Origin of the sequence: Aliiglaciecola litoralis (assembly GCF_039523355.1) — a bacterium.
Taxonomy (GTDB): domain Bacteria; phylum Pseudomonadota; class Gammaproteobacteria; order Enterobacterales; family Alteromonadaceae; genus Aliiglaciecola; species Aliiglaciecola litoralis.
Map to the genome: position 1 here is coordinate 1 of NZ_BAAAFD010000001.1, position 115,343 is coordinate 115,343.

The following is a 115,343-nucleotide window of genomic DNA, read 5'->3' on the forward strand; positions in this document are numbered from 1 at the left end:
ATTAAGCCATTAAGGTTCGGGGTAGCTCCCCACAATGAAACCGAATATACGTGAACTTGTTAATTGCACCAATGAATTAATTTAACACATGATTGCTTTACAAGGGGAGTCCATATACGTTCCTCGCTAATTTTAGCCAGCTATTTTATTGCCGCTTAGCAAAGCGTTATGTGCAAATAATATGAGCAATTACAATCAATCATATATTCTCGGGGCTGTAGAAATTCAAGGGCCAACTGCATCTGAAAAACGTTGTTCCATATTTATGGATTTGGCTGAGTTATTAAATACAGAATACACATCGGATGCCGTAGAAAGACTAGAGTCAGAGTGGAATGAACTAGGTAAGAAAGGGAAGCTGGATATTGATGCGGAATCAGATTATGTATCTATCCTTGCATCTAAAAGCGCAATAGTCGATTTATCATTATTAATTAATGAGATTGCAATAAAAAAGCATGATCTAGATAAAAACGATATTAGTGAAGCTAGAAAAACAATTAAAGGCTGGAAACAGCCAGAGCCTTTTGCTTGGGAGATAGGTGATATTTTTTCCGTACAACTTAAAGATGGAAGCTTTACGTATGGGCAAGTTTTAGGTAAAACGAACTATAATGCACCTACATGTCTTCTTTTTTCTTATAAATCAGAGGAAGTGATTCAGGACATTAAAACGGCTATAGAATCAAAGCCTATTTCAATACTCCATGTACATGACGATAATCTAAATGATGGTTCATGGAAAGTAATTGGAAATATTAAAGCTATATTACCATCTGGATCTGGCCCTTGTGGCGTTAGAGGTGCTGTTGGAAGTATCGATTGGGATGGCTTAGAAACATTAGCAAATGCATGGCATGGTCTTAAACCTTGGAACAAATATTATAAAGAAGATTATTTAGATAAATTTTTGTTAACGGGGGTAACTAGGCCTGCAAATGTTTTATTGCTAAATAGGGAAGAACTTGAATCATTAGGTGTTAAGCGGCCAGAGTGGAACTAAAGCACATAACAAATCGTTCAAAAAAGGACGCGAAAAAGCGTCGCGCCTTTTAACTCAAACATTAGGTATTTTCACGGAGGATAAAAATTTGAGTATTAAAATCGCTCAAAAAGTCAGATTGTTATGGGATGAAAAAGGTACTAAGCAGCTCAAGATGAGCAAGCGGCCTCCTTCAGATTTTGAAAATGGTGAGCTCGCAAGTGCCGAAACATTGGCTGCGAATATTAGACAGCGAATGAAACACTTGGCTCAAGTCCTAGAGCTATTACATAAAATTTATTACGAAAATACAGATTTGTACGGAGATAAATTTTTAGCCTTTGTAGGTAACGAGGTGGTGAGAGAGTGGCCTTGGAAAGATTTTCCTTTCTTGTCCAAGAATGCTTTGAATATTTTGGAAGAAATTGAATCTTACAGTGATATTTCTGGAAAAATGCCTTTCGAAGTTAAGGATAAAAGCATTAAAGATGCATTTAAGAAGCTTAGATATGAACATTGGACTCCAATCTCTTTTTTCAGGGATATCTTCCACTCCCACCCGCCAATTTCGGAAGAAGTTTATTATTTCCTATTAATCAAATATTACCGCATTGTGTGGATTGCCAGAGAAGAAGACGATGCACTTAATATAAAGCACAGAAGCTGGCGACCTGAGTCTACCTATTCAGACTTAGGCATCGAAATCATAGAGCACGAAATGTGGGGTCATCTTGACAAAGAAAATACCTAACAAGTTAAGTAAGTCGGACACAAACTCGCTGTCACCTTTCTTGCAAAATCGCACAACAAAGGCGCCATCAATTTTGTGCAGCGTCTTAAAGCGTTATTTGTCCTACTTTAACGTTTCGTTATAAACAAAAGAGGAGCATAAAATTAAACTAATTTTGTTACCCGGTATGGATGGAACTGGTAAGTTATTTGGACCAATTATCAGCTTACTTCCTGAAACTATTGTTTCTGAAGTTATCCCTCTTTCAAGCCTTAAAGAAGATGACGCAATATCACAGGCAAATGAAATTGCACAGAGAATTGGTAATGAGCAAATTGTAATTTTTGCAGAGTCATATTCTGGCATTATTGCTTATCAACTTTGCCAAATGAGCAGCTTAAATATCAAACATGTATTCTTTGCTGCAAGCTTCTTATATCGACCATCTCATATTAGTAAGTTTGCTTACTTGGCACCAATATCAATTATCCGCCTTAATCTGATTCCAAAGTTTTTTCTCAGTTGGATTTTATTTGGTAGTTGGTATCGTAAAGACCTAGTTGGTTTATTCTTACAATCATTAGAGCAAGTAAGTAATGCTACTTTAAAAAAACGATTAAAAATCATTTCCAGCTTGATTGAGCCAAATAATTTAATCCAAACGCCTTGTACATATTTACAAGCAAAAAAAGATAAATTAGTAAGTAAATATGCAGTTATTCAATTTCAAAAAATATGTGTAAACTTAAACATCAAAAAACTTGATGGTGGGCATTTTATAGCCCAGAGTAATCCACAAAAATGCGTGGAGGTTATTTGTGCAGAATACAGCTTATAACCAGACGCTCAAATCGGACTAACGTAATGTTGGCACCCTTAGCGCAACGTTATGTGTTTTGGAGAGTTATGGAAGAAACCGCTTTTAACCTAAGCTTTTTAATCACAGTTAGTTTATGTTTATTTACTGCTGTATTTCTCAAGAATAAATGTACTTCAGGTCGTATCTCTTGCGCTAAAGCCAAGTCTGTTTTTAGCTTCGTAGCTCTTATATTTGGGTTGCTGGGTGGAACAGTTATATTCCATAGTTTGACTTGGTTGTTTAAAAAACTTGGGTACACTATAAGCTACGGGCACGGTGAGATATTAATCGCCTCGGTAGTTTTTAACATCCTCTTAAGTATTGTTTTTATTTGGGTTGGTCGAGTAATTATTGGATGGCAAAAGCAAATCTGGTAAAACACTTAACAAATCATTCAAGAAGGTCTCGTAACGGCTTGCTCGAGCTCCTTCGTTACTAATTTTAGCAAGCCATTTCTCGCTTCTTATTGTAGCGTTATATGCCATGAAAATATTTGCGTTAATTTTAATTATTATATCGTTGCCTAGCTTTGCCGAGATTGATCTAGTAAAAGTTGATAAATCGGAAAATAAAATGTATTTGCTCGAAAACTCAAAAGTAATTAAAGAATATCACGTTGCTTTTGGTGGTTCTCCCAAAGGTCATAAAGAACAAGAAGGCGATCAAAAAACACCTGAAGGTTTGTATACTCTAGACTATAAGAAAGAAAACTCTTCTTTCTATCGTGCAATGCACGTAAGTTACCCGAATCAGACGGACTTAGATAATGCCAAGAGCAAAGGCGTTTCAGCCGGAGGTTTTATCATGGTTCATGGACAAAAAAATAGATTAGGTTGGCTTTCCGGTATAACTCAGCGATTTAATTGGACAAATGGCTGTATTGCTTTAACGAACTCTGAAATGGATGAGTTTATGGCTTTGGTGAAAGTAGGCACTAAAATTCAAATTGAGTGGTAAATGGCATATAACAAGCACATTATGTTCATTCGCTGCGCCCCATATGTGAAGCGCTATATGGCATGAAATAAATTCATCATGAAAATCAAAAAGCCAACAAATACAAAAGATTTTTTTCTTCTTACTTTATCTGGTCTTGCATTCAGGTACGTTTATTTTTGCGTTGAACGCGGCTCGATTAGGCTTAAAGGGGCTCATTTCAGTAAACTTGAAGATCCTGGACTCTTCTGGTTTTCAATCATATTCACGGTAGGACTTGGAACCTGTCTTTTATATCATGTACTTTTTAGCTCGGAGGAGTAAAAGCCACATTATAAACAAGTCAACCGTACCCAAACTCGCGGTGATTGCTCGGGCCTCAAAAAGTGTAGGCCATGAGTTTGTGCAGTCTATTAGGGGCGTTAAAGATCGTCCGCTATCCAAGTAGTGATCATTCATTGGGCATAACGTGATGAACTGCAAATGGCACAAACTTCTAGTTCAACTTCAAACGTTCGACCGCCTCTTAACTCGTTAAATAGATTGTAGTGTGGATAGGGGGAGCTGGGCATGAAAATACAAAACAGGCTAGATAGAACAATTAATTATCGAAATAAGAGTTAAGTGTTTTTAGGGTAGTTTGTTTAGTGTTTTATTTTGCCATGTTGGCGCAATTGACTGCATTCGTAGCTTTAACTACATGCCTATTTGTAAGAAGTTATTCGGCAATTAAAGCGATTCGAATTAATTTGGTTGGACTTTTAGAACGCGAATAAATGATAACACTAAGCAATAACTGATCTGATTGCTTAGTGTTTTTCTTCATTTATGGCTTTTTATGATGTATCGATGTCGATTCAAAGTCGTCAGCATCGAATTCTTCTTCGGCTTCACCGGCTTGCATATCATTGTAAACCGCTTCGTCTAGTTCGTTTTCAGATTTGCCGACGACACAAGCGACCATGCAATCTCCAGTGATGTTGACCGCGGTGCGTGTCATATCAAGCAATCTATCTACCCCTAGGATCAAAGCGATACCTTCTACAGGTAAGCCAACTTGAACTAACACCATCGACAACATTAATGTCCCCACACCGGGTACGCCCGCTGTGCCAACCGATGCCAGTGTTGCCGTTAATACCACGGTCAGTAAATCGCCAGTCGATAAGTCAAAACCGTATACCTGTGCGATAAACACGGTAGCAACGCCTTGCATAATAGCGGTGCCGTCCATGTTAATGGTGGAGCCAAGCGGCACGGTAAAGGACGCCACTGATTTGCTAACCCCCAGTTTTTTGATTGCCGTTTCCATTGTTACCGGAAGTGTGGCACTGCTGCTAGAGGTACTAAAAGCAAATACGGCGGCTTCGCGCATTTTTAAAAATAACACCTTAGGATTCAGTCCTGTTGTAACTTTCAAAATGATCGAGTAATTCACCAGTAAGTGAAAGAATAAAACAGCCAGTACCAGGAAGAAATACCAAGCTAAGGAGGCAATGCGGCCCGAGTCGATATAGAAGAATAGCTTGGCAAGAAGTGCAAATACGCCGTAAGGCGCGATATTCATCAAAATAGTGACTAGTTTTAGAATAACGGTATTAAGATCGTCAAAAAACGCGGCAACGCGCTTACCCGGTTCACCACACATCGCCATAGCAATACCAAATAACACTGCAAAGGTTATGACTTGCAGCATTTTAGCTTCGGTGAATGCTTGAAACGGGTTAGAGGGGAAAATATCGATGATGACTTGCGCTAATGATGGTGCTTGTTTTGCAGCAAAGGCAGCATCAGTCGGAATTGGAATACCGGCACCTGGCTGCACTATTAACGCGGCAATGATAGCCACTGTTATGGCCAAAGCCGTGGTGCCGATATACAGGATAATTGATTTACCCCCTAAGCGACCTAACTTGCTCGGCTCGGATAAATTTGCCACACCACACACCAATGAAACAAATACCAAGGGCACAATGAGCATTTTTAAACTGTTGATAAAGATCTGACCAACGACGTGAAATATACCATCGACTAAAACTGTATACGGAGAAACCGAGCTTTCGAATACACTAAAACTCAAATCTCCGCTATTATCAAACAACCATTTTAGTAATACGCCAGTTAAAATCCCGGCGATCATGCCGATAAAGATTTTAGTGGTGAGACCTAGCTTTTTTGGGGACTGCTGCATAATTGTCCTAAAATTAAAACTGATTTTAGATAGCGTAGCAAGTTTACAGCGCAAGCTAAACCAGAAAAGTAAACACAACGGGTACTTGATTTGAAAAATTCTATTTCTAGGAATATCGCCATGACTTCACGCTTGAAGATGTTTATCACTAGTTTAATGATGTTGACACTGTCTGCATGTGGTGGGGGAGGCTCGGTAGAACGAGAGGGAACCACCGGTGGCGGCGGTACTGGTGGCGGAACTACGCCTGTATACAGTGTGTCATTGAGTATTGCGGGACAAAACGGTGAAGCAGGTAATTCTCTTTCTGCAACGACACCTTTAGTCGTAACCGCGACTGTGACTAGCACGAACGGGGGCAGTGTTAATGATCAGTTAGTAACCTTTAGTTTTAGTCAAACTGGCCTGGCGGAGTTTTCAAATGACTCGGGTACCGCGCTAACAGATTCAAATGGTGTGGCCACCATTGGACTCTTAGTCGGTGAAGACTCGGGTGATGCTTTAGTAATAGGGGCATTGGATTCAGGCGTACAAGGGCAAGTCGGCTTTAGTTCCGCAGGCTCATCTCAAACTGGAGATAATCCCGCATCGCTGGAGTTATTTGCTAGCTCGACGCAACTAGCCTCTAGTGGTTCAGACCAAATCGAGCTGATCGCCGTAGTAAAAAACGCACAAAATATTTTATTATCGGGCGTTGACGTATCATTTGCCGCTGATAACAATGCTGAATTGCAAATTGTGCAAGGCACAACGGCCGCCGATGGTACTGCCAGAGCAATCCTTACCAGTCGTAACAATCAGGAAAATCGCATTGTCACTGCTTCGGCATCGTCGGGATTGTTTAATCCTGAAATTCAAATCACAGTGGTAGGGACAGAGGTTAATGTCGATGCGCCTAGCTCTGTGGTATTAGGTGATACTATCGACGTTACGATCAAAGTCGCCGACTCTGATGGTAATGGTTTAGCTAATCGAACCGTAAGCTTGTCAGCCTCGCAAGGCAGCATAGCGGAAAACGCTACGACCGACGCTGAAGGCCAAGTGACAGTGAACTATCAAGCTAATAATTCTGGTGAAGTCACTATTACCGCGTCAGCGTTGAACGCCCAAGGTACAAAGACTTTCACGGTTCAAGAAGATAGCTTTAGTTTTACTACTGTGCCTTCTCAAGACGTACCCTTAGGGCAAAATGCGACTTTGAGCATTACTTGGTTAAAAGACAACACCCCCTTTGTCGGCGGTCAAGTCACACTGAGTGCTTCTCGCGGTACTATAGGTACGCCGACGGTGAGCACTGATGCAAATGGTGTTGCTAGCTTTAGTATTCAATCTAATAATGCCGGGGTGACCTCGATCACCGCAGAGGGACTTGATGGTGACGGACAAACCGTCAGTGCCAGAACACAATTTGAATTTATCGCCACCAACCCTGCAACTATTCTGGTCGATGCCTCGCCTGATCTAATTGGACCCGAAGGTCAAACCTCGACCATTTCAGCGATTGTACGTGACGCCACTGGTAACTTAGTAAAGGGGCAGGTGGTTAATTTTAGAGTGGATGATGTCAGTGGTGGCTTTGTGTCGCCTAATTCCTCTACTACAGATAGCAACGGCATCGCATCCGTGGTTTACACTTCCAATGCTGTCAGCAGTGAAGATGCGGTCATTGTTCATGCTGAAGTTGCGAGCAATACTGCGGTTACGGATTTCACTACATTAACGGTAGGTGATCGTGCCTTTGACATCTCATTAGGAACGGGGCCTATTATTCAAATTCCTGATGATTCTAGCTATCTAAAAGAATTCTCAGTATTTGTCAGTGATGCGGTGGGTCGTCCCGTGTCTAATGTGCAATTAACGGTATCGTCCACACCGGTGAAATTTAGTGCCGGAGGCGTGTATCGCAAAGGCTTTTGGTTCTTTGATACCAGTCTAGATGTGTGGGTCCCAATCACCACGGCAACTTGTGCAAATGAAGACATTAATGCCAATGGTTCGTTAGATGCTGGTGAAGATACCAATGGCGATGGGCGATTAACCCCAGGTATTGTGGGTACCATTAGCTTTGCCGATGGTAATTCTACCAATCAAAACGGCCAGTCTACTTTACAGGTACGCTATCCTAAAGCCTTTGGTGCATGGACAGATGTCGAGGTCAGCGTGTTTGGTCAATCAGCAGGTAGTGAAGCGGTGGAAAGTCAGAACTTTACTTTCGCCGTAGCGGCGGCTGATCTGGATGATCAAGCGGCTCCGCCAGCGCCTAATCCGTTTGGACGGTCTAACTCGTGTACTGATAATCTTTAAGGTTATTGGACAATAAAAAAGCGCTCATTGAGCGCTTTTTTTATGGATGTGTATTCACTAAATACGATTTTGATTAGCGCTGAAATGGATAAACAGAGCCAAGATGCAGTATCTGGGTTAATTCATCTAACGCGGTGCGTGACTCATTTAACAAGGCAGCATCACGCAAGTCATCGACATTGAGCTGATCGCGATAATGTTTATCTACCCATTGATTCAATCTCGTAAATACAGCGTCAGACATCAAGGTATGCTGATTGACGGCTTCGAGCTCTTGACCTGTCATTGCCACTCTAAGTCTTAAACACGCTGGGCCACCGCCGTTACGCATACTTTGTTTAACATCGAAGTAGTGTACTTTCTTGATGGGGGTATCTAGGGTGACTAACTCGTCTAAGTAAGCTGATACTGCTGGGCTCTCCTGACACTCTGTCGGCGCAATTATCGCCATGTGACCGTCGGGAAGCGTGATGATTTGGGTATTAAATAAATAGGTTTTAATCGCCTCTTGAACGCTCACTGCATCAGTATCGACGCGAATGAAGTGGAGCTTTTGCTCACCAAACTTACGTTGAATTTCATCCAATGCATTTTGCGTATCATGAAACGCTTGCTGATGATAAAACAACACATTTTGGTTACCCACCGAAATCACATCATTGTGGAATACACCTTGGTCAATCACATCTGGGTTCTGTTGCACATATACGGTGGTTTCGTCATTCAAGCCATGTAACCTTGCAACGGCCTGACAGGCCTCTAAGGTTTGTCTGGCAGGAAACTTTTTCGGTGCTGGTTTGCTGGCATCAAATGCGTGACGGCCATAAACAAACATCTCAACACCGGCATGACCATAATCACTGCAAAGGCGGGTGTGGTTAGCGGCCCCTTCATCACCAAAATGCTCATTGTCTGGTAGGTGAGTATGATGTTGAAAATATTTTTCGTTGGCGAAAGTCGCTTGCAAGATGCGACCAGTCACCGCTGGCTCTAATGAGCGATGAAACTTGTTGGTTAAGTTTGCGGGCGTAAAGTGAACTTTGCCGTCGCTCGTATCAGCGCTAGGAGACACAGTGGCGGCATTCGCTGTCCACATGCTAGAAGCGGAGCAGCAAGCTCTGAAAACCTCAGGAGCGCGCTTTGAGGCCTGTTCTAGTACGTTTGTATCAGACCCTGTGAAACCCAAACGCCTTAGCATGTCGATATCGGGTCTAGCTTGTGGCGCTAGGACCCCTTGCGTCATCCCCATGTCATGCAGGGCTTTCATTTTTTGCAGACCTTGTTTGGCAGCTTGTTTTGGACTGCTGAAGGCTTTTGCATTACTTAACGAGGCAACATTACCAAAGGATAAACCGGCGTAATTGTGCGTAGGACCAACCAGTCCATCGAAATTGACTTCAACTTGCTTCATTGCTTACCTCTTGACTGAATGTGAAAAAAAGTGTGTTTGAGGTGATTCAAAACCGACTTTGCTTGGCCTTAAATTCTCAAAATTACACACATCCGTGTTGCAGATGGCTGCGATTATACGTCTTTTAATCGACTTGCCAATCACGGCGGTCAAAAAGTGACCGGATTTGGTGCGAAGCACAGGGTTAAAATTAGATAACTATTAATAAGAACTTGTTTTCTATTCACTTTGCCGATATATGTTAAAAAAGCAATATGGGACGAGAAGTTGACCTTAACTTCCTTTAAAACACGTATTCCCCATATAAATCAAAGGTTAATGAATAATTTATGGCAAAATCATTAGTTATTGTCGAGTCTCCAGCGAAGGCTAAAACAATAAATAAATATCTCGGCAAAGATTTTATTGTGAAATCGAGTGTCGGGCATGTGCGTGACCTTCCCACCAAAGCATTAGGCAAAGCTCCGGCTAAAAAACCGGCGAAAGAACTTAAAGAGTGGTCGGATAAAAAGCGCGAAACTTACCTGCGTGAATTTGAATATGAAAAGCTGGTCGATCGGATGGGGATTGACCCTAAAAACGATTGGCATGCACATTACGATATTCTTAATGGTAAAGAAAAGGTCGTTAACGAATTAAAGAAATTAGCCAAAGACGCTGACACCATTTATCTCGCAACGGATTTGGATAGAGAAGGGGAAGCCATCGCTTGGCATTTGCAGGAAATTCTGGGCACTAAAGGTAAAACATATCAACGTGTAGTGTTTAACGAAATCACCAAAAATGCCATTCAAGAGGCGTTTTCTCATCCTGGTGAAGTTAATATCGCGCGAGTCAATGCACAGCAAGCTAGACGTTTCCTTGACCGGGTAGTGGGCTTTATGGTGTCGCCTTTATTGTGGAAAAAAGTCGCTCGCGGCTTATCCGCTGGGCGAGTGCAATCGGTTGCTGTGCGTTTGGTGGTTGAACGAGAGCGCGAAATTAAAGCTTTTGTACCAGAGGAATTTTGGGATATCCATGTGGATCTCGATGCCGCAAAATCACCGTTAAGAATGTTGGTAACCAAGCAACAAAACTCAGCCTTTAAACCGATCAATAAACAGCAGGCAGATCAAGCGGTTAGTTTACTCAAAGAAGCAACTTATGAAGTTGCTAGTCGAGAGTCTAAACCGACCCAGAGTCGCCCATCGGCACCATTCATTACCTCGACGTTGCAGCAAGCTGCGAGCACCCGCCTTGGGTTCGGGGTGAAGAAAACCATGATGATGGCCCAACGCTTGTATGAAGCCGGTCACATCACGTATATGCGTACCGACTCTACTAACCTAAGTAAAGATGCCGTAGACGCGTGTCGGGGCTACATTGATAAAGAATTTGGTAGTCAGTATTTACCGGCCAATGCAAATCTGTATGGCAGTAAAGAAGGGGCACAAGAGGCGCACGAAGCCATACGTCCGTCGAACGTCAAAGTAAAATCCGAATCGTTGACAGAAATGGAGCGCGATGCACAACGTTTATATGAACTGATTTGGCGACAATTTGTGGCCTGTCAGATGGTCCCTGCCAAATATGATGCTAGTACCATTAAAGTCAAAGCCGCTGACTTTGAGTTAGTTGCCAAAGGCAGAGTGTTGAAATTCGATGGTTGGACTCGTGTCCAAACTCAAGTTAAGAAAAAAGGCGAAGACGAACTTACCTTGCCAGACGTTAAAGTAGGGCAAACGTTGAGCCTCAAAGCGCTTGACCCGAAACAACATTTTACTAAACCCGTGGCGCGATTTAACGAAGCGTCCTTAGTAAAAGAGCTCGAAAAACGAGGCATTGGACGACCTTCGACCTACGCCAGTATTATTTCTACCATTCAGGATCGCGGTTACTGCAAACTCGAAAACAAACGTTTCTACGCAGAAAAAATGGGTGAAATTGTTAACGACCGTTTAGTCGATAATTTTACCGATTTAATCAGTTTTGATTTTACCGCCAACATGGAACAGCAGCTGGATGATGTGGCCAACGGCAAGCGTCATTGGAAAGAAGTGCTGAATGAATTTTACGATGATTTTTATCAGCGTTTATTGAAAGCTGAACTGCCACCAGAAGAGGGTGGCATGCGCTTGAATCAAGCGATTGAGACGGAAATAAGCTGTCATTTATGTGACCGTCCCATGAATGTGCGGACCGCGTCTACCGGCGTTTTCTTAGGCTGTTCGGGCTACAATTTACCGCCTAAGGAGCGTTGCACAGGGACTAAAAACCTGACGCCAGGTGACGAAGTCATCAAGGTCGAGGATGAAGATGAATTAGAAACTGAAGTCCTAAGAGCAAAACGTCGTTGTGACGTCTGTGGTACTGCCATGGACAGTTATTTGGTTGATGAAACCCGCAAGCTTCATGTGTGTGGTAACACGCCGACGTGCCCAGGCACCTTTGTTGAAAAAGGGACATTTAAAATAAAAGGTTACGATGGGCCTCTCATCGAATGTGACAAATGCCAATCAGACATGGAATTAAAAAATGGCCGTTTCGGTAAATATTTTGGCTGTACCAATGAGGATTGTAAAAACACGCGCAAACTGCTGAAAAACGGTGAGCCTGCGCCACCCAAAGAAGATCCCGTCGATCTGCCAGAATTAGAGTGTGAAAAATCCGATGCTCACTTTATGTTAAGAGATGGCGCGTCAGGTATATTTCTGGCGGCGCATAACTTCCCGAAATCAAGGGAAACTCGAGCACCCATGGTGCATGAGCTGGCACGTTTCAGAGATCGCATTTCGCCTAAGTTTTATTACTTAGCCGATGCGCCAGCAAAGGATCCAGATGGTAACCCGACTATGGTTCGCTTTAGTCGCAAAACCAAGCAGCAATATGTCACCTCAGAAACCCCTGAAGGTAAAGCCAGTGGCTGGGCGGCATGGTATGAAAATGGAAAATGGGTGATTGACGACAAACGTAAGAAGGCAAAATAACCGCCTTATTGGTTACTTTCGCTCATTTCGTTCTTTAAACGGCAGTGTTACACTGCCGTTGTTATTTTTACCGTGCAATTTGCCCATTTCCGGACCAGGAGTTTCTGATGGCGCTCTCTTTACAAGAACAACTTCTTAAAGCTGGCTTAACTGACAACAAAAAGGTTAAGCAAGCAAAAAAAGAAAAACACAAACAAGTTAAACTGCAGCAAAAACAAAAAATCGTGAGTAAAAACGAAGCCAGTGTGGCAGCGGAACAAGCACGTAAAGAAAAACAGCAAAAAGATCGGGAGCTGAATAAACAAGCCAAACTCGTTGCCGAACAAAAGGCCGTTTTAGCGCAAATTAAACAGCTTATCGATATCAATAAGCAGCCCAAAGACAACGGCGATATTCCGTGTAATTTTACGCATAATAATGTCATCAAGCGCTTGTATGTAAATCAGACTACCCGCAATCGTATCAGCCAAGGAAAATTGGCGATCGTCAGTGCCGCTACCGGTTATGAAATCGTGCCCACGCCGGTAGCCGACAAAATTGCTTTGCGAGACCCATCCGTGGTGGTTTACCGTGCGGATATGGCAGAACAAAATCAAGCGAAAGCCACCAGTACTCCAGAAGAGGACGAGTGGTATGCAGACTACCAAATCCCAGATGATTTGGTTTGGTAATTACCCCATGGCTTTATTCTTGGTCATTTTTAGACTTTGCAGGACGAAGCGATGAAAATTTGGGTTGATGCAGACGCTTGTCCCATTGTCATTAAAGAAATACTGTTTAAAGCCGCGCAGCGTACTGGTGTGGAAATGACGCTCATTGCCAATCAACACATCCGCGTGCCTGCCGCGAAGAATATCACTTCAGTACAGGTTTCTGCCGGATTTGACGTAGCTGATGATGAGATAGTAAAACGCTGCCAAGCCAATGATTTGGTGATCACCAGTGATATACCGCTTGCGGCTGAGGCAATTGAAAAGGGTGCTTTTGCATTGAGTCCTCGAGGGGAAATGCTCGATAAAGAAAACGTCCGTGGCCGACTCAATATTCGAGATTTTATGGACACCATGCGAGCCAGTGGCGTGAACTCTGGTGGGCCGCCGCCGCTCAATCATAGCGATCGACAAAATTTTGCCAATCACTTAGATCGTTTTTTGACGCAACATCATCGTTAGTGCTCGCCAATCACTGTTTTATGTTGTTCAACAGCAATTGGCGAATGTGATTAGCCGCAACGTTTGAGTATCGCCAAGACGCGCCAGAGGCTATCTTGATGAATTGTGCGAACTCTGTGGCTTCTTAGGTTTCTTAGGGCGCCTAGGTTTGGCAGGGCGGGTGTCCAGCTTAGACTCAGGTACCGTTTCTGTTACTTCAAAGCCCGCTATGGTTTTACGCGGAATAACACTCTGAGTTAACTTTTCAATGTCTTTAAGCAGTTTAAACTCTTCGGAGCACACTAAAGAAACGGCATTTCCTTCTGCACCAGCTCTTGCTGTGCGTCCGATGCGATGCACATAGTCTTCTGCGACATGTGGCAAGTCATAATTGATCACATGAGGTAGCAAGTGGATGTCGAGACCTCGTGCGGCAATATCGGTAGCAACTAAAACTTGAATGCGGTTGGCCTTAAAATCACCCAGCGCTTTGGTTCTTGCGCCTTGGCTTTTGTTACCATGGATGGCTGCCGAATTAATGCCACGGGCCGTAAGTTGCTTAGCTAATCGATTCGCGCCGTGCTTGGTGCGGCTAAACACCAATACCTGATGCATATTCTGATCTTTGATAATATGGGTCAGCAGCGCAGACTTTTTACTTTTATCGACTGGATAAACCCACTGCTCAACTTTGTCTGCCGTGGTGTTGGCTGCAGCGACAGAGACTTCTACGGGATCATTGACTAAGCCTTTAGCTAATTGGCGTATTTGGTCGGAAAAGGTCGCTGAAAACAGTAAATTCTGACGCTGTGCAGGTAAAATTTTAAGAATACGTTTGATATCGTGAATGAAGCCCATATCGAGCATGCGATCGGCTTCATCCAAAACAAGAATTTCTAAATGGTCAAATTTCACGGCGTTTTGACTATACAAGTCTAATAAACGCCCTGGTGTCGCTACCAAAATGTCCACGCCTTTGCGAAGAGCCATCATCTGCGGATTGATACCCACACCACCAAAGACAACAGCATGTTTTAAATTAAGATGTTTACTGTACGCTTCGACGTTATCGGCAATTTGCGCTGCTAATTCGCGGGTAGGGGTGAGCACTAGCGCTTTGGCTTGGTTCGGCTTGGGTCGTTGACCGTGGCTTAGTTTCTCTAGGATGGGCAAAACAAACCCTGCTGTTTTGCCTGTGCCTGTTTGCGCCGCCGCCATGACGTCGCGTCCTTCTACAATGGCTGGAATTGCCTTTGCTTGGATTGGAGTTGGCTCTGTATAGCCTTTCTCGATTAGTGCGTTTACTATTTTTTGGCCTAGACCAAGGTGACTAAAGGGCATTTATGTGTCTCATTAATAATTAGAACGGTGATCAGTATTGATCTGTTGTAAGGCTCAATCCATTTCCTATAATGCAATTTTATCTGCATTGCTGAATGATATTGGCATTAAGAAAGCGCTGCTAAGTCTGCAGCGCCAAAGAATATGGTGTAATCCAGTAGCGTTTAAAGTACTGCGCTATAAAAGTGCCGCGTAAGTATACACGACACCTGCTTGATAGTCCGATTTTAAAGCACATCCACCAATGCAGTGGCTAACGCATCAACATTACTAAGACTAATACCAGCCACATTGACACGACTGGACTCAACAAAATAGACACTATGCTTATCTCTTACTAAGCGAACTTGCTCTGGCGTTATGCACAAATAAGAGAACATTCCTTTTTGTTCAGTGACAAAACTAAAGTCTTTGTTTGCGCCTTTCTCCGCCAATTTATCGACCAGTAGGTGTCTTAGCGAAAGCATACGTACACGCATGGCTTCAACTTCATCCATCCATTCTGTGCGAAGTGCATCATCGTTTAAAATGATGTCTACCAACGCACCACCGTAGGAAGGCGGCATTGAATAGATACCACGTGCAATCGATTGTATTTGGGATTGAATGCTCTTGCGTACAGCTGAGTTCTGAGTGACCATCACAGCCAATCCCACGCGCTCACGGTAAAGACCAAAGTTTTTCGAACAGGACGCTGCAATAATGACTTCCGGTAAATTGCTAGTTAACAATCTTAAACCGTAAGCATCTTTATCCAAACCATCGCCAAAGCCTTGGTAGGCAACATCGACAAATGGCAGGAATCCGCGCTCTTGGGCTAGTTCTAACACCACATGCCATTGTTCATTGGTCAAATCGGCCCCAGTTGGATTGTGACAACAGCCGTGCAGTAACACCACGTCACCTTTTTTGACCTGTTTTAGACAATCAGTCATAGCATCAAATTTTATCGACGCGGTGGCTTTATCAAAATAGGGGTAGGTTTCAATTTTTAATCCGGCGTTACCGATCAACGGAACGTGGTTGGCCCAGGTTGGGTCGCTCACCCACACTGTTAATTCACCATCACAGCGTTTTAATAATTCAGACAAAATACGCAGGGCACCGCATCCACCGGGTGCTTGAACAGCCGCTACACGGTCTTCTATCAGAGCAGGGTGGTTTTTACCTAACAATAACCCCAGCATGCCGTCTATATATCCTTGTACGCCTTGAGGCGCAATATAGGTCTTAGAGGTTTCCTGCTCAAGCAACACACGTTGTGCTTTGGCCACTGAGGTTAGAATGGGCGTGTTACCTTGTTCGTCTTTGTATACGCCGACACCCAGATCAATCTTATGTGGGTTTTGATCTTCACGAAAAGCTGCAGACAAGCCTAAAATAGGGTCCGCGGGGAGTAGGGGTAACACTTCTAACACAATAAATCCTCAATGTGGGCAAGCTAAACAAGGCGCTATTATGCCAGCAATCTGACAGAATTCGAGCAATAATTAGGGAATAACCGTGACCAATCAGGTGATTGTGAAGCTGTAGTCGCGCTGCTGGCAATTTACGCCATTAGAATCGAAGGTATGTTCGTGCCAATGGGCTACTTTATTGTTATCAATCAAAAGCAATGTTGAAGAACGGGTACCGTATTCTTGCGATTGAATAAAAATCGAGGAGAGCTTGCGTTCCCATTCGATCGACACGCCAGTTTGAGGCAATAGTTCATCATTTGATTGGGTTTGATCAAGCAAAATGGCAAATAGTTTGTCGGTATCTAGCGGACCACGTTGCTGACAATGGTTTTTAAGCTGGGCAACGCCTTGATTTACTTTAGGCCAAGGACTGTTTAAATCGGCATTGGATAAACCGAAAACGCCTTCAGTTAAGTGTTGGGTTTTATCTGTGTGGTTGTTATACACCCATAAATCATCCCAATCACCAAACAATAAATTATAGCCGTTGTAGCTTTTCTTGGTTTGTTGCAAAGTGCGTAAGTAGTCTTGTGCCGATATTTGTTTGGCTAAAAATTCACTGACCAGTTCGCCGCGAGAAATTGGATTATCAAGCAGCTTCTGTGGATCTCGGACATTGGTCAATGCCGACAATCGCCCATTTTTGTTTATGCCCATCCAAGTGCCCTTTGCTCGCAAATCTCTGCCGGCCAGGATGTCATTGTTATCATCCCAAAATTGCGACAAGGCCGTTGGCCGTTGATGAAACTCATCACGATTTGCCGCAATTATCAGCGGATAATCAGGGTGTTGTTTAACCGCAATAAACAAAATGCACATGGACTTAGGGGTCACTCTTTAGTCGCGCTTTACTTAGTTTTTCCACCATTTTATCCGTGCTATCTTGCACAAAAGTATGCGCCTCAACCGTGGGCACAACTCTAAAGGCTGGCGCCATCATAGTGCTGGTATATTTGGGATTAGGGCTGAAATCATTTGCTCCAAAGAGGATCGGAAACAAAACGTAGAGACTGACAAGCACAGTGCCTGTCGCCGCAATGCTATTGCGAGCTCGCCGAGACTGATGGAAGGCTAAGAACAAAGTAAACCAAAACAGCGCAAAAAACAGTAAGCTCTTATTGAGCAGCATAACGCCATTTACTGCGGAAATTGCATCTAAGTTGAACAGTAAAAATGCTTGGACATAATCCAACAATTCTATGCTGATCAGAAACAGCCAAAGTAGACTAAATTGGCTAATTATATGGCTGTCTTTTTTAGCTAACTTAGATAACAGGGCGAAAGCGAATGGCCAAATGCTGACGACGACAGCGTAACGCATAAAGGCTTCTACCAATACTGAGGCTTCGAATTGGCCAGGATTGTTGTTGAGATATTTAATACCAACTAAGCCAAAAAATACACTCAACAAGATAAAGCACACCCGACGATAACCAAGCCAGCTTAGGTTTTCTTCTAACTCGCTTAGTACTATGGTTGGTGGAACTTGCTGGCAGGGTTTGAAAATCCGCAGTCGTGTTCTACCTAAGGTGATCACGTCGTCATAGGACAAGGCACAATCAGCACTTTTCTTACCATTGATTTTGACGCCATTAAGTGATTCTAAATCACAAATGGCAATGTCATTATTGTCTTCGGTGATAGAAAAATTCGCGTGATGAGGACTCACATAGGGATCGTCAATTCGAATATCATTATCGTAGGCTCTACCGATAGAAACCTGTTCTTTGGGTATAAAATAATGTTGCAATACTTTGCCATCTTTTGACAGCATTTCGACGACTATTGCCATGATACTGTATCCATAAAGTGTTGAGTAAATCGTGCCATAGAAGCTTCGCTAACGCCTGATAGTGTGAAATGGCTGATCAAGCTTCCGTCGTTATAATCGTTAGTTGCGGCAATAAAGAGCACATCGTACAAATCATTGAAATCTTTGTAGGCCCTCGCGCAAAGCACACTTTTCATAGTCACATTGTGGTTATTGGACACCAAATCTTGTTGGCATTGATAATTGGTCACATCGTTTTTACCAGCTTGATTTCCTGGTCGTGTAAAGCCGATGCGATTAGACAGCAAATTATGAAATTGAAAACGATTTAATGACTCTGTGGTTAACCATTCAAACTCGACTTCGACTTCACCGGTTTGTAATTTGCCATTTAGGAAAATAACTTCACCGATGCGACAGCGATTGGACACCGACAAGTACTTTACATTTTTTTCACTGGCATTTGAGCCACCCCAGCAAGAGATGAAGTCAGAAATATTTTCCGGGACTTGGGCTTTTCCTAACCCTGTATATTGCCACTGAGTTGCCAGTAACTGATCCATCATCAGTTTTTGATTGCGATGTAACTGTTTTTCGATTTGCAGTTTGTATTGATCGCTGGTCAGCGTATCAACGGAGTTTACGAGCGCTTTTATCTTCGGCAATGGAATAAGAAAACCAATTTGGTTACCCGCCGTTGCTACATTCACCCCCACAACTTGCCCGCTTGCATTTACTGCAGGGCCGCCACTCATACCTGGATTGATTGAGCCGGTAAAATGTATCCGTTGATAAAAACTATTTTTCTTTAAACCATTATAGGTACCCGGTACCACTATCATCCCTAAATCATGCGGATTACCTAATGAAAATATATTAGAGCCTTGGTCTGGCAGCGTTTCTGCCAAATTGAAAAATAATCCATTGGGTTGTGCAGACTCCATTTTGAGTAACGATAAATCGTTAATTACATCAAAGTTAGTCAGCGATAAATTACCGACATTACCTTTGGCATCTAAATATTGGATCCGATATTTATCAGGGAAATAAACGTAATCGGAAATGACATGGTAATTAGAGATGATGTCACCCGTCGCACTGACTAAAAAACCAGACCCGATAGAGGATTTATTGCCAGACTCTTTGTCTATCATTTGGATTTGATACAACGCATGGCGGTAATGATTGAAAAGATCTTGCGCTGTTTGTTGTGAGTAAGCAGACGAACTAACAAATAGGCTGATTGAAAGTAAAATTCTAAACACAGGTATCCTAAATTTAAGACTCAATAAAACCAAAGGATGTTCAGTTGGCTCGACAAAGTCGCTATGATAAGAGAATATCGATCCAATTTACATTCTATTAGCTTACTTTGCATGTCTAAACCGATGAATACACCAAAAATATCCACCAACATACCACGACTGGGTAACGGATTTAGCCAGTGGCTTGGCGCGACTGTCATTAAATCACTCGGATGGCAATTTGATGGTGAATTCCCTGAACACCCCAAAATGGTCGTTGCGGTTGCCCCTCACACTTCTAATTGGGATTTTGTGATTGGTTTAGCGGTGGTTTTTGCGCTCAAATTAAAGATCTCATTTTTTGGCAAACACAGTATTTTTATTCCGCCTTTTCGTCAGCTACTCATTCGCTGGGGAGGGATCCCAATCGAACGTTCTCAGTCCCATGGTGTGGTGGCGCAGATGATTGGCGAGCTGAAACAAGCCAAACAAATGATCTTGTGCGTTGCACCCGAAGGTACACGCAGTCTTATTTATCCATGGAAAACTGGTTTCTTACACATCGCCCAGCAATCAAAAGTGCCGGTTTTCTTAATTGGGCTGGATTACAAACATAAAAAAATCAAACTGGGACCGGTGTTCCTTCCCACTGAGGATATCCACTTGGAAATGCAAAAAGTCTATGATTTTTATGCTAAAGTGGATGCAAAATATCCTTCCCAGGTAGCCTTTCCCGCGGAGAATTCGATTGAAGAATAAAGGTTTTACGACTCGTTTAGTGCATGCCGATAGAGTGTTGAATCATCCTCAAGATGGTGCAATACATTCCCCCACCAGTAATTCGGTGTTGTTTGAGTATCAAGACGTTAATGAGCTTGTGGACGTCTTCCAAGGTAAAAAACTAGGACATGTCTACTCCCGCTCCTCATCCTCGTCTAACACAGCATTACAGAACATGCTGGCTGACATGGAAGGGGGAATTGGAGCAGTGACGTTTTCAACCGGCATGGCGGCGATTTCGTCGACTTTATTTGCGCTGTTGAAACAAGGCGACCACATAGTGGTAAGCCAATATTTGTTTGGCAATACCCGCAGTTTTATAACGACCCTAGAAGATTTTGGTATTCAAGTTAGCTTTGTCGACGTTACCAACGTCAATGCAGTTGCCAATGAAATCACTTCTAAAACGCGGATCGTGTTTACCGAGACCATCGCGAATCCGGCGACTCAAGTCGCTGATTTGGCAGCCATTGGTAAATTATGTGCTGAGAAAAACGTGCTATTTATGGTGGACAACACCATGACCCCTAGCTACTTGTTTGACGCCAAAAAAGTCTATGCTTCTATGACGGTTAGTTCGTTAACCAAATACGTCGCTGGTCATGGCAGCGTGTTAGGGGGAGTACTGATTGATATGGGATTATATGATTGGAGTAAATATCCAAACATTTTCGAATTATATCAATCCGGCGATCCTGCCCAATGGGGATTAACCCAAGTACGTAAAAAAGGCCTGCGTGATATGGGCGCAACTTTGCCACCTGAGTCAGCACATCAGATATCACTGGGTTTGGAAACCTTGGCATTGAGAATGGATAGGTGCTGTGACAATGCACTTCGCCTCGCTACCTATTTGCATGGTCACGACAAAGTAGCCAAGGTGTATTATCCCGGATTATCTGAACATCCTCAGCATTACATTGCCCGTGAGTTATTCAAAGGCAATTACGGTGGGATCTTTAGTTTAGATTTAACTGACGATGTCGATGTTCATCAGTTTTTAAATCAGCTTAACACGGTGATCACGGCGACTCATTTAGGAGATACTCGTACTTTAGCATTACCTGTTGCATCGACCATATTCTACGAATGTGGCGCACAAGAGCGCGAACGCATGGAGATCGGGGATACGATGTTGCGTTTTTCAGTGGGTATTGAGGATATCGATGATTTAGTCTCTGATTTTGAACAAGCATTCAAATCCGTTTCTAGCTAAAACGCCGGTTTGTGGCATTGGTATAAAGTAGAAAAGTCCAACTTAAGTTGGACTTTTTTATTTAAATAAGGCATTTTTTCTGTTTTGAAGAAACGTCTTAGTTGTTTGATTTTTCTGGATTATAAGTGCGAGTTTGGACAATTGAACGACGGATTTATCATCGTATTAATTAAAAACTAAAATTTAACTTAAAGATTGAGGAACTTACACCGTGATTTAGTTGACTAACAAATAGTTGTTAAAATGCGAAGGCGTTTAGCCTAAGTATTCATTGTGTGTTCCAAGTGTAGTGTGTTTAGCCCCGCTTTTGCGGGGCTTTTTTATTGCTGTAGATTTGACGATTAAGGGCTTAGATCGCAAGTGCTTTTTCAATATCTTTGACAAAGTCTTTGTCGGTAGGCTTGGTTCTAGAGGAATAGGCATCTACCACGTTGCCATTTTTGTCGACTAAATATTTATAAAAATTCCACTTTGGGGTAGTCCCCGACTTTTTAGCCAGCATGCGATAAAGTGGGTCCGCATCGTCACCACGGACCGCAATCGCTTCAAACATGGGGAATTTTACGCCATAGGTTAATTCACAAAGCTCAGCAGTCTTGCCCTCATCTTTATCCTCTTGATTGAAATCGTGAGAGGGGAAGCCTAACACCACAAATCCTTGGTCTTTGTACTGGCTGTAAAGCGATTCAAGTCCTTCAAATTGCGGCGTAAAACCACAATAGCTGGCGGTATTAACAATCAACAAGGTTTTGCCCTTGTACTCGCTACACATATTAACCGTGTCTTGAGAGTTCAGTTTGCGTTTCATGAATTTCAACACATCAGGACATTCATTAGCCGAAGCAAATAAAGGCGTTAATAATAACGCGGTTAGCAATAACAGCTTTTTCATTTTATCTCCATAAAGGGGTAAGGGTGGAATCTAATCGTTACTAAGGATTTTAAGGCAATTAAGATCACTTGTTTACCTTCAAGTTTACATAAGTTTTAATATCGTCTGTCTCAAGCCTATAACATTCACATAAAAAACGTTTGGAATAATTATGCATAAAAGCGCTAAATTGCTTGTTGTTACCCTTTTGAGTGCCGGACTTACAGCCTGTTCAGGTACGCAAACCACAGTTAATGATCCCTTAGAGAACAGTCCGTCATCATCTTCACAATCTGGATTAGCCAATCAAACCATTAAACCCGCTAATTCATCTGCAGTCGGCACACAAAGTGAGTTGACACTTGAGCAAATCATGGCTGATCCGGATTGGATAGGCAGAGAGCCCGAATCTGCTTTTTGGGGCCTAGATGCAAATACCCTATATTATTCACAAAAGCGCGCCGGTACGATCGTTAAAGATTTGTTCTCGCTAAATTTAACGACGAACGAAGTTAATCAAGTACCCCTAGCGCAATTACATCAAGCGTCAATCAAGGATCGTGTTTTTGATCATCAAAAAAAATGGACCGCTTGGATATTTGAAAACAATGTGTTTGTACAAAACCTTAACACCCAGAAAACCAAACAATTAACCCGTGATCAAGATCGCGTTAGCAAATTACAGTTTTTACAGGATGGTCGTATAAGCTATCAAAAAAGTGATGCTATTTACGCAGTCGATATTGAATCGGGAATGACCGCCCAATTAGTGAGTTGGAAGTTTGCTGAGGCACCAACCGCTGTTGAAGCGCCCAAAGACTACATCGCTGAACAACAACTTGATTTGATCAAAGTGCTAAGGCAAAGACGCCAGCGTCAAACGGATCAGTTTGAGCAACAGCAACAGTTACAAGCTAGCAATGGCACGTTGGCAAATGAGTCGTTTTACTTACCGACTAAACATCGCACCGTAGAAGCCAGTTTATCTCCTAATGGGCGTTACGCTATTGTCGCAATAGAAGAAGAAAAACCGAGTCGCGATGAGGGGGACATTATGCCCAATTATGTGGTCGATAATGGCCGCATTAAAGCCGAATCGGTAAGAAGACGAGTTGCAGATGCCAAACCTGAAAGTCAATATTTGTGGTTACTTGATCTTGTAAATGGTAGCCAGAAACAGCTTTCATACACCAACTTACCACGATACAACGACGATGTACTAGCATCGGTCAAAAAAGAAAATGCACAAGCCAAAGGTGAAACCTATCAGCCTAATCGACTGCCACGTGATATCGGATTGTTAGTGGATTGGGGCTGGAGTCAAAGTGCCATTGCGTGGCATAACGATGGTGAGCAAGTGGCGATAATGCTTGAAGCTTGGGACAACAAAGATCGTTGGCTAACAACGGTTGACCTCAATAAAAAGACGTTAGTGACACAACACCGTTTACACGATGATGCGTGGGTTAACTATAACTTCAATAGTTTTGGGTGGCTTAACAATGAAACAACCTTATATTTTCTGTCTGAGCACTCTGGGTATTCTCATCTTTATTTAAAACCATTAAATGGGAGTGTGCGTGCGCTGACACAAGGTCGTTATGAAGTTGATAATCTCACCTTGACGGCGGATGATGCTTATATTTATTACCAAGCAAATCAAAAGCACCCTGGGATTTACGAGATTTATCGGGTGAACGTCAGTGATGGCAAGATTGATATGCTCACTGATCTCAATGGTAAAACCGACTATGTATTGAGTGATGATGCAACCCAGTTACTATTAACCCATTCAAAACTAACTCAACCACCTGAATTATATGTCAAAGCCGTTGGGTCTACTGAGTTAGCAAAACAAGTCACCTTTACCACCAGTGAGGCATTCAAAGCGATAAATTGGACAGCGCCTGAAATCGTGCCGATCAAGTCATCCCATGTGGATCAACCTATTTACTCACGGGTTTACTTACCTAAAAATCATGATCAAGGCGAGAAGCGCAGGGCAGTGGTGTTTAATCACGGAGCAGGGTATTTGCAAAACTCGCATCTAGGCTGGTCAGGCTATTTTCGTGAGTTTATGTTCCACAATATGTTGGTCCAGCAAGGTTACGTCGTGCTCGACATGGACTACCGTGCTTCTGCTGGTTATGGCCGAGATTGGCGTACCGCAATTTATCGTCATATGGGCAAGCCAGAAACTCAAGATCTCGTTGATGGCGTTGATTGGTTAGTTGAAAACGTCAATGTGGACAGACAGCGCATAGGTACCTATGGTGGCTCTTATGGTGGCTTTATGACATTTATGGCGCTGTTTACCGAGCCAGACCTATTCCAAGCCGGTGCGGCTTTGCGTCCTGTCTCAGACTGGGCTCATTACAATCACGGCTATACCTCAAATATTTTAAATATCCCTGATGTGGATCCCATTGCGTATGAAAGAAGCTCACCGATCTACTTCGCAGAAGGTCTGACGAAGCCATTACTGATTAATGCGCCTATGGTCGACAATAATGTGTTCTTCGTCGACGTGGTGAGATTAGTCCAGCGTTTGATTGAGTTGGAAAAAGAGAATTTCGAAACCGCCATATATCCCGTTGAAGCCCACGGTTTCATCGAGCCTAGCTCGTGGTTAGACGAATATAGACGTATCTATAAATTATTTGAGCAAAACCTATAATGTGATCGCCCCGGCTTTAGCTGGGGCGTTTTTTTAGCGTCAGTAAATATTCGCCGAACACCCAAAAAAAACCGCCGATGGCGCCATATAAATGCGCATCAACCGCGACATTAGCGGCAATTAATTCGGCAACCACCTCACTTTGTCCAGAAAATTGCTCATAGCCTATTTTTAGCCATATCCCTGCGAGTAACAGCCAAGAGGAACGTATGCCATTTTGGATGTCTTTATAGCAACCGAGCATAAATAATCCGTGCAGAATACCGGAAAACCCGCCATACCAAGCAAGGGATTCATCGGTGATGTAAAGGCCGATAGTGACAACAAATCCAATAAACAAGCAAGCCAAGAGATATTGCAAGGTTGAGAAGTATTGACCATGTACCGCCCACAACAATATGACGCCAGCCATATTTAAACACAGATGGATAAAGTTAGTGTGCACCAAGTTAGCGGTTATAAATTGCCAATAGTATCCATTGGCAATAGCGCTGCGCTGCATAGCCAGATAATCAGCTGAAAAGGGCTCCAACCACCAAACAAAAAGGCACAAGGCCACAATGATACTGGGGCCCATAAGATGTTTTACTGAGATCGGAAAGCGGTAAAAGATGATGCTTACTTGGTAAATATACGAATGAACAATACAGTACCTAATCCGATTTTTCGTTACAAGCAAATCCCTCAATCCTTTTATTTATAATTAAACGTCAAATAGGCTTGCAACAACCATCACTGCTGGTTATCGTGTTTTCCTTTTTATTTAACCATTGGGAGTTGCTGTGCATCCGCGAGTCATCCTGTTTTTCGCCATCATGTTGTTGATTTCATTCCACTGCGCTAGCAATACCACTCAATTAGAAGACAGAGAGCCAGAAGCAGCCACAGGTTACGACCAAAAAAAGGCACATATCGCTGAACAGTTTATGGTTGTTGCCGCTAATCCTTATGCATCTTGGGCGGGTAAAAATATACTGAAAAATGGCGGTTCAGCAATTGATGCTGCGGTCGCTATACAAGCTATGTTGACCCTAGTTGAACCGCAATCCTCTGGATTAGGTGGTGGCGGATTTATATTGTATTGGGACAATAAAGCAAAAAAACTACACTCTTACGACGGCAGAGAAACCGCTCCCGCTGCGGTTGATGGCGACTTGTTTATGAAAGACGGTAAGCCGATTAAATGGCGTGATGCGGTGGTTGGAGGACGCTCTGTTGGTGTGCCTGGTGCGTTAAAAGCGTTAGAAATGGTGCATAAAGACTTTGGCAAACTGCCTTGGAACTCACTGTTTAACGACAGTATAGAGACCGCCACTAAAGGCTTTACGGTATCGGCTCGATTAGAGCGATTATTATCGTTGCGATATAACAAAGGCTTATTAGATTTCTTGACTCCCAGAACATATTTTTATCCCAATGGCATCGAGCTAAAAGAAAATACGATTAGAACAAATAGAAAGTTAGCATTGGCGTTAACGGCGATTGCGCAGCAAGGTGCAGATTATTTTTATAAAGGTGAGTTGGCTGAGCGGATTGCCAAAACAGTGCAACTTTCAACTTTGAATCCAGGTGTGTTAACCAAGCAAGATCTTCTTAACTATCAAGCAAAAGAGCGTGCTCCGGTTTGCGGACCATATCGTGGTTTTAAAATATGCGGAATGGCCCCGCCAAGTTCTGGTGGAATCAACGTTCTGCAAATTTTAAAAATGCTTGAACGCTTTGATTTAGGGCAGTACGGCCCCAATTCTGTCGAAGCGATGCATCTTTTTACCCAAGCTTCTAAGCTGGCATATGCAGATCGAAGCCGGTATATCGCCGACAGTGATTTTAGCCAATTACCCTTTGCGGCACTTATCAATAAATCCTATTTAACTGCGCGTTCTGCTTTGATTAAATTAGATAAAGACATGCCTAAAGCCTTGCCAGGTAATCCGTATTTAACCGACGAATTAGGGGTTGATACGGCATTTGAATTACCTAATACCAGTCATTTTTCGATCGTTGATAAAGAGGGTAATGCATTGGCGATGACCACCAGTATCGAATTTATGTTTGGTTCTGGATTGATGACCGATGGATTTTTATTGAATAATCAACTCACTGACTTTTCATTAAATCCTAGCCCTAACAATAAATTAGCACTAAATCGGGTTGAGCCAAACAAGCGTCCACGCAGTGCCATGAGCCCAACCATGGTGTTTGATAAGAATAATAATTTGGTGCTGATAATAGGTTCACCAGGCGGCAGTCGCATTGTCAGTTACGTTGCTCAGACAATCATCGCAGTCATTGACTGGAAACTCGATATACAGCAAGCGATAAACCTACCTAAAGTGACCAATCGTAACGACTATACGGCACTTGAGAAAGGCACTATTGCGCAAAATTGGGTTCAACGTCTTACGGATATGGGGCACACGGTTAAAGTAATCGATTTAAATAGTGGCTTGCATGGTATCCAACTTGAAGACGGTAAGCTCATTGGTGGGGCTGATCCTCGCCGAGAAGGCGTGGCTGTTGGTGATTAATACTTGAGTTTAATCAATCAATACGTGCGTTTCTAACCCTTGATGGAAGCGAAATGCGTCTTCAATATCACGCTCGATCGTTTTGCTAGTTGAAAGTGGAGGGAGCGCATTGCGTTCAAAAAAGGCCGCATCACAAGTCTCCAATCCACCTTTAGGTACGCAGTTATCAGGCGCTTGGCATAAAAAGATTGCGTGGTAGAACTCTCTTACGTCTGGATCATAATCTCCTGCCGCTTTGTAGCGTAAGGCAATTAATTGACAATTGGTCACCTCGACATGGGCTTCTTCTTGTATTTCTTTTTTGACGTTTTCCACTGCACTGTAACCTACATCAGCATAGCCGCCAGGCAATGCCCATTTGTTATCTGACTTTTCTTGAACCAGTAATATTTGGTCGTTTTGAAATACGGCACCGCGAACCGCTATTTGCGGCGTAACATAATGTTGCTGTTCGGGGATGATGAGTTGGTCTATTTGATTGATAGGTACCTTAGCTAAATCGGCAAGCATTTGTCGACTAATCGCCGCTATTTCTTCATAGCGCTCTTTATCAAATGCCTCAGGGCTAAACGCTAACCCTGAGCCAGCTAATGCGTGTAACCGTTTTAGTTGAGATAACCAGCTGTTTTGCATTGTTATAGGTATTTATCAGGACGTATTTTGTCAACTAGCCACTTCCCATCTTCACGGATCATTTCTACGATGCGAATGTCTTCTATTTTGTCATCATGTAAGGTACCGGTAAAAAACAGGGTAACCACCGATGTTTTGGCAAATTCGTTACGGCCTATCGCGTTGCCCGTGTCAGGTTGAATTTGAACTTCATCGTAGGGCAGGTCAAACACGTGACGCTGCACGTTGCGGTTTGTACGGTAGTGTTTGAGAAGTTTTGCCATACGCGGCGTGCTCATGGCAATTGCTTTGTTTAGGTTTTTGTCATTATAAACATGTTCAAAGAACGCGACAGCGGCATAATCAGGCGTGTTAGTGTCCATCATGCCATATTTGCCAGCGCCTTTTTTGCTTTCACCATCGCATGCTTGGATGAGTAGTGAAAATAGCAATAATGAAAATAACTTTAATGGGGTATGGTGGTTCATAAAATAGCCAATTTGAAACGAAATACTTAATTAGTCTGCGTTTTCTAGGCTGAAAAGTAAAGAGAAGGCAACGACCTTCTCTTTACAAAATAAGCTGCTTTGGACTTATTGAACTTCTTCTAGATCGGTAAATTCGCCAGCAAACATTGCACTGCTTAAATAACGCTCTGTCGAACTAGGGAATATCACTACCACTACTTTGTCAGCATTTTCGGGTTTCTCTGCAATACGCTTTGCTGCAACTGCCGCTGCGCCAGTAGATATCCCAGCTAAAATACCCTCTTCTTTGAGCAATCGGTGGCACATTTCCATGCACTCTTCGTTACTGACTTGTTCAACCTGATCTACTAAATCCAAATCAAGATTACCAGGGATAAATCCTGCACCAATGCCTTGAATTTTGTGCGGTCCAGGAGTGAGTTCTTGACCCGCTTTAGCTTGGGTAATTACGGGTGAATCTGTAGGCTCTACCGCTACGGTTAAGACATCTTTACCTTTGGTTTTCTTAAGATAACGACTCACACCAGAGATGGTACCGCCTGTGCCCACACCGGCAACAAAGATATCGACTTTGCCTTCAGTGTCATTCCAAATCTCTGGGCCTGTGGTTTTTTCGTGAATTTCTGGGTTCGCTGGGTTATCAAACTGTTGCAACAACACATATTTACTTGGATCAGAAGCTACAATTTCTTGCGCTTTAGCGACTGCACCTTTCATGCCTTTAGCCGCTTCAGTTAGTACTAAATTAGCCCCCAATGCCTTCAATAACTTACGTCTTTCTAGGCTCATGCTGGCGGGCATTGTTAAGGTCAATTTGTAACCGCGTGACGCCGCCACAAAAGCTAAGGCGATGCCGGTGTTACCGCTAGTCGGCTCGACTAATTCTTTATCTTGGGTCAGCACACCGCGTTTTTCGGCATCCCAAATCATATTGGCGCCGATGCGGCATTTAACACTAAAGCTTGGATTACGAGCTTCCATTTTGGCGTAAACATTTCCACTGGAAACCACTCGGTTTAGTTTAACTAAAGGTGTGTTGCCAATGGCTAGAGAATTGTCGTCATACACTTTCATAGGATGTCCTTGGATAGGTTCAGGTATCTTTGCGTGATAACCTTTAATGTATATTTGTTATTTGAATAAGCAAGCTTAGCCGTTTATGTTAATTTAAACATGCAATTGCTTATAAAAAATTGATTTGAACTAGTCGTCAATTTGTTTTATTCACTACGTAATGATTGAGGCGAAGCGCCATTTTTCAAAGTGCATTTAGCTATATCATATTTATATCTTTACAGTTTATACCAATTTGGAGCGATAAATGTCATTTAAGGGTACCGGAAACTATATTGCCAGCGATGAATTACAATTAGCGGTTAACGCCGCAATTACCTTGCAGCGCCCACTGTTGATCAAAGGCGAACCCGGCACAGGCAAAACCATGTTAGCTGAGGAGCTGGCCAGAAGTTTGGATACCGAACTTATTCAATGGCACATAAAGTCTACAACCAAAGCGCAACAAGGTTTGTATGAGTACGATGCCGTATCGCGACTACGAGATTCACAATTAGGTGATGAGCGGGTAAAAGACATTGGCAACTACATTGTCAAAGGAAAGTTATGGCAAGCGTTTGAAGCGGAAAAAGCGCCTGTTTTATTAATTGACGAAATCGATAAGGCGGATATTGAGTTTCCTAATGATTTGTTGCTTGAGCTAGATAAAATGGAATTTTTTGTCTATGAGACAAAAACCACGGTCAAAGCCCGAATTCGACCTATTGTGATCATCACCTCAAACAATGAAAAGGAATTACCGGATGCCTTCTTACGTCGATGTTTTTTCCACTACATTCAATTTCCTGACCAACAACAAATGCGTGAAATCGTCGACGTTCACTTCCCTCATTTGAAAAAAGATTTGCTAGCACAAGCATTAGAAACCTTCTTCGAATTACGCGAAGTGCCAGGGTTGAAGAAAAAGCCTTCCACATCGGAGTTGATCGATTGGCTTAAACTATTAGTGGCAGAGGATATCTCCCCCGAAGCATTGCAAAATAAAGACGGTAAAAGTGCCATACCGCCACTGTACGGTGCCTTGTTAAAGAACGAACAAGACATTCACTTATTTGAAAAACTGGTATTTATGGCACGTCGCTAATGTTGGTCGATTTCTTTTTTAAAGTTCGCGAATATCAAGTTCCTGCTTCGCTTAGAGAATTGTTGGACTTGCTAAAGGCGATGGAGCAAGGCGTGATCTTTGCCGACACCGAAGGTTTTTACTACCTAGCGCGTCTGTGTTTAGTCAAAGACGAAAGTCATTACGATAAATTTGACCGTGCCTTCGCTGACTACTTCGAGGGCGTTCAATCAATCGATTTGTTAGGCAAAGACATTCCAGATGAGTGGCTTAAAAAACAACTTGAGCGTCACTTTAGTGAGGAAGAAAAAGCTCAGATTGAAGCCATGGGCGGACTTGATAAATTAATGGAGACCTTGAAAAAACGGTTAGCTGAGCAGGAAAAACGTCATCAAGGTGGTAACAAATGGATTGGTACGGGCGGCACGTCGCCTTTTGGTGCTCATGGTTTTAATCCCGAAGGTATTCGCATTGGTCAAGACGGTAACGGCCAGATGAGCGCCGTAAAAGTATGGGATAAACGCCAATTTAAAAACCTTGCCACTGATGTGGAACTAGGTACTCGAAATATCAAAATAGCGCTGCGTAAATTACGTCAATTTGCCCGTACCGGAGCAAGTGAAGAACTTGATTTGCCCTCGACTATTAGCAAAACCGCTAAAAATGCCGGTTGGCTGGATATTCAGATGGTACCCGAGCGACACAATGCCATCAAAGTGCTGATGTTTTTCGATGTCGGTGGTTCGATGGACGCACATATTCAAGCCTGTGAAGAGTTGTTCTCGGCAGTGCATACCGAATTTAAACATTTGGAGTACTTTTATTTCCATAACTGCGTGTATGAAGGCGTATGGAAAGACAACCAAAGACGCAGCAAAGAGCTAATTTCAATATTTGATATTGTGCATAAATATGGCAGCGATTATAAGCTGATCTTCGTTGGCGATGCCACTATGGGTCCTTATGAAATAACTTACCCAGGCGGCAGTGTAGAGCATTGGAATGAAGAGCCCGGCGCTGTCTGGATGAAACGATTAACCGATCATTTTCCCCATGCAATTTGGCTGAACCCGCAATTAGAGCGATATTGGAATTACTATGCGTCGGTGCAAATTATCAAAGAATTGATGGAGGGTAAAATGTATCCGTTGACCATCGAGGGTTTGAGCGATGGAATTAAAGCACTGATTAAGAAATAATGATGCTAACTAGGTGTACTTCAAGCCCTAGCTCGACTTCAATCGTCTGGCAAAAAAAAGGTTAAAAAGATGAAACGCAGGTTCCCAATTTTGAGCCTTAGCAGAGAAATTTATTTAATGATGGTTGATTGTTATGGCAAATGATATTTCTCACACACTGGCCATTTGGCATCCAATGCGAGACCAGCATCAATGGGTGCTAGCAACTATCTATCAAACGGACGGTTCTTCATATCGTAAGATTGGCGCGCATATGATGATCAATGATTTAGGCCAGTATTATGGCATGCTCAGTGGCGGGTGTTTGGAGTCTGACATCATGCAACAAGCACGCCGATGTTGGGAGTCACAATGCAATCGGCTAATTGAATATGATATGCGAGAAGAAGAAGATTTGGCATGGCAGCTAGGTATTGGTTGCGGCGGAATGGTCAGAATTATCTTGCAGCCTGTCAATAAAGAAAATGACTATTTATTGCTAGATAAAGTGCATCAGTGTTTGCTTGCCCGTAAGTCGTGCCAATACCAACAAGCTATCCATGAAAACACACCGCAAAACGCCCTTAGTCACAGTGATCATTTATCCAAAGAGCCACCCAAACTGGTCCACTCTGGAGCCTCGGTCGAGTTAATTCAAACGCTATGCCCTCCGTATCATTTAACCGTAGTTGGCGGCGGCGTGGATGCTCGTCCGGTTATACGGATTGCAACTGAATTGGGTTGGTCAATCACCTTGGTTGATCCCCGAGCAAGCTACGCACGCAAAGAACACTTCCCAGAATCAGTGGATATTGTCAAACAATCCCCCCTGGATATTATCAATCAGCTACAAGGGCAGTTTTTACAAACCACAGACGCTGTTGTCATTATGAGCCATAACCTAGAGCTAGATGCTAAAGGGCTCACTATGGCTGCCTATAGCCACGCTAAGTTTGTTGGGATACTTGGACCAGAACATCGCACCAAGCGGGTGTTGGAACGCACACAATATACGCTCACCGATTATCCCAAAGTATTGTCAAACCCTGTCGGTCTAAGGCTGGGCGGTGAGTTGCCAGAATCTATCGCACTGTCCATTGTCGCGGAAGTTCACGCTTATTTAGAACATGCTGATGGCCAATCAATTAGCCATGTTTTGGAACAATCGTGTTAGCGGGTATGGTGCTAGCCGCAGGAGCCTCTAGCCGGTTCGGCGCAATTAAACAATTACAATCTATTGATTCACAGACGATGCTCAATATCGCAATTGAAAAGCTTGCCAACATTACAGATAACAAAATGGTAGTTGTGTTGGGCGCGAATCATGAAATCATAAAAGCCAGTATACCAAATCAGATGGCGTACACAGTCGCAGAAGATTGGCAAATGGGTATGGCGGCCAGTATTAAACAAGGTCTACAGCATTTAATTGATCACTACGGCGATAAGATGTCACATTTATTGATTTTGCTAGCAGATCAAGTGGCGATAGACTTAAATAGTCTACAATTACTTATTCGCGCTCAACTGCAATATCCGCAGCAGATCACCGCGGCTAAATACAATGGAATTTTAGGTGCACCAGCGATTTTTCCTAAAGCGTTTTTTGCTAATTTAGCGACGCTATCTGGTCAACAAGGCGCTAAATCAATAATTAACCAGTTTATACAGCAGGTGAACGCAGTAGAGCTTCCGCTTGCAAAAATAGATATAGATACTGTGCAAGATTTACGTGAATGGCAAACCGGTGCAAACACTCAACACTCAGAGGATTAGTTATGATTCGATTCACTATCAACGGCAAAGAAAGGCAAGTGGATGTTGATCCCAATACGCCATTGCTGTGGGTTTTAAGGGACGTACTTGCGTTAACCGGCACAAAATACGGTTGTGGTATTGCACAATGTGGCGCCTGCACAGTGCATATTGATGATAGCCCAGTAAGATCGTGTGTAATGCCCGTATCTGCAGTGCAAGGCAAGCAGGTTAAGACCATTGAAGGCCTGTCTAAAGATGCCGATCATCCTATCCAGCAAGCTTGGAAAGAGCATAACGTGCCACAATGCGGATATTGTCAATCGGGCCAAATAATGAGTGCGGTGGCATTGTTAGAGCAAAACGCCAACCCTAGTGATGATGAAATAGACAACCATATGCAGGGCAATATTTGTCGTTGTGGAACATATCCTCGCATTAAAGCCGCGATAAAATCGGCAGCAAGCCAACTTAGCTTGGCTAAAAACGTAGGGGATGAGGCATGAGTCAATTAATTGAAAACGTCAGTCGCCGGCATTTTTTAAAAGTATCCAGTATTGGTACTGGCAGCTTAGTCCTCAGCAGTTTGTTACCTTCAATTACGCCTGTCTGGGCGCAGCATCCGGAAAAGTCTAACGAGCTTAATTTGTTTGTCAGCATAAACTCGGACAATACTGTGAATATTATCTGTCACCGCAGCGAAATGGGGCAGGGTATACGCACCAGCATTCCTCAGGTCGTCGCTGAAGAATTGTGTGCAGATTGGCAGTTGGTATCGGTTATTCAAGGGTTGGCAAATGAAGCTTATGGTAGTCAAAATACCGATGGCTCTCGCTCGATACGACGATTCTACACAACGTTGCGCCAAATGGGCGCGGCAGCCAGAAGCATGCTCGAACAAGCTGCTGCTGAAATGTGGAAAGTAGATGTGACCGAGGTGTACGCCAAAGACAGTTATATCCACCATAAATTATCGAGTAAAAAGGTCAGTTTTGGTTACATCGCTGACAAAGCGGCAAAACTCACGCCGCCTGATACAGAAAAACTCACGTTTAAATCTAAAAAACAGTTTCGCTTGATAGGCAAGCCCGTCGATGGCATAGATTTACCGGAACTGGTATCAGGTAAAGCCGTGTTTGGCCAAGACGTGATCTTGGATAATATGTTGTTTGCCAGTATCGAGCGCTCGCCTGTGGTAGGCGCAAAAGTTATGTCATTTAACGCTGATGCTGCGAAAGCGGTAAACGGGGTAGTGGATACTTTTCAGATGCCAGAACAACCATCGCCGGTGGTTTTTCATCCACTTAATGGCGTGGCTGTATTGGCCAGCAATACCTGGGCGGCACTACAAGGTCGCAAAGCATTAGCTATTGAATGGCAGCTAGGGGACAACCAAAAGCATAACTCGGCAGATTATTTAACAGATTTGAAACAAAAAATTGTTACTAAGGGCAAAGCGTTTAGAGAAGCCGGAGATGCTTATGCTGGTTTAGATGCAGCGCAGCAAACCCATCAAGCTACCTACACCATGCCGTATTTAGTGCATGCGCCTATGGAGCCACCTGCAGCAACAGCGGTGTTCAAGGACGGAAGCTGCGAGATTTGGGCCTGTACTCAGACGCCACAAAGTACCCAAGCCAATGTTGCTGGTGCACTTGGCATCGATAAATCTAAAGTCAAAGTGCATGTCACCTTTTTAGGTGGCGGCTTTGGGCGCAAGTCTAAACCTGACTTTTCTGTGGAGGCGGCTTTATTAGCTCGCCACGCTGGACGGCCAGTTAAAGTGGTTTGGAGCCGTGAAGATGATATTCAGCATGGTTACTATCATGCGATAAGCGCACAACATTTTAGCGCGGGTTTGGATTCAGCTAATAAGGTAACTAGCTGGGTTCAGCGCACCGCCTTTCCTAGTATCAGCTGGACCTTTGATCCAAGCGTCGATGAGCCGCAAGCAGGGGAGTTATCGTTAGGTTTTGGAGATGTCCCATTTGCTGTTGATAACTTATCTTGTGAGACACACAAAGCAACAGGGCATATTCGTATTGGCTGGATACGCTCGGTAAGTAATATTCACCATGCGTTCGCACAAGGCTCTTTTGTTGATGAGTTGGCTGAAAAAGCCGGCATATCCACTTACAAAATGTGGCATCAATTGTTGGGCGAAAACAGAAAGGTCGATCCTAAAGCGCAGGGGTTCGATTATCAGAACTACGGCGAATCCATGGATACCTTCCCGATCGATGTGAGTCGCTTAAAACGGGTGCTAGATGATGTCGTGTCTAAATCTGGCGCAGATAAACCCACCGCTAATCATGAAGGCTGGGGATTGAGTGTGCAGCGCAGTTTTGTCAGTTACGTTGCGGTCGCGACCAAAGTTAAAGTAGTGGATGGCAAAGTAAAAGTATTGGAAATGCATTCGACGATTGATGCGGGGACTATTGTTAATCCAGATAGGGTTCGTGCTCAGCAAGAAGGATCAATGATATTCGGACTTTCAATTGCCTTAATGGGGGAGATCTCGGTCAAATCAGGTGTTGTTGAACAATCTAATTACCATGATTATCCAGTGTTACGGATCAATCAGTGTCCGAAGATTGAATCTTACATCATTGAGTCCGACGCACCTCCTGGTGGTGTTGGTGAACCGGGTACTCCGCCAGTCGCGGCAAGTTTGGCTAATGCGATTTTCCACGCCAGTGGCAAACGTATCCGTGACCTACCCGTTAGTAAACATATGTCGGTGTAATGTATATCTGGCCTGTTGATCACAACAGGCCAGCGTTGCGTTGTTGAATGAATTCATTTTCAACTTGACCTTTAATAATTATGAAGACACCCACATAGTAGTTATGAAGACACCCACATTAATTATTAATTATGAAGACACCCACATTAATTATGAAGACACCTACATAGTGTTTAAATGAAAACATCCTCTTTGAAAAATAGCATTTTACTCACTAGCTTGTTTATTGGCATTCTTTGGTGCATTAAATCCTTTGAGCTTTTATTCAACCAAAGTCTCACTGAGTTCGGTGTTTATCCGCTTAGATTAGATGGATTGATCGGCATTATTACAGCACCTTTGATACATGGTTCAGTTGAGCACTTATTCAACAATACCTTGCCGATGTTGTTGTTAGGCTCCTTTATTCTTTATGGTTATCCTAAAAGTCGCTGGCGGGTGATTGCACTTGTGTGGTTTTTATCTGGCATTGGCGTGTGGCTGTTCGCCAGAGAAGCCAACCACATTGGTGCTAGTGGTTTAACTCACGGATTATTTTTTTACTTGTTTGTGGTCAGTCTTTTTCGACGCGATAAAAGCTCTATTGCAATCATGATGGCGGCTTTTTTTATGTACGGAGGTATGACCATGACCATTTTCCCGCGTGAAGAAGGGATCTCTTTTGAGTATCATCTGTTTGGCGGATTAGCGGGTGTGTTTTCGGCCTTACTGTGGCACAAATTAGATCCCAAACCGATAGTTAAACGTTACGAATGGGAAGGACAGGCTGTGGATGATCCCAACATTGGTGAGGAGTGGCATCAGGATATGCAAACAGATGATGAATATCCGGAAGGTAAACCGATAGAAATGAAACGTGATCTATAACCAAACAACCAAAAAGGACACCCATCTTAAATCCAGGATATTAACCAATGAGGACACCCATGATAACAAAACTAAAAAGGACACCCACAGTTTTAAAGGGACACCCAAGATAAATCCAAAATATTTAAAGAACTATCAATAAGGACAGTCATGACAGATTCATTTACCGTGCTTTTGCGAGTTAGATATGCAGAGTGTGATGCTCAGCAAGTTGTGTTTAACTCAAGATACGCTGAATACGCTGATTTAGCGGCAACCGAGTATATGCGTGCGCTGGTCGGAGGCTATCAAGCGCTTATTAACCAAGGATACGATAATCAACTGGTTAACATGAATTTAAGTTGGCAAAGTCCGGCTCGGTTCGACGATATATTGGCAATGCAGGTGTGGGTGTCTAAAGTGGGTAAATCGTCGTTCACCATGAATATCAAAATCCAAGAACATGAAAGCAACAGAGCAATATGCGATATTGAAATTGTTTATGTAATGGTAGATGCCACTGATTTTCAAAAACGACAAGTTCCTAATGACTTTCGGCAAAAGCTGTTGGCGGGGCCAACCACTGCGGTAGTTGATTTGGCGGCTGTCGGTAATTGATAAATATTTAAAAATAGTCTGGTGTATATGAGAAATTTAACGTGCTAGTAAATATCGCTAGCTCAGATGTCCTCATGTACCACAGATTTAGTTCAAATATTGGTGCTAGGTCGTTACGAAGTAGTCAATTATCTGTATTTAGGAAGGGAATTATCAATTAGATCAACCAGAGTATACTTTTAGGTTTGCGGCTAACGTCTAGATTCCTGCAAGGCTGGAAGTCTTTCTCGTAATTTTTCCTCTATCATTGGTAATAATGCTGCATGTTTTTTATTTATAGCATGATGGACAGGTGCAGATTTAATTGTCACTAATTGGTAATTTTGTTCCATTTCCCGATGCATTAGCTCATCCACCACATAGAGTGCATAGAGATGCCGTTTTGCTTTTATCAATTTTGGGAATTTTTCTATTCTATCTAACACAATAGGGTGTGCTCGTAATTCGTTGGCGTCAAACAAATTCAACACCCCATCATTTATTAAAATATTTACATTTTCGTCGTCCAACATTTCGCGGTTACAATGGGTTTCTTTTAAACAAATCAAGCTCAATTCACCGTCTTGTAACGCTGGGGTTACGACTAATAAATTAGGATATTTCACTATAGTTGCTTTGAGTCTAACGACGTCGGCGTCTACTTTACCTTCGTTCAACAACATAAGGCCTCTACTCGGAGGTACCGGCAATAGTCGTACTCTAAATCCGAGGTCAGTATAAATGCCCTCGATGAGTTCAACATACTCTCTAACGTCAGGGTAATTTATATATGAAATACGAAATTGGGGTTTGATGCTAGATTCTTGGGGGCCAGTTTGGCTAAGCACATTAAAGCTGACTAATACTAAAATAGTAAAAAACAGTAACCATTTTGTCATAGTGCTTTTATCCTTAAAGACCTAGTTTATTTTATCTTAGTAGAATTTAATTCAAATAGCTTATGTAATCGTAAAAGCACAAGAATTAAAAAAGGTGTGTAATAGCAGATTTAACACTAGTTTTACTGAGACACCCACTTCAAAAATAGCAAAACTCTAGTCCAGTTTTACTGAGACACCCACATTAAGAATGGTTAAACAGCCATTTTGTTCTATGCTTTAGGGTAATCAAACAACCAAGGATGGTCTGTTATGCCCCAACCACGCAAAAACCAAATCAGTTTAATTGATACTCCTTACTACCACTGTGTTTCACGCTGTGTTCGTCGCTCGTTTTTGTGTGGTGAAGATTCTTTCACGGGACAAAGCTTTGAACATCGCCGGGCGTGGGTAGAGAAACGTTTGTTATTTTTAGCGTCAGTGTTCGCCATTGATATTTGTGCGTATGCGGTGATGAGTAATCATACCCATGTGGTGTTGTGTGTGGATAAAGAAACCGCGGATAGCTGGTCGATGACTGAGGTGATTAGGCGTTGGCATCTGTTGTATCAAGGCACCTTGTTGAGTCAACAATATCATAAAGGCGAGCCGCTCAGTGATGCTGAGCTTGTGAGTCTGGAGCAAACGGTCACTATTTACCGTCAACGCTTATACGACATCAGTTGGCTGATGCGCAATCTGAACGAGCACATCGCCCGTGAGGCGAACAAAGAAGATGACTGTACGGGGCGATTTTGGGAAGGACGTTTTAAATCCCAAGCTTTGTTAGATGAAAGTGCGCTAGTAGCCTGTATGGCCTATGTGGATTTAAACCCCATTCGAGCCAACATAGACTGCACTCCTGAAACCTCAAGACACACCAGTATTCAAAGACGTATCCATGCGCTTATCAAGGGTGAACAGCCCCGCACATTAATGCGGTTTGTGGGCAATCACAAAAAAGACATGCCTAAAGGTATCGCGTATAGCCTAATTGATTACTGTGAACTGATTGAGAGCACGGGCAAGTGTATTCGTCAGGATAAAGCAGGTCATATCAAGCCGCAACACAGCTCCATTCTAAACAGTCTTGGTCTTAGTGCAGAGCAGTGGTTAACCCTAACGACCGAGTTTGAACTACACTTTTACACCGCTGTAGGCAATGAACACATGCTTCAACAATTCAAACAGCACACCAAACATCAACGCATACGAGGGATGGTAAAGGCCAGAGCCTTATTGCAACACGCCTAGAAACAATCCAATCCAAAATAAACCCTCATCAACCCAAAGTTGCTAATCCCGCTGCCTGCTATTTGAGAAATAAGCCGATTTTCAGCATACATCTCAATCAAAATATAAAAACAGCCATTCTAAACGGGATTTAAGGCTTAGAAGCGTCGTTAATTTCTATGGAGCAGAGAGTTTTGGGATTCTATTTTAAAAGTGAGTGTCTTTATTTTTTGCTATTATAAAAGTGAGTGTCTTAATTTTTGTGGTTAAAGGTTTGTTGATATTGGCAGCTAGACTTGAGTAACGCCAGCTGTCGGTTAAATTCATTTTGTATTTTTTTGATTTGAATGTGGATTCATTTGGGCTAGCTGCAAATAGAGCAAAGTTGTCTACTTGTTGACTAGTATCTAATTTTTCATCACTTATTGTCGAGCGATGAAATTTGAAAATAAGAGAGTCCATTCGGCTCTCTTCATACCTTTCGAGAGTAGCATTTTGACAAGTAAGTAAACTGTATTTTTCGATACCTGATAACTAGTTAATACGATACTGACTTTTATGTAAACTAAACGCGTAATTTTCATAAGAATAAGCAGGCCAGAAAAACATCCTTGCAGTTTGTTCACGTTGATTATGTGTGGGGCCGAAATTACCTAAGGTGCCAAAGGTTCTCTAAATACCACGGTGTTTTTTTAACAGCATGGCCAACGCTAACAAAAGATAAATTGCACAACGAACTCACATGTTTAATTAGTGCTTTGAAATTCATATAAAATCCAACCAAAGGCGAGAGTGAATACCGATTTTAACGACAATTATTGATACTAATAATTCATTAATGGGTAAAAAAAACGCCTGTTTTAAACAGGCGTTTTTATCTTTTACGATTTAACTACAATTGACTTAGCTTGAAACTCCAGGCTTTGTCGGTGCAGCGGCTGCACTACTAGATGTATTTGCTAAAGATGCCGTTTTGCCTGATTTTTTAATTTCAGGTCGACTTGTGGCTGCAACTGTCTTGATATCAAGAGTAGTGAACTCAGATTCGATAGCCTGTGGTTTGGCCATTGGATGTGAGATTGGCGCTGCTGCTTTCGCTTTAGTCGCAGGTTTCTTAGCTGTCGGTTTCGGTGTCGGTTTAGACTCTTCAACTTCGACCGCCTTAGCAGGGGCTTTCTCGGCTTGCGCTTTAGACTCAACCTTCTTCTCAGCCGACTGTTCAATAGGGGCCGGATCTTGGCTATCAAGCTCTATCTCTACTTGTTTAGGCTGAGCCTTAGCCGCTCTTTTCTTAGCCGGTGCCTTTGTGGGTTTTTCATCACCGTCAGACGCCACAGGCGCATTTTCAGTCGCAGAGGCATCAGCAGTTGATGCAACCGCAGGCGTACTTTCTTCGGCTTTTTTGGTTCTTCTGCGTGAACGAGTCTTAGGTTTAGCCGGCGCTTCTTCAGAGTCTGCTTTGGGTTGCTCCGTTGGAATACTCGCTTCATTAGTTTCTGCATTTGCTGCATCAAATTTAAGCTCATCTTGGGCTGCTTTTGATTCAGCATTGGCATTCTCTGTTGGCGCTCCTGCATCTTTCTTACGTTTTTGACCCGCGGCTCGGATATGTCTTGGTGAACGACGGCTTCTGCTGCGTTCAGTTTGAGACTCATCTTTGTCGGCTTTTACATCGTCTGTTGCATCAGTCGTAACTTCGACATCAGGCTTTTTGACCGGTGCAGATTCGACCTTAGTGTCAACAGTCGTGTCTACTTGGTCTACTTTTTGATTAACGACTTCTTCATTGGCTTTATCAGCAGTACCTTTTTCGCCTCTTACATTGCGACGGGTATCACGACGTTTTCTGCGTTCAGCAACTTGCTCTTTCTTACCTTCAGACTGATTCGGCTTAGCATCTTTAGGACTATCCTTAGCCACTTCTTTAGCCGTGTCTTTCGCTATATCCTTAGGCGCATCCTGTTTATTACGGTTATCACGACGCTGTCTTGGCTTCTGCTCGCGCTTGTCTTCTCTATTGCCTGACCTATCGTTTCTGTCTGAGCGCTCATTGCGATCAGGGCGTTCATTTCTTTCAGAACGCTCTTTACGTTCGCCAGATTTATTTTTACGGTTTCCAGAACGATCATTGCGATTGCGATTATTTCGCTGGTTACGATTTTGTGATGTTTTAGGCTCTGGTTTTTTAACTTCTTCTTCCGTTGCAAATAACGCTGAGAACCATTTGCTAACCTTTTCAACTAAAGATGCTTCTGCTTTTTGCGCTTTAGGCGCGCCAGAAGGAGCCTGTTGCGGGGCCGCTAAGCCTTGTAAAACAGGTTGCTCTTTTGGTTTTATCTCTTGGGTAGGATTGTCAACTTCTGACGTTTGAACGTCCATAAGGTCAATATTGTAGCTAGCCTCAGTGATTGAATCATCGGGACGACGTCGCGCCACATGATAGTGAGGAGTCTGTAGATTAGGGTTTGGTATAATCAACAAGCTGACATTGTGACGCTTTTCTATGGAATGTACCGCATGACGCTTTTCATTCAACAAATAGGTGGCGACATTGACTGGAAGCTGCGCTTCAATCTGACCAGTGTTATCTTTAATACTTTCTTCTTCCATGATCCGCAATACGGATAGCGCAAGAGATTCTGTGCCGCGAATATTACCATGACCACTGCATCGAGGGCATACGATATGTGCTGATTCACCAAGCGAAGGGCGCAAACGCTGACGCGACATTTCAAGCAAGCCAAAACGTGAAATACGGCCTAATTGAATACGCGCTCTGTCATGACGTACCGCATCTTTAAGACGGTTTTCCACTTCGCGCTGATGGCGCACTGGGGTCATGTCGATAAAGTCGATAACAACCAAACCACCAGCATCACGTAGACGCAGTTGGCGAGCGATTTCATCGGCGGCTTCCAAGTTTGTATTAAAGGCCGTTTCTTCAATATCACTACCTTTGGTTGCCCTAGCGGAGTTGATATCGATTGAAATCATTGCTTCTGTTGGGTCAATCACGATAGAGCCACCTGAAGGCAGTCTCACTTCTCGCTGGAAAGCAGATTCAATTTGGGTTTCAATTTGGTAATGACTGAATAAAGGAACATCGCCCTGATATTGTTTAACACGACTGGTAAAGTCAGGTCTAACTAATTGAATATGTTGTAACGCTTTATCGAAAACTTCTTTGTTGTCGATCAGGATCTCGCCCACATCACGGCGCAAATAATCGCGAATTGCTCTAACAATAACGTTACTTTCTTGGTGGATTAAGAAAGGGGCAGGCTTGCTTTCAGCCGCTTCTGCTATTGCATTCCAGTGGCGGATCAGTACATTTAAGTCGTGATCTAGTTCTTCAAAGGATTTGCCAACACCCGCCGTTCTAACAATCAAACCCATGCCGTCAGGCAATTCTAGTTTACTCAATGATTGCTTGAGGTCGGTGCGCTCATCACCTTCGATACGACGTGAAATGCCGCCAGCACGAGGATTGTTTGGCATTAATACCAAATAACTACCAGCTAGACTGATAAAGGTTGTTAGCGCTGCACCTTTTTGACCGCGCTCTTCCTTATCAATCTGGATAATAACTTCTTGGCCTTCTTTGATCACATCTTTGATGTTAGGGCGGCCTTCGAAACGGTATCCACTTGGGAAGTAAGTCTTGGCAATTTCTTTAAGGGGCAGGAAGCCGTGGCGATCAGCGCCATAGTCAACAAAGGCAGCTTCTAAGCTTGGTTCAACTCGGGTAATTGTACCCTTATAGATGTTTGCTTTTTTCTGTTCGTGTCCAGGGCTTTCTATATCAAGGTCGTAAAGTTTTTGACCATCTACCAATGCAACGCGCAACTCTTCTTGTTGAGTGGCGTTAATTAACATTCTTTTCATTTTTATGACTCGGTTTATTTATACCGATAGGAGAGGTGAGAACTGACGAACTGGCAGATGAGTTGTTGTACAGTGCAGTCTCCCGACTGGGCTAGCTAACTCAAGCACGTTATGACGTAATGCCTATATATGCATTTGATTTCATTAAGGAACCTGCATTGTTTGCTTTCAAACTAATGCGATACCCCGGGTGTCACGCAACACCCCAAAACACTATATTGTCGTTTTCTAAGCAAACTGACTTCGGTCATATTGGACGCATCAGTTTGTTGCCAAATTCAATTCTAACTACTCTGCGATCGGTACATTTATTGTATATCGCATGATGAGGTGAGAAATTGCTTGCTCGACCTATCGAAAAAATACTCACTTCGACGGCAGCAATACACCTTTATGTCTAGCAAGGCCATGCCTCGCGGGTGTCTTTACAATTTCGTTTTATCATCGCATTGTTGGTTGATGTGTTTCACATACAACCTAAACAGGGCCATTGTCTCATTAAAAACGGCCTTCTGGCAAGTGAATAAAATTTTAAAGCTAAATTTACTAATTGCGCTAGAATAGCGCCTATTATGACTGATAAAAATTTCGATTTAGTACAATTTATAACCATCGAACCTGACCATGATGGGCAAAGAATAGATAATTTTTTACGGACCTTGTTAAAAGGGGTGCCTAAAAGCCTTATTTATCGTATTTTGCGCAAAGGTGAGGTGCGGGTAAATAAAAAGCGGGTAAAGCCCGAGTATAAGCTGTGTGGTGGAGATGAGATCCGTGTACCTCCTATTCGGGTGTCTGAAAGCAACGCCGCACCGTCTACCAAACTTGATAAAGTGGCAAATCTTGAATCGCACATTATTTATGAAGATGACGTGCTTTTAGTTGTGAGCAAACCTTCTGGCATGGCTGTTCACGGTGGTAGTGGTCTTAGTTTCGGCGTGATTGAAGCACTTAGGGCTCTCAGGCCCCAAGCCAAGTTTTTGGAGTTGGTACATCGACTTGACCGGGATACATCCGGTTGCCTATTAATCGCCAAAAAACGTTCGGCTCTGAAACACCTTCATGAACAGCTGAGAAACAAAACCGTAGACAAACGTTATCATGCATTAGTCGAAGGGCAATGGCCAAAGCACAGATTTAAAGTGAAAGCACCGCTACGTAAAAATACACTGCAATCGGGTGAGCGTATGGTGTCAGTGTCATTGGACGGCAAAGAGTCAGAAACACGTTACCGTATATTGCAACAGTTTAAAGAGTGTACCTTAGTGGAAGCTTGTCCCATAACAGGTCGAACTCACCAAATACGGGTCCATTGTTTACACGCAGAGCATCCGATTGCGGGTGATACTAAGTATACGCCAGAAGCGTTTAATCAACACATGCAGCAATACGGTCTCAATCGGTTATTTTTACATGCCTATGAGTTACTTTATATTCACCCTGTGACCGAGAAGAAAATGCGCCATACAGCAAGCCTGGACAAGGTATTAAGCCGCACCATTGCAAACCTAGAAAAAGCCAACGCGGATTTATAAACGATAAGCTTTAAACGGGGCGGGGAAAAAGCGATTGATTCTCGCCCCCTCGTTACAATACGGGTCGACCAAATTCATCGAGCAAATCACACAAGTCAATTAAGGGCAAACCAACTAAGGTGTTTGGATCTTTGCCATGCAAAGAAGTAAACAAACTGATTCCTAAACCTTCACACTTGAAACTACCAGCACAATCGTAGGGTTGTTCGGCTTTGAGGTATTTGTCAATTTGCTCGATAGATAAATCTCGAAAGGTTACCTCGACGGAGTCGATCATCGAGCGTTGCTTCATGGTCTGGCTATTGATAACGCACAGGCCAGTATAAAAAATAACTGTTTTTCCACTAAATTGGAGTAGTTGGCGCACTGCATTTTCATGGGTCTTTGGCTTGCCAATAATTTGGTTAGCAAAACAGGCTGCTTGGTCTGAACCTATAACCAAGCTGTTTTGATGACGCGAAGCGACCGCTCTGGCTTTTTGTATTGCCAGCCTCTCAGCCATCTGCTGAGCCGTTTCATTGAGTAATGAATACTCTTCAATATCGGGAGACTCACAGCTAAAGTCTAACCCCAACTTGTCTAATAATATTTTGCGGTAAGGAGAAGTGGAAGCAAGTACAATGGACACAATATACCTCTACTGATAAAAGAGTAACCCTAGTATAAGCGAATAAAAACAAATTTAGGGAAGCTGTTTGTTACGCGTCTCGCATTGTTTAAATTCTCAAATAGTTAAAATTGATATAGGAGAGCAAGTGAACAAGTGGCTTGTCTTATTCTTCGAGCCAAACGCCAATCTAAACCGTCGCCTTGTTTTGAGCGATAACTATCGTGTAAAAATGGCGGTCATTTATTTAACTGGGCCAATAAAATCTTGTATTCTTGGCAAATAGGTCAATATTTTCCTTTGACTAACGTATAGACAATCTATATTATGCGCGCCCTATGCAGAAAGTGAAATTGCCCAAGCTAATTGACCCCGTCAAAAGTGCATCAAAACGCTCTGATTATCAGGGTGTGTTTTTGTCACGTGACATGGAGAGATTAACCAGTGCAGTTGCTGCAGTTGGCGAAACAATCGACGTTGAAGTGAAATTCGATAAAGACGCGCAGGGTCTGAATTTCTTTCAAGGAACATTGTCAGCCACTGTTGAACTTATCTGTCAAAGATGTAATGGACAATTTGTCCATCCAATTCATGTCGAATTTTGCTATTCTCCTGTTAAGGATTTGAATAGTGAAAGCGTAAGTGAATTGCCGGAAGTTTACGAACCGGTTGAGGTCAATGACCACGGAGAAATTAATCAACTTCAATTATTTGAAGATGAATTGATTTTATCTTTGCCAATTGTCGCCCTTCATGCAGAGAAGGATTGCAGTGTTAAGCGAGATGAAATGCAGTTCGGAGAGATTGAACCGGCCGATGAACGACCAAACCCTTTCGCGGTTTTGAAAGAACTTAAGCGAGACTAGGAGTAAAGTAATGGCTGTACAGAAGAATAAGAAAACTCGTTCAAAGCGTGGCATGCGTCGTTCACACGATGCGCTAGGCGGAGCGACTTTGTCTGTAGATTCAACATCAGGTGAGACGCACATTCGTCATCACGTGACTGCTGACGGTTACTACAAAGGCAAGAAAGTCATCGCTGACTAAGGCAATGATTTCAAGTCGTCTAACCATCGCGTTAGATATTATGGGGGGCGATAACGGCCCCCATGTTACTTTGCCCGCTGCGGTGAAGGCCCTGCAACAAAATTCCAATTTGTTCGTAATTCTGTGCGGTGATGAAAATATCATTGGCGACATGTTAGGCGAACTCGATCCCGATCTAACCTCAAGAATAGAAATCCAACATTGTTCTGAACATGTCGCAATGGATGAGCTTCCTTCGCACGCGTTAAGAAACAAAAAAGATTCTTCGATGCGACGCGCACTCGAACGGGTTGAATGTGGTGACGCCGATGCTTGTGTCAGTGCTGGCAACACTGGGGCATTGTTGGCGATGGCTTATCATGTATTAAAAACCATTTCAGGCATTGATCGACCCGCACTGGTTTCAGCACTGCCCACTGAGGGGCATCACAAACTCTTCTTGTTAGATCTCGGTGCCAATGTCAATTGTGACTCTGAAACCTTGTTTCAATATGCCGTGATGGGGTCTGTGTTGGCAGAAGAAGTGACAGGCGTTAGTTTCCCACGTGTTGCGCTACTTAATGTGGGGGAAGAGCAGATCAAAGGAAATGATCAAGTTAAGTTTACTGCTAAGCTGTTACAAGACGCCCCAGGAATCAATTACACCGGTTTTGTCGAAGGCAACGATATTTTTACCAATTGCGCCGATGTTGTTGTTACCGATGGCTTTGTCGGCAATATTGCATTGAAAGCCTGCGAAGGGCTGGCCAAATTGGTGTTAGAAGAAGCAAAACGTGTTTCGAACCAAAATTTAATGACGAAAATTCTGGCTAAAATAGCCTTACCATTGCTACGTAAAATTTATCTAAGGGTGAACCCCGACCAGTACAATGGCGCGAGTCTGATAGGATTGCGCGGAATTGTGGTAAAGAGCCATGGAAATGCATCCTCCGATGCCTTTTTGTATGCGATTAAAGAAGCATTGCAAGAAGTCCATAGACAGGTTCCTCAAAAAATAAAAGATAAAATTGAATCCGTATTAATGGAGCGTTCTTAAAACATGTACTCAAAAATTATTGGCACTGGAAGTTATTATCCTTCCGACGTGCGCACCAATGCAGATCTTGAAATCATGGTTGATACAACCGATGAGTGGATCACGGATAGGACGGGTATTAAAGAGCGTCGTATCATTGGTGCTAATGAAACTGCAGCAACTATGGGCTATGAAGCATCATTGCACGCGATAGAAGCTGCGGGTATCGATAAAGCATCTATAGGCATGATCGTCTGCGCTACCACTAGCGGTCGATATGCACTTCCTAGCACGGCCTGTGAGATCCAAAAAATGCTCGGTTTGGATGGTATCCCTGCATTTGATGTAGCGGCGGCTTGCGCTGGTTATTGTTACGCGTTAAGTGTAGCTGATCAGTATATCAAAACCGGAATGGTTAAACGGATATTGGTGATTGGCTCTGATTGCTTGTCTCGGATGATTGATCCTGCGGATCGCTCCATGGTGATCTTATTTGGTGATGCGGCGGGTGCGACTCTTATTGAAGCATCAGAAGAACCTGGCATTCTTTCGACACATATTAATGCGGCGGGTTCCTACGGCGATTTGCTACAAATAGGTCATGTTGAACACGGCAACGAGCAATCGGTGCATGAAAATTGGGGTAGTATGAAAGGCAACGAGGTCTTTAAAGTTGCCGTTAATAAATTAAGTGAAATAGTCGAACAAACGCTTGAAGCGAATAATATGCAAAAGTCCGATCTTGATTGGTTAGTGCCGCATCAAGCTAACTTTCGGATCATTAAAGCGACCGCTAAAAAGCTGGACATGTCACTTGATCAAGTCGTATTAACGCTTGAAAATTACGGTAATACCTCAGCCGCGACTGTTCCAACTGCGTTAGATACTGCCATACGAGATGGTCGTATTAAACGGGGCCAAAATCTATTACTAGAAGCTTTTGGTGGTGGATTCGCCTGGGCTTCCGCACTGGTAAAATATTAATCTAACTTATTCAAGGTATGTATTATGTCTAAACAAGCCTTTGTGTTTCCTGGGCAAGGATCACAATCTGTTGGAATGCTTGCTGATCTGGCTGAGCATTATCCATCTATTCAAGCGACCTTCGCTGAAGCTTCTGCAGCGCTTGGCTATGATCTTTGGAATGTAATCCAATCCGATCCTGACAATAAACTTAATCAGACCCATATCACGCAGCCTGCTTTGTTAACCGCCAGTGTCGCTATCTTTCGTTTGTTAATGAGTGAAGGTGCGAATAAGCCTGCCTTTTTAGCGGGACACAGCTTAGGGGAATATTCAGCTTTAGTCTGTGCTAATGTGTTCAGTCTAGCTGACGGTGTCAAGTTGGTTGAAGCTCGTGGGAAATTTATGCAAACCGCTGTTCCTGCAGGTGAGGGCGCGATGTATGCTATTATTGGCCTTGACGACCAAGAAATCAAAAACGCCTGTAAATCTGCTCAAGAGTCGAGTGGACAAATTGTCGCCGCGGTTAATTTTAATTCTCCAGGTCAGGTAGTTATCGCCGGTACTAAAGAGGCTGCCGACCAAGCCGCAGCACTATGTAAAGAAGCGGGAGCCAAACGTGCTCTGCCGTTATCGGTAAGTGTTCCATCTCATTGTGAACTGATGCGTCCAGCCTCAGAACAATTAGCCTCATTAATGGAGACGATTGACTTTCAACAGCCCGACATCGATGTTGTCAATAATGTTGATGTTGATTCACCGCGGGATGTAACTGCTATTAAAGCAGCATTGGTCAAACAGTTGTATTGCCCTGTTCGCTGGACAGAAACAATAGAGTCATTAGCAGGCAAAGGCGTCACAGAAATTTATGAAGTCGGCCCAGGTAAAGTACTCACTGGATTGATAAAAAGAATCGACAAATCGATAAAAGCTGAAGCGGTCAATACACCGACTTCAGTGGCAAGTTATTTCGAATAAGGAGACACAATGAGCTTAGCAGGTAAAGTTGCACTCGTAACAGGTGCAAGCAGAGGTATTGGCAGAGCCATCGCCGAATCATTAGCTAAACAAGGTGCTACAGTAGTCGGCACGGCAACATCGGATAGTGGAGCCGCTGCTATCAGTGAATACCTTTCAAGCTATAAAGGAACTGGCATGGCATTGAATGTCACAGATCAAGCATCTTTAGACTCTGTGGTGGCTAACATTAAAGAAGGTTATGGCGACATTGATATTTTGATCAATAATGCCGGTATCACTCGCGATAATTTATTAATGCGAATGAAAGATGCGGAATGGGATGACATCATGTTGACCAATCTAACCCCCATTTTCAAGCTGACCAAAGCCGTATTGCGAGGCATGATGAAAAAACGTCATGGTCGAATCGTTAATATTGGCTCCGTAGTAGGGAGCACAGGTAATCCAGGGCAAGCAAATTATGCTGCCGCCAAAGCCGGTGTCATTGGTTTTAGTAAATCAACCGCCAGAGAAGTGGCTTCTCGTGGGATCACCGTTAACGTGGTTTCGCCAGGCTTTATCGATACCGACATGACAAAATCGTTAACTGATGAACAAAAGCAATCGATATTTGAAGACATTCCCGCCAATCGTTTGGGAACGCCAGAAGAGATCGCTGCAACCGTCAGTTTCTTAGTAAGTGACAGCGCCGCATACATTACAGGTGAAACGATTCACGTGAATGGTGGCATGTTTATGGCTTAATCAACTGGTCTAACGAGCAAGTTTAAAAGCTTGATTGTTAAATTTTTGTTGATTAGACTTGTGTGATTCGGTGGTTTGACCAGCCAAAAAGTTATTGCTGTTGCTTGCAAGGCGAGGCGGAGCTGAATAAACTACCGGAAATTTAAAATCTAGCGACTTTATAGGGAAAACTAGAATATGAGTAACATCGAAGAACGCGTTAAAAAAATCATCGTCGAGCAATTAGGCGTTAAAGAAGAAGAAGTAAAATCAGAAGCCTCATTTGTGGATGATTTGGGTGCAGACTCATTAGACACCGTTGAACTTGTTATGGCTCTCGAAGAAGAATTCGATACAGAGATCCCTGACGAGGAAGCAGAGAAAATCACGACTGTTCAATCTGCTATCGACTATGTTAACGCGAATAAAGACGCGTAATACTTTCCAAAAGACGGCTCTTTCTGAGCCGTTTTCTAATTTAATCGATTAATTATTCTTACTGTGCGGAGGCCAATGTGTCTAAACGTCGCGTTGTAGTTACCGGTCTTGGCATGCTCACCCCATTAGGTGGAGATACCGACACCACTTGGGATGGGATCCTCAAGGGAAAAAGTGGGATTGCACCCATTCAATCTTTTGATGCTAGTCCATTTACCACACACTTTGCAGGTGAACTTCCTGATTTTGATGTGGAACGTTATATTCCTAAAAAAGAAACCAAGAAAATGGATCGCTTCATTCAGTTGGGCATCGCTGCAGGTAAACAAGCACTGATAGACTCCAAGCTTGAAGTTACCCCAGAAAATGCCAGCCGTATAGGCGTGGCAATTGGTAGTGGCATTGGTGGCTTAGGTCTTATCGAAGAAAATCATAAGAAAATGTTGGCCGGCGGACCTCGTAAGTTAACGCCATTTTTTGTACCTGCCACTATCACTAACATGATTTCCGGTTTTCTATCTATTTTTGAAGGGTTAAAAGGGCCAAACCTGAATATTGTCACCGCTTGTACTACCGGCGTGCATAATATTGGTGTGGCAGCTCGAACCATCGCCTATGGAGATGCCGATGCTATGCTAGCTGGCGGAGCTGAATCTTCAATTTGTGCACTAGGTTTAGGCGGCTTTGCTGCTGCTCGTGCGCTGTCTACGCGCAATGATGATCCGACTAAAGCGTCTCGCCCCTGGGACAAAGACCGTGATGGCTTTGTTATGGGTGAAGGAGCTGGTGTGGTGATGTTAGAAGAATACGAGCAAGCTGTGGCGAGAGGCGCCACCATCTATGCCGAACTAGTTGGTTTTGGTATGAGTGGTGATGCTTATCATATGACGTCACCTCCAGCTGATGGTGAAGGTGCTGCAGCTGCTATGGAAAATGCGTTGAAGGATGCAAATGTTGCTCCTCAAGCTGTGGGCTACATTAATGCCCATGGTACATCAACACCGGCGGGTGATGTTGCTGAAGTCGCAGCCGTAAAACGCGTATTTGGCGATAGTGCGAAAAACGTGTTGGTCAGTTCAACCAAGTCTATGACAGGGCACTTGTTAGGTGCTGCGGGTGCGGTGGAAGGGATTTTTACTATCTTGGCATTAAGAGACCAAATAGCACCGCCTACCATTAACTTGGATAATCCAGGAGAAGGTTGCGATCTAGACTTCGTAGCCCATACAGCTCGTCCAGTGGAAATGGAATATGCGTTGTGTAACTCATTTGGTTTTGGTGGCACTAACGGTTCATTACTGTTTAAAAAAATCTAATCAAGTTGCACTAGCGAATGATTGCTAAGCAATGAGATTCAGTTAACAATAAGCCCAGTAAGACTGGGCTTTTTTAATGGTGAAGAATGATCATTGATGTTAAATGGGATGACCCTATACCGGCAAACGACAGAGTAGCCCAGTATGGTGACGGTTGCTTTACCACTATGTGTGTTAGCGATGGTAAGATTGAATTATTCAATAATCATCTGCAACGTTTGCAACATAGCTGTCAGCGTTTACATATTGAGTTTGCTGATTGGGACAAGCTACAAAGGCATCTAAAAGAGCGTGCCAAAAATATTCATCATGGCGTGTTAAAAGCTATTATTTCCCGTGGAACTGGGGGACGAGGGTACAGTACTAGCGGTGTTACTGAAGCGCGATGTTATGTATCCCAAAATGACATGCCTAGCCATTACCCTATGCAACGAAAGCAAGGTATCTGCTTAGCGATGAGCGAGATTAAACTGGCTGCTCAACCGCAACTTGCCGGTATAAAACATTGTAACCGACTGGAACAAGTACTGATAAAAATAGCCTTGGATAAAACCCATTACGACGATGTTATTGTTTGTGATTATCAAGGTCACGTTATTGAATCAAGTATAGGGAATCTGTTTTGGCGCAAAGAAAACACCTGGATGACTCCATTATTAAACAACTGCGGCGTATCAGGGGTTATGCGTAACCACATTTTGACTCTGATGAAATCTAATAATATCAATGTGTTAGAATCAAATTTTGCAATTGATGATTTAATTGGCTGTGATGCGATGTTTGTATGCAATAGCCTAATGAAACTGGTCCCAGTTAAAGAAATAATGATTCAACAGCAGAGACAATTATTGAATATTGAGTTTGTATCTAGTCTTGTTTGGCTAACGGATAATCTACATGAGGTATCAGAGTGTGAGTAGATGGTTAAAAGTAACACTAGTATTGATCGCAATTACGTTAGTCGGTATTGCCGGGTTATTTTATCAAATTAACTCAGCTTTCAACTTGCCATTGAATATCGTAGGTAATAAAGAATTTGTGGTGAATAAAGGCCATTTTGCGCACTATGTGATTAACCGACTCGGTGAAAATGGTTGGGTTAAACATCCATTACTTGTCAAAGCTGCGCTTAAAATAGAGCCTGAATTAGCCAATATCAAATCTGGGACCTATGAAATTAAATTTGGCATGAGCGCCAGAGAGCTGTTTGAAATTCTCTCTAAGGGGAAAGAAAAAACATTTGATATCACCTTAGTCGAGGGGCTGACATGGGCAGATTGGCTTACTCAATTAAATAATCACCCACGTTTAACACCATCTGCAAAAACCGCACAACAATGGATTGCATTTTTAAATAGTGAACTTGAAGGCGGCTCGATAGAAGGCTGGCTATTAGCCGATACCTATCAGTTTACTCAAGCAACACCAGTTGAGGATATTGTCCGTAGAGCGCATATCTCAATGACGCAATATCTCGCCCATGCATGGCAAATAAGAGCGCTTGATCTACCTTATCAATCGCCCTATGAGGCACTGATAATGGCCTCCATCATTGAAAAAGAAACTGGAGTTGCAAGGGAGCGACCGCATATTGCCTCTGTGTTCGTAAACAGATTACGTGAAAACATGCGTTTACAAACCGATCCTACCGTGATTTATGGCATGGGAGAGGCCTTTGATGGTAATATACGCCGCAAAGATTTACGCCAACCAACGCCTTACAATACCTATGTCATTAAAGGTTTACCGCCAACACCGATATCGATGCCGAGTCGCCTTAGTATCGATGCGGCATTACAACCTTTAGATACAACGGATTATTATTTTGTCTCGAAAGGCGACGGTAGCCATTATTTTTCTGAAACTCTGGATGAGCATAATCGTGCCGTTCGAGAGTACCAATTAAAAAAACGATAAGCAGTCAATCGGAATAACATGAACGGAAAATTTGTAGTCATTGAAGGAATGGAAGGTGCTGGTAAAAGTAGTGCCATTGCTGTCGTCAGTGAAGTATTAAATCAAGCGGGTATCGATTTTGTTTGTACCCGTGAGCCAGGCGGTACCCCATTGGCAGAAGCAATCAGAGAGTGTGTAAAACGCGACTGGCAAGAGCAGGTCACCGTTGAAGCTGAATTATTGTTGATGTATGCCGCCCGAGTTCAATTATTGGAAAATATCATCAAACCTAACCTCGCGAAAGGGACCTGGGTAATCGGTGACCGACATGATTTATCTTCCCAAGCATACCAAGGTGGCGGCCGGCAAATACCGGCAGTCAAGATGCAAACACTCAGTGAACTTGCACTCAATGGTTTTAAACCTGACTTTACTCTTTATCTTGACGTAGAACCGGAAGAAGGACTAAAGCGAGCGAGAGGGCGTGGTGAATTAGATAGAATTGAGTTAGAGCATATTAGCTTTTTTGAAAGAACGCGTCAGCGCTATCTAGAGCTTGCCGATAAAGACAATAGTATTGTGACCATTAACACCATGCAAAGTATGCAAAAGGTGCATGATGATATACGTCAAGCCTTAATAAAAATGGTCAAAGAATAGCATGCTGCCTTGGTTAGAAACCGTCTATCAAAAGTTGCTCAAACGTGCTGAAAAGAGCACTTTGCATCATGGCCTATTGATTGTTGGCCCGCAAGGTATTGGCAAAACTCATTTTTGTAATGCCCTTGCTAAGCCACTGTTGTGCAAACCTAAGAGCGCTCATACACAACAAAAACCTTGTGGTGAATGTCAGTCTTGTCATTTGTTTGAAGCCCATTCTCACCCGGATATGCATCGTATTCATTCGGAAAAGCAAGTGGGGGTTGATCTCGTTCGAAATGCGATTGAAAAATTGCTAGGAAAAGCGCAGTTGTCAGGCAATAAAGTATTGATCATTGAACGCGCGGACACCATGACCGAGTCAGCGGCCAATGCACTGCTTAAAACCCTAGAAGAGCCTACTGATAATACTTACTTGATGCTTGTTTCAAGTAAGCCAGAGCGATTACTACCGACCATTCTTAGCCGCTGTGAAAAGGTGGTATTAACAGCGCCAGAGTTATCCGTTTGCATGGCGTGGCTGAAACAACAGGGCCACGAACAAGTAGATGAATCTCTGGTGCAGGTATACAATCAACGCCCTTTTCGGATCATAGAAGAGTTAACGAAAGAGTCTGGATTAACCCATCCACAATTTGTTGCAGGAATCGCCGCATTACAAAGTGACGCTGATCAAGCAGTTAAATTAGCCGAAAAGTGGCAATCTGACGCCGATCAGGTGGTACTTTGGTTACAACACTTGTTACGTAACAACGCTTTAGAGCAACATCATTCTGAGTCGTTTTGGCAGTGTAATCAAAATCTTAGTGCTGCTGTTAAGGCCTTGCAAAACCCGGGTATTAATCGAATTCTAGTATTGACCGGTTTACTCCAGTCATATCGTCAACTTAATCAATCCTAATTAATTTAAGGCCACCATGTTTGTAGATTCACATTGTCATCTTGATCGACTAGATAAAACACCAGAGCAATTAAGAGAAATCATTCAGTTTGCAAGTCGCCGCGGCGTTGAGCATTTTTTATGTGTTTCTGTTGCGGTCAAAGATTTCAACAATATGGCTAATATGGTGGCTGAGTTTGATAATGTGTCCGTTTCTTGTGGAGTGCATCCCTTACATCAAGAGGATGCCTGTAGTTATGACGAGCTCCTTGCAATGGCGTCCAAGCAGAACGTGGTTGCCATCGGCGAAACTGGCCTTGATTATTTTTACAGTGCGGATACCAAAGCGGTACAACTACAATCCTTTGTCGATCACATTAAAGTGGCCAACCAATTAAAAAAACCGTTAATCATTCACACTCGTGACGCCCGAGAAGACACCATCAATTTATTGCGTGAGCATAAAGATGCTGACACTAAAGGCGTATTGCACTGTTTTACTGAATCCTTAGAGATGGCAGAAGCTGCCATAGAGCAGGGCATGTATATCTCTATTTCTGGCATAGTGACTTTTCATTCAGCCAAAGAACTGCAACAAGTGGTGAAAGCGTTACCTTTGGATCGGTTGCTCATTGAGACCGATTCTCCGTGGCTGGCACCGGTGCCTCACAGAGGCAAACAAAATCAACCGGGTTACGTAGTTGAAGTGGCAGAGTTTATCGCTGAACTTAAGGGGATCTCAGTTAAACAGCTTGCTAAGATCACCACAGATAACTTCTACCATTTGTTCGATGGTATTGAACGTAAAAAGAGGGACTAAAAACACACGAATACGGTCTTTAGTTTTCACGCTGTTCATAATTAGCATTTATCATTGAGGCGATATCACTAATAGCTTGAACCCTATTTGCAGATAAAGCGTCGACAATGCCCCGTTGATTTACCTCGGGTTGATTTTGACTAAGTTTCCACTGTCCGGTAATGGAAGACACTTTAATTTCAATTCCTACCACCGCGGAAAGTAACTTCTGAATATATTCATCAGGAGCATCTTCAATCGACCAAGGATCCTTTTGGTCAGACTCATGAATCGTCGTTAACCTTTCAATCGCGTTTAAGATCCATGCAGGATCCTGAATAAATGAAATTATGCCTTTTACATGAACAACAACATAATTCCATGTTGGAACTGCTTTTCCGGTTTGTTTTTTAGTCGGATAGTTATTAGGAGAGATATAGCAATTTGGGCCATTAAAAGTCACTAGAACGTCAGAAGCATTTTGCACAACCTTCCACAATGGATTTGCCTTAGCAATGTGCGCTATTAAATAATGCTCTTGAGATCTTTTTTCTACTATCATCGGTAAGTGCGTGGCTTCTAGTTCCGACACAGAGCGTGTTATCAATGTAGCGAATGGATAGCGTTTCATCAATGCCACAAGATCCTCGATATTTTCTTGTTTAAATTTCTTTGGGACAAACACAGAAACTCCTTAGTAAGCTAGCGCGTAGTAGCGTCCCAACAAGGCTGAGTTGATATACGCCTAAACACGACAAAAAATTAACCTTTGATAGATATAAGATTGCACCAGTTTGAAATTGCAAAGTTAACGACTTTGAGTTTTTGTACTTAGCTTTTCCTCGAAAGCATATCAAAATAGATCAGAAACTATCTGATTTAACATTGGTAAAAGTCGAAACTGTCAAAATCGTTAAGTATGTTATGTTACTTAATACTGTCGTTTTTCAGCCTCAATTGTTTAGGCCATACAACACTTTTTAAATTTTTTACCACTGCCGCATGGGCATGTTTCATTTCGCTTCGGTGTAAATTGTCCCGAATCTTCGAAAATATCCCCTTGGTCGTAAACCCACTTGCCGTTCTGGCGGAGAAAGTAAGATTTCTCATGCATCACATACCAATTGCTCTGGTAAGTGTAGTAGGCACTAAATTCTACGGTATCGGCCGTGCTCATACGAATTTTGAGCATTTTCCAGAGGGTATCTTGTTGATCTAGCTTAAGTTGCTCAACGCTTAATTCTTGGCGTTTATCAGCGGCATAGGTATCGATAATGTATTGGTGCTTGCCCAGAGCGTAAGCGCTAAAACGAGAGCGCATTAGTTGCTCTGGTGTCTCGGGAAGGTGTTGCTGTTCAAGAAAACGGCCACAACAGGAAATATAATTGATGTTGGAATGACACGGGCAATTCTGTGGAAGCGAAGCGGCCAAAAGGATACTCTTATCAAAATTATTAAAAGCGTAATCATAAATGGGTTGCGTATTAAGTCAATTTACAAAACGGAGTTAGCATGTCGGGTGAAACTAAATTAGCGCGATTATTAGCCACTATGTCGCCAGAGTTATCTGCGCAATCCTTTGTGTTTTATACGACTAAAGCTATGAGTTGGCCGGATATTGGGCGCTTGCAACCCAAGTCGTATTTTCAAGAAAAAGAAGGGGTCTCTTTAATTGTAGAGCACTCTATAGCAGATCTAAATAACTTGCATTACGAAGGTGTTTATCGCTGTATAACGCTTAATGTTCACTCCAGCTTAGAAGCCGTAGGCTTAACCGCTGCAGTATCGGATGCCTTGACTCAACATAACATCAGTGCAAACGTCGTCGCTGCCTATTTCCATGATCATATTTTTGTGAATAACAAGGACGCTAAAACGGCATTGGAAGTCTTAACCGCCTTGTCTAACACAAATCAGATGTAAGTTAGATTGGTTAAGGTTGCTGGCTTAATCTCTAAATCGTCTTAGATTTTAACTAAGCCGTTAATTCTAGAATTTTGGCTAATGTGCCTTTCTAAATCACCTTAATGCCAAGGACCTACGACTACATTCTCTGGGATCTGAGTTTCTAATGTCAAATTAACTAAAGTGACATCATGAATCTCACACAGAGATTTAATTCGCTGGGTCCTGATGTCATTCAAATCCAGAGACTCTACAAATAGCATTGCGCATTGGCCGGCCACAACAATGCGCTCTAACCAATCATACATCTGATGTTCACTGGGCTTTTTTAGTCGAATGGCATCATTGACTTTCGTCGCGAAGTTGATGTTGCTTGCAATCAAGTACTTCCATTTATTGCTACTTTGTTCAACCACGCCAAAGGAGGAGTTAATACCATTAACCTGTAATAGATTAACATTAGCCATAAATTGCTCTGCTGTTGGTAAGATTGTCATAGGTCACCTAAATGTGTATTTATATACAGTGTGTATACATACAGTAGTACTGTATAAATATTCATGCAAGTGTTTTTGTTATTTTTTTATCCATTTAGTTAATTTAAGTCTACGCCAATATAAAAGAATTAACGTCATAGCCCAGTAGAACAAGGGTTGAATGACGTCTGACTTTACCGACCATATGTAATGAAGCGCGACTAAAAGCACTGCCAAGTAAACCCAATTGTGCATTCTTTGCCATTTACGACCTAACTTGCGCTGCGCCCAAGCCGTTGACGTTGATGCAAGTAGGGTAAGGATCAACAAGGCTGTAAAACCAACAGTGATATAAGGACGCTTCACTATTTCGGATAGAAGAAGTTGCCACTCAAGTTGCAATTCGAAAAACACGTAACTGAGGAAGTGGCTCAATGCATAAGTAAAGGCATAAAGTCCAAGGAGACGACGGGTTTTTATTAGTGCCGGGGATTTTAATAATTTAGCTAACGGGCTAACCAATAATGATAAAAGCAATAAATTGAATGCACCTATACCAGTAAAGTGCAGAAGAGCCTCAACAGGATCTCCACCAAGTTGGTCGGTTATTGCCTGATAGAAAATCCACAGCAAAGGGCTTAGTGCACCTATGTGACTAACCACTTTTACAGCTAGCAGCTGTTTAGGTGTGAGTAGTAATCGCATTAATAATGTTTTCTCAAGTCCATCCCTTTATAAAGTTCAGCAACTTCTGGATAGCCATTAAACATTGTCGTGGGAATGCGATTTTGCGCAAAAAGTCCGCCTGTTGTTAACCGCCGTTCACGAGCTTGGCTCCAACGCGGATGAGAGACTTGTGGGTTTACGTTAGCATAAAAACCGTATTCACTCGGGGCTAGTATATTCCATGTGGTCGGAGGCTTTTTATCTATCAAGCTGATCCTGACAATAGACTTAATACTTTTGAAACCATATTTCCACGGCGTAACTAAGCGGATAGGGGCTCCGTTTTGAGGGGGTAAGGTTTCTCCGTATAAACCGACTGAAAGCAATGTCAAAGGATGTAAAGCCTCATCAAGACGCAATCCCTCAACATAAGGGTAATTAATGCCGCCTCCTGTAAAACGACTTTTTTGACCAGGCATCTGTTTTGGATCATATAAAGTCTCAAACGCCACATATTTGGCCGCACTTAGTGGATTGGCTTTTTTTATTAAACTGGCCAACGGAAAACCTATCCAAGGTATAACCATCGACCAAGCTTCTACACAGCGTAGACGATAAATCCGCTCTTCTAGAGCAAATGCTTTAGTCAAATCTTCATAACCTAAGGTAATTGGGTTTTCGACTAAACCGTCAATGGTTAGCGTCCACGGGTCAACTTTAAAGTCTTGGGCATTATTCACCGGATCAGATTTATCAGTGCCAAATTCGTAAAAATTGTTGTGTGTGGTTACTTTTTGCTTTGGGGTTGGTGTCTCATCAGTGCTAAAACGGTCAGCTTTAGAAAAGGTGAGGGGCTTAGTCGTGAAGTCATCGTCTTGATTAGAAAACCAATTAATCGCATGTGAAGATGGACTAGTTAATAATGCTGATGCGCCAACAAAGCCCATAGACTTGAGTATTCGCCTACGATCTTGGTACACCTGTTGGTCGGTGACTTGATTTTCTGAAATAACACTCTTTGCTGGGATCTTGATTAACATCTGCTTTCCAAACTTTCAGTCTTAATACGTTATACGTATAGATAGAGGTTTGGGAGTAAAAATTACATCAAATAGTCATCAAGCTCTGTAAATCCTTGGTTAAATCATCGATGAGTCAGGTGCACTGGCCGATTTAGGTAAGAATAAATTACTATATAACTTCGACGCAAACCCATCGGTCATACCCGAAATATAGTCAGAAATGACGCGATTACCGTTGTCAGCTTCCGCTGCATCTAACCAGCGTTGTCTGGTATTCTCAGGTAGTAAACGAGTTGGGTCTGATTGGAGTGCTTCAAATAACTCCATTACAATTTGCTGTCCTTTATATTCAATGATCTGAATATCAGGTTTGCGGATCACTCGGTTAAACACAAAGGTTTTGAACAGTCCCAGTGCTTTGGCACACACAACAGGAAAACAGGCTTGGTATTGTAACAAAGGCTCTTCAAATTCTTGTTCTCGTTTGACAATCTCAATGGATGTAATAAATCCATTTACCAGAGCGCCAATGGCATCTTTGCGTTCATAATGAAGATGGCTAAATAATTTGTCAGTAAGACCAAATATTGCACCGCTCAAGGGGAAATCTTCTAATTGATGGATTGCCTTTGCAACTTCGGTTTCAAATTGTTGGCGATGAACGATCCCCATTACAATGGCATCTTCAAGGTCGTGAATTGCATAAGCAATATCATCGGCTAACTCCATGATTGAGCAATCAAATGATTTAAATCGCGTGCGACTATGCTCATTTTGTTTGACACTAATTTGGGTAAATGCGTCTCTATCTTGCATAGACAGCGGGGCGAGTAACCAATCGAACACTTCGCTATCGCAGGCGTACAATCCTTTAGGAGGGTGCCAGTTGTCTGCTTTTACTTGACGATGGGCCACCTGCGAAGAAATGATTGCTTTGTTGGTCAAAGGTCCTATAAACCCAGGGTATTTCACTAAACCAAGGATTGTGCGCCGACTCAGGTTCATACCATGTTCTAAGGTGTAGGGTTCAAGTTTAGACACAATGCGAAACGTTTGGCCATTTCCTTCAAAACCACCATGGGTATGCATTTTGTAATGTAATGCGACTTCCCCCCCATGCCCATAAGGAGGATGACCAATATCGTGAGCTAAGCATATCGCTTCGATTAACTGTTCGTTGATTTGCAACTGTTCGCACAGTTGCGGATATTTACTGCGTAACTGTGCCGTAATGCCTTGTCCAATTTGCGATACCTCCAATGAGTGAGTGAGGCGAGTTCGATAAAAGTCACTCATTCCCACCCCGAGTACCTGTGTTTTTGCCTGTAACCGGCGAAAGGCAGCGGAATGCAGAATACGCGCTTTGTCACGTTGAAATGGGTTGCGATGGTCACCTTGTCTAGGAGATTGTGCCGTTGCTCTACGTTCGTGCCATTTCATAATTTTATCCATTAGTTACTCGTGATCTACATTTCTTCTTGGCTTATTTCATCAAGGCTTAATGAGAAACTGGGGACAAAAGCCTGCATAAAATAATTAACTTCATCTGAATGGTATTCGTTTAGTATTTTATCAAGACGCTTTTTGGCAATTTCAAATTCTCGATTGCCAGCGGAAAGTTCTTCTAAGGTTTTTAAATAAGCACATATTACGTCTGCGGCTTTCACGATAAACGACTCTTCGTCAGTATGATTTGCTTGACTGATGAGTTTTGCATATTCATCTTTGAATTCTTCTGGAGCCATGTCAATGAGCTTTTGCTCAGCGATCTTTTCAATCTTTTTATATTCCTGCTTAATCGCGGGATTAAAATATTTGACGGGCGTGGGGAGATCGCCAGTAAGTACCTCAGATACATCGTGAAACATAGCAATAGTGGCAATTTTATTGGCATCCAAATGACCACCAAAGTGGTGGTTTTTGATGATTGCTAACGCATGGGCCACCATGGCTACCTGTAAGCTGTGTTCTTGCACATTCTCTTGATTAATATTGCGCATTAGGGGCCAGCGATTGATTAATTTCATGCGTGCTAGGTGGGCAAAAAAGTGGCTCCGTTTTGACTCTGTTGGCATCAGTTTAATTTACCTGTTTGTAATGTGAGAAAAAATTACCGATCCGCTCAATGGCAGTTTTGAGCTGATCCTTGTGGGGTAAGAATACTAATCTGAAGTAGCATCCTGTTTTTAAATTGAACGCTTTACCGTGCACCAATAGAATTTTTTCTTGGCACAGTAAATCTAAAATCATTTGTTCATCATTGGTGATATTGAATTTTTCGGCATCTACCTTAGCAAAACAATACATAGCCCCTTTGGGCGCAACACAAGAAATACCGTCAATCTGATTTAACATCTTGGTTGCTAAATCTCGTTGTTCTTTTAGGCGACCGCCGTTTACCACTAAATCATCAATGCTTTGGTAACCTCCTAAGGCAGTTTGAATGGCGTATTGGCAGGGGACATTGGCGCACATTCGCATCGATGCAAGCATATTGAGTCCATCTATATACTCTTTGGCGATTAACTTATTTCCACTCACTACCAGCCAGCCTGCCCGAAATCCAGCGATCCTATAGTTTTTTGACAGGCCACTTAAGGTGATGAAAAACAGATCTTCTGCTAATGCTGCAATACAATGGTGTTGTGTATCGTCATAAAGGATCTTGTCATAAATTTCATCACTAATCACAACAAGACTATGTTCCCGTGCTACTTCGATAACTTGCTCTAAGAGAGCTTTGCTGTACACCGCGCCGGTTGGGTTATTGGGATTAATCAACACGATTGCTTTGGTGTTTGTGGTTATTTTTGCTCGAATATCGTCAATATCTGGAAACCAATCAGCTTGTTCGTCGCATCGATAATGCACAGGGGTACCTGAAGATAGACTCACGGCAGCAGTCCAAAGGGGATAATCAGGGCTGGGTATTAACACTTCATCACCATCATTGAGTAGGGCTTGCATGGCCATAACAATGAGTTCACTAACACCGTTTCCAATAAAGACATCGTCAACAGAGATATGCTTAATTTGTTTTTGTTGGTAATACTGCATGACTGCAACGCGCGCTGTATAGATACCTGCTGCATCTGAATATCCCTGCGCAGTAGGAAGGTTGTGGATGACATCTTTTAAAATATCATCTGGGGCTTCGAATCCAAACGGGGCAGGGTTACCGATGTTCAATTTAAGAATACGGTGCCCCTCATCTTCCAAATTTCTGGCAGCTGTTAAAATGGGCCCACGGATGTCATAACAAACACCTTCTAATTTATTGGATTTACATATTTTTTTCATAGTTAAGCAGTATCTTTTGTGCGTACTACAGAGTAATACACACCACGGGTAGGTGTTAAGCCCTAATCGCTATTTATTTGTTTATATGTCAAGCAAAAACGAATAATCAGACTATTTGAGACTTAGGCATGTTACTGCTAATGTTGTTTTTATTTGGTGCGTAGTTTATATGGTCACCTTGGCCATGCAATTGTTGATGTCAACGGAGATCTAGTGGCAGTCAAATCCGCAAGTGTAGTGCATTATCCCGGTGAACTAGACCATCTCGTTGTTCCTCAAGATGGGGCGATAGTTTGTTGTGGCATTTTTGGTGTTTTTGAACACTCTGGGATATGGATAGACAATAATATAATTGAATTAAGAGGCAATGGCCTTATCAGAGGAATATCCCCCGTACGCTTTTTACAAAACCGAAGTGGCAACACAATACATTTGCTATGCGATTCAAATATGAAGCCATTAATTGATCCTCAAACGGTAACCAGGGCTGTGGCTAGATTATATGAGTACAGTGAATATCACGTGCTGCGTAATAATTGCCATAATTTTGTCTGGCAATGTGTCAGTGGTAACAACGCCTTAATTAGCAGTTTTTATGATTTGAATCAGGCGTTGAGTCGACACTTCGCTTGTACGCTAAGTTGGTGTAAAACCACAGTTTAAACTAATACTTTTAACTTAAGTGCTCATTCAAACTTGACCTGAAGTCACTATAGGTTTTAACTTATTGTTAAATTTAGGCGCTAACTGGTTGTTCTAACAATTGAATTTCACTTTTCATGATATCTATTTTGGTGAAATTTGATCTGGCGCAATGGTAAACAAACCATGCTTGCCTACACTTATACACAGCGCTGCAGAGCGTAGCTACTATAATCAAAATTTAAATAAGCTAAATTGGGAGCGAATATGTCACATCACTTTGACGAAGAACCGCATAATGCGATCACTGACAGTGGAATAGCGCGCGTAATTCCCTGTAAAGAATTAGAAATGGGTGATCCAATTAAATGGTTGGCTTTAGGATTGCGTGACTTGCTAAAAGCACCTCTGCTGACGATTTTCTTCGGTGTGTTTTTCGCTGCTATTCCTTGGTTTATAACTTACTTAGTTGCTATGACCGGCTGGCATTTGGTGATTTTGCCTGCGATGGTCTGCTTCATGTTGATAGGTCCTTTTCTTGCTGCTGGATTGTATGATATCAGTTGGGAGTTTGAGAAAGGCCACAAGCCAAGTATTTGGCATGCTATCAAAGCGGTAAAACGTAACGCCGTAAACGAATGGGGTTTTGGTATCATGTTAATGGTATTAATGATTTTTTGGCTGCGCGTTGCCTCTATGATCCATGCGCTATATCCGTCGTACATGGGGAACGACTTAGAAGAGTTGATCCCATTTCTTGTATTAGGAACCATCGTAGGCGCAATATTTACGGGGATTGTTTTTCTGTTAAGCGCCTTCACTCAGCCTATTTTGATGGAGCGTCGAGTTGACCTTGGCACTGCGGTACTGACGAGTGTCAATGCAGTGTGGTTAAACAAAGGGCCAATGTTTGTTTGGGCTATGATCATATTTACCACAGTTGTCATCGGTTTTTTAACCGGCTTTATTGGATTTATATTGTTAATGCCATTAATTGGTTATGCCACGTGGCACGGTTACATCGATACCATCGAAACGAAAATTGAACGTAAATATGAGTAGGTCTTTTTACCCGCTCTTAATAAAAGGTGAATAATCGTTAACGCCCGATGCTTGTCGGGCGTTTTTATATGGGGTCGTTTTTACCCGTTGGGATATTTATGCCGCGGTAAATGAGTCAAAATTACATCTCGGTTATCACTTTGTAAAAGAAGGAAGCAGATGATAACTATTGCGCGTCTGAGTCAGTTAAATGCTCATAGGTTTCAAAAGTTAGGATAATCGTCCTATTTAATGGCCACTATTTAGTGTGTTTTATCCGATGTGTTGAAACCGCCACCGTGTTTTAGCAACACAAATATTCTTTTCGTGCACTAACATTAACATCTTGATAACACCCTTACATAGTAGAACAGGTATCCCGATGAAAGATCGAAATCATCTTAGCGATATAGGACTGGCGCATAACGTTGAAATCATAAGCAACGGCCTGTTAGATATCCCGATGTTACAAATGCTGCAATCTGATGGCACAGCGCATAGCGATTCAGAATTGCCTGAATTGGATCAGCAAACCTGCGAAAAAATTCTAAAAACCATGCACTATATTCGAGTGTTGGATGAACGCATGATCGGGGCTCAGCGCCAAGGTCGTATCAGTTTTTATCTTGCTTGTTCTGGCGAAGAAGCCGCCGCCATTGGCAGTGCTGCGGCTTTGTCTGATAACGACATGATCATGTCACAATATCGAGAACAAGGTGCTTTAGCCTATCGTGGTTACACCACTAAGCAATTTATGGATCAGATGTTCAGTAATCAAAATGATCCTAACAAAGGTCGCCAAATGCCTATTCACTACGGTGATAAAGCACTTAATTTCATGACCATTTCTTCTCCTTTGGGAACGCAAATACCGCAAGCTGCTGGACACGCTTATGGTCAAAAAATGGCGGGCTTAGATGCCATAACCGTCTGTTACTTTGGTGAAGGGGCCGCTTCAGAAGGCGACTTCCATGCCGGGCTAAATATGGCCGCAGTACTTAAATGTCCAGTGGTGTTTATCTGTCGAAATAACGGTTACGCCATTTCAACGCCATCAGAAGAGCAGTTCGCGGGCGATGGCATTGCTTCGCGTGGAATTGGCTATGGCGTGAAAACTATCCGTGTGGATGGGAATGACGTGCTGGCAGTATATGCAGCCACAAAAAGAGCCAGAGAAATTGCAATTGAAGAAAAGTGTCCAGTATTGATCGAAGCGATGACCTACAGATTGGCTGCGCATTCAACTTCAGATGATCCTACTGGCTATCGCTCTAAAGAAGAAGAAGCCCGCTGGCGCTTGAAAGATCCGGTGATGCGTTTTGAAAAATGGCTTGATTCTAAAGGCTGGTTTGATGAAGAAGCGATAAAAGCATTCGTTGAAGCAAGCCGTCAAGAAGTGCTCGAGTCATTAAAAACCGCGGAGAAAGTTCCAGTAGCAAAAGTTGAACAGATTATTGAAGACGTCTATGACACGCCTCCTTGGCATCTCAAAGAGCAACTAGAGAATCTTAAACAGCACATAAATCTCTATCCTGATGCCTACCCAAAAACTGCCCGGAGAGACAGCAATGATTAAAATGAATATGTTGCAGGCCGTCAATAACGCTCTTGTGACGGCCATGGAAGCTGATGAAACAGCCATGGTTTTCGGTGAAGACGTTGGCCATTTCGGCGGTGTATTTAGAGCCACGAGTCATTTACAAGAAAAGTTTGGGAAAGCACGCTGTTTCAATACACCGTTGACAGAGCAGGGCATAATCGGTTTTGCAAATGGTTTAGCGTCGCAAGGATCAACTGCTATAGCTGAAATCCAATTTGCTGATTATATATTCCCAGCATTTGACCAAATCGTTAATGAAACTGCTAAATTTCGCTATCGTTCTGGTGGGCAGTTTACTTGTGGTTCGCTTACCATCAGAACACCTTACGGTGGTGGTATTGCCGGTGGTCTGTATCATTCACAGTCGCCTGAAGCCTTTTTCGCCCATATTCCTGGAATGAAAATAGTCGTTCCTAGAAACCCCTATCAAGCCAAAGGTTTGCTGCTTGCGTCTATTCGTGATGACAACCCAGTGTTATTCATGGAGCCCAAACGTTTATATCGGGCTTCCGTTGGCGAAGTGCCTGAAGAAGATTATGAACTGCCACTGGGTAAAGCTGATGTGATATCTCAAGGCAGCGATATCACCGTGTTGGCGTGGGGAGCACAAGTGGAAGTCGTCGAAAAAGCGGTTGAAATGGCCAGCTCAGATGGAATCTCGTGTGAAGTCATTGACTTGCGCAGCATTTTACCTTGGGATGTTGAAACGGTTTGCCAGTCGGTTGAGAAGACCGGTAGATTATTGGTAAGTCACGAAGCACCCTTAACCGGCGGTTTTGCCAGTGAAATCTCGGCTACGGTACAAGAGCGTTGTTTCTTAAACCTAGAATCACCCATATCGCGAGTGTGTGGTTTAGATACGCCTTATCCTTTGGCTCATGAAAAAGAATATATGCCAGACCACTTAAAAATCTATGAAGCCATTAAACACTCGGTAAATTACTGATCAGGAGTTCCAATGCACGATTTTATATTACCTGATATCGGTGAAGGTATCGTTGAGTGCGAATTACTCGCATGGTTAGTCAAAGAAGGTGATGTCATTGTTGAAGATCAACCAGTGGCTGAGGTAATGACCGACAAGGCTACCGTACAGATCCCTGCGATGCACAATGGTAAAGTGGCTAAGCTTTACTATCAAACAGGCGACATTGCTAAAGTACATCAACCTTTGTTCGCAATGGAGTCAGAAGGGGCTGAAGTAGCTGAGCCTGCGAGTCAACCTGACACTAAAGAACAGTCTACTTCAACTGCTGTTGAATCACCTGCTGTGAGCTCGACTAGCGAAGATTTTATCCTGCCAGATATTGGCGAAGGGATAGTTGAATGCGAAATCGTTAAATGGCTGGTGTCGGAAGGCGATGCGATTAAAGAAGATCAGCCAGTAGTAGAAGTTATGACAGATAAAGCCTTGGTAGAAATACCGGCTAAATATTCTGGTAACGTTGCTAAGTTGTATTACGCCCAAGGTGAAATTGCCAAAGTACATTCTCCGTTATATGCATTGACGCCAGATGTAGCTGTTTCTGTGAATACCAGCAGTCAAGCAAGCCATGTTAATGCTCAAAGTGAGCAAACATCCGCAAGTACAGCTGCCACTGAAAATCAGCCAGAACAGTCAAGCGTGAGACAAGGTAAAGCACTTGCAAGTCCAGCGGTGAGACGACTAGCTAGAGAAAAAAATATCGATATTGCCAGTGTTAAAGGCTCAGGCAAGAAAGGCCGAGTGTTGAAGCAAGATGTGGAAAACCATACTGCTACACCACAACCAGCGGCTAACCAAAGCAAGCCAACTGCCAGTCAAGAGACTGGAGGTACTCGTGTTGAGCCTATTCGTGGTATGCAAGCCGCAATGGCCAAACAAATGACGCGCTCGGTGTTTACTATTCCACACTTTAGTGTCAGTGAAGAAATCAACATGGACAATTTGATTGCACTGCGCGCGCAACTTAAACCGGAATTTGAGCGTCAATCCATTAAATTGAGCTTTATGCCATTTTTCATCAAAGCAATGTCGATGGCGTTAAAATCATTCCCCATTATCAATTCACAAGTCAATGAGGATTGCACAGAAATAACCTATTTTGACGATCACAACATTGGTTTAGCGGTTGATTCTAAGATTGGTCTTATCGTGCCTAATATTAAATCAGTACAGCGTCTATCTCTATTAGAAATAGCGCAAGAAGTGAATCGCTTGGTTGATTTAGCACGTGAAGGACGTTTGGCAAGTGGCGATTTAAAAGGAGGTACAATCAGTATCTCTAACATTGGCGTGCTGGGTGGAACAACAGCGACTCCGGTGATCAACAAGCCCGAGTCAGCCATTGTCGCCTTAGGTAAAATGCAACGTTTACCACGATTTGACGAAAACGATAATGTCGTTGCTGTTAACTTAATGCATGTGAGTTGGTCAGGCGATCATAGAATAATAGACGGCGCCACCATGGTTCGATTCAATAACCTGTGGAAATCCTATTTAGAGCAACCCATGACAATGTTGACGGAATTACGTTAGCCGTCAAATTGTCAATAATTTTGGATTAATTAACGCCATTTTTGTGCTATTTTGCAGCTATTAAAACAATTATGATTGTGATCTAGTTGCAGATAAATCAGTCCTTTACGTAATAGCGTGCTGGTCTTGGTTGTATCCGTATTGAACAGACAACTATGATCAACACGCCGTTATGTGAAGGCGATTTTAAAAGGGCCCAACTATGCTAAGTTATCGACATGGTTTTCATGCAGGCAATCATGCTGATGTGTTGAAACACATTGTCCAAATGTTAGTAACTGAAAAACTCCTACAAAAATCTAAGCCCTTTATTTATATCGATACCCATGCCGGTGCTGGCTTATATTCGCTTAACGGCGAAGAAGCCTTAAAAACCCGTGAGTTTGAGACGGGTATTTCTAAAATAACCCATCAGCAGCAAAACTCAGTATTAGATGATTATGTCAATTTAACCCAAGAGTATATGGCTAATCAGCAATATCCAGGTTCGCCGCTGATTGCCGCTTCATTGCTAAGAACTCAAGACAAAATCGTGTTGATGGAATATCACAATAACGAAGTGGTCAACCTGCGTAACAATCTACGGGGTCTAAGCTTTGATGCCAAGGCGGCAATCCATCATCGCGACGGTTTTGAGGGGTTGCTTGCGCTTTTACCACCGAATCCTGCTCGTGGAATGGTCCTGATTGACCCGCCATATGAAGTACATACAGAGTATGACCAAGTGTTATCAACGGTAAAACAAGCGCTCAAAAAGTGGTCAACAGGCGTATATATTATTTGGTATCCGTTATTATCTGCTCGAGCCGGAAAAAAGTCTGGGATGAGTGAATCTTTGTGTGTTCAGTTAGCGCAACTAAATTGTAAAAACCTACTGGATGTAAGGATGCAAATTGCAGCGAACACCGAAGATGCTGGCATGTATGGTTCAGGTTTAGCGATTTTAAACGCACCTTGGCAACTAGATGACGCTATTTCTCAGATGTTACCTGAAATTAATAAACTGCTTAGTAACGACGATTTTCAGGCAACAAGTGACTGTACTTGGCGAAAAAGTGAGTAACTCAACCCTGTGTCTTTAGCTAATCTAAAGCATTTTTATATCCCTGATGAGCAATCCATCTATTTGCTCTCACATAAAGATGCGCAAAAATTAAAAGACTGGTTTGCCTTATGTAAAGAGCAGCTCGAATTACTCGGGTATGGCGATATTGAATTAATTGGTAAGGGCGCGTTCGGTTTCGCTTTTGCTGGAGAAGACCCTCGTAATAAACAATTGGTGTTTAAATTTTCAAGGATCAACTTGCCACAACATGTGCAAGATAGGTTAGAAGAAGAAGCTTTTATGCTCAGCCAAGTTGATCATCCTTATGTGCCTTCCCTGATCGAATTTCAACGGATCAAAAAGCAAGCGATTTTGGTCATGGAACGTGCCAAAGGCGTTGACTTGGAAGTCTATTCCCTGAGAAAAGGACCTTTGTCACCTAGACTGATTGTGAAAATCGCTTATCAGTTATGCCAAGTGCTAGAAGCCTTGCGGGCTAATAAATCACAAGGACATGATAAACCAATCGTTCATGGTGATATCAAACCCTCTAATATTGTGTTTGATGAACAATCTGAAACCATTGGGCTGGTTGATTGGGGATCGTCAGTATTCGCACAATTAGATGAACATGGGCAGCACATCAGCAGTAATGTTATGGACTTAATGTCTGCCGATACTAATACCACCAATGCACGGCTGGGTGATGTTTATTTTATTGGTGTTGACCAACTCAATGGTGAACTTTCCAGCCCAAGATTTGATGAACAAGGACTAGCCAGCACTCTATATACTTTGGCTTCAGGTCAATCTAGTCGTTTTGGTAAGCACGTGATCACGCCCAATTCTTTAGGTTTACCCAAAGAATTAGCAGAAACATTAACAGCCATGCTAAGTGATGACCCCATGACTCGGCGTAAAGGCGGTGATTATTTTATTCGCAATATGAAATACATGAGCAATTTGGTATTTAGCTCAAGTGATGAACAAGATTATCAAGCACTGATACCCACGTGGCAATTTGCAAAAGGCAAAGAGATAGACACCGTTGTTTACAGCTCAAGAAAGTCTTTTTTGCGGGTTGAAAGTGATGAATTTCAAAGCAATATTAGTTTTTTGAATGATGCGCAATTTGACCGTTACTACAAAAACTACATGCAGGGTATGGGCGAAACCGAGAAAGCATTTATTGCCGCGGTGGGGCGATTAGGCAAATATCCAGTGGTCGGCGGCTTGGTTGTGCGTTGGCAAGCCGAGGGCGTATATATTGATTCCAGTCTTAATTTATTTGACCCTGAGTTAAAACGATCATTTGATATTTCAGTTAACAATGTGGTGACACTTGCTCGGGCAATTCACCGTGTGGGCGTGTTTAAAAGCTGCATGTTTAACGCCAGAGATACGTTGCACCTCGAAAGGGAAGACGAGAATGTACCCTTTGAAGCAAAAGCAAACATGCAGATCCCGTTTGAAATTAGTCAGTTTTCGATTACAGAGGATCAAAGTCGAAATCACTCCTATTTTGAAGACGGCGAAGACCCTGATGAATTATTAGTTTTGCCTGAGCAACTTATGTCCATTATCCGTCAACTAAATGGTATTCATCATACCGGATGTATTATTTTTGAAGCTTTACCATTACACATGAAGATCCACAGTTATTACACACTACTGGATCACAGTATGGAAATGGAATTCAGAAGCTTATTGAAAGAAATCATAGACTTGTTACCCTCCATACAAGGCCTAGGGTTATCTGGTTTTATGAAATTACCCTATAAAGATACGCGTTATTTTGAACACGCTACCTGTTTACCAGAAAAGTTTTATCCAAAGTATCCAAGCAAGTAACGTGCTAAGAACGTTAGTTTAAAAGGACTCGCAAATGAATGATGTGACATTAACCTCTTTATTAGAATTAGAGCGAATTGAAGATTCGTTATTTAGGGGACAAAGTTGGGATCTCGGCTTCAGAGCACTTTTTGGTGGTCAGGTGATGGGCCAGGCGCTAGCAGCGGCCCAACAAACCTTACCAGAAGGACGAGTAAGTCATTCTTTTCACTCATACTTTTTGTTACCCGGAGACGCTAACAGTCCGGTTATTTATGATGTTGAAACTATGCGTGATGGACGTAGTTTTTCAACGCGTCGGGTTAAAGCAATACAGCATGGTAAAACAATCTTTTATTTAACGGCTTCATTTCAACACCCTGAGGAGGGCTTGTCTCATCAGTTTGCACAGATGCCAGAAGTTCCGCCTCCAGAGGAAGTTGAGTCGGATTTGGCATTTTTTGAGGACAGTTTAGATGAAATATCTGACCGCATGCGAGAGGCGATTGTTTATCATAAGCCTCTAGATGTGAGAACCGTGCAAACCATCGATTTATGTCATCCACAAAAAGAAGATCCTAAACGCTATATATGGATGCGTGCGCAAGAGTTGATCAATGGCAACATCAATTTAAATCAAGCGATGTTAGCTTATGCTTCGGATTATCATTTTTTGGCAACGTCACTGCAGCCTCACGGAATTTCGGTTCGAAATAAACAATTAAGAATGGCCACAATTGATCATGCGATGTGGTTTCATTTACCGTTTCACTTTGATGAATGGTTATTGTACAGCACTGAGAGTCCATTTAGCGGTGGTGCAAGAGGTCTGGTGCGAGGGCAATTTTTTAATCAACAAGGTCAATTAGTTGCATCTACCATGCAAGAAGGTCTAATGCGAAAAGTGGAGAAATAATATGTTATACAGCTTAGCTGATCGGCATCCAGTGTGTGATAAAAGCGTATTTTTGGCACCCGGTTGTCATGTCATTGGTTCTGTTACCTTAAAAAAAGAGTCTAGCGTTTGGTTTAATGCTGTTCTACGAGGTGATTGTGACCAGATAACAATCGGTGAGGGCTCAAACATACAAGATGGCTCGGTACTGCACACCGATGAAAACGTCCCTCTGACCCTCGGCAAAGGGGTCACCGTTGGCCATAAAGTCATGCTTCACGGTTGTGAGGTAGGCGACTTTAGTTTAATTGGTATCAATGCTGTGATCCTAAATGGTGCGAAAATTGGGTCTCATTGTTTGATTGGTGCGAACAGTTTAGTCACTGAAAACATGCAAATACCAGATGGCTCAGTGGTGATGGGTAGCCCTGCAAAAGTGGTTAAAACATTGTCACAGAGCCAGCAAAAACTGCTTGAGGCTTCAGCACAACATTACATCGCCAATGCAAAGCATTTCTCAGAAAAATTAAAGCCTGTAGGTTAAAGGCTACATTGTTTTAGCTTGTCACTATTACGCATAAAAAAGGCCCGGCACTATGACTACGTCCGGGCTTAGGGGAATGGCTCATCGGTTAGAGCCGTGCGCTAACTTTCTTCAACAGGGAGAAGAATCCAACAACAAAATATTGGAGAACCCTTAGTGTAGAACATCTCTGCTCATTTATTAAACACATTTGCAAACTATTTTGAAAAGCGCATATATTTCAACAGGTTGTCGCGGTAATTATATTTACCAGCACTACCTTATGCACAGTGGTTGCACAGCTTATTCAGGTGTTGCTCACAGCTTATCCACTGCCCAATAAAAGTTACCCACAGTTAAAGAAAGCGTTGTTATGGTAGGTGTTAAGCTGAACTCAGAATTATAATCGCCCGATAGATTTTACCCAGAGTTCAGGTTAACGTAATTTCATTTATATTGTGAATATTGGCTATTTACATCTTGTTCAAATACGGACTCGTTGTACCATTACAGGTATTATTTTTTAGTTTAGAAACGGACATTTATGGATAACACTTTTAGTTCTTTTAATCCTATATCTCGAACCCTCATGGGCCCAGGCCCTTCAGATGTTGATCCTCGTATCTTAACCGCTTTAGCAAAACCGACAATCGGTCATTTAGATCCGCAGTTTATTGAACTGATGGACCAAGTTAAGCAGCTTTTGCAGTATGCTTTTAAAACAGAAAACGCATTAACGATGCCGATTTCTGCCCCAGGCTCTGCAGGAATGGAAGCTTGTTTTGCCAACTTAGTTGAGCCGAACGACAAAGTCATCGTTTGTCAAAATGGTGTTTTTGGTGGACGCATGGCACAAAACGTTATCCGCTGCGGAGGAGAACTGATATTAATTGAAGATGAGTGGGGTAAACCCACTGATATTAATAAATTAGCTGATGCCTTAAAAACACATCCTGATGCGAAGATTGTCGCCTTTGTTCATGCTGAAACTTCAACGGGCGTGAAAAACGATGCAAAGGCATTGTGTGCGCTGGCAAAACAATATGGTTGTTTGACATTAGTCGATGCGGTTACTTCTTTGGCGGGCGTTGAATTACGTGTAGATGAATGGCAAATCGATGCGATCTACTCGGGTACACAAAAATGTTTATCTTGTGTGCCAGGTCTATCACCAGTGTCTTTTAGCCCCGCGGCGATTGACAAAATAAAAGCACGAAAAACGCCAGTACAAAGTTGGTTTTTAGACATGCAATTGGTAATGGAGTATTGGGGAGAAGGCGCTAAGCGTGCCTACCATCATACGGCGCCGGTGAACAGTATCTATGCGTTGCATGAGGCCTTGGTGAATCTGCATAACGAAGGGCTTGAGGCATCATGGCTTCGCCATCAACGTTGCCATGAGCAGCTAAAAAATGGTTTGCAATCTATGGGCTTGTCTTTGGTTGTTGAACAAGACTTCCGTCTACCGCAATTAAACACGGTTTATATTCCGGATGGCGTCGATGATGCAAAAGTGAGGTCATGCTTGCTCAACGAGTTTAATCTTGAAATTGGCGCAGGTCTGGGCGTTTTAGCCGGTAAAGTGTGGCGCATAGGACTAATGGGCTACGGATGTAATGAGCGTAATGTGGATTATTGCCTCAACAGCCTGCAAGCTGCCTTGGATAAATAATGGTTAACCTGAACTGAGGAGGGGATCACATTCCCCCTTTTTTGTCTGTGACCAATGAACCAAGAAGTATCTACCACAGCAATAAAAGGGGTGACACAGGCTGTTAAATTTTGCCCACAATGGTTATTTGTCTGTATTATAACAAGAAATTACAACAACATTGATTGGTTATGCTGCATCGAATTTGGTTGGCGTTTATCTTGTGCGCCTTTATAGCAACGCTTTGGCAAGTTCTTTTTAATCAACATCTTGGCGGCTTTCAAGAGGTCATGGATGCAATTTATGCAATGGCCAAGTTGAGTGTTGAAATAGCCATCGGTTTAATTGGTCTATTGGCATTTTGGCTTGGTATCTTTCGTGTCGCTGAACATGCGGGTTTAATTGCTAAGCTTTCCATCGTGCTTGAACCTTTGTTGTGTAGACTAATGCCTGAAATACCCAAAGGGCATCCGGCAATTGGTAGTATCACCATGAATATGTCTGCCAATGTGCTGGGCTTAGATAACGCGGCGACTCCCTTTGGGATCAAGGCCATGCAAGATATGCAATCCTTGAACAACGATAAATCGTCACTCAGTAATGCGCAAATACTCTTTCTGGTACTTAACACCTCTTCGGTTACACTTTTTCCTATTGCGGTATTTCTTTACCGAGCAGAGCAGGGGGCTGCCACCCCAACCGATGTGTTCATTCCAATTTTACTGGCTACTAGCGCGTCAACCTTGGTTGGTCTATTTGTCACTTGCTGGGTGCAAAAAGTCAATTTGTTCAACAAAGTTGTGGTGATTTATTTATTACTACTGTTTAGCTGTCTGGGCGCCGTGATCTTGTATTTTTCCTATTTGGCTGCTGCCCAGATGGCGAGCCAATCATCCTTTGTAGCCAATGCGCTATTACTCAGTTTTATCGTAGTTGTACTGAGTGTCGGTGCAGTCAAAAAATTAAATTGTTATGAGCTTTTTATAGACGGTGCCAAACAAGGATTCGAGCTCGCCATTTCATTGATCCCTTATTTAATTGCGATGCTGTTCGCTATTGGCATGCTCAGAGCCAGTGGGTTGTTGGATATCGTGATGCAAAGTATTGCCTACATTGTAAATGCTATCGGGTTTGATAGTCGATTTGTCGAGGGTATTCCTAACGCACTCATGAAACCGTTAAGTGGCTCAGGTGCCCGCGCTATGATGATCGAAACCATGCAACACCACGGCGCTGACTCGTTTGCTGGGAGATTGGCATCTGTTTTACAAGGCTCTACTGAAACGACATTTTATATTTTGGCTGTGTATTTAGGTGCGGTTAGCATAAAATACAGTCGACATGCAGTTGCCTGTTGTCTTGCGGCTGATCTCGCGGGTATAGTGGCTGCTATCACGGTTACATATTGGTTCTTCGGTTAATTTATACATGTGAATGGTTTAGTTAAATTCTTGATAGAGGCTTCGATTATGGTTGTACCAAAAAGGATAATGTCGATTTTATTGCTGAGTATTTTTATGCTTCAAGGGTGCTCTAAAGTGACCTGGGCAAATTACGACCGAGTGGAAATGGGCATGATTAAATCTGATGTTGAAATGATTTTAGGTAAACCGGACCAATGTGAAGCCGTCATTGGTACTCACAGTTGCATTTGGGGAGAACAGGATGGCAAGTTCATCAAAGTGAGTTTCATTGCCGACAGAGCAGCAGTAATTACACATGGGGGCTTAAAATAATATGAAATTCTTTAGTACTTTACTGATCACATTATGCTTATCGAATATCACTTTGGCTCATGAATCGCGCAGTGATACCATCACGGTGAATGGCCAAGGTAGTATTTCTAAAGCGCCAGATATATTAAAGTTTACCATTACCGTTGAAGAGCGAGGCCAAGACACTAAAAAGCTCAGCGAGTCAGTTAACCGTAAAACCGACCAAATACACAGCGTATTGCATGACCACGGAGTGGTTTCTAAAGATATTCAATCAATGGCCATTAGTTTATATCCTTGGTTTGAACGGGAGCGCCAAAGTAATGTACAAAAAGGCTTTGTATTTAGTCGAAACCTTGATGTCACTCTAAGAGCATTTTCGAGTTATCCGGCAATTATGAATGATCTCTTTACGCTCAATATCAGCCGTATTGATGGTTTGAGATATGAAGTGGAAGACCAGCAGGCAGCTTATCTTGCAGCCTTAAAGGCCGCTATGGATGATGCAAAAATGCGCGCACAACATATAGCAGCTGGCTTAAACCTTAAACTTGGTGAAGTCGCCAATGTCGAAGAAAATTCGGCTTATAATCCAACACCACAGCCTTCCGCTCGAAATATGGCGGTATTTTCAGATTCAGCCGAATATCTCCCAGGATTAAATGAAATTAATGCCAGAATCGTAGTGACCTTCAAAATAGCTGAATAACAACGAGATAAAATTATTATGTCGAGTTTGGTAAAAAATCGCTGTAATTAGCGTTGTGGCGGGTTAAAATCCCTATGTAACAAGGGATGCAGTCATTTTAATTAAGGTAGTAAACATAGAATTATGTCGATAGAGACAGATAAAAAGGCTTTTTATCAAAGCCTTACGAAACAGGCGAGTGCGCTAATTGGGTCAGAAACGAATCTGATTGCAAATTTAGCCAATTTGAGTGCGTTGCTTAATATGTCGTTAGATGACATAAATTGGGTGGGATTTTACCTTGTTGAAGATGATGAACTAGTGCTTGGTCCATTTCAAGGTAAGCCAGCATGCATTCGTATCCCAATAGGGAAAGGAGTATGCGGCACTGCCGCATTTCAACGAACCACGCAAATTGTTGCAGATGTACACGATTTTGAAGGGCACATTGCCTGTGATGCAGCGTCAAATTCAGAAATCGTTATCCCGGTGCTCTCCGGCAGACGTCTAGTTGGAGTGCTTGATATAGACAGCCCCAGCATAGGACGTTTTGACGCTGCCGATGGATTAGGTTTGCAATTAATTGTTGATACTTTACAAAAGACACTAGATTGAAAAATTTAATAGATATTCACGTAGTGCTGGCAACAGCAGAAGATATGGATCATTGGGATGATGAGGCAGCGGAGGCTGCTGAAAAGCTTAATGTTATTTTGCATATGGTGTATGACCAAGCTGATGATGACATTGAAACCACTCGCCTCGAAAATGTGCTGCAGCACGTTTGGGAAAATTGGCGAGAAGACGCTTACCTAATGGAAATTGATGAGAATGATTTGCATGACTGGGTTGACCATCTGTTGGCAACTTGGGATGATGCAGGACAAGACGACGATAACGATCAACACACAGAATTAGTATATTGAATGGAAAACCAAGAAAAATTTTCGAATAGTAAAGAAGTCATTGCATTTTTGGCGCAAGCCTTTCCTAAATGTTTTTCCCTTGAGGGCGAAGCCAAACCATTAAAAATTGGTGTTTTTCAAGAGCTCTCGGAGCGACTTAAAGATGAAGAACGGTTAAGTAAAACATTATTGCGCGCATCATTACGCCACTACACTAATAGCTGGCGTTACTTGCACAGTGTAAAAGTAGGTGCGCATCGTGTTGACTTAGATGGCAATCAAGATGCCGCCATTGAAAAAGAGCACGCTGATCATGCGCAGCAACAATTAGCAGAAAGCAAAGCTAAAGTTGCCGAAAAGCGCAAGGCGAATAATGCTGACAAAAAACCGGAAAAGAAAACTTACAAAGTTAAGAGTGAAAAAAGTAGTAAAGCAAAAGGTAAGGGAACTAAAGCAGCAAATCCTAGACCAACTAATCAGGCCGCCCCAGAAAAATTGACTGAATCAGACATGGTGGTGGGAACTGAAGTCACCGTAAAAGTTGGAAAGAGTCCGTTACCGGCGACCATCACTGAAGTATCTAAAGATGGTGTTCATGTCCAACTTCAAACTGGTATGTTAGTGAAAGTGCAAGTAGATAACTTGCGTCTGGCACGCCCTAAGAGGTAGTTTTTATGAATAAATTTGTTCGCGCTTCGATTTACAGCGCTTTATTTTGTGTGAGTGCAGGCGCGCTCGCGGTAAATTCAACCGTCGTAGATGTTGAACTTCCCGCACTTGAGCAAGAATCACAGCATTCAGCATCAGCGAAGCGGATCAGCTCTCATCTCCTTAGGTCACACTATAAACCGATCAAAATCAATGACGACCTTTCTGCAAAAACCTTTGACCGTTACTTACGGACGTTGGATTACAATCGCAATTTTTTCCTGAAATCTGACATTGAGGCGCTCGAAAAATACCGTCTGAATTTTGATGAGGCGATTGGACAAGGCAACCTTAGTGATGCATACGACATCTATACGTTAAATTTGAAACGTCGACTGGAACGTTTTAATTATGCTATTTCACTATTGGACACCGAGTTTGACTTTGAAAAGAAAGGTGATGTACTCGAGTACGATCGCGAAGATGCACAGTGGCCGACCAATCTAAATGAATTGAATGAATTATGGCGTCAGCGGGTTAAATACGATGCTTTAAACCTCAAGTTAGCCGGTAAAGAACCTGAAAAGATCAAAGAATTGCTACAAAAACGCTACGAAAGAGCGATTAAGCGTTTAACTCAAACGAAGAGTGAAGATGTATTTCAAACGGTGATGCATTCATTTGCGAGAAGTGTAGATGCTCATACCAGTTATCTTTCTCCGCGCGGCACTGAACGTTTCGATATGGAAATGAACTTGTCTTTTGAAGGTATTGGGGCGGTGCTGCAAAGTGAAGACGACTTCACCGTTATCCGCAGCATAGTGCCCGGTGGACCAGCTGAGCTGTCTAAAAAGATCAAGCCGGAAGACAAAATTGTCGGTGTTGCACAAGACAATGAAGAGTTTATCGATATTATCGGCTGGCGCCTTGACGAGGTAGTGGAGCTAATTAAAGGGCCTAAAGGCAGTGTGGTTCGTTTACAAGTGCTCAAAGGCGTTTCAGAAAGCAATGTACCAGAAGTGGTTAAATTAACGCGCGACAAAATTAAATTGGAAGATCGCGCAGCAAAATCTGACACTTACGTTCCAGAAACAGGGCCATTTCAAGGTGAGAAACTAGGCGTTATCACCATCCCATCCTTTTATAACAATTTGCATGCTGACGTGAAAAAAGAGCTTGTTAAGTTGAAAGAACAAAATGTAAGAGGTGTGGTTGTTGACTTGCGTGGCAATGGTGGTGGCTCACTGACGGAAGCTACTTTGTTATCTGGCTTATTCATCGATCGCGGCCCTGTGGTACAAATACACGACGCCTCTGGTCGAACTCGCACGGAAAAAGACACCGATGGCGTGACTTATTATGACGGTCCTTTAACTGTATTAGTCGATCGTTATAGTGCTTCAGCGTCTGAAATCTTCGCCGCGGCAATGCAAGACTATGGACGTGCTGTGGTATTAGGTGAACAAACCTTTGGTAAAGGAACAGTGCAACGTCACCGTCCTTTGAAGCGGATTTATGATTTATATAGTAATCCGCTTGGCTCTATCCAATATACGATAGCCAAATTTTATCGAATCAATGGTGGCAGCACGCAGCACAAAGGTGTGGTACCTGATATTCAGTTTCCAACGGCAATCGATCCGGAAGAGTGGGGTGAAAGCCAAGAAGAAAATGCATTACCTTGGGATAGTATCGACAAAGTGAACTACTCTGTGGTTGGAGATGCAACATCATCACTCAATCAAATACAGCAAAGCCACTTTGCACGTATTCAGAAAAACCCTGAGTTTGCGTATATCTTCGAAGATATCGAACGTTATAAACGCGAAAAGGACAAAAAGACAATTTCACTGGTTGAATCAGAGAGACTCAAAGAAAAAGAGCAACAGGACGCTTTAAGACTCAAGCGCGCGAATGAACGTTTAGAGCGAGCTGGATTGGCCAAAGTAGAGAAGCTGGATGATCTACCTGAAGAGCTAGACAACATTGATCCGTTTCTGGACGAGGCAGCTAACATTACATTCGAGCTAGCTTCGACGGGTATGTACGCATCAAATGCGCCAGCAGCTACTGCCAACTAATCATGACGTTTTTAATCAGGGCTATTTGTTAATAGCCCTTTTTTATATTTGTATTAACTAGTGTAAGATTTGCCACCGACCATCAGTAGGTGGTTCTAATAACAATAAAATAATAATAAAAAGGGTTTGCAATGAGCGCACGTGGAGAGTTCTCATCTCGATTAGGGTTTATCCTTGCCGCAGCTGGTTCTGCAGTAGGATTAGGAAATATTTGGGGTTTCCCTACACAGGTTGCCAGTAATGGTGGCGCCGCTTTTGTTTTAGTCTATGTGATCCTTGCTTTTTTACTCGCATATCCTGTTTTGATGGCTGAATTGATTATTGGTCGTGCGACGCGCGCCAATATGGTCGATGCTTTAGGCAAAATATCGGGCAGCGTTGTGGGACGAGCAACAGGTATTTGGGGCTTTATAACCGTCTCTCTCATTTTGTCTTTTTACGCTTTAGTTGCTGGCTGGATGTTGGCGTATTTCCTACAAACCATGGCGCAAATGTTATCCTTAGATACGGTTTCCAGCTGGTTGACCGGTGACTCTGTCACGCGAAATATTTTGTTTTGTGCGATTTTTCTAAGTTTGACCGCGGGGATTGTGACCGGTGGTGTGAGCAAAGGTATTGAATGTTGGTCGGTACGTTTAATGCCAACCTTAATCATCATCATTGTTGCGCTTATCGTTTATGTCACATTTCAGGCAGGTGCTATTGATGGCTGGAAAGCTTACTTATTACCAGACTTCTCTCGCGTCTTAGATCCCGCATTGTTAATCAGTGCCATGGGCCAAGCATTTTTCTCGATGTCGTTGGGCGTGGGCACTATGTTGGTTTATGGTTCATATGTAAGTAAAAAAGAGCGTTTGCCGTCACTTGGTGCATACGTTGCCTTGGTCGATATTGGTGTGGCCATTTTGGCTGGCATGTTGATCATTCCTGCCATGTACGTTGCTTTACATAACGGAGTGGAAATATTTACCGAAAGTGGTGCCTTGATTGAAGGGGACTCTTTGATTTTCACTGTGTTGCCGTCTTTGTTCGAGACCATGGGAGGCGTTGGAGTATTTGTCGCTTTCGCATTTTTCGCACTCATGGTAATCGCGGCACTGACATCCTCTATCTCTATGCTTGAAGTACCTGTAGCTTATGTGGTTGAGAATAAAGGAGTAGGTCGTAAACGAGCCGTCTGGTTATTAACGCTAACGGTATTTATTATTAGTAGTGTTATCGCCCTAAATATGTCGCACTTGTTTGGCTTTGTGATCACGTTAACCACCAAGTATAGCCAACCGCTATTGGGTTTAGCCTTGTGTATATTCGTTGGTTGGGTGTGGAAACGGGATAGTATTCTTGCCGAGCTAAAACAGGGTAACGAAGGTGCACAGCACAGTTTATTTTGGAAAATCTGGCCTTGGTATTTAAAATTTGTTTGCCCGGTTGTAATCGTTCTTATGTTTTATTTATCAATCGCTTAGGATAATCATCTATCATGGAACCAGAAAACAAGCAGATTAAAGAAGCATCCATTTTAGATGCCGTAGTCCCCATACTGATCCTGATCATCATGCTGTCTTCCTCAGTGTGGTTGTACGGTGGTGACTCATCCTATGGGCCAAATCAAATCGCCTTGTTGTTCGCGATGTTTATAGCGGCGGCAGTAGGCATGAAAAATGGCTACACGTGGAAGGAGATTGAAGAAGGCATAGTTAAGGGTATTTCTCTATCTTTAGGTGCAATATTGATCCTGTTAGCGGTCGGTGCGTTGATTGGCTCTTGGATGTTATCAGGTACGGTACCAACCCTTATTTATTATGGTTTAGAGCTACTTAATCCATCTTTGTTTTATGCGGCTACTTGTTTGATATGTGCGATTGTCGCCATGAGTATTGGTAGTTCTTGGACTACCGCTGCGACTGTGGGCGTGGCCTTGATCGGCGTCGCCAATGGTATGGGCTTATCAGAAGCTATCACCGCAGGCGCCGTGGTTTCAGGTGCGTATTTCGGTGACAAAATATCGCCACTGTCGGAAACCACCAATCTGGCACCAGCGGTAGCGGGGACCGATCTTTTTGAACATATCCAATACATGCTTTGGACGACTATCCCCAGTATCATTTTGGCACTTATATTGTTTACCTTTTTGGGCTTTAATTCCAATCAACCGCCGTCGGAAGAAGGCATTGCCAATATGCAAAATCTGCTTGCCAGTGAGTTTAATTTAGGTTGGCATTTGTTGATCCCGCTCATTGTGCTTTTAGGGTTAGCGGTCAAAAAGGTCCCAGCCTTTCCCGCTGTAGCCATTGGTGCTCTATTAGGCGGCGTTTGGGCAGGCTTATTTCAATCAGACGTTGTACAAAGCTTCGCCGTTGAAGGACGAGAAGGCCTAGTCGCCAGTATCACCGTCGTTTGGACTGCCCTTTATGACGGTGTTGAATTTAATACTTCCAGCCAAGTGCTTAACGAACTGCTTAGTCGCGGTGGTATGGCAAGTATGCTCAATACCATATGGTTGATAATGTGCGCATTAACCTTTGGTGCGGTGCTTGAAAAAGTCGGCTTATTGAAACGTATTGTCAGTGCTGTACTGCATGGTGCTAAATCCGCCGGTGATATGATCTCCAGAACCATTTTGACTTGTTTTGCGACCAATTTGATCACTGCAGATCAATATATGGCGATTGTGATGCCTGGACGCATGTATAAAAATGAGTTTGAAAAACGTGGCCTTCATCAATTGAATTTGTCGCGTAGCCTAGAAGATGGCGGTACTTTGACATCCCCCTTGATCCCGTGGAACACCTGTGGTGCTTATATGAGCGGGGTACTTGGTGTTGGCGTGTTAGACTATGCTTTCTATGCATTTTTCAATCTAATCAATCCTGTTTTAGCGATTATTTACGCATTCTTGGGAATTAAAATTTTACGTATTCCACCGCCTAAATACGCCGAACAAGTGAGTAGTGAAGAGAAACATTCTCAACACGAAACGCAAAACGTATAATACTGAGGGCGCATCAGCGCCTTCTTACTATTTTATTGTTTCTAGGTGAATTTTTAACATACTAATTGTAAACCCTAGCTAATTACTTCTAAGCAAAGGCATGTCATGTCGAATAAAACGCCAGTAACCGCAAAACGTAGGCTTGATTATCAGCCTCCCGCCTATCAAATTCATGATATCGAGTTATCATTTAACCTTGATGATGAAGTCACTAAAGTAAAAAGTTTACTGCACGTATTCAAGCAGGGTGACCATGATCAACCACTCAAATTGGACGGTGAAAACCTAACGCTCATTGAAGTAAAGCTAAACGGTAAGTCTCTTCAGCAATACGAACTGACTGATGAGGCTTTGACATTATCCAACTTGCCTGATGAATGTTTTATTGAGATATATACCGAAATCGATCCGGCGTCTAATAAGACACTTGAAGGGCTATATAAAGCCTCGGGTTCTTATTGTACTCAATGCGAAGCCGAAGGCTTTCGCAAGATAACCTATTTCCTAGATCGTCCTGACGTATTATCAAAATATACAGTGACCATTTATGCCGATAAAAAACGATACCCTTATCTCTTGTCTAATGGTAATAAAATAGATAGTGGTGATTTAGAAGACGGTAAACATTGGGTTAAATGGCAAGATCCTTTTTTCAAACCCTGCTATTTATTTGCACTTGTAGCGGGTGACTTTGACAAATTAACACAGAGCTTTACTACCTCAAGTGGGCGTAAGGTCGCATTAGAATTATATGTAGATAAAGGTATGGCCCATAGGGGAGAGCATGCCTTAGCATCCCTCAAAAAAGCCATGAAATGGGATGAAGTGGTTTTTGATCTCGAATACGATCTTGATATTTACATGGTCGTCGCGGTTGATTTTTTCAATATGGGAGCGATGGAAAATAAAGGTCTAAACGTGTTTAACAGTAAATACGTCTTGGCCGACAGTCAAACTGCAACTGATGAAGATTACTTTAATATTGAATCGGTGATCGCCCATGAATATTTTCATAATTGGACAGGTAATCGGGTCACCTGCAGAGATTGGTTTCAATTAAGTCTTAAGGAAGGTCTCACGGTTTTTCGTGATCAACAATTTAGTGCTGACATGGGTTCACCTGTGGTGAACAGAATTAAAAACGTAAAAGTGATCCGAGAGCATCAATTTGCCGAGGATGCTAGTGCAATGGCACATCCCATCCGACCAGACGAAGTGATCGAAATGAACAACTTCTACACGGTGACGGTATACGACAAAGGCGCTGAAGTGATTAGGATGTTGCACACCTTGTTAACGCCAGCGGGATTTAAACGTGGAATCGATCTCTACTTTAAACGACATGACGGTCAGGCTGTAACCTGTGATGATTTTGTAAATGCGATGCAGGATGCCAATAGTATCAATTTGGATCAATTCAAAGTGTGGTATGAACAATCAGGAACGCCAGAGCTAACCGTAGAACAAGACTTTGCTGCCGACACCGGCACTTTGACCTTAACCATACAACAGCATACTCCAGTCACACTAGATCAGTCGCAAAAGAAACCACTATACATACCGGTGAGAGTTGAATATCTTGCCAATGATGGTTCATCAACCACTGATATCATTCATCTCACACAAAGTCAGCAAAAGCTGGTGCGAGACGGATTTGATGTTGAGCCAACAGTCGCCTTGTTAGGCGATTTTAGTGCGCCAGTTAAGGTGATAAGAACCCTTAGTGCTGAATCATTGTTGACCATTGCATTGCATAGCAACGATGGGTTTTCTCGATGGGATGCGGCGCAAACTATTTATAGTCAATTTATTCATTCACTAACGCCCAATGGCAGCACGCTGGCGATCACGCAAGAAACCATCACCGCGCTACTTGATGGTTTACTTGAATCAGCAATGGAAGATCAGGCTTTATTAGCGGAAATGATCACCTTGCCCAGTGTCGAAACTTTGGTACAACAAGTGCCTAAATATTACGTAGAGTCATTGCATAGCGCGCGCGAGAAACTAGAAAGAATAATTATCTCTCATGCCCAACCAATGTTTGAAAAGCAATACCACGGGCTGGCTTTTACCAACTACGATTACACACCGTCGCAAACTGCGACACGAAAATTACGAAACCAACTGTTGATGTACATTGCCTCCACGGAACAAGGAGAAGAGTTAGTCACTCAGCAATTTATGCAGTCTGATAATATGACTGATACCTTAGGTGCACTTAAAGCAGCGCAACACGCTAAATGTAAGTGCTTCGATAAACTTATGAGTCAGTTTGAGGAAACATGGCGGGCAGATCCTATAGTGTTAGACAAATGGTTTGCACTGCACGCTAGTCGCCAGAGTGAAGATATTTTATCACGCCTTGATTTACTCATGGGCCATCAACAATTTAACCATGAAAATCCCAATCGAGTGCGCTCAGTTATTGGTTCCTTTGCATTTTTTAATAGCACCGGATTTCATGCCAAAGATGGCAGTGGTTATCGTTATATAGGTCAATATTTACAGAAGCTAGATAAGATAAATCCGCAGGTAGCGTCACGCATTGTCACCCCTTTAACTCAGTGGCAAAAGCTTGATGAGGAGCGCATCGTTAAAATGAAAGCGGAATTAGTCCGTTTGTTGGACAATAAAGACCTCAGCAACGATGTCTATGAAAAAGTTAGCAAAAGTCTCGGCTATCAATAGGAATCCAAGTGAAAACCTATTATTTTTCTCTTGATGTCAGTTATGAGCGATGCGAGCGACTGTATGGGATTGGTTCTAATTCTGTAGTTTTACGCTCAGATTGTGGTGAAAGGATACAGTTACCCAATGTAAATTTACGTCCATTTGTAACACGAACAGGGTTAAAAGGTCGTTTTCGACTTATAATTACCCCAGAGAACAAAGTGCACTCATTTGAAAAAATCAGTTAGAAATGAATTGAATACAGATGATTAATTTTCAAACTATTGAAAAAGAAACAGTTTGCAGAATATCAACTGGTACGATTTCTTCTTGCTATCATCTTCAAATGATGTAATGATTTTGTGAATAATTTGCTATAGATAATCGGTCGCAGGGCTAATCCCAACGCGACATGGGAGAACTAAAATATGAAGTGTGGACCTTTGAAGTTCAAAAAGTCACCGCTTGCAATTAGCATTGCAGCGATAGCTACCCTAGCAGCAAGCAGTGTTCAAGCTGGCTCTTGGGAAAGTGGTGACTGGTCTGTAAGCTTTGACTCTAACTTTTCATTCGGCACAAGTATCAGAGTTGAGGAACGAGATTTTTCTTTGATTGGCAGTAGTAACCATACCAATTTCGATTGGTCAGGCTACAACGCAGCGACTAATGTAAAATACCCTTCCAGTGAAGTGTGGGCAAACGCAGATGGTGCTTACTCTACTAATGGCGATTTAGGAAATCTGAATCACGATAAGGGCAAAGCTTTCTCGACGATTTTCAAAGGAACTCACGAGTTAAATATCCAGTATGACAATATGGGCTTTTTTGCCCGTGGTTTTTACTTTTATGACTTTGAGCAGAAAAACCGTGGACGCGCTTGGTCTGATCCCATTACTGGTCAAACACAGGATCCTTGTGCGACAGAAAAATCTGCTGAGGAACTCTGTTCTGATATTCGCTTGTTAGATGCGTTTTTCTACGCAGACTTTGATATAGGTGACATGCCAGTTACGGTCCGTGTAGGTGATCAGGTGGTAAGCTGGGGTGAAAGTACCTTTATTCAGCATGGTATAAATAGTACCAATCCAGTGGACGTTACGCGCGCTCGTTCTCCAGGTGCTGAGCTTAAAGAAGTCTTTATCCCAGTTGGTATGGTGTTCGCTTCAATTGGTCTAACTCAAGATTTAAGTTTATCTGCTTATTACCAATATGAGTGGGAACGCAGCATCTTGCCTCAAGCTGGCAGTTATTTTGCCACTAATGATTTTGCAGGAGAGGGCGGTCAAGCACAAAATATTCAATTGGGGTTTGCTGGTAACCCAGATATAAATCTAGATTTCCTTTTACAAAGCCTAAATGGCTTAGGCGATGCTTTACGTAGTGGTGCCGATGGTTCACAAATTGGCCAAGCTTATCTTGCATATCCCACTAAAGTTGCGGTTCGCGGATTTAGTGATGCCGCTCATACCGATGCAGACGATCAAGGTCAATATGGTATTAAATTATCGTATTACTCTGAAGCAATGTACAACACTGAATTTAGTTTGTACCACTTGAACTATCATAGCCAGCGTCCATTGATTTCTGGGGTGACCTCTAATTTTACGGCAGCAAGTATCCAACAAGACTTGGGTTTTCTTGCTTCAAGACAAATTACTCGTGACAACATTACCGACTTGGCTGCTTTCACGAAAACCGAATTTGTTTATCCTGAAGACCTGAAACTGTATGGCTTCAGTTTTAACACCAACGTTGGTGAAACCGCCTTAGCAGGTGAAATTGCATACCGTGTTGATGAACCACTGCAAATCGATGATGTTGAATTGTTATATACAGCAATGCCGCAACAGTTAGCCAATGCAGATTTACGTCCAGATTTAGACGGTATTTCTCAGCTTGTGAATATCGGTCGCAATGTTGGTTCTGGTGAATCGGCGCAAGGCTACGTGGTGTCAGACACCATCCAAGCACAGATCACAGCGACTCATGTGTTTGGACCTGCGCTAGGCACAGACAACCTTATCGTACTTGGTGAAGTTGGTTACATCAGTATTGAAGATATGCCAGATCAAAATGTCCTTCGTCTAAATGGACCTGGTACAGCTCGTTCAGCTTCAATTGAACCTTTGCGCGCCGATGACGGCAGTATCATTTCTAATCGTGAAGGTTTGCACATTGGTTTGTCTAATGGTCCTGAAACCAATCCATTCCCCACTGACTACGCTTGGGGTTACAGAATGTTAGCTGTTGCTGACTTCAACAACGTGTTCTCCGGTATAAACTTGAGAGCCCGAGCAACCTTTTCTCATGACGTCGAGGGAACAACACCAGATCCATTGTTCTTGTTTTCTGAGGACGTTAAGTCAGCCAATTTAACGTTCGAGTTTGACTACTTGAGTAAATTTTCTGCGGCATTTGGGTATAGTGCATTTTGGGGCGGTATCGGAAACGCCAACGCATTGTCTGATAGAGATTTTGTTTCTATCAACTTCAAATACTCAATTTAGGAGTACAGTAATATGATAAAGAATTTAGTAGTAACGACTTCAGCTATTGCGTTAGCACTAAGTGTTTCTATGGCTCATGCAAAAGTGTCAGACGCTGAAGCGGCAAAGTTAGGTAATGAGCTAACGCCATTGGGTGGCGAAAAAGCCGGTAATGCCGATGGCAGTATACCTGCTTGGGATGGCGGCATTACTGCGCCCCCTGCAGGTTATAAAGCCGGTAACTTTCATCCAAACCCATTTCCTGATGATAAAGTATTGTTTACCATCACTGGGCAAAACTACAAAGAATACGAAGCCTTTTTAACGCCAGGACAAATGAAGCTGTTTGCTACTTATCCTGATACCTTTAATATGCCTGTTTATCAAACAAGGCGTTCCGCTTCTAACCCGCAACATGTCTATGATGCGACTAAAAAGAATGCAACCCGTGCTGAGTTAGTTCAAGGCGGAAACGGCGTGCAAAATGCAGCGATTGGTGTTCCTTTCCCAATCCCACAAAGTGGTGTTGAAGCAATTTGGAACCACGTATTACGTTATCGCGGGGAAGCAATCGCGCGTAACGGTGGCCAAGCTGCTCCAACCGCTTCTGGTGACTACAATGTCATCGGCTTTGATGAGATTTTATTAGTTAAATATTCTAATAAAGATGCGACACCTGAAGCTTTGTTGGAAGAAAATATACTGATGAAATTCAAACAGTCCATCAATTCTCCAGCGCGCTTAGCGGGTACGGCTTTGTTAGTCCATGAAACCATGGACCAAGTTAAAGAGCCGCGCAGAGCATGGACATATAATACAGGTCAAAGACGTGTTAGACGTGCGCCAAACATTGCTTATGATGCCCCAGGAACTGCATCAGATGGTTTGAGAACAACCGATGACTTTGATATGTTTAACGGAGCCCCAGATCGTTATAACTGGGAATTAAAAGGCAAGAAAGAGCTTTATGTCGCGTATAACAGTTATGCATTGCATAGTGATAACGTCAAATATGAAGATATCTTGAAGCCTGGTCACATTAACCCAGATTTGACCCGTTTTGAGAAACACCGTGTTTGGGTGGTTGAAGCAACACTTAAAGAAGGTCTGCGCCACGTATATCAAAAACGCGTATTCTTCATTGATGAAGACAGCTGGCAAATTCAAGTCGCTGATATGTACGATAATCGCGGTGAATTATATAAAGTTGCTATGGCTTACGGTATAAATTACTACGAAGTTCCAACACATTGGTCTACGCTTGATGTATACCATGATTTGAACTCTCGTCGTTACTTAGCGCTTGGTTTGGATAACGAAGACAAAGTTTACGACTTCTCTGTTAAGCCAGATGATCGAGACTTTACTGAACAAGCGCTACGGCGAGCGGGTATACGCTAACGATGATTAAAACGGTTGGCAATGTCAGCCGTTTTTTGTTTTACAACCCAAAAAAGAAGAATATGAAACAAATAAGCATTATATCCACACTTCTCGGTTGTACTTTATGCACATTAGTTGCTACTGCCGAAGAATCTTATATCGCGCCCTTGGCCAACGAGTCCCTCCTGCTAGATTTAACTAAGACCACTGCTGACTTAGTGACAGTCGGCGAGCGCGGTCATATTTTGCGTTCACAAAATGGTGAACAATGGGTACAAGAAAAAGCGCCAACCTTGTCTACTCTCACGGCTATTACCTCTACTGAAGGTAAGTCTTGGGCGGTAGGGCATGACGCAATCATTATTCAGCAAGATTCAAAAGGACAACCTTGGGTTATTCAAAATTTTCTGCCTGAATTACAGAAGCCCTTACTCGATGTGCATTTTATCAATGCCAAAGAGGGGATCGCGATAGGTGCATATGGTACTTATTTTGAGACTTCTGATGGTGGCGAAAACTGGGTGAGAGTTGCCCATTCTCAATTTTTACCAGTTGAAGATATCGAATATTTAGAGGAAATTCGTCTGGAAGACGAAGCCTTTTATCTTTCCGAGTTAACTTCGATATTGCCTCATTTAAATAAAATAACCCAAGTTGGCGAGATGCTCTACATAGCCGGTGAATCAGGCTTAATTGCCCGTAGTGATGATAAGGGAAAGTCTTGGCAAAGAATGGACGTGCCTTACTATGGTTCCTTTTTCGATATCACTGCACTTGAAGATGGCAGTGTCGTGGCGGTTGGCTTAAGAGGAAATATTTTTAAATTAGATAATGCCGGTTCCAATTGGGTAACGGTTAACTCAGGCATAACCTCTTCGTTAAATACAATTGTACCGCTTGAAGGTAATAGTTTTGTTGCAATGGGAAATAGTGGCAATGTGATCTGTGTGAAAAATAATGAAGTTAGAAAAGCGCATTTTGATGACGGTAAAGCGATTAACGCGCTCTTGCTGGATGAAAATCAACTTTTTATCGCAACAGCCACTGGTATCAAAACGTTAGCCTATGACAAAAAACATACGGTATGTGAGGGGATGAGTAAAACACTATGAATAAGTTAATTGATGTAAGTGTCAATCTCATTTTTCGAAATCGCCTGTTTGTGGTGTTCCTATTTGTCGCCGCTACGATATTTCTAGGCTATCAGTCCTCGCAGTTAAAACTCGATGCGGGTTTTACTAAAAACATTCCACTCAACCATGAATACATGGTTAATTACATGAAGCATGCCAAGGATTTTGGCGGTGCAAATAGCATACTGGTGTCAGTGTGCGATAAAGATAGTGATATTTTCAACACGGAATTTTTTGACACATTAAAGGACGTACATGACCAGCTTTTCTTCATTAATGGTGTCGAGCGCTCGTTAGTTAAATCATTGTTCTCATCTTCAACGCGTTTCACTGAAATTGTTGAAGGCGGCTTTTCCGGTGGTCCAGTAATTCCGGCTGATTTTGATTCTAAGTCAGATCAAGCATTGGCATTAGTCGGACAAAACATTGACAAAGCTGGGATTGTCGGGCGCTTAGTATCTGATGATTTTCAATGTGCGATGGTGTCTGCCCAGCTACTCAATATTGACCCAGATACCGGTGCAAAACTAAATACCTTGGTATTAGCCGAAGAGTTAGAAAACGAATTACGTGGCAAGTTTGAGAACGAAAATACCAGTATTCATATCATTGGCTTTGCAAAAATGATTGGTGATGTGGCAAATGGCGCCAAAGATGTTGTGCTGTTTTTCGCCATCGCGCTAGCCATTACCGCAGTTATGGTGTTCTTCTTCTCTAAATCAGTAATGCTAACCGTTTTACCTTTACTTTGTTCAGTAGTCGCAGTGGTTTGGCAGTTGGGCCTATTAACCATATTAGGCTTTGGTTTGGACCCCATGTCTATCTTGGTACCCTTCCTAGTGTTTGCAATCGGTGTTAGTCACGGTGTGCAGATGATCAATGCCGTGGGTAAACGAGTTGTCGAAGGAGCAAGTGCGTTAACCGCTTCTGAGTCTGCCTTTAGAACACTATTGATCCCTGGTGGCATCGCACTGCTTTCGGATACGGTCGGTTTCATGACCTTGTTGGTTATTGATATCGGCATCATCCGTGAATTAGCTATAACGGCGAGCTTAGGTGTGGCGGTTATCATTCTAACCAATCTGATTTTATTACCTGTATTGATGTCATTTGTGTCATTTAGCGACAATTACAAGGCCAAATTCGCAGGTAAAGAAAACCGTTCAGATAAATTCTGGAATGCGATTGCCCAGTGTTCAACGCCTAAATTTGCCTACATTATCCTGTTAGTCACTGCGGTGTTATTTGCTTTGGGGTGGTTCCAGTCACAAAAAATGAAAATTGGTGATTTGCATGCTGGCGCGCCGGCGCTGCATGAAAACAGTCGATACAATCAAGACACCTTTTTAATCACGGATAAATATGCGATCAGCGTTGATTATTTGTCTATCTTGGTTGAAACCACTCCCTCAGCTTGTACATCTTACCAGACGATGACGGCCATAGATGAGCTGCAGTGGAAAATGACCAACGTTAAGGGTGTTCAATCTTCTGTTAGTTTGCCATCGGTCGCGAAACTGGTGAATGCAGGTTACAACGAAGGAAATCCAAAGTGGCGCGTTTTACCACGTAATCAGCAAACCATGGTTCAGGCAATTTCACAGGTACCTACATCGTCTGGGTTGCTCAACGGTGATTGTTCTGTGATGCCCATCATTCTGTTCATGGAAGATCATAAGGCGGAGACAATCAATCGGGTTGTTGAGGCCGTGAAGTCATTTCGTACTGAGTACGAAACAGATGAACTTAAATTTAGTTTAGCGTCTGGTCCAGTAGGGGTGATGGCCGCTAAGAATGAAGCGGTTGAAGCTGCACAAAACCCAATGATGTTATATGTATTCGGTGCTGTGATTATTTTATGCTTGCTGAGTTTCCGTTCATTAAGAGCGACGCTATCGGTGGTAGTTCCTTTGTATGTGGTGTCTGTATTAGCGCAAGCGCTGATGACCTATTTACAAATTGGTTTAACGGTCTCGACCTTACCCGTTATTGCACTTGGCGTTGGTATAGGGGTTGATTATGGTATTTACATATTGTCGACAATGAACATCAAGTTAAAAGCAGGCATGCCAGTTCGTCAGGCTTATTTTGACGCGTTAAAAGAGCGGGGTAGTGCAGTCTTGTTTACCGGTGTGACTTTAGCGGTAGGCGTCAGTACGTGGGTCTTTTCGTCCCTTAAGTTCCAAATGGACATGGGTATACTATTAACGTTCATGTTCTTGGTGAATATGTTGGGTGCTATTGTTGTGTTACCTGCTTTGGCGTCGGTATTCTGGCGCTCGCAGAAAGATGAATAACGCAGTACCCTAAGTAAAATAATAAAAAAGGGCCATTGGCCCTTTTTTTATAAAATTTTTAATGCATGTTTATTTGCACAACTTGGCAGTTGACTATATAAATATGCACTTTGCTGTGCTTTTGTTGCATATTTATAGTTTTTGTAAAGTATGCGTTAATTTAGGCCTTTCAAAGCGTCCATAATTTAGCGAAAATACCTTATCATTTGTCGAAAAACTGTATATATCTCAGTCTTTTGACTAATCTATTAGAAGTTTAGTTAAAGTGAATACCGTGGTCTTCACTCTTTACATCACAAGGTAAACAAATGACGGTTGCCAATAACCAACATTCAGTTCTGTTAGAAAACGTCTTTAAGTTAATCAACAAAAAAGTCGATGATGCACAATCTGACTTAGTAGAGCAGTTTTCTCGATTGCTCTACAAGAACATTTCCATTGACGATTTGGACAATCGTGATGACAGTGATTTGTATGGCGCTACGTTAAGTTTATGGAACGAGTTTGCTAAGTATGATGGGCTACAACCCAAGATACGCGTATTCAATCCTGAAATCTCTAAACACGGTTGGCAGTCTTCTCATACCATAGTTGAAATCATTGTCAGTGACATGCCATTTTTGGTCGACTCGATCAGAATGACACTGAATCGAATGAATATCACGTCACACCTATTGTTGCACAGTCCAATTTATTTAAAACGTGACGACACCGGTTCAGTGGTGCAGTTTCTTGATAGTAAAAGCAAAGCGAAGAATCTCACGCGAGAGACCGTATTTTTAATTGAGGTCGATCGGCAAACCAGTAAGAAAGCACTGAATAACCTTGCCACTGAATTGCTATCCGTTGTCGGTGAAGTGTCTCTAGCGGTTGCTGATTGGAAGCCGATGCGAGAGAAGTTATCAAGCATTATTAAAGACTTTCCGGATTCTAATTGTCCAGCGAATAAAACTGAGTTAGAGCAGGCCAATCAATTTTTAACTTGGTTAAACGATCACAACTTTACGTTGATGGGATATCGTTACTATGACGTTAAAGCCATCGAAGGTGATCACCGCTGGGTTCCGCGCAACGAAAGCAGTCTTGGTTTAATGAAGAACTCTATCAGCGACAGAGAACGAGTAATGTCGAAGATGCCTGCGTCAGCGCAAAAAGAGTCGCTTAGTAGCAAGCCATTGATATTAACCAAGACGAACACGCGCGCTCGAGTTCACCGTCCTGCATATATGGACTACATTGGAATTAAACGGTTTGATGATGCCGGTAACGTCATTGGCGAACATCGTTTTATTGGTTTGTATTCGGCTTCGTTCTACAACAGCAGTGCTACTCAGCTCCCTGTGCTGCAAGGAAAAATCGAGCGAATTTGTTCGTTATCCGGATTCGATAAAGAGTCTCACGCCTACAAAGCGTTTCTAAATATTATAGAAACCTACCCTCGCGATGAGCTACTTCAAGGGAGTGACGAAGAGTTAGGGAAAATTATTTTAGGTATTTTCCAAATGCAAGAACGTGGCATATCTAAATTATTCGTACGCAAAGACGCTTTTGGGCGCTTCGTGTCATGCATGGTTTATGTGCCTAGAGAACGTTACAACACCCAACTTCGTAAAGAAACGCAGGAGCTATTGCAAAAATCGCTTCATGCCACAGAGCAGGTCGAGTTCACAACCTATTTCTCCGAATCGGTTTACGCTAGAACTCACTATATCGCGAGAGTCAAAGATAACAATACGGAATTTAATGTGAAGGATATTGAGAAAAATATCATTGAGTTAACAAAAAGCTGGAATGATCGCCTAACAGCGTCTATACGCTCTATGTACGGTGAGGCTGCCGGAAAAGTACTAGAACAAAAATACGATAATGCCTTTTCCCGCAGTTATTCCGAGCAAAACTTACCAAGTGCCGCTTTGGTCGACATGGAGAAACTAGAACTGCTGAGCGACACCCACACGTTAGATATGCTGTTCTATCGTCCCCAGGAAGAAGGGCCTGAGTCTAACGTAGTTAAGTTAAAACTATTTCATAAAAATGAGCCCATCCATTTGTCTGCCGTACTTCCCATGTTGGAAAATTTTGGATTGCGCGTGATAGATGAAAGTCCGTACAAGATCACCTGCGGTGAGGGACAGGTTAATTGGATCATGGATTTCTCCATGTTGCACAGCAACAGTCAAAATCTCGACATGGAAACTGCCCAAGCTCTGTTTCAGGATGCCTTTGCTAAGGTCTGGCACAACAACCTAGAAGACGATCCGTTCAACCGTCTAGTGCTAGGGGCTGGATTAACGGGGCGAAGCGTGACCATTTTGCGAGCTTATGCAAAATATATGCGTCAGACGGGAAGCTCATTTAGCTTGTCCTATATGGCCAATACGTTGGCTAATTATCCTAATATTGCAAAATTATTGATTGAGTTGTTTAACAATATATTCGATCCCAGTAAAAAGCGCAGTCAGAAAAAAGTCGACGCTATTTTGGCCGATGTGAAGGAACGCTTGGATCAAGTTTCAAACCTTGACGATGACCGTATTATTCGTCGCTATCTGGATATGATTTTAGCGACATTGCGCACCAACTTTTACCAGCCTGATGAGAATGGCCAAGAAAAACCTTACATGTCATTTAAGTTGCTACCTGAGCTTATTCCAGACATGCCATTGCCATTACCTAAGTATGAAATCTTTGTGTATTCACCTCGTATTGAGGGTGTGCACTTAAGAGGTGGGAAAGTCGCTCGTGGTGGCTTGCGTTGGTCTGATCGTCGAGAAGATTTCAGAACGGAAGTGCTTGGCTTAGTTAAAGCACAGCAAGTGAAGAATACCGTCATTGTTCCTGTGGGGGCTAAAGGCGGTTTCGTGTGTAAAAATCTACCCATGGACCAGGGTAGGGATGCGATACAAAAAGAAGGTCAAGCCTGTTACCGGATTTTCATTCGTAGTTTATTAGATATCACCGACAATATTGTTGATGGTGCTGTAGTACCGCCGAAAAATGTTGTTCGATTGGATGAAGATGACCCGTATTTAGTTGTCGCTGCGGATAAAGGTACTGCCACCTTCTCTGATATTGCTAATAGCATATCCGAGGAGTTTAATTTCTGGTTAGGTGATGCCTTTGCCTCAGGCGGAAGTGTCGGTTATGACCATAAGAAAATGGGGATTACTGCACGAGGAGCTTGGGAGTCGGTTAAGCGTCATTTCCGTGAGATTGGTATTGACTGTCAAACTACTGATTTTACTTGTGTTGCTGTAGGTGACATGGCCGGTGATGTATTCGGTAACGGCATGCTGTTGTCTGAACATACTCGCCTAATCTGCGGCTTTAACCATCTGCATATTTTCTTTGATCCAGACCCAGATACTGCGAAGAGTTATCAAGAGCGCAAGCGTCTGTTTGAAAACCCGTCTTTATCTTGGGATGACTATGACAGAAAACTGATTTCAAAAGGCGGCGGTGTGTTTAGCCGGGCGTCAAAATCAATCAAATTATCCGCTGAGATGAAAAAGTGGTTGGGCACAACGCAAGCAGCCATGCCACCCAATGAACTGATTAAAAATGTCTTAAAGATGCACGTTGACTTGATCTGGAACGGTGGCATTGGTACCTATGTGAAAGGTTCCAAAGAAACCCATACCGAAGTAGGCGATCGCGCAAACGATGATTTACGTGTTAATGGTAAAGAAGTAAACGCTAAAATCATTGGTGAAGGGGGTAACCTTGGTCTTACCCAATTAGGTCGTATCGAATACGCCGCTAAAGGTGGGCGAGTTAATACTGACTTTATAGATAATGTGGGTGGTGTGGATTGCTCAGATAATGAAGTCAATATAAAGATATTACTGAATGCGTTAGTCAGTTCTGGTGACTTAACCGGCAAACAACGCAATGAGTTATTGTATTCAATGACTGATGATGTCGCTGATTTAGTGATCCAAGATTGCTATCGTCAAACTCAATCTATTTCGATTACGGAATATGGCGGTCCGAATCTGCTCAAAGAGCAACTGCGCTTCATCCACGGTTTGGAGCGAGAAGGTGCGCTTAATCGCGAATTAGAATTTATCCCTTCTGATGATGAACTGTCTGATCGTTTAGCGAATGGTAAAGGGCTTACTCGTCCTGAACTGGCGGTCATGATTGCGTATGGCAAGATGGTTTTGAAACAAAAACTGAATATTGAGCAGATCACCAATAATCCGTATCACGAACAACTATTGGTCAGTGCATTTCCTAAAACCTTGCAGGACAAGTTTGTTCCACAAATGGAATATCACCCACTGCGAGCTGAAATTATTGCCACTAAGTTAACCAATAATATGGTTAATGATATGGGACTTAATTTTGTGTTCAGAATGCAAGAAGAAACAGGGGCAACGGTATACGAAGTTTCCACCGCTTACTCTGTGATCAAAGCCGTATTTGGCATGGATACCTTATGGCAAGAAATTGAAGAGCTAGACAATAAGGTTTCTGCTCAAGTACAACTGGATATGCTTGATAGAATGCGCAGAACTATGCGTCGTGCTTCTCGTTGGTTCTTGCGTCATGGTGAGAAAAACTTGCCTATCGCTGAAGCAGTGAATTTATATATTCCAACCTTTAATGATCTTAGTAAGAACTTGGAGAGTTATTTGGTTGATTCGGAATATGAACAATTGCAAGCCATTACCGCTGGTTTCGTAGAGCAAGGAGCGCCACAAGGGATTGCTTATCGTGTGGCAAGCTTGAGCAACATGTTCTCCTGTCTTGATTTGGCGCAAATTGTACAGACCGAGAAACGAAAAATTGAAGTGGTCGCTAACCTCTACTACAAGTTAGGTTCAAAATTGCAGCTTCACTGGTTCCTTGATCAAATTAACAATCAAACGGTGTCGAATCACTGGCAGGCACTAGCACGGGCCTCTTATCGAGAGGAGCTGGATTGGCAGCAACGTTCGTTAACCACTGTATTGTTGTTAGCAGAGCCTAATAGCCAAGATGCTGAAGAAATTTTGCATAAATGGATGGAGAAGAATTCTATCTTGCTAGAACGCTGGTATCATATGATGTCTGAATTCAAAACCAGCAGTACTCACGAATTCGCTAAGTTTTCGGTAGCATTAAGAGAATTAATGTTACTTAGCATAAATGCCAACACTTAAGCGATAGGCTATAAAGTCTAGCCTCGGTTATCCGGGGCTTTTTTTTAGGGATAAATATGTATTCAATCGTACAAAAAGCACTGTTTCAATGTGATCCCGAATGGAGTCATGATGTTGCGATGAACTGGCTAAAGCGATCACAACATAATCTGTTCAAAATGACGTATCAGCAATCCTTAAGCAATAAAACCACACATTGCTTAGGCCTTAATTTTAAAAACCCCTTGGGTCTGGCTGCGGGATTAGACAAAAATGGCGAATGTATTGATGCGTTTGCGGCGATGGGATTTGGTTTCATTGAAGTGGGAACCGTTACTCCGTTGCCTCAAGCCGGTAATGACAAACCCCGTATGTTTAGACTGCCTAAGGCAAATGCAATTATCAATCGCATGGGCTTTAACAACAAAGGCGTAGACTATCTGGTTGAACAAGTAAAACAAACAAAATACAGCGGTGTATTAGGCATTAATATCGGTAAAAATAAGCAAACAGCCGAGCAGGATGCATTAAACGACTATGTCATTTGTTTGCAAAAAGTATATCAATATGCCGATTACATCACCGTGAATATTTCTTCTCCCAATACCCCTGGTCTTCGAGATCTGCAATATGGAGAAGCATTAAACTCCTTGTTGCTTGGGCTTAAATTGGAACAGAAGCGATTAGCTGAGAAGCATGGTAAGTATGTTCCTGTGGTAGTTAAAATTGCCCCCGATCTGACGGATGAGCAAATTACCAGCATTGCTCATTCGTTAATAGATGCCCAAATAGATGGCGTCATTGCAACTAACACTACCTTAGATCGAACTGCTGTTGCTGGCATGCAACATGCCAACGAAGCCGGTGGGTTGAGTGGTTCTGTACTTCAAGATAAAAGTTTGCACGTCACCAAAGTGCTGGCAAATGCGCTTGATGGTGCGTTACCAATTATTGGTGTCGGTGGTATTGACTCATTAGACTCCGCTAAACAGCGATTAGCGGCCGGCGCTAGTTTGATTCAAATCTATTCAAGTCTGATTTATCAGGGACCAAATTTAATTAAGCAGATAGTAGAGGGATTGGATTAAGTTGATTTTTGACTGTATTCACGGGCGCAACCACGCAGTCTGTAGACAAGATGTTGTAACCTGATCATGTTATTACCTTCAGCTAATTGGAAGTGGTTTATAAATCAACAAAGTCGCGCATTGATGGTCGAATTAGATGCCGGGTTAATTTTTCAAACCGCGTATAACGAATCGCAACTTAAAAACGTACCTCAACATGTGCTTTTCGATATTCATCACTGTCAGTTTTTTATGGAAAGCGTAGAGGCACTGGAAGCCTCGGGAGTTCCGTTTGATAATTCGGCTAAATTACAAATTGGACTCAATGCGACCGCGGCCTTGAGTTTTCACAAGCCCGTACTCAACAAAAGTTGGCTTTATGAAAAAAAGACCAGTTGTTTAATTGGCCCTTACATGCAGCTTGCGTGGTTGAGTATCAAAGACAACACCTTGTTAATGTTAAGCCTCAAACATGAAGGCAATACCGTATTGTGTTTGAATTTGTCCGAAACCTTTGAGACCAATGATGGCAAAACGCATCCACAATTTTGCTTGATAAGCGTGCTTTGTGATCGATTGTTGAGTTTTGATGCGTTAGATGTAGATTAACAATGACGACGATAACCTGAACTCGGAATAGCAAGTGGCCCTCATGAACACGATGAATTGTTATGTCATAATTATTGTTCAGCACATCTTATCCAACAGTTCAGGTTACTATATTACTAAGTCAGGTTAATTATATTTTCTCTTCCCCTTATGCCTGTCTGAATAATCCCGTATAATCGCGAGCGTTTTTAATTGTCGGTAATCTCATGTTTGAAATTTTAGTCACCACGTCCAAAGGCCTTGATTCACTGTTACTTGAAGAGGTAACTGCACTGCTGCCAGATAGGAGCGCGAGAATGCGTCCTGGGCAAGTGTATCTAGACGGTGACCTAAAGGATGTCTATACACTGTGTCTATGGTCAAGACTAGGTAATCGTGTGTTGGTTAAACTTGCCGAAGGCAAGATAGACAGTGCTGAAGACTTATATGAGGTTGCTTCACAGGTAAACTGGACACAACAGTTCTCGCTTCAAGATACCTTTGTCATTGATTTTGTGGGTACTAACCGGACTATCAATAACACGCAATTTGGTGCACTCAAGATTAAAGATGCCATCGTTGATCAATTTAATCACCGTTTGGGTGAGCGTCCGTCAGTTGAAAAACGCGGTGCAAGTATACGTTTTCAAGCAAGAGTTCGAAGAGAAAATTGTGCGATTTATTTAGATGCATCAGGGCAAAGCCTGCACCAACGGCAATACCGTCAACATACTGGCTTAGCGCCACTGAAAGAGCATCTAGCCTGTGCTATGTTAATGCGCAGTGGATGGGCCGATGATATGCAAAAGCCCTTATTTGATCCCATGTGTGGCTCAGGCACTATTGCCATTGAAGCTGCGTTAATGGCGTCTAATAAAGCGCCGGGGTTAGGACGCAGTAAATGGGGTTTTGATCATTGGCAAACTCATGATGCACAGCTTTGGTCAAGTTGCGTAGAAAGTGCTAAACAAGCTGTTACTGAAGTGACGACGCCTATCTATGCCAATGACACTGACAGACGCGTTTTGAACCATGCGAAACAAAATGCCGATTCTGCAGACGTGATGGCAGATATCCGATTCTTCCATTCCGATGCCACTAAATTACAAATAGACGACAAGCCTGGCTATATTGTTAGCAACCCTCCGTATGGTGAAAGGCTAAACGAGCTGACAGAGTTACTGCCTGTTTTTCAGCAGTGGGGCGTGCATTTAAAGAGTCATTTCCAAGATTGGAATATGTGTTTATTGACGGCCAATCGAGATATTTTAAAACAGCTTAAGCTGACCTCGAAAAAACATTATTCGATGAATAATGGCGCGATCGAATGCCAACTCGTTACTTATGAGTTGGACGACAAAAATTGTGAAGTGCGTGAATCGGTAAAATCTGACTCAGATTTTGCTAATCGTTTGAGTAAGAATATAAAAGGTTTAGCCCGCTGGCTCAAAAAACAGAATACAGATTGTTATCGCTTATATGATGCCGATTTACCTGAGTATAACGTTGCGATCGATCGTTACGGCGATTGGTTAGTTGTACAGGAGTATGCTGCTCCAAAAGATATCCCTGAACAAAAAGCCCGAAAGAGGCTGCATGAGGTACTGTTAAGCTTACCTGAGGTAACGGGCATCCCAGCTGAAAATATCGTCCTTAAAACGCGTCAAAAACAAAAAGGGACAAATCAGTATCAAAAGGTTGCGGAAAAACAGACGTCAATCATAGTGCATGAAAATGGCGCCAAATTTACGGTAAATCTCAGTGATTATCTTGATACTGGCTTGTTCCTTGATCACCGTATTACCCGTGAAATGATCCAGCAACGTTCCAAGCACAAAGACGTCCTTAATCTGTTCGCCTATACCGGAAGCGTTTCTGTCCATGCAGGGCTTGGTGGTGCCAAATCAGTCACTACGGTTGATATGTCGAATACCTATATTAACTGGGCAAAGCAAAATGTGCAGCTTAATGGTATTTCAACCGCAAACCACTTTATTCAAGCGGATTGTTTAGATTGGCTTAGCAAGCATGACCAGCGCTATGATCTGATCTTTATTGATCCCCCATCGTTTTCGAATTCCAAACGAATGGACAACACTTGGGATGTTCAGCGAGACCATATTGGCTTATTAAAAAATGCCTTATCCTGCTTAAACCCAGATGGTGAGATTATATTTTCCAACAACCTTCGACAGTTTAAATTGGATTACGATTCATTGGCTGACATGGGCGTTACTGTAACCGATATCGGTAAGCAAACTATCCCAGAAGATTTCAAACGAAACCCTAAAATCCACCATTGTTGGATACTTAAAGTGACCAACGGTAATTAATCTATGCAAATATTTTTTTATAGTGGCGTTGATTGCCACCTTTGTGATTTAGCAAAAGATCTCCTTAAACAACAAAGCCAATACAACGATTTGAACATTGAATTTATTGACGTTCGTCAAGACCATCAAACCTACCATTTGTATGGTGCGCGGATCCCCGTGTTAAAGCGTCAAGACAATCAGGCTGAGTTAGGTTGGCCATTTGACTCAGACGCATTAACGGATTTCCTTTCGTGAGTCTTTTGCAATTAAAAAACGCGCAATTAGCCTTTGGACATCCGTCCTTATTGGAAGGCGGAGAGCTCGTTATACACCCCGGTGAACGTGTATGTTTAGTGGGGCGTAATGGCTGTGGAAAATCGACCTTATTAAAGGTGATTGCCAATGAGCAAGCCTTAGATGATGGTCAACGTATTGTGGCCTCTGAGGTTAAGATCTCCAGATTACCGCAAGATCCACCAGAGAGCATAGAATGCTCTTTGTTTGAGTATGTTGCCGAAGGCATGGCTGAAAAGGGTCAATTATTAAAGCAATACTTTGCGCAAACCCATCTTGTTGCGCAGGACCCAAGTGAAAAGCAATTGGCTAAACTTGAGCGTTTGCAACATCAGTTAGAACATGAAAACGCATGGGAATTTGAACAGCAAATCAGTCAGGTACTAACCTTGTTGGGTCTTGATGCTGAGCAGCAACTGTCATCATTGTCAGGTGGCTGGCGTCGCAAAGCGGCATTAGCGCGCGCTTTAGTTGGCCAACCAGATATTTTGCTGTTAGATGAGCCGACTAACCATTTGGACATTTCGATGATCAAGTGGCTTGAAGAGGTAATAAAAGAATATAAAGGCGCAGTGGTATTTGTCAGTCACGATAGGGCATTTATCCGTGCAGTCGCGACGCGTATCGTCGATTTGGATCGCGCTAAGCTAACCAGTTATCCAGGTAATTATCAAACCTATTTAGATAAGAAAGCTGAGGATCTAAAAAACGAAGCTAACGCTAATGCCGAGTTTGATAAAAAATTGTCACAAGAAGAAGTGTGGATCAGACAAGGAATAAAAGCCCGAAGAACACGCAACGAGGGCAGGGTAAGGGCACTTAAAGCATTGCGCCAAGAACATTCTGAACGAAGAAAGGTACTTGGAAGAGCACAAGTTGCAGCAACCAGCGGAAATATGTCAGGCAAGATCGTATTAGAAGCCACCGAGTTAAGTTATCAATTTGATGATAATGTGATCGTTAAGAACTTAGATATTAATGTATTTCGCGGTGATAAAGTGGCGCTTATTGGGCCTAACGGTTGCGGTAAAAGTACACTGATTAAGCTTTTACTTGGGCAAATAGAAACGCAACAAGGCAATGTGCGTCAAGGTGCAAATCTTGAGGTTGCTTATTTTGACCAACATAGACTGGCACTGGATCTCGATAAGAGTGTTATCGATGCCGTTGCAGACGGTAAACGTGACTTAATAGTCAATGGTAATAGCCGCCATGTAATCAGCTATTTGCAGGATTATTTATTTACACCTGAACGGGTTAATGCACCGGTACGATCGTTATCCGGCGGTGAAAAAAACAGATTGTTATTGGCTAAATTACTGCTTAAGCCATCAAATTTGTTAATTTTAGATGAACCTACCAATGACTTAGATGTGGAAACCTTGGAGTTATTGGAAGACGTCTTAACGCAATATCAAGGTACACTGATATTAGTTAGCCACGACAGAGAATTCGTCGATAATGTCGTTACTTCCAGCTTATTTTTCGAAGGTCAAGGAGTGATACGCGAGTTTGTAGGCGGTTACAGTGATATTGAAAACTGGTACGCGTCAGAAAAAAAACACACAGTAGACGAAACTTCTGTAAAATCAGTAGGTCCTAAAACGCAGTCGGTGAAAAGAAAGGCAACAAAATTGTCTTATAAGCACCAATTGGAATTAGATAAGCTACCCAAACAAATAGAAGCGCTTGAAGAAAGTGTTCAACGCTTACAAGAAAAACTGAACAACCCAGACTTTTTCAATCAGGATCCTGACGGGTTTAACGCCACACTTTTAGAATTGAATGGCGATGAATCTTCACTAGCGAAAGCGTATGATAGGTGGGATGAACTTGAAAGTATGCAGAATGAGGTTTAACCCTATTTTGCATTCACACATTAAACCGAATTTCGGTGGTTAAGTAGTAATTTACAGGATGAGTAATGAAAATAAGTAGGCTGGCCCTAGGGCTAACCCTTTCGATGTTAACGCTAACTTCAGCGCATGCAGCAAAATACCGAGTAATCGAATTACCGTTAAGAGATAAGGGTGTTAATAGTTTTGCGACCGCGATCAACGAACGAGGTGACGTAGTTGCTTCTATAGAATCGCCGTTCAATCCCCCTATTGATATCGACATTATCGACTTTGAAAGCGAAACCCTTATTCGAAGTTTAACGGACGTCAACGGTGCGTCTGTAGGTAACATTAACGATGCTGATTTATTGACACTGTATAACTTCATAACAGCCAGCACGCGCGGCTCTAACATTGTTCGTAATAACTTTTTTAGACAGAGTAACGAATCAACTAATCCGTTTTTACAGCAAATTGCTAATGTTCAGAGTTACGTTTTAGTGAATAACGAAGCTGAAGCTATCACTGGCTTTGATCAAGTTAGCCAAGATTTAGGTGGTTTAACCAAAAGTGCCGATACGCTTGTAAAAGGGATCAATGCATTTTCCATGACTGTGGGCTTGGCTGAAGCGCCGTATCGTAAAATAAACTACCGAAATAATAGCGGTGATAACTTAAAGTACCACGTGAGTGATTTCGTAGTTCGGGGATTCCTAGATATAAATGGGACTACCTTTGATGTCATGCCAACTGAGACCATTGGCGGTGGTATCAGTGTCGCAAATGATATAAACAATAGTTTTGAAGTGGCAGGTTATGGTTCAATCGAAATTAACCCCAGCTTTGAGGCATTGTTAGAGCAATGTGATGATGAACAAGAGCGTGGCGATATTCCAGAAGAAGTCTGTGTTAGAAGCCTTCGAGACCAGTACTTAGCGGCAATTAACAACAACTTGAACAGTCCTCGTGGTGTCATACGTCCCATTGATACAAGCTATTTACGCCGCGCAATGATTTGGGAATTTAACGCGCAAGGGGAGCTGCTCGACAGTGTAGAGCTTGGTACCTTGATAGATCCAGTGCCCGGTGATAATCGTTACTTTTCAAGTCGTGCCACTGCGATTAATAATAATGGTATTGCGGTAGGCGCCTCTGATAAATACTTTCAGGATAACTCGAGCAGCATCATCGAAATGGCAGCAATTTTTGATGGTGAAGAGACCATTGGATTTATCGATGACCAGAATTATTTTCAAAGTGCAGCCTTAGATATTAATGATAATGATATTGTGGTCGGTTTTGCCACTAAAGTGATAAACCAATCGCGCCGCAACAAATTCTTCGTGCATGATTACCGTGGTGAAGTGACAATTTTTCCAGATGACTTTTTTAACAGTTCATCTAGTGTCGCCCGTGGTATTAATAACAATAACTTGGTTGTGGGTGAAGGTGAGGTAGATACTGATCTTATTGGTAGTCGCCGAAGTGAAGCTTTCATTTATGATATAGATAACGATGAGTTTACCAATATCAACTCGTTGTTAAGTTGCGATTCGCCCTACACAATAGTGCAAGCCATGGCGATTAACGATGAAAATGAAATAGCAGCCAATGCGATTGTTTACCGTGAACGTTCTGCTATTAATGGCGAGTTGGCGCTGGATGCACAAGGTAACACGATTTTCGGTAATGTCAGTGTTGCCGTTAAACTGGTTCCAATACCTGGTGGTACAGTTGATGATTGCGATAAAAATACTCTCGTGTTGGACCGCAAAGGCGCCTCTAGCTGGTATTTACTTGGCTTATTGTTATTACCATTGATCCGAGTATTTTATAAAAAGTAAGTTGATTTAGCGTTTCAACATAAACACGGCGACTAAAACACCTAATGCCAATCAGTTAAGCTGATTGGCATTTTTTTGGTGGGCGTAGTGTCATTTTATCGTGAAGTTAACCTGTGTAATCTTACCAATTTATGTAACCGAGTAACTTGTTGCCATAATGAGGTTAATCGACACTTCAGTGACAAATTGCAACTGCTCAAATTCATCGCAAGCTGAACTTTATATCGCCCTTTAAGCCATTTTCTTAATTATCAGTAAATCTTCGCCGTAATGGTCAAATTCTCTGCAGCCTTTACCGGTAAGGCGCTTTAAAAAAGGAAATATTTATTGGTAATTAAAAAGCCGAATACTAGATAAATTTAGTGTAAAGAAAAAAATTAAGTGTAATCAGCCTTTTAATATATTTGACGCGGATATTAACGAAAATAAAATTGAACCCTTTGTAAGTTAGGTTACTCTCAATGATGTGAATGCAACATTCACAGTATATTTTTATTTTCTAAAAGTGGTTTTTCAATAGAGGTCATTCAATGAAAAGACAAAAAAGAGATAAACTTTCCCGCGCTCATTCAAAAGGCTATCAAGCAGGAATAACTGGTCGTTCCAAAGAAAATTGCCCATTTCAAACAATACAATCCCGTTCTCAATGGTTAGGTGGATGGCGAGAAGCTATCGAAGACCGAAGTCTAGGTTTATCCTCTCGTTAATTGAATTAGAATGAGCCCCTTTGGTACTGTGATTAAGGTGTCTAGGGGCTCTGTTTATCGACGTTTAAAAATTACTGGTATCTTGAAATAAACCGACCTTTAGATTGTCGGCAGCATAAATTTCTTTGCCATCCACTTCGACAATGCCTTCTGCCATACCCATAAATAACTTTCGTTTGATCACACGGGTCATATTGATTTTGTAGGTCACTTTCTTAGCCGTCGGTAATATTTGGCCTGTGAATTTTACTTCGCCAACACCTAAGGCCCTGCCTTTACCTGGACCGCCGCTCCAGCCTAAGAAAAATCCAACCAGTTGCCACATTGCATCTAGGCCTAAACAGCCGGGCATTACTGGGTCGCCGGGGAAATGACAATCAAAGAACCATAGGTCTGGAGTGATGTCGAGTTCAGCAATAATAAAGCCTTTATCGTATTTTCCGCCGGTTTCACTTATTTCAACGATTCTATCCATCATTAACATGTTAGGAGCAGGCAATTGGCTGTTTCCCGGCCCAAAAAGTTCTCCTCGGCTACAGGCTAATAAGTCTTCACGACTAAAACTTGATTTATTCATGGTCATTTATTTTTCATCTAGGTTAAAAGCCCTCTAATTTAGCGAACACTTGTAAGCTAAACAACTCTGAACAGTGAAATAATTAACGAGAATTGATATGTTTAACGCATAATAGCTTTAAATTGACTTAGCCATAGGTATTTACGATGGAAAAACACCCTAAAAAAGTAGCCAATGCCGAGAAACAACGACGCTATCGTCAACGTCAAAAAGAACTGGGTAACAAGCAAGTTCGTGGTTACGTTACTAAAGAAGCCATGGACTGTTATAACGAGATCCGAGAGAAAACCAATTGGACCGATAACGAAGTGCTCTCTAATGCGTTACGTATCACCTATGCGGCCTATAAATGTGGACAGATCAAGTTACTCAATGAGTGGTTAAAAGATCACAAGCGCTAAATTTCGAACACCAGTTAAATCAGCTAATTATTTCAATTAAAAGGAAAATTTTTTTTAATTTGATTGTTTTATCGTCATTCCTTTATCCATAAGGGATACAACTCAGTTATGCAGACTCACCAATAGTAATTCGTAAACATAATGTAAATTTATAGTTGCAATTTGGTTAAATCTTCATCTATCCTCTTTCCGGCGGTAATTTTTGTTACCAAATTTAAAAGTGAATTAAGCTTGGCACAACCTTTATCGCTACTCACTTAAATTAAAAAACTATAAATAAATTTAGGAAATTACATGTCTAAATTAAAAAGCAACATTAAGGCAGGAATGAGTGCAACAGCACTGTCACTTTTAGCAATGAGCGTTTCTGCAGCTAATACTCCAGTTGAAGTGCAACAAGGTTCAACTGCGGGTCTCGCAAAAGCTGACCTACGCAGCCAGCTCATCGATGTTAATGCGACAGAAAGATACATAGTGACGTTCAAGGAAACTACTGAGCAAACTCAAGGACTAGGGAATCGTACCTTTGGTTTGAGCCGCGGTCATATGAACTCTCCCAAGGCAGTGGAAGGCGGAAAACTAAATCGAAAAAATGCCGAATCAATCTTGAAAATGGCCGGTGCTAAACCGATAAAAACGTTAGAGAAGCACAAGATGGTTGCTGCAACCATGAACAAAAAAGTCCTTAATGCATTGCGCAACAACCCTAATGTTGAAAGTATTTCAATTGATGCGCGCCGCATGCCTATGGCTCAAACTACGCCATACGGTATACCAATGGTGCAGGGTAACTTACTCTCTCAAAACAATTTATCAGCACGCAAAGTGTGCATCATTGATACCGGTTTTAATCTAGGACATCCTGATTTACCTGACCAAAACAATGGTGTGACTGGGGAAGCGAATAGCAGTGCCGTAGGCAACTGGTATAACGACGGTAATGGTCACGGTACCCATGTAGCAGGTACCATCGCCGCTCTCGCTAATAACGAAGGTGTTGTGGGCGTTTATCCTGGTGTTGATTTACATATTGTAAAAATATTTAATGATAGCGGCCAATGGACCTTTTCGTCGGATCTTATCGAAGGTATTTCACAATGTCAGAACGCTGGTGCTAACGTTGTTAATATGAGCTTGGGTGGCGGAAGTTCGTCTACGGCAGAACAAAATGCCATGCAAACTTTTGTTAATCAGGGCGTGATGTTAGTAGCGGCGGCTGGTAATGACGGTAATAGTTCGATGTCCTATCCAGCATCATATAGTTCAGTTATTTCAGTTGCAGCTGTGGACTCTAATGAGAATCGTGCTTCGTATTCTCAATACAACAGCCAAGTTGAAATTGCGGGGCCTGGCTCAGGCGTATTATCCACATGGCCAACGAACACCTATAACACCATCAGTGGTACATCTATGGCTACTCCTCATGTAGCAGGTGCTGCTGCTTTGGTTTGGAGTTTCTTCCCACAATGTTCTAACGAAGAAATTCGTGGCGCACTAAACGCAACGGCTAAAGATAAAGGTAGCTCAGGAAGAGATAACCTTTATGGTCACGGTATTGTTCAAGCACGTGATGCTTATGATTACTTGAACACCTTTGGCTGTGCTGGTGATACCGGCGGCGGTTCTGGTGGTGGCTCAGGCGTGGATCCCGTGTCTGGACAACTGACTAACTTGTCAGCTTCAAGACGCAACTGGTTACGTTATACTTGGGATGTACCGGCAGGAGTTTCTACTTTGACCGTCAGCATTTCCGGTGGTAGCGGTGATGCCGATCTTTATATGAAGCTTGGTTCACAACCACAGACTAATAGTTATGATTGTCGCCCTTATAAAAATGGCAACAATGAAACTTGTACATTCACAAATCCAGGCAGTGGTACTTGGCACATTGGAATTCGTGCTTATTCTACTTTCAGTGGCGTGACAATGAATTACTCTTACGAGTAAATTTAGCTGCATTGACTTTAAAATACCGAGTCTTTGCGCTCGGTATTTTTTCGTCCAGTGAAAAGTATTTGCAGCAATGGTAATCGCGGTAGGAATAAATCGTATCCCTGTTAAACAATAATAATTGCAGTTTGAACTATCCTTAGGTAACTCTTACCAACTACTGAAATAATTTCACAGTGTTAATTGTTCAAACAGGCATACAAAGCGCCTACACAAGCTTTTTTGGCTGGCAGTTATCTTGCATGGTGAAAGTTATGATCCACTTAAAGGTTCACCTGTTTCAGTGTCCCGATTAAACCCTATAAGGAATTGTTATGGCTTTAAATGCTCAAGTAAAAACCACGCTTACTGTTGCAGGCAAACAGTATCAGTACTTTGATTTAACTAAAGTGAATGAAAAGCTGTCACTTAGCAGCTTGCCATTAACCGCTAAAGTGCTGTTAGAAAATTTACTAAGGCATGCTGATCAATCTCATGTACAAAATGAAGACATCGCAGCTTTAATCGAGTGGGATAATAGTAAAGCTTCTAGCACTGAAATCGCTTTTGTACCGTCACGAGTTATTTTACAAGACTTTACTGGTGTTCCGGCAGTCGTAGACCTTGCAGCTATGCGCGATGCAATGGCTGATTTAGGCGGTGATCCTGAGAAAATAAATCCCTTAAAACCGGTTGATTTAGTCATAGATCATTCAATCATGGTAGATGAGTTTGGTAGTGCAGATTCGTTTAAACATAACACTGCAATCGAAGTTGAACGTAATAAAGAGCGCTATCAGTTTCTTAAATGGGGCCAAAAAGCGTTCGACAATTTTAAAGTCGTGCCGCCTGGCAAAGGGATTGTTCATCAAATTAATTTGGAGTATCTGGCACGAGTTACCTTTGTTGAGCAGTTAAATGGCCAGCAAACGCTTTATCCCGATACCTTAGTAGGTACCGATTCACACACCACCATGATTAACGGGTTGGGAATTTTAGGTTGGGGAGTAGGGGGCATTGAAGCAGAAGCCGCCATGCTTGGACAACCGGTCACTATGTTGATACCCGAAGTTGTGGGCATGGAGCTTACAGGTAAACTTCCTGCAGGGACTACCGCTACAGATTTAGTGCTATCGGTCACCGAAAAATTACGAAAATTTGGTGTGGTGGGGAAATTTGTCGAATTCTTTGGCGAGGGAGTCAAACATTTATCCGTCGCCGATCGTGCGACCATTGCCAATATGGCACCGGAGTATGGCGCTACTTGTGGCCTTTTTCCGATTGATGAGCAAACTCTTACCTATCTCAAATTAACTGGGCGTGACCAATCACACTTAGATGTGATTGAAGCCTATGCCAAAGCCCAGCAAATGTGGGGTTCTGACAGCCTCAGTCAAGCGAAGTATCATGATAAACTAAGCTTGGATCTCTCCACTGTAGTCGCTTCTATAGCCGGACCAAAAAGGCCTCAAGACCGCATTGAATTAACCAATGCTGCTAAAGCCTTTACAGATTGGATGACACAGCAACAAGAACTAAAATTAGCGACAAGCAACACTCAAGAAAGTCAATTTGAAAGCGAGGGGGGTCAACAGCAGGATCTGCCAGCGGTAGTGGCAAAATGTGAGTATAACGGGCAAGCGTTCGACTTAAAAGATGGCGCGGTGGTGATCGCAGCGATCACTAGCTGTACCAATACCTCTAATCCATCGGTGTTAATTGCCGCAGGTCTTTTAGCTAAGAAAGCGAATGAACTAGGGCTAAAGGTCAAGCCTTGGGTGAAAACCAGCTTTGCACCAGGTTCACAAGTGGTAACCGAATATTTAAACTCGGCTGGTTTGTCAACTGAGTTGAATCAACTGGGGTTCAATTTAGTTGGATACGGCTGTACCACTTGCATTGGCAACTCAGGTCCGCTTCCAAGCAGTATTTCTAAGGGCATACAAGATGCCGGATTAACAGTCGCATCAGTTTTATCTGGTAATCGAAATTTTGAAGGGCGCATCCATCAAGATGTTAAAACCAATTATTTAGCCTCGCCGCCACTGGTTGTGGCCTATGCTTTGGCTGGCAATATGAAAATAGATATCACCAGCGAGCCACTGGGTAACGACCAACAGGGTAACCCCGTGTATTTACGTGATCTATGGCCAACCAATGCTGAGATTGCGGAATTGGTGACTAAGGTTGTTCAACAAGACATGTTTAAACAAAAATACGGTAACGTATATGAGGGGGGGGAGATTTGGGATGCATTAAAAGTTGATCACAGTGTGATCTACAATTGGCCTGCATCCACCTATGTAAAAAGACCCCCGTTTTTTGAGGGGATGACAAGGCAGCCACAACCGATTCAAGCGATTGATAACGCGCGTTGTTTATTAAAATTAGCTGACAGCGTTACGACCGATCACATCTCCCCAGCAGGAAACATAGGACTGGAAACCCCAGCAGCTGAATATTTGCGAAACCAAGGTGTTGAGCCCGTCGATTTTAATTCCTATGGCTCTCGTCGTGGTAATCATGAAGTTATGATGCGCGGTACCTTTGCTAACGTCAGGTTGAAAAATCAATTAGCGCCTGGCACTGAAGGTGGGTGGACGCGACTGCAGCCAAATGGTGAGCAAACAACGGTATTTGCCGCGGCAGAACAGTATAAAGCGAATGGCATTCCAACCGTTGTCATTGCTGGCAAAGAATACGGTACGGGAAGCTCAAGAGATTGGGCTGCTAAAGGGCCCTTGATGCTGGGCATTAAAGCCGTGGTAGCGCAAAGTTATGAACGAATACATCGTTCCAACTTAATTGGAATGGGCATACTACCTTTACAATTTTTATCTGGTGAAAGTGCGGATACTTACCAGTTAGATGGTTCGGAGTTGTACTCAATTGAGGCGGTTTCTTCAGGACAAAAGCAAACGACAGTAACAGTACAAAGAGAAAGTGGTGAAACTCTATCAATACCCACAGTGCTGCGAATTGATACTCCCAATGAGTTTGAATATTACCGCCACGGCGGAATTTTACAGTTTGTAATTCGCAATATGTTAGCCTAATGAGATACTTTTAAGCGTAACAGAGAACCTGCGGATTAATTCAGGGTTTCTTATTACACCTAACCTGCAAAGGTTAGGTGTAACTTTTTTGAGGGGTGTTTGGCTCGAAAAAGACCTGATACAGTGTTTATAAGGGTTAAATCATTTACAATTTGGAATAACGTCTTAGTCGCAATTTTATTCGAGATGTTCTGGCATGTTGATGGGTGGTTTATCGTCTTCTAAGCCAATATCATTAAGACTATCTCCGATACCTTTTAATAATCGACCGAGAATATCGGCTCCGGTTATGACTCTAGGCGGCTCTTCTGACCACACTAGAATAACATCTGAGTGCAAAACATCTTCTGAATGTGGGTCAAATGAATGGGCAATCTTAAGCCGCTGTAAAGCGTCCCCTAAGGTGCATTTCTCATCATCAATGATCAACGGGCGGTGACAGAAGGTGTAAGGGTCCGTATTCGTTGACTCATCCAAGGTTGACCGAATAAATCCATCAGCATCTATCATTAACAATGGACGTTTATCCTCACTCATCAATAACACCCATTTGTGTCCTGATTTATTGACGCCTGCAACAAACTCAGTGTATTCAGGCGTTCCTTTTTCGGGAAGTATTGGTAAATCCAGCTTACAGGGTAGGGTTAAGATACTGTTAGGATCCAATAATTCGCCTTCTTCATTTACCGTGATCTTGTCGATTTGCAAAAAGTTAAGTGCGCCAATTCCGCGTACATGCTCAACGTCGGTCTCTTCAGCTTCGACATGCGCATGAATAATCGCCGATAATTCTTTTTCGCGGAAGTAGGTGATACCCTCTCGGCCAAGCCAACCATCTAAAATTAACGATGTG

99 protein-coding genes (1 of these 99 running past the window's edge) are annotated in these 115,343 nt (G+C 42.6%); 73 read left to right on the top strand and 26 right to left on the bottom strand.

Translation table 11 applies throughout. From position 1 onward, the window contains the following. The first annotated feature begins 181 nt into the window (after positions 1-181). The 5 genes from ABD036_RS00005 to ABD036_RS00025 all read left to right on the top strand — a co-directional run bounded on the left by ABD036_RS00005 (position 182) and on the right by ABD036_RS00025 (position 3,528). Complete coding sequence (locus tag ABD036_RS00005; protein WP_343855492.1) at positions 182-1,003, top strand: Imm26 family immunity protein; 822 nt, start codon at positions 182-184, stop codon at positions 1,001-1,003. A gap of 88 nt (positions 1,004-1,091) precedes the next feature. Then, complete coding sequence (locus tag ABD036_RS00010) at positions 1,092-1,733, top strand: hypothetical protein (RefSeq protein ID WP_343855493.1); 642 nt, start codon at positions 1,092-1,094, stop codon at positions 1,731-1,733. Positions 1,734-1,899: 166 nt separating this feature from the next. Continuing rightward, entirely contained in the window at positions 1,900-2,550 is a 651-nt protein-coding gene (locus tag ABD036_RS00015; RefSeq protein WP_343855494.1) for a hypothetical protein, read from the top strand. Positions 2,551-2,618: 68 nt separating this feature from the next. Then, positions 2,619-2,948: a hypothetical protein gene (locus ABD036_RS00020; RefSeq protein WP_343855495.1), complete on the top strand. Its 330-nt coding sequence runs from the start codon at positions 2,619-2,621 to the stop codon at positions 2,946-2,948. A gap of 106 nt (positions 2,949-3,054) precedes the next feature. Further along, on the top strand, positions 3,055-3,528 hold the full coding sequence (locus tag ABD036_RS00025; protein ID WP_343855497.1) for a L,D-transpeptidase family protein: 474 nt from the start codon (positions 3,055-3,057) through the stop codon (positions 3,526-3,528). Between the two features lie 805 nt (positions 3,529-4,333). On the opposite strand, the gene ABD036_RS00030 is transcribed toward ABD036_RS00025, so the two are convergent. Beyond that, positions 4,334-5,698, bottom strand: coding sequence for a dicarboxylate/amino acid:cation symporter (locus ABD036_RS00030; RefSeq protein ID WP_343855499.1), 1,365 nt, complete (start codon positions 5,696-5,698; stop codon positions 4,334-4,336). A gap of 120 nt (positions 5,699-5,818) precedes the next feature. Here ABD036_RS00030 and ABD036_RS00035 point away from each other — a divergent pair, with 120 nt between their 5' ends. After that, positions 5,819-8,002 (top strand): Ig-like domain-containing protein, encoded by a 2,184-nt coding sequence (locus ABD036_RS00035; protein WP_343855500.1) that lies wholly within the window; start codon positions 5,819-5,821, stop codon positions 8,000-8,002. Between the two features lie 73 nt (positions 8,003-8,075). Here ABD036_RS00035 and astB read toward each other — a convergent pair whose 3' ends face one another. Then, entirely contained in the window at positions 8,076-9,413 is a 1,338-nt protein-coding gene (astB, locus tag ABD036_RS00040) for an N-succinylarginine dihydrolase (RefSeq protein WP_343855501.1), read from the bottom strand. 329 nt (positions 9,414-9,742) lie between these two features. On the opposite strand from astB, the gene topA reads away from it, so the two are divergent. From topA to ABD036_RS00055, 3 genes are all read left to right on the top strand, one after another. Further along, positions 9,743-12,379: a type I DNA topoisomerase gene (gene topA, locus ABD036_RS00045; protein WP_343855502.1), complete on the top strand. Its 2,637-nt coding sequence runs from the start codon at positions 9,743-9,745 to the stop codon at positions 12,377-12,379. A gap of 107 nt (positions 12,380-12,486) precedes the next feature. After that, positions 12,487-13,050: a DUF2058 domain-containing protein gene (locus ABD036_RS00050; protein ID WP_343855503.1), complete on the top strand. Its 564-nt coding sequence runs from the start codon at positions 12,487-12,489 to the stop codon at positions 13,048-13,050. A gap of 51 nt (positions 13,051-13,101) precedes the next feature. Continuing rightward, positions 13,102-13,551 carry a YaiI/YqxD family protein gene (locus tag ABD036_RS00055; protein ID WP_343855504.1) on the top strand — a complete coding sequence of 150 codons (450 nt, stop codon included), beginning with the start codon at positions 13,102-13,104 and terminating at the stop codon, positions 13,549-13,551. A gap of 90 nt (positions 13,552-13,641) precedes the next feature. Here the strand turns inward: ABD036_RS00055 and ABD036_RS00060 are convergent, their stop codons facing one another. The 5 genes from ABD036_RS00060 to ABD036_RS00080 all read right to left on the bottom strand — a co-directional run bounded on the left by ABD036_RS00060 (position 13,642) and on the right by ABD036_RS00080 (position 19,367). Continuing rightward, complete coding sequence (locus ABD036_RS00060) at positions 13,642-14,871, bottom strand: DEAD/DEAH box helicase (protein WP_343855505.1); 1,230 nt, start codon at positions 14,869-14,871, stop codon at positions 13,642-13,644. A 227-nt stretch (positions 14,872-15,098) separates the two neighbouring features. Beyond that, on the bottom strand, positions 15,099-16,289 hold the full coding sequence (locus ABD036_RS00065; protein ID WP_343855506.1) for an amino acid aminotransferase: 1,191 nt from the start codon (positions 16,287-16,289) through the stop codon (positions 15,099-15,101). 93 nt (positions 16,290-16,382) lie between these two features. Then, complete coding sequence (locus ABD036_RS00070) at positions 16,383-17,150, bottom strand: NRDE family protein (protein WP_343855508.1); 768 nt, start codon at positions 17,148-17,150, stop codon at positions 16,383-16,385. Between the two features lie 4 nt (positions 17,151-17,154). Next, on the bottom strand, positions 17,155-18,123 hold the full coding sequence (locus ABD036_RS00075; protein WP_343855510.1) for an FHA domain-containing protein: 969 nt from the start codon (positions 18,121-18,123) through the stop codon (positions 17,155-17,157). Continuing rightward, positions 18,114-19,367 carry a S1 family peptidase gene (locus ABD036_RS00080; RefSeq protein WP_343855512.1) on the bottom strand — a complete coding sequence of 418 codons (1,254 nt, stop codon included), beginning with the start codon at positions 19,365-19,367 and terminating at the stop codon, positions 18,114-18,116. Before ABD036_RS00080 ends, ABD036_RS00075 begins: the two co-directional genes overlap by 10 nt. 111 nt (positions 19,368-19,478) lie before the next feature. On the opposite strand from ABD036_RS00080, the gene ABD036_RS00085 reads away from it, so the two are divergent. Both ABD036_RS00085 and ABD036_RS00090 read left to right on the top strand, forming a co-directional pair. Beyond that, entirely contained in the window at positions 19,479-20,105 is a 627-nt protein-coding gene (locus tag ABD036_RS00085) for a 1-acyl-sn-glycerol-3-phosphate acyltransferase (RefSeq protein WP_343855513.1), read from the top strand. Then, positions 20,095-21,342, top strand: a complete 1,248-nt coding sequence (locus ABD036_RS00090; RefSeq protein WP_343855514.1) for a cystathionine gamma-synthase family protein — start codon at positions 20,095-20,097, stop codon at positions 21,340-21,342. Before ABD036_RS00085 ends, ABD036_RS00090 begins: the two co-directional genes overlap by 11 nt. A 349-nt stretch (positions 21,343-21,691) precedes the next feature. Here the strand turns inward: ABD036_RS00090 and ABD036_RS00095 are convergent, their stop codons facing one another. Continuing rightward, positions 21,692-22,234 carry a glutathione peroxidase gene (locus ABD036_RS00095; RefSeq protein ID WP_343855516.1) on the bottom strand — a complete coding sequence of 181 codons (543 nt, stop codon included), beginning with the start codon at positions 22,232-22,234 and terminating at the stop codon, positions 21,692-21,694. 151 nt (positions 22,235-22,385) lie between these two features. On the opposite strand from ABD036_RS00095, the gene ABD036_RS00100 reads away from it, so the two are divergent. Further along, complete coding sequence (locus tag ABD036_RS00100) at positions 22,386-24,890, top strand: S9 family peptidase (protein ID WP_343855518.1); 2,505 nt, start codon at positions 22,386-22,388, stop codon at positions 24,888-24,890. A 16-nt stretch (positions 24,891-24,906) separates the two neighbouring features. On the opposite strand, the gene rrtA is transcribed toward ABD036_RS00100, so the two are convergent. Further along, entirely contained in the window at positions 24,907-25,467 is a 561-nt protein-coding gene (gene rrtA, locus ABD036_RS00105; protein WP_343855519.1) for a rhombosortase, read from the bottom strand. Positions 25,468-25,705: 238 nt separating this feature from the next. Here rrtA and ggt point away from each other — a divergent pair, with 238 nt between their 5' ends. Beyond that, entirely contained in the window at positions 25,706-27,418 is a 1,713-nt protein-coding gene (gene ggt, locus ABD036_RS00110) for a gamma-glutamyltransferase (protein ID WP_343856522.1), read from the top strand. Positions 27,419-27,427: 9 nt separating this feature from the next. Here the strand turns inward: ggt and ABD036_RS00115 are convergent, their stop codons facing one another. From ABD036_RS00115 to cysK, 3 genes are all read right to left on the bottom strand, one after another. Beyond that, the gene (locus tag ABD036_RS00115; RefSeq protein ID WP_343855521.1) at positions 27,428-28,051 is read right to left on the bottom strand and encodes an NUDIX hydrolase; all 624 of its coding nucleotides are present in this window, start codon (positions 28,049-28,051) and stop codon (positions 27,428-27,430) included. A 2-nt stretch (positions 28,052-28,053) separates the two neighbouring features. Further along, positions 28,054-28,518 (bottom strand): hypothetical protein, encoded by a 465-nt coding sequence (locus tag ABD036_RS00120; RefSeq protein WP_343855523.1) that lies wholly within the window; start codon positions 28,516-28,518, stop codon positions 28,054-28,056. 105 nt (positions 28,519-28,623) lie between these two features. After that, a complete protein-coding gene (gene cysK, locus ABD036_RS00125; protein WP_343855524.1) occupies positions 28,624-29,592 on the bottom strand; it encodes a cysteine synthase A in 969 nt (322 codons plus the stop codon). A gap of 247 nt (positions 29,593-29,839) precedes the next feature. Between cysK and ABD036_RS00130 the strand changes: the two genes are divergently transcribed. The 8 genes from ABD036_RS00130 (at position 29,840) to ABD036_RS00165 (ending at position 37,798) form a co-directional block, all read left to right on the top strand. Then, positions 29,840-30,676, top strand: coding sequence for an AAA family ATPase (locus tag ABD036_RS00130; protein WP_343855525.1), 837 nt, complete (start codon positions 29,840-29,842; stop codon positions 30,674-30,676). Beyond that, the gene (locus ABD036_RS00135) at positions 30,676-31,854 is read left to right on the top strand and encodes a vWA domain-containing protein (protein WP_343855526.1); all 1,179 of its coding nucleotides are present in this window, start codon (positions 30,676-30,678) and stop codon (positions 31,852-31,854) included. Before ABD036_RS00130 ends, ABD036_RS00135 begins: the two co-directional genes overlap by 1 nt. Positions 31,855-31,987: 133 nt before the next feature. After that, positions 31,988-33,007 (top strand): XdhC family protein, encoded by a 1,020-nt coding sequence (locus ABD036_RS00140; protein WP_343855527.1) that lies wholly within the window; start codon positions 31,988-31,990, stop codon positions 33,005-33,007. Further along, complete coding sequence (locus ABD036_RS00145; protein WP_343855528.1) at positions 33,001-33,609, top strand: nucleotidyltransferase family protein; 609 nt, start codon at positions 33,001-33,003, stop codon at positions 33,607-33,609. Before ABD036_RS00140 ends, ABD036_RS00145 begins: the two co-directional genes overlap by 7 nt. 2 nt (positions 33,610-33,611) lie before the next feature. Next, a complete protein-coding gene (locus ABD036_RS00150) occupies positions 33,612-34,094 on the top strand; it encodes a (2Fe-2S)-binding protein (RefSeq protein WP_343855529.1) in 483 nt (160 codons plus the stop codon). Continuing rightward, positions 34,091-36,334 carry a xanthine dehydrogenase family protein molybdopterin-binding subunit gene (locus ABD036_RS00155; RefSeq protein ID WP_343855530.1) on the top strand — a complete coding sequence of 748 codons (2,244 nt, stop codon included), beginning with the start codon at positions 34,091-34,093 and terminating at the stop codon, positions 36,332-36,334. The genes ABD036_RS00150 and ABD036_RS00155 overlap by 4 nt, the downstream gene beginning before the upstream one ends. Before the next feature lie 177 nt (positions 36,335-36,511). Continuing rightward, positions 36,512-37,201 (top strand): rhomboid family intramembrane serine protease, encoded by a 690-nt coding sequence (locus tag ABD036_RS00160; RefSeq protein ID WP_343855531.1) that lies wholly within the window; start codon positions 36,512-36,514, stop codon positions 37,199-37,201. 150 nt (positions 37,202-37,351) lie between these two features. Beyond that, positions 37,352-37,798, top strand: a complete 447-nt coding sequence (locus tag ABD036_RS00165; RefSeq protein WP_343855532.1) for an acyl-CoA thioesterase — start codon at positions 37,352-37,354, stop codon at positions 37,796-37,798. A gap of 191 nt (positions 37,799-37,989) precedes the next feature. Here the strand turns inward: ABD036_RS00165 and ABD036_RS00170 are convergent, their stop codons facing one another. After that, positions 37,990-38,676 (bottom strand): hypothetical protein, encoded by a 687-nt coding sequence (locus ABD036_RS00170; RefSeq protein WP_343855533.1) that lies wholly within the window; start codon positions 38,674-38,676, stop codon positions 37,990-37,992. 252 nt (positions 38,677-38,928) lie between these two features. Here ABD036_RS00170 and ABD036_RS00175 point away from each other — a divergent pair, with 252 nt between their 5' ends. After that, complete coding sequence (locus tag ABD036_RS00175) at positions 38,929-39,909, top strand: transposase (protein ID WP_343855534.1); 981 nt, start codon at positions 38,929-38,931, stop codon at positions 39,907-39,909. Between the two features lie 186 nt (positions 39,910-40,095). On the opposite strand, the gene ABD036_RS00180 is transcribed toward ABD036_RS00175, so the two are convergent. Together ABD036_RS00180 and rne are read right to left on the bottom strand one after the other, a co-directional pair. Continuing rightward, entirely contained in the window at positions 40,096-40,350 is a 255-nt protein-coding gene (locus ABD036_RS00180) for a hypothetical protein (protein WP_343855535.1), read from the bottom strand. A 441-nt stretch (positions 40,351-40,791) separates the two neighbouring features. Further along, positions 40,792-43,764: a ribonuclease E gene (rne, locus tag ABD036_RS00185; protein WP_343856524.1), complete on the bottom strand. Its 2,973-nt coding sequence runs from the start codon at positions 43,762-43,764 to the stop codon at positions 40,792-40,794. Positions 43,765-44,345: 581 nt separating this feature from the next. Here rne and rluC point away from each other — a divergent pair. Next, positions 44,346-45,308: a 23S rRNA pseudouridine(955/2504/2580) synthase RluC gene (gene rluC, locus ABD036_RS00190; RefSeq protein WP_343855536.1), complete on the top strand. Its 963-nt coding sequence runs from the start codon at positions 44,346-44,348 to the stop codon at positions 45,306-45,308. Positions 45,309-45,360: 52 nt separating this feature from the next. On the opposite strand, the gene ABD036_RS00195 is transcribed toward rluC, so the two are convergent. Then, positions 45,361-45,936 carry a Maf family protein gene (locus tag ABD036_RS00195; protein ID WP_343855537.1) on the bottom strand — a complete coding sequence of 192 codons (576 nt, stop codon included), beginning with the start codon at positions 45,934-45,936 and terminating at the stop codon, positions 45,361-45,363. Positions 45,937-46,253: 317 nt separating this feature from the next. On the opposite strand from ABD036_RS00195, the gene yceD reads away from it, so the two are divergent. The 13 genes from yceD (at position 46,254) to ABD036_RS00260 (ending at position 56,654) form a co-directional block, all read left to right on the top strand. Continuing rightward, entirely contained in the window at positions 46,254-46,781 is a 528-nt protein-coding gene (gene yceD, locus ABD036_RS00200; protein WP_343855538.1) for a 23S rRNA accumulation protein YceD, read from the top strand. A 10-nt stretch (positions 46,782-46,791) separates the two neighbouring features. Continuing rightward, positions 46,792-46,962: a 50S ribosomal protein L32 gene (rpmF, locus tag ABD036_RS00205; RefSeq protein ID WP_343855539.1), complete on the top strand. Its 171-nt coding sequence runs from the start codon at positions 46,792-46,794 to the stop codon at positions 46,960-46,962. A 4-nt stretch (positions 46,963-46,966) separates the two neighbouring features. Further along, positions 46,967-47,998, top strand: coding sequence for a phosphate acyltransferase PlsX (gene plsX / locus ABD036_RS00210; protein ID WP_343855540.1), 1,032 nt, complete (start codon positions 46,967-46,969; stop codon positions 47,996-47,998). Between the two features lie 3 nt (positions 47,999-48,001). Further along, a complete protein-coding gene (locus ABD036_RS00215; RefSeq protein WP_343855541.1) occupies positions 48,002-48,961 on the top strand; it encodes a beta-ketoacyl-ACP synthase III in 960 nt (319 codons plus the stop codon). Between the two features lie 24 nt (positions 48,962-48,985). Next, the gene (fabD, locus tag ABD036_RS00220) at positions 48,986-49,918 is read left to right on the top strand and encodes an ACP S-malonyltransferase (protein WP_343855542.1); all 933 of its coding nucleotides are present in this window, start codon (positions 48,986-48,988) and stop codon (positions 49,916-49,918) included. A 9-nt stretch (positions 49,919-49,927) separates the two neighbouring features. Continuing rightward, on the top strand, positions 49,928-50,665 hold the full coding sequence (fabG, locus tag ABD036_RS00225; RefSeq protein WP_343855543.1) for a 3-oxoacyl-ACP reductase FabG: 738 nt from the start codon (positions 49,928-49,930) through the stop codon (positions 50,663-50,665). A gap of 177 nt (positions 50,666-50,842) precedes the next feature. Beyond that, complete coding sequence (gene acpP, locus ABD036_RS00230; RefSeq protein WP_207611718.1) at positions 50,843-51,082, top strand: acyl carrier protein; 240 nt, start codon at positions 50,843-50,845, stop codon at positions 51,080-51,082. 77 nt (positions 51,083-51,159) lie between these two features. Next, positions 51,160-52,398: a beta-ketoacyl-ACP synthase II gene (fabF, locus tag ABD036_RS00235; RefSeq protein WP_343855545.1), complete on the top strand. Its 1,239-nt coding sequence runs from the start codon at positions 51,160-51,162 to the stop codon at positions 52,396-52,398. Positions 52,399-52,484: 86 nt separating this feature from the next. Next, the gene (gene pabC, locus ABD036_RS00240) at positions 52,485-53,318 is read left to right on the top strand and encodes an aminodeoxychorismate lyase (protein ID WP_343855546.1); all 834 of its coding nucleotides are present in this window, start codon (positions 52,485-52,487) and stop codon (positions 53,316-53,318) included. Further along, positions 53,311-54,315 (top strand): endolytic transglycosylase MltG, encoded by a 1,005-nt coding sequence (gene mltG, locus ABD036_RS00245; protein ID WP_343855547.1) that lies wholly within the window; start codon positions 53,311-53,313, stop codon positions 54,313-54,315. Before pabC ends, mltG begins: the two co-directional genes overlap by 8 nt. Positions 54,316-54,333: 18 nt before the next feature. Further along, positions 54,334-54,954, top strand: coding sequence for a dTMP kinase (tmk, locus tag ABD036_RS00250; RefSeq protein ID WP_343855548.1), 621 nt, complete (start codon positions 54,334-54,336; stop codon positions 54,952-54,954). Between the two features lies 1 nt (position 54,955). Continuing rightward, a complete protein-coding gene (holB, locus tag ABD036_RS00255) occupies positions 54,956-55,855 on the top strand; it encodes a DNA polymerase III subunit delta' (protein ID WP_343855550.1) in 900 nt (299 codons plus the stop codon). 16 nt (positions 55,856-55,871) lie between these two features. After that, entirely contained in the window at positions 55,872-56,654 is a 783-nt protein-coding gene (locus ABD036_RS00260; protein WP_343855551.1) for a TatD family hydrolase, read from the top strand. Positions 56,655-56,673: 19 nt separating this feature from the next. Here ABD036_RS00260 and ABD036_RS00265 read toward each other — a convergent pair whose 3' ends face one another. Continuing rightward, on the bottom strand, positions 56,674-57,318 hold the full coding sequence (locus ABD036_RS00265) for an FMN-binding negative transcriptional regulator (RefSeq protein WP_343855552.1): 645 nt from the start codon (positions 57,316-57,318) through the stop codon (positions 56,674-56,676). A 276-nt stretch (positions 57,319-57,594) separates the two neighbouring features. Beyond that, positions 57,595-58,065 carry a YchJ family protein gene (locus tag ABD036_RS00270; protein ID WP_343855553.1) on the bottom strand — a complete coding sequence of 157 codons (471 nt, stop codon included), beginning with the start codon at positions 58,063-58,065 and terminating at the stop codon, positions 57,595-57,597. A gap of 80 nt (positions 58,066-58,145) precedes the next feature. Between ABD036_RS00270 and ABD036_RS00275 the strand changes: the two genes are divergently transcribed. Beyond that, entirely contained in the window at positions 58,146-58,556 is a 411-nt protein-coding gene (locus ABD036_RS00275; RefSeq protein ID WP_343855554.1) for an ACT domain-containing protein, read from the top strand. 101 nt (positions 58,557-58,657) lie between these two features. Here the strand turns inward: ABD036_RS00275 and ABD036_RS00280 are convergent, their stop codons facing one another. The 6 genes from ABD036_RS00280 to ABD036_RS00305 form a co-directional block, all read right to left on the bottom strand. Next, a complete protein-coding gene (locus ABD036_RS00280; RefSeq protein ID WP_343855555.1) occupies positions 58,658-59,035 on the bottom strand; it encodes a hypothetical protein in 378 nt (125 codons plus the stop codon). A gap of 78 nt (positions 59,036-59,113) precedes the next feature. Beyond that, positions 59,114-59,719: a protein-methionine-sulfoxide reductase heme-binding subunit MsrQ gene (gene msrQ / locus ABD036_RS00285; protein WP_343855556.1), complete on the bottom strand. Its 606-nt coding sequence runs from the start codon at positions 59,717-59,719 to the stop codon at positions 59,114-59,116. Further along, on the bottom strand, positions 59,719-60,720 hold the full coding sequence (msrP, locus tag ABD036_RS00290; RefSeq protein ID WP_343855557.1) for a protein-methionine-sulfoxide reductase catalytic subunit MsrP: 1,002 nt from the start codon (positions 60,718-60,720) through the stop codon (positions 59,719-59,721). The genes msrQ and msrP overlap by 1 nt, the downstream gene beginning before the upstream one ends. Before the next feature lie 99 nt (positions 60,721-60,819). Beyond that, positions 60,820-62,142 carry an anti-phage deoxyguanosine triphosphatase gene (locus ABD036_RS00295; RefSeq protein ID WP_343855558.1) on the bottom strand — a complete coding sequence of 441 codons (1,323 nt, stop codon included), beginning with the start codon at positions 62,140-62,142 and terminating at the stop codon, positions 60,820-60,822. 26 nt (positions 62,143-62,168) lie between these two features. Further along, a complete protein-coding gene (gene yfbR / locus ABD036_RS00300; protein ID WP_343855559.1) occupies positions 62,169-62,777 on the bottom strand; it encodes a 5'-deoxynucleotidase in 609 nt (202 codons plus the stop codon). A 4-nt stretch (positions 62,778-62,781) separates the two neighbouring features. Continuing rightward, positions 62,782-64,002, bottom strand: a complete 1,221-nt coding sequence (locus ABD036_RS00305; RefSeq protein ID WP_343855560.1) for a pyridoxal phosphate-dependent aminotransferase — start codon at positions 64,000-64,002, stop codon at positions 62,782-62,784. A 213-nt stretch (positions 64,003-64,215) separates the two neighbouring features. Between ABD036_RS00305 and ABD036_RS00310 the strand changes: the two genes are divergently transcribed. From ABD036_RS00310 to rmf, 33 genes are all read left to right on the top strand, one after another. Beyond that, a complete protein-coding gene (locus tag ABD036_RS00310; RefSeq protein ID WP_343855561.1) occupies positions 64,216-64,665 on the top strand; it encodes a lecithin retinol acyltransferase family protein in 450 nt (149 codons plus the stop codon). A gap of 246 nt (positions 64,666-64,911) precedes the next feature. Next, a complete protein-coding gene (locus tag ABD036_RS00315) occupies positions 64,912-65,706 on the top strand; it encodes a DUF2189 domain-containing protein (RefSeq protein ID WP_343855562.1) in 795 nt (264 codons plus the stop codon). 361 nt (positions 65,707-66,067) lie between these two features. Beyond that, positions 66,068-67,261, top strand: coding sequence for a thiamine pyrophosphate-dependent dehydrogenase E1 component subunit alpha (locus ABD036_RS00320; protein WP_343855563.1), 1,194 nt, complete (start codon positions 66,068-66,070; stop codon positions 67,259-67,261). Further along, entirely contained in the window at positions 67,254-68,231 is a 978-nt protein-coding gene (locus tag ABD036_RS00325; protein ID WP_343855565.1) for an alpha-ketoacid dehydrogenase subunit beta, read from the top strand. The genes ABD036_RS00320 and ABD036_RS00325 overlap by 8 nt, the downstream gene beginning before the upstream one ends. Positions 68,232-68,243: 12 nt before the next feature. Next, on the top strand, positions 68,244-69,803 hold the full coding sequence (locus tag ABD036_RS00330) for a dihydrolipoyllysine-residue acetyltransferase (RefSeq protein WP_343855567.1): 1,560 nt from the start codon (positions 68,244-68,246) through the stop codon (positions 69,801-69,803). Positions 69,804-70,005: 202 nt separating this feature from the next. Further along, the gene (locus ABD036_RS00335; protein ID WP_343855568.1) at positions 70,006-70,866 is read left to right on the top strand and encodes a 23S rRNA (adenine(2030)-N(6))-methyltransferase RlmJ; all 861 of its coding nucleotides are present in this window, start codon (positions 70,006-70,008) and stop codon (positions 70,864-70,866) included. A gap of 9 nt (positions 70,867-70,875) precedes the next feature. Beyond that, positions 70,876-72,699 carry a protein kinase domain-containing protein gene (locus tag ABD036_RS00340; protein ID WP_343855569.1) on the top strand — a complete coding sequence of 608 codons (1,824 nt, stop codon included), beginning with the start codon at positions 70,876-70,878 and terminating at the stop codon, positions 72,697-72,699. Positions 72,700-72,733: 34 nt separating this feature from the next. Next, entirely contained in the window at positions 72,734-73,594 is an 861-nt protein-coding gene (tesB, locus tag ABD036_RS00345) for an acyl-CoA thioesterase II (RefSeq protein ID WP_343855570.1), read from the top strand. Between the two features lies 1 nt (position 73,595). Continuing rightward, positions 73,596-74,117 carry a gamma carbonic anhydrase family protein gene (locus ABD036_RS00350; protein ID WP_343855571.1) on the top strand — a complete coding sequence of 174 codons (522 nt, stop codon included), beginning with the start codon at positions 73,596-73,598 and terminating at the stop codon, positions 74,115-74,117. A 523-nt stretch (positions 74,118-74,640) separates the two neighbouring features. Further along, on the top strand, positions 74,641-75,768 hold the full coding sequence (locus ABD036_RS00355) for a pyridoxal-phosphate-dependent aminotransferase family protein (RefSeq protein WP_343855572.1): 1,128 nt from the start codon (positions 74,641-74,643) through the stop codon (positions 75,766-75,768). Positions 75,769-75,938: 170 nt separating this feature from the next. Continuing rightward, complete coding sequence (locus ABD036_RS00360) at positions 75,939-77,168, top strand: nucleoside recognition domain-containing protein (RefSeq protein WP_343855573.1); 1,230 nt, start codon at positions 75,939-75,941, stop codon at positions 77,166-77,168. Between the two features lie 48 nt (positions 77,169-77,216). Next, positions 77,217-77,483, top strand: coding sequence for a DUF3862 domain-containing protein (locus ABD036_RS00365; RefSeq protein ID WP_343855575.1), 267 nt, complete (start codon positions 77,217-77,219; stop codon positions 77,481-77,483). A gap of 1 nt (position 77,484) precedes the next feature. Next, positions 77,485-78,171 (top strand): SIMPL domain-containing protein, encoded by a 687-nt coding sequence (locus ABD036_RS00370; protein ID WP_343855576.1) that lies wholly within the window; start codon positions 77,485-77,487, stop codon positions 78,169-78,171. Between the two features lie 123 nt (positions 78,172-78,294). Next, a complete protein-coding gene (locus tag ABD036_RS00375) occupies positions 78,295-78,765 on the top strand; it encodes a GAF domain-containing protein (protein WP_343855577.1) in 471 nt (156 codons plus the stop codon). Next, on the top strand, positions 78,762-79,076 hold the full coding sequence (locus tag ABD036_RS00380) for a hypothetical protein (RefSeq protein ID WP_343855578.1): 315 nt from the start codon (positions 78,762-78,764) through the stop codon (positions 79,074-79,076). Before ABD036_RS00375 ends, ABD036_RS00380 begins: the two co-directional genes overlap by 4 nt. After that, positions 79,077-79,724 (top strand): RNA chaperone ProQ, encoded by a 648-nt coding sequence (gene proQ, locus ABD036_RS00385; RefSeq protein WP_343855579.1) that lies wholly within the window; start codon positions 79,077-79,079, stop codon positions 79,722-79,724. A gap of 5 nt (positions 79,725-79,729) precedes the next feature. Next, the gene (gene prc / locus ABD036_RS00390) at positions 79,730-81,784 is read left to right on the top strand and encodes a carboxy terminal-processing peptidase (RefSeq protein ID WP_343855580.1); all 2,055 of its coding nucleotides are present in this window, start codon (positions 79,730-79,732) and stop codon (positions 81,782-81,784) included. Between the two features lie 131 nt (positions 81,785-81,915). Beyond that, a complete protein-coding gene (locus ABD036_RS00395; protein ID WP_343855581.1) occupies positions 81,916-83,250 on the top strand; it encodes a sodium-dependent transporter in 1,335 nt (444 codons plus the stop codon). Between the two features lie 14 nt (positions 83,251-83,264). After that, entirely contained in the window at positions 83,265-84,776 is a 1,512-nt protein-coding gene (gene nhaC / locus ABD036_RS00400) for a Na+/H+ antiporter NhaC (RefSeq protein ID WP_343855582.1), read from the top strand. A gap of 105 nt (positions 84,777-84,881) precedes the next feature. Then, positions 84,882-87,467, top strand: a complete 2,586-nt coding sequence (pepN, locus tag ABD036_RS00405) for an aminopeptidase N (RefSeq protein ID WP_343855584.1) — start codon at positions 84,882-84,884, stop codon at positions 87,465-87,467. 8 nt (positions 87,468-87,475) lie between these two features. Next, complete coding sequence (locus tag ABD036_RS00410) at positions 87,476-87,697, top strand: DUF2835 family protein (RefSeq protein ID WP_343855585.1); 222 nt, start codon at positions 87,476-87,478, stop codon at positions 87,695-87,697. Between the two features lie 180 nt (positions 87,698-87,877). Then, entirely contained in the window at positions 87,878-89,956 is a 2,079-nt protein-coding gene (locus tag ABD036_RS00415) for a DUF1302 domain-containing protein (RefSeq protein ID WP_343855586.1), read from the top strand. Positions 89,957-90,025: 69 nt separating this feature from the next. After that, positions 90,026-91,336: a DUF1329 domain-containing protein gene (locus ABD036_RS00420; RefSeq protein ID WP_425542539.1), complete on the top strand. Its 1,311-nt coding sequence runs from the start codon at positions 90,026-90,028 to the stop codon at positions 91,334-91,336. A 62-nt stretch (positions 91,337-91,398) separates the two neighbouring features. Beyond that, positions 91,399-92,430, top strand: a complete 1,032-nt coding sequence (locus ABD036_RS00425) for a WD40/YVTN/BNR-like repeat-containing protein (protein WP_343855588.1) — start codon at positions 91,399-91,401, stop codon at positions 92,428-92,430. Beyond that, positions 92,427-94,748 carry an efflux RND transporter permease subunit gene (locus ABD036_RS00430; RefSeq protein WP_343855589.1) on the top strand — a complete coding sequence of 774 codons (2,322 nt, stop codon included), beginning with the start codon at positions 92,427-92,429 and terminating at the stop codon, positions 94,746-94,748. The genes ABD036_RS00425 and ABD036_RS00430 overlap by 4 nt, the downstream gene beginning before the upstream one ends. 308 nt (positions 94,749-95,056) lie before the next feature. Next, entirely contained in the window at positions 95,057-99,895 is a 4,839-nt protein-coding gene (locus ABD036_RS00435) for an NAD-glutamate dehydrogenase (RefSeq protein ID WP_343855590.1), read from the top strand. Positions 99,896-99,951: 56 nt separating this feature from the next. Further along, the gene (pyrD, locus tag ABD036_RS00440; protein WP_343855591.1) at positions 99,952-100,962 is read left to right on the top strand and encodes a quinone-dependent dihydroorotate dehydrogenase; all 1,011 of its coding nucleotides are present in this window, start codon (positions 99,952-99,954) and stop codon (positions 100,960-100,962) included. Between the two features lie 66 nt (positions 100,963-101,028). Further along, complete coding sequence (locus tag ABD036_RS00445) at positions 101,029-101,550, top strand: cell division protein ZapC domain-containing protein (protein WP_343855592.1); 522 nt, start codon at positions 101,029-101,031, stop codon at positions 101,548-101,550. Positions 101,551-101,756: 206 nt separating this feature from the next. Continuing rightward, positions 101,757-103,862, top strand: coding sequence for a bifunctional 23S rRNA (guanine(2069)-N(7))-methyltransferase RlmK/23S rRNA (guanine(2445)-N(2))-methyltransferase RlmL (gene rlmKL / locus ABD036_RS00450; RefSeq protein WP_343855593.1), 2,106 nt, complete (start codon positions 101,757-101,759; stop codon positions 103,860-103,862). 3 nt (positions 103,863-103,865) lie between these two features. After that, the gene (locus ABD036_RS00455; protein WP_343855595.1) at positions 103,866-104,099 is read left to right on the top strand and encodes a glutaredoxin family protein; all 234 of its coding nucleotides are present in this window, start codon (positions 103,866-103,868) and stop codon (positions 104,097-104,099) included. Then, complete coding sequence (gene uup / locus ABD036_RS00460; protein WP_343855596.1) at positions 104,096-105,997, top strand: ATP-binding cassette ATPase Uup; 1,902 nt, start codon at positions 104,096-104,098, stop codon at positions 105,995-105,997. The genes ABD036_RS00455 and uup overlap by 4 nt, the downstream gene beginning before the upstream one ends. Positions 105,998-106,062: 65 nt before the next feature. Continuing rightward, on the top strand, positions 106,063-107,820 hold the full coding sequence (locus ABD036_RS00465; protein WP_343855597.1) for a DUF3466 family protein: 1,758 nt from the start codon (positions 106,063-106,065) through the stop codon (positions 107,818-107,820). Positions 107,821-108,350: 530 nt separating this feature from the next. Then, a complete protein-coding gene (gene rmf / locus ABD036_RS00470; RefSeq protein WP_343855598.1) occupies positions 108,351-108,527 on the top strand; it encodes a ribosome modulation factor in 177 nt (58 codons plus the stop codon). 64 nt (positions 108,528-108,591) lie between these two features. Here the strand turns inward: rmf and fabA are convergent, their stop codons facing one another. Beyond that, positions 108,592-109,110, bottom strand: coding sequence for a 3-hydroxyacyl-[acyl-carrier-protein] dehydratase FabA (gene fabA, locus ABD036_RS00475; protein WP_343855600.1), 519 nt, complete (start codon positions 109,108-109,110; stop codon positions 108,592-108,594). A gap of 140 nt (positions 109,111-109,250) precedes the next feature. Between fabA and ABD036_RS00480 the strand changes: the two genes are divergently transcribed. The 3 genes from ABD036_RS00480 (at position 109,251) to acnA (ending at position 114,490) form a co-directional block, all read left to right on the top strand. Beyond that, positions 109,251-109,505: a hypothetical protein gene (locus tag ABD036_RS00480; protein ID WP_343855601.1), complete on the top strand. Its 255-nt coding sequence runs from the start codon at positions 109,251-109,253 to the stop codon at positions 109,503-109,505. A gap of 294 nt (positions 109,506-109,799) precedes the next feature. Further along, entirely contained in the window at positions 109,800-111,452 is a 1,653-nt protein-coding gene (locus ABD036_RS00485) for a S8 family serine peptidase (RefSeq protein WP_343855602.1), read from the top strand. 317 nt (positions 111,453-111,769) lie between these two features. Beyond that, positions 111,770-114,490, top strand: coding sequence for an aconitate hydratase AcnA (gene acnA, locus ABD036_RS00490; RefSeq protein WP_343855603.1), 2,721 nt, complete (start codon positions 111,770-111,772; stop codon positions 114,488-114,490). Between the two features lie 177 nt (positions 114,491-114,667). Here acnA and ABD036_RS00495 read toward each other — a convergent pair whose 3' ends face one another. Next, positions 114,668-115,343, bottom strand: the 3' portion of a protein-coding gene (locus ABD036_RS00495; RefSeq protein ID WP_343855604.1) for a DUF21 domain-containing protein. It continues 407 nt past the right edge of the window; 676 of the gene's 1,083 nt are visible here — the last part of the coding sequence; its start codon lies beyond the right edge, outside the window — the gene reads right to left on this strand; it ends in the stop codon at positions 114,668-114,670.

What these genes read in the sequence shown, in the direction of transcription:
- ABD036_RS00005 (WP_343855492.1), top strand. Translation starts at nt 182, where the DNA reads ATGAGCAATTACAATCAATCATATATTCTCGGGGCTGTAGAAATTCAA.
- ABD036_RS00015 (WP_343855494.1), top strand. Translation starts at nt 1,900, where the DNA reads ATGGATGGAACTGGTAAGTTATTTGGACCAATTATCAGCTTACTTCCT.
- ABD036_RS00020 (WP_343855495.1), top strand. Translation starts at nt 2,619, where the DNA reads ATGGAAGAAACCGCTTTTAACCTAAGCTTTTTAATCACAGTTAGTTTA.
- ABD036_RS00025 (WP_343855497.1), top strand. Translation starts at nt 3,055, where the DNA reads ATGAAAATATTTGCGTTAATTTTAATTATTATATCGTTGCCTAGCTTT.
- ABD036_RS00030 (WP_343855499.1), bottom strand. Translation starts at nt 5,698, where the DNA reads ATGCAGCAGTCCCCAAAAAAGCTAGGTCTCACCACTAAAATCTTTATC.
- ABD036_RS00035 (WP_343855500.1), top strand. Translation starts at nt 5,819, where the DNA reads ATGACTTCACGCTTGAAGATGTTTATCACTAGTTTAATGATGTTGACA.
- astB (WP_343855501.1), bottom strand. Translation starts at nt 9,413, where the DNA reads ATGAAGCAAGTTGAAGTCAATTTCGATGGACTGGTTGGTCCTACGCAC.
- topA (WP_343855502.1), top strand. Translation starts at nt 9,743, where the DNA reads ATGGCAAAATCATTAGTTATTGTCGAGTCTCCAGCGAAGGCTAAAACA.
- ABD036_RS00050 (WP_343855503.1), top strand. Translation starts at nt 12,487, where the DNA reads ATGGCGCTCTCTTTACAAGAACAACTTCTTAAAGCTGGCTTAACTGAC.
- ABD036_RS00055 (WP_343855504.1), top strand. Translation starts at nt 13,102, where the DNA reads ATGAAAATTTGGGTTGATGCAGACGCTTGTCCCATTGTCATTAAAGAA.
- ABD036_RS00060 (WP_343855505.1), bottom strand. Translation starts at nt 14,871, where the DNA reads ATGCCCTTTAGTCACCTTGGTCTAGGCCAAAAAATAGTAAACGCACTA.
- ABD036_RS00070 (WP_343855508.1), bottom strand. Translation starts at nt 17,150, where the DNA reads ATGTGCATTTTGTTTATTGCGGTTAAACAACACCCTGATTATCCGCTG.
- ABD036_RS00075 (WP_343855510.1), bottom strand. Translation starts at nt 18,123, where the DNA reads ATGGCAATAGTCGTCGAAATGCTGTCAAAAGATGGCAAAGTATTGCAA.
- ABD036_RS00085 (WP_343855513.1), top strand. Translation starts at nt 19,479, where the DNA reads ATGTCTAAACCGATGAATACACCAAAAATATCCACCAACATACCACGA.
- ABD036_RS00095 (WP_343855516.1), bottom strand. Translation starts at nt 22,234, where the DNA reads ATGAAAAAGCTGTTATTGCTAACCGCGTTATTATTAACGCCTTTATTT.
- ABD036_RS00100 (WP_343855518.1), top strand. Translation starts at nt 22,386, where the DNA reads ATGCATAAAAGCGCTAAATTGCTTGTTGTTACCCTTTTGAGTGCCGGA.
- rrtA (WP_343855519.1), bottom strand. Translation starts at nt 25,467, where the DNA reads ATGGGCCCCAGTATCATTGTGGCCTTGTGCCTTTTTGTTTGGTGGTTG.
- ggt (WP_343856522.1), top strand. Translation starts at nt 25,706, where the DNA reads ATGTTGTTGATTTCATTCCACTGCGCTAGCAATACCACTCAATTAGAA.
- ABD036_RS00115 (WP_343855521.1), bottom strand. Translation starts at nt 28,051, where the DNA reads ATGCAAAACAGCTGGTTATCTCAACTAAAACGGTTACACGCATTAGCT.
- ABD036_RS00120 (WP_343855523.1), bottom strand. Translation starts at nt 28,518, where the DNA reads ATGAACCACCATACCCCATTAAAGTTATTTTCATTATTGCTATTTTCA.
- cysK (WP_343855524.1), bottom strand. Translation starts at nt 29,592, where the DNA reads ATGAAAGTGTATGACGACAATTCTCTAGCCATTGGCAACACACCTTTA.
- ABD036_RS00130 (WP_343855525.1), top strand. Translation starts at nt 29,840, where the DNA reads ATGTCATTTAAGGGTACCGGAAACTATATTGCCAGCGATGAATTACAA.
- ABD036_RS00135 (WP_343855526.1), top strand. Translation starts at nt 30,676, where the DNA reads ATGTTGGTCGATTTCTTTTTTAAAGTTCGCGAATATCAAGTTCCTGCT.
- ABD036_RS00140 (WP_343855527.1), top strand. Translation starts at nt 31,988, where the DNA reads ATGGCAAATGATATTTCTCACACACTGGCCATTTGGCATCCAATGCGA.
- ABD036_RS00150 (WP_343855529.1), top strand. Translation starts at nt 33,612, where the DNA reads ATGATTCGATTCACTATCAACGGCAAAGAAAGGCAAGTGGATGTTGAT.
- ABD036_RS00155 (WP_343855530.1), top strand. Translation starts at nt 34,091, where the DNA reads ATGAGTCAATTAATTGAAAACGTCAGTCGCCGGCATTTTTTAAAAGTA.
- ABD036_RS00160 (WP_343855531.1), top strand. Translation starts at nt 36,512, where the DNA reads ATGAAAACATCCTCTTTGAAAAATAGCATTTTACTCACTAGCTTGTTT.
- ABD036_RS00165 (WP_343855532.1), top strand. Translation starts at nt 37,352, where the DNA reads ATGACAGATTCATTTACCGTGCTTTTGCGAGTTAGATATGCAGAGTGT.
- ABD036_RS00170 (WP_343855533.1), bottom strand. Translation starts at nt 38,676, where the DNA reads ATGACAAAATGGTTACTGTTTTTTACTATTTTAGTATTAGTCAGCTTT.
- ABD036_RS00175 (WP_343855534.1), top strand. Translation starts at nt 38,929, where the DNA reads ATGCCCCAACCACGCAAAAACCAAATCAGTTTAATTGATACTCCTTAC.
- ABD036_RS00180 (WP_343855535.1), bottom strand. Translation starts at nt 40,350, where the DNA reads ATGGACTCTCTTATTTTCAAATTTCATCGCTCGACAATAAGTGATGAA.
- rne (WP_343856524.1), bottom strand. Translation starts at nt 43,764, where the DNA reads ATGTTAATTAACGCCACTCAACAAGAAGAGTTGCGCGTTGCATTGGTA.
- rluC (WP_343855536.1), top strand. Translation starts at nt 44,346, where the DNA reads ATGACTGATAAAAATTTCGATTTAGTACAATTTATAACCATCGAACCT.
- yceD (WP_343855538.1), top strand. Translation starts at nt 46,254, where the DNA reads ATGCAGAAAGTGAAATTGCCCAAGCTAATTGACCCCGTCAAAAGTGCA.
- rpmF (WP_343855539.1), top strand. Translation starts at nt 46,792, where the DNA reads ATGGCTGTACAGAAGAATAAGAAAACTCGTTCAAAGCGTGGCATGCGT.
- plsX (WP_343855540.1), top strand. Translation starts at nt 46,967, where the DNA reads ATGATTTCAAGTCGTCTAACCATCGCGTTAGATATTATGGGGGGCGAT.
- ABD036_RS00215 (WP_343855541.1), top strand. Translation starts at nt 48,002, where the DNA reads ATGTACTCAAAAATTATTGGCACTGGAAGTTATTATCCTTCCGACGTG.
- fabD (WP_343855542.1), top strand. Translation starts at nt 48,986, where the DNA reads ATGTCTAAACAAGCCTTTGTGTTTCCTGGGCAAGGATCACAATCTGTT.
- fabG (WP_343855543.1), top strand. Translation starts at nt 49,928, where the DNA reads ATGAGCTTAGCAGGTAAAGTTGCACTCGTAACAGGTGCAAGCAGAGGT.
- acpP (WP_207611718.1), top strand. Translation starts at nt 50,843, where the DNA reads ATGAGTAACATCGAAGAACGCGTTAAAAAAATCATCGTCGAGCAATTA.
- pabC (WP_343855546.1), top strand. Translation starts at nt 52,485, where the DNA reads ATGATCATTGATGTTAAATGGGATGACCCTATACCGGCAAACGACAGA.
- tmk (WP_343855548.1), top strand. Translation starts at nt 54,334, where the DNA reads ATGAACGGAAAATTTGTAGTCATTGAAGGAATGGAAGGTGCTGGTAAA.
- holB (WP_343855550.1), top strand. Translation starts at nt 54,956, where the DNA reads ATGCTGCCTTGGTTAGAAACCGTCTATCAAAAGTTGCTCAAACGTGCT.
- ABD036_RS00260 (WP_343855551.1), top strand. Translation starts at nt 55,872, where the DNA reads ATGTTTGTAGATTCACATTGTCATCTTGATCGACTAGATAAAACACCA.
- ABD036_RS00275 (WP_343855554.1), top strand. Translation starts at nt 58,146, where the DNA reads ATGTCGGGTGAAACTAAATTAGCGCGATTATTAGCCACTATGTCGCCA.
- ABD036_RS00280 (WP_343855555.1), bottom strand. Translation starts at nt 59,035, where the DNA reads ATGACAATCTTACCAACAGCAGAGCAATTTATGGCTAATGTTAATCTA.
- msrQ (WP_343855556.1), bottom strand. Translation starts at nt 59,719, where the DNA reads ATGCGATTACTACTCACACCTAAACAGCTGCTAGCTGTAAAAGTGGTT.
- msrP (WP_343855557.1), bottom strand. Translation starts at nt 60,720, where the DNA reads ATGTTAATCAAGATCCCAGCAAAGAGTGTTATTTCAGAAAATCAAGTC.
- ABD036_RS00295 (WP_343855558.1), bottom strand. Translation starts at nt 62,142, where the DNA reads ATGAAATGGCACGAACGTAGAGCAACGGCACAATCTCCTAGACAAGGT.
- yfbR (WP_343855559.1), bottom strand. Translation starts at nt 62,777, where the DNA reads ATGCCAACAGAGTCAAAACGGAGCCACTTTTTTGCCCACCTAGCACGC.
- ABD036_RS00305 (WP_343855560.1), bottom strand. Translation starts at nt 64,002, where the DNA reads ATGAAAAAAATATGTAAATCCAATAAATTAGAAGGTGTTTGTTATGAC.
- ABD036_RS00315 (WP_343855562.1), top strand. Translation starts at nt 64,912, where the DNA reads ATGTCACATCACTTTGACGAAGAACCGCATAATGCGATCACTGACAGT.
- ABD036_RS00320 (WP_343855563.1), top strand. Translation starts at nt 66,068, where the DNA reads ATGAAAGATCGAAATCATCTTAGCGATATAGGACTGGCGCATAACGTT.
- ABD036_RS00325 (WP_343855565.1), top strand. Translation starts at nt 67,254, where the DNA reads ATGATTAAAATGAATATGTTGCAGGCCGTCAATAACGCTCTTGTGACG.
- ABD036_RS00330 (WP_343855567.1), top strand. Translation starts at nt 68,244, where the DNA reads ATGCACGATTTTATATTACCTGATATCGGTGAAGGTATCGTTGAGTGC.
- ABD036_RS00335 (WP_343855568.1), top strand. Translation starts at nt 70,006, where the DNA reads ATGCTAAGTTATCGACATGGTTTTCATGCAGGCAATCATGCTGATGTG.
- tesB (WP_343855570.1), top strand. Translation starts at nt 72,734, where the DNA reads ATGAATGATGTGACATTAACCTCTTTATTAGAATTAGAGCGAATTGAA.
- ABD036_RS00350 (WP_343855571.1), top strand. Translation starts at nt 73,596, where the DNA reads ATGTTATACAGCTTAGCTGATCGGCATCCAGTGTGTGATAAAAGCGTA.
- ABD036_RS00355 (WP_343855572.1), top strand. Translation starts at nt 74,641, where the DNA reads ATGGATAACACTTTTAGTTCTTTTAATCCTATATCTCGAACCCTCATG.
- ABD036_RS00360 (WP_343855573.1), top strand. Translation starts at nt 75,939, where the DNA reads ATGCTGCATCGAATTTGGTTGGCGTTTATCTTGTGCGCCTTTATAGCA.
- ABD036_RS00365 (WP_343855575.1), top strand. Translation starts at nt 77,217, where the DNA reads ATGGTTGTACCAAAAAGGATAATGTCGATTTTATTGCTGAGTATTTTT.
- ABD036_RS00370 (WP_343855576.1), top strand. Translation starts at nt 77,485, where the DNA reads ATGAAATTCTTTAGTACTTTACTGATCACATTATGCTTATCGAATATC.
- ABD036_RS00375 (WP_343855577.1), top strand. Translation starts at nt 78,295, where the DNA reads ATGTCGATAGAGACAGATAAAAAGGCTTTTTATCAAAGCCTTACGAAA.
- proQ (WP_343855579.1), top strand. Translation starts at nt 79,077, where the DNA reads ATGGAAAACCAAGAAAAATTTTCGAATAGTAAAGAAGTCATTGCATTT.
- prc (WP_343855580.1), top strand. Translation starts at nt 79,730, where the DNA reads ATGAATAAATTTGTTCGCGCTTCGATTTACAGCGCTTTATTTTGTGTG.
- ABD036_RS00395 (WP_343855581.1), top strand. Translation starts at nt 81,916, where the DNA reads ATGAGCGCACGTGGAGAGTTCTCATCTCGATTAGGGTTTATCCTTGCC.
- nhaC (WP_343855582.1), top strand. Translation starts at nt 83,265, where the DNA reads ATGGAACCAGAAAACAAGCAGATTAAAGAAGCATCCATTTTAGATGCC.
- pepN (WP_343855584.1), top strand. Translation starts at nt 84,882, where the DNA reads ATGTCGAATAAAACGCCAGTAACCGCAAAACGTAGGCTTGATTATCAG.
- ABD036_RS00415 (WP_343855586.1), top strand. Translation starts at nt 87,878, where the DNA reads ATGAAGTGTGGACCTTTGAAGTTCAAAAAGTCACCGCTTGCAATTAGC.
- ABD036_RS00420 (WP_425542539.1), top strand. Translation starts at nt 90,026, where the DNA reads ATGGCTCATGCAAAAGTGTCAGACGCTGAAGCGGCAAAGTTAGGTAAT.
- ABD036_RS00425 (WP_343855588.1), top strand. Translation starts at nt 91,399, where the DNA reads ATGAAACAAATAAGCATTATATCCACACTTCTCGGTTGTACTTTATGC.
- ABD036_RS00430 (WP_343855589.1), top strand. Translation starts at nt 92,427, where the DNA reads ATGAATAAGTTAATTGATGTAAGTGTCAATCTCATTTTTCGAAATCGC.
- ABD036_RS00435 (WP_343855590.1), top strand. Translation starts at nt 95,057, where the DNA reads ATGACGGTTGCCAATAACCAACATTCAGTTCTGTTAGAAAACGTCTTT.
- pyrD (WP_343855591.1), top strand. Translation starts at nt 99,952, where the DNA reads ATGTATTCAATCGTACAAAAAGCACTGTTTCAATGTGATCCCGAATGG.
- ABD036_RS00445 (WP_343855592.1), top strand. Translation starts at nt 101,029, where the DNA reads ATGTTATTACCTTCAGCTAATTGGAAGTGGTTTATAAATCAACAAAGT.
- rlmKL (WP_343855593.1), top strand. Translation starts at nt 101,757, where the DNA reads ATGTTTGAAATTTTAGTCACCACGTCCAAAGGCCTTGATTCACTGTTA.
- ABD036_RS00455 (WP_343855595.1), top strand. Translation starts at nt 103,866, where the DNA reads ATGCAAATATTTTTTTATAGTGGCGTTGATTGCCACCTTTGTGATTTA.
- ABD036_RS00465 (WP_343855597.1), top strand. Translation starts at nt 106,063, where the DNA reads ATGAAAATAAGTAGGCTGGCCCTAGGGCTAACCCTTTCGATGTTAACG.
- rmf (WP_343855598.1), top strand. Translation starts at nt 108,351, where the DNA reads ATGAAAAGACAAAAAAGAGATAAACTTTCCCGCGCTCATTCAAAAGGC.
- fabA (WP_343855600.1), bottom strand. Translation starts at nt 109,110, where the DNA reads ATGACCATGAATAAATCAAGTTTTAGTCGTGAAGACTTATTAGCCTGT.
- ABD036_RS00480 (WP_343855601.1), top strand. Translation starts at nt 109,251, where the DNA reads ATGGAAAAACACCCTAAAAAAGTAGCCAATGCCGAGAAACAACGACGC.
- ABD036_RS00485 (WP_343855602.1), top strand. Translation starts at nt 109,800, where the DNA reads ATGTCTAAATTAAAAAGCAACATTAAGGCAGGAATGAGTGCAACAGCA.
- acnA (WP_343855603.1), top strand. Translation starts at nt 111,770, where the DNA reads ATGGCTTTAAATGCTCAAGTAAAAACCACGCTTACTGTTGCAGGCAAA.